We start from the raw sequence: 101,027 nt of genomic DNA, 5'->3' as shown, positions 1-101,027 counted from the left end.
TAAAAATATGGTTCAACGTAGCCATGTGACCAATGATGAACCCTCTTTAGAAAAAGGTGTACGTTCAACAGCTTGGTTGGTATATCTCGGTCAGCCGTGGCTTAAAAAACTCGATGAAGTACAAGCCATTCAACAACAAGACCCGAATACGCCATTAGGTTTAGAACCGATCAATGGTGGAATGTTTTTTAGAGCAGATGAATCACCACAATTGGCAAGAATAGGTTTGCCACGCCCACAAGGTTATCAAGCGTTAAACAATATTCTAAAACCAATTCGAGAAAAAATGCTTCCGTTAACACAATATGCCGATTCATTGGCAGAGTGGGAACCTGTATTTTTTCAGCCTGAACAATGTGATTGGTGGCTTGAACGTTGGGATCGAGAAGATGATGCTGAGTTATTGAAAAAATATCCTGTTCCTGAAAACTTAAAGCCACAGGATTAGATTTGATTTATGGGATGTTGATAAATAGTGAATGAGTTATTTCAACAAGCGGAAGCTTGGTTAGATCAGATTGAACAAACACAAAATTATACTTTGCCTTATGTGGACGTTGAATCCAAAACAGAACCAGTGCGCTTAAATCTAATGATGTCTTTTTGGTTTTATAACGGTGATCAACTAGAAATAAAAGAATACTTTGTAAAAAAAATACAAGATTATATTGCTTTGACGGGTGTTGAATTTCAGCGAGAAGCCTCTGTAAAAAACCAACACGAACGTAAATTTCGTAAGGACGGTTTTCCTGAAAATTTATTAGAAGATATAAAAAAGGAAAAAACCTCTGTCATTTATTATTTTTCAGATCAAGCAAAAATGAGTTTTGCACCTAATTATGGTGTTGATGTGTTGTGTAGTTCGGAGATGGCAAATAATGAACGCTATTCAACAGTCAATTTTATTTTTCCATTTGATTTTACTCAAAATAGTAACAACCGTTTGCAATGTATTGAGTTTTTTAAATCAATAGTTCGTGAAATTAAGATAGAACAAGCCTATTGTGGTTATCGCGTTGGGCAACCCTTAGATTTTACCCAAGCAGTACCTTGGTAAGCTTTTGAAACCGCAGCCAATTATCGCTTTCTTGGCTTAGATATTGATAAGAACATGACGCAAAGTAGTCATGTGACCAATGATGAACCCTCTTTAGAAAAAGGTGTACGTTCAACAGCTTGGTTGGTGTATCTCGGTCAGCCGTGGCTTGAAAAACTCGATGAAGTACAAGCCATTCAACAACAAGACCCGAATACGCCGTTACGTTTAGAGCCGATCAATGGTGGAGTATTTTTTAGAGCAGATGAATCACCACAATTGGCAAGAATAGGTTTACCACGCCCACAAGGTTATCAAGCGTTAAACAATATTATTAAACCAATTCGAGAAAAAATGCTTCCGTTAACGCAATATGCCGATTCATTGGCAGAGTGGGAACCTGTATTTTTTCAGCCTGAACAATGTGATTGGTGGCTTGGGCGTTGGGATCGAGAAGATGATGCTGAGTTATTGAAAAAATATCCTGTTCCTGAAAACTTAAAGTCGCAGGATTAGATTTATTGATCAAATGAAGTGATATTTTACTCTATGAGTTTTTCAACAGCTTGTCTATATCACTAGGTTGAAGTCACATTGAGTGAATCAAAATTTAGATAATAAAAAACCCAAGTCATTATGCTTGGGTTTTTTACAAAGATGTCGCCATCTTGAATATGGCGTCCCTACGGGGATTCGAACCCCGGTTACCGCCGTGAAAGGGCGATGTCCTAGGCCTCTAGACGATAGGGACAGATGAGGCAACACAGGTAAAACTTTTGGTGGAGTCAAGGAGGATCGAACTCCTGACCTCTACAATGCCATTGTAGCGCTCTACCAACTGAGCTATGACCCCCAGTCTGTGTGAGCGCAATATTAGGGATATTGCGCCTTCACGTCAACAGAAAAATGAATTAAGCTTCGTTGATTGCATCATTTTTCGGCAATTTAATGCTTTCGTTTAGTTTTTCCCAAACTTTTGCTTCTTTTTTGCTCGGACCACCCACAATTTCAAGTGCGTGGCGTAAACGTGCAAATGTTAAGTCTGGACCAATCGTCACCATTGATTGCATAACTGGGGTCGATGAAGTCGAACCCGCAATCGCGATAAAGAATGCAGGCATGAAATCACGGAGCTTGATTTCCATTTGATTCGCCAAATCCATAAGCGTTTGACTTACGGTATCGTTGTTCCAAGTAAATAAGCTTTCTAAACGCCAGATGGCAAACTGCAAACTTTGACGAACTTGTTCTTCACTGAGTTTTTTACTTTCGAACTGTTCTTTTGACAAGGTAGGGAATTGATTGAAATAGAAACCTGCCCAGTTAACAGCTTCAGAAAGTAAATTAATACGTGGCTGAATGGCTGCAGCAATGTCTTCAAGGGTTTTACGGTCTGCTTTCCAAGCAAGCAAAGTATTGAGCAACTCGGCAGGTGTAAGCGCTTTGATCCATTGACCATTTAACCAATTGAGTTTTTCAACATCGAAAATTGGACCGCCCAAAGAAACACGTTGAATGTCAAAATGCTCAATCATTTCAGCTAAAGTAAACTTTTCACTTTCATCTGGCATTGACCATCCCATACGACCTAAATAATTGAGTAATGCTTCAGGAAGTACGCCAATATCTTTGTAATAATTGATCGAGGTTGGGTTTTTACGCTTCGACAATTTTGATTTATCAGGATTACGCAACAATGGCATGTGACATAAGGTTGGCATTTCCCAACCAAAATATTGGTAGAGTAACTGGTGTTTTGGCGCAGATGGTATCCATTCTTCACCACGGATTACGTGGGTAATATCCATTAAATGATCATCGACCACATTGGCCAGATGATAAGTTGGTAAGCCATCGGTTTTCAGCAAAATTTGCATGTCTACCTGTGCCCATGGAATCTCAACTTCACCACGCAATAAGTCGTTGAATTGGCAAATCCCTTGTTCAGGTACTTTCATACGAATCACATGCGCTTCACCAGCAGCAAGACGTTGTTGTACTTCTTCTTGAGAAAGTTTTAAACCACGCCCATCATAACGCGGTGTTTCACCACGAGCCTGTTGCTCGGCACGCATTTGATCAAGCTCTTCAGCCGTCGCAAAACAATAGAAGGCATGCCCTTTTTCAACCAGTTCTAAAGCATATTGTTTATAAATTCCCATACGTTCAGATTGGCGATAAGGTGCGTGTGGACCACCGACATCTGGACCTTCTGACCAATTTAATCCTAACCAACGCAATGAGTCTAAAATCATTTGTTCAGATTCAGGTGTAGAGCGAAGTTGGTCTGTATCTTCAATACGAAGAATAAATTCACCACCATGTTTTTTGGCAAAACATAAGTTAAACAAAGCGATATAGGCAGTCCCTACATGTGGGAAACCTGTTGGAGAGGGTGCAATACGAGTACGGACTTTCATAACCAAATATTATTCAGAATGTAAATTGAAACTATTATAACGAAAAAGCCCAATCGCTTAAGGGTTAATTCACCAATAAAGGACTGGGCTTCTAAATTCTTTTGAGGAGTAAAGAATTTATTTTCTCAAATCAAGCAACTATGAGGTATGTGGTTGGAAAATTGCTTGTACAAAACGCGAAAATTTTTGATGTTGTTCAGCTAAAAAGTTTTGCGATGGTGTAGTTTTAAGTGAAGCTAAAACTTTGATTTGATCTTTGTCTGAAATCAATTTGCTTTCACCACGTTTTTGCTGATTCAGCGCTTTTTCAATCGGTGATTGTTTGTCGGATACCACAATCATAGATTGTATTGGTCGAGTAGTGTCTTTAATGACAGCACTATGACCTGTTTGCGCCATGATTGTTAGTCCTATACTGATACCTAACAATTTTAAATATGGATACTTCATTCCATCTACTCCCCCGGATGGTCGATTTTTTTTCTTTAACAAGGTGTGTTTAACATGGTTATTGTAGCAAAATAAGTTACAAAAAGCTTAACTACGTCACATTTTTTAATAATACTACACAAAAAATGTCTAAAAAACAACCATTGAAACGAAATGTAATAATTAAATTAATATCATATAAATATGGATGAATCGTGAAGAATTCAAGTCTACATTAAGTTGTTTAGAAAATATTCGAAATTATTAAGCTGTTTATTGCATATATTTGAATATCTTAAAATATGAAAAGAATAGAGTTTATTTTTATAAGTAATTGATTGTTAAATTAAAACAATGAAAATATAGTGCATGCTAAGTACTAAAAACTGAGAAACAAATGAAAAAACGACTGCTTTTAAGTGCAATCAGTCTGATTGCGATAGGGAATACATATGCTGCAAAAGAATTTTTAAATGTATCGTATGATCCCACACGAGAATTTTATCAAGAATATAACAAAAGTTTTGGACAGTTTTGGAAATCGAAAACAGGACAAGATGTTGAGTTTAAACAATCTCATGGTGGTTCAGGAAAACAAGCAAGATCCGTGGTCGATGGTTTACAAGCGGATGTGGTAACGTTGGCATTGGCGAATGATATTGATGAAATTGTCAATGCGGGACTGATTGAAAAAGGTTGGCAAAAGGAGTTTCCTAATAACTCGGCACCATATACCTCAACAGTGGTGTTTCTGGTCCGAAAGGGCAACCCAAAAGGAATCAAAGATTGGAATGATCTGGTAAAACCAGGTGTTGAAATTATTACACCGAACCCTAAAACGGGTGGTGCACCGCGTTGGATTTATTTATCCGCTTGGGGTTATGCCTTAAAACAGCCAGGTGGTAATGATGCTAAAGCACGTGAGTTGGTGAAAAAGATTTATAAAAATGTCAAAGTTTTAGACTCTGGTGCTCGAGGCTCTCTCACTACTTTTGCTGATCGTGGTATTGGTGATGTATTGCTGTCTTGGGAAAATGAAGCAATTTTAGCAACCTCTGGTCCAGATAAAGACAAATATCAGATTGTTTATCCGTCGATTTCTATCCTTGCTGAACCTTCAGTTGCCATTGTCGACAAAGTTGTCGATAAAGATGGCAATCGAAACCTAGCCAAAGGTTATCTAAATTATCTGTATTCTCCTGTAGGGCAAGATCTTGCAGCAAAATACAATTTCCGTCCTCGTGATACAAAAGCGGCTGCTAAATATGCTGCTAAATTCCCTAAAATCAAATTGTTCACAATTGATCAAGTTTTTGGTGGTTGGGCGAAAGCACAGAAGGTGCATTTTGCCAATGGTGGGGTATACGATCAATTTACAGCTGAAAAGTAATGCTTTGAAAGCAAAGCCTTTTGATCTGATCAGGCTTTGCTTTTTTGTACTTTTTTCAGTTTTTACTTTAAATCACTTATCCTTATATTATTGCGATAGCCTTGATGTGTACCTTATTGATTAATATTTTTATGAAAGGTGGTCCTGTTTGAGCATGACTGTTTTTTGGTTTTCTATCTTTTATCTAATATGATCAAAATAAAATTAAACTGGCAATTTCAAACTTCAATGAATTGAAAAAATTCATCAATATCAATCATCATTTATTTTTGCTCCTCATTCGATCTTGTATCTTTATGCTTTTGATTGATGTTTATTGGCTTATTTCATATATTTAGAATAATTTTAAATTTGCTGCGGCGCTCATATGAAAAAGAATTTTAAAGCACTTTTAAGTGCTGTGATTATTGCAACTGGATTTACAGGAACAACTCAAGTCACTCATGCGGCTGATCGTGAGTTTTTAAATGTGTCTTATGATGCAACTCGTGAGTTTTATGATGAGTTTAATAAATCATTTGGTGCATATTGGAAAGCGCGTACAGGAAAAACTGTGGATTTTAAACAATCACATGGCGGTTCTGGAAAGCAAGCACGTGCCGTGGTGGATGGTTTAAAAGGTGATGTGGTGACTCTGGCTCTAGCTAACGACATCAATGAAATTGTAAAGTCGGGTCAAATTAACCCGGGTTGGGAAAAAGAGTTTCCAAACAACTCAGCACCTTATACTTCAACGGTTGTATTTTTAGTGCGTAAGGGTAATCCTAAAGGTATCAAAGACTGGACAGATTTAACCAAGCCGGGTGTGCAAATCATTACACCGAATCCGAAAACGGGTGGATTGCCAAGATGGATTTATCTTTCAGCTTGGGGTTATGCATTGAAACAACCAGGTGGTGATGATGCGAAAGCGCGTGAGTTTGTTTCCAAGATGTATCATAACGTGAAAGTAATGGATCCTGCTGCACGTGCATCCATGACCACCTTTGCTGAACGTGGCATTGGTGATGTTTTATTGACTTGGGAAAATGAAGCCATGGTCAGTAAAAAAGCCACAGGCAATAAGTTTGATATCGTCTATCCGTCTATGTCGATTCTGACTGAGCCTTCTGTTGCGATTGTAGATAAGACGGTTGAGAAGAATGGCAATAAGTGGTTGGCAACAGGCTATATCAATTATTTATATTCCCCGATTGGTCAGGATATGGCAGCACGTCATTTTTATCGTCCACGTAATGCAAAAGTTTTAGCAAAATATGCGAAACAATTTCCTGAATTAAAAACTTTCACCATTGATGAAGTATTTGGTGGTTGGGCGAAAGCGCAGCAAACACATTTCGCAAATGGCGGTGTTTTCGATCAGATTTATAATACCAAACGTTAAGCGGTAATTGATTTGATGAAGAACCTCCTTAAGGAGGTTTTTTTATTCATCAATGAATAGGTTAGACTCAGTTCAAATTGAACAATAACTTGAAATTATGTGCATCCAAATCAGACTGGCGGCAGCCAATGACATTGAAACAATTTTTGATATTCGAACCTCAGTCAAAGAGAATCATTTATCACGAACACAATTGACTGAGTTAGGTATTACGACAGCAACCATATCTGAGTTAATTCACAGTTGTTCTTGTGTTTGGGTTGCTGAATTGAATGATCAGGTATGTGGATTTGCAATAGCAGATCAAGATGAGGGAAGTATTTTTGCAATGTTTGTTTATCCCGATTTTGAAGCAAAGGGCATTGGCACTGCATTACTTAAAAAAGCGGAAGATTTTTTATTTCAATATTTTCAAGAAATTTGCTTGGAAACTGATGCAAGAAGCCGTGCTTGTACGTTTTATGCTCAACATGGTTGGCGAGTCGTTGAACATTTTGAAAATCATGACGTGAAAATGATGAAGCAAGCACGGTAACTTTGTAGCACTGCTTTTGTTGTTTTTTCGCCCTATTTTTTGTTTCAAACACAGGAAAAACGGTTTTCTCTATAAAAAGTAATATTTCCCTACAAAAAGTCGTTTGGAGCTTTAACAAAACAAGGTAATAATGTGCAGTTACTTTTTTTGCTTAAACTGAAACTCTAATTATGTCTCATATTTCTGTATTACTACATGAAACTGTCGATGCTTTACTTGCAGGGCGCAATACAGGAATTTACGTGGATGGGACGTTTGGGCGTGGCGGTCACACCCGTTTATTGCTCTCTAAGTTGGATGAAAACTCCAAAGTATATGCTTTTGATAAAGATCCTCAAGCACTCGAAGTGGCATATCAGCTTGAAAAAGAAGATCCTCGATTTAAAATTATTCATGCAAGTTTTGCAGATTTACAACAAGAATTGAATCAATTGGATATTTATCAAGTTGATGGAATTATGGCAGATTTAGGGGTGTCATCACCTCAGTTAGATCAAGCTGAACGTGGTTTTAGTTTTATGCATGATGGACCACTTGATATGCGTATGGATAATTCTCAAGGGCAAACCGCTGCTGAGTGGTTGCTGGATGTTGAAGAAGAACATTTGGCGAATATCATCTTTCAATATGGTGAAGAACGTTATAGCCGTCGTATTGCCAAAGCGATTAAACAAGCCGGTTATATTGAAACCACAGGAAAATTAGCAGAAATTGTTAAAGTTGCGCATCCAAAGTGGGAAAAGAATAAGCATGCGGCAACACGAACTTTCCAAGCCATTCGTATAGAAATTAACAAAGAGCTGGATGATGTACATACCTTTTTACCTCAAGCCGTAGATTTGTTAAAATCAAACGCACGTTTAGCCGTGATAAGTTTTCATTCACTTGAAGACCGAATTATTAAGCAATTTATTCAAAAAGAATCAACTTTAGCAGAAGATAATGGTTGGGGATTACCGCAAAAAGTACAAGATACTCGTCGACTGAAAAAAATAGACCGAATTCGTGCCAGTGAGGAAGAAGTCAAGGTGAATCCTCGCTCACGTAGTGCTTGGCTCCGGGTTGCAGAGCGATTAGAACAAAAAGGCGCATAATGAAACAAGAAATTATAGAAGAATCAAGTCGTAAACTGGCTGTCAAAAAAGCAATTGTTTATGGTCTTATGGTTGCCGCAGTACTGATCAGCGCTTTTATGGTGGTGTTACAAGTTTTTGCTTATCGTCATGATTTTCGTGATTTAAATAGTTATATGCGTGAGCGCGAAGATATCAATGCAGAGTGGGGGCGTTTGCTCATTGAACAACAGACATTTGGTGCGACAGCACAAATTGGTACGCGTGCAGTAACGCAACTCCGAATGTATTCACCGCCAGCTGCACAAACAGTTGTCATTTCATTACCAAGTGAATCAGAGCAGAAGAAGTAAGGCATCTGTATGGTAGATAAGCAAACTAAACAGACTCGGCAACCGCGTAAAAAGCAGCCGTCCATTACCCAAAAAAGTACCGCATCTATCGATATGTGGCGTTTTTATCTTATGTGGGGCGTGGTTCTTTTATGCTTTGTAGGTCTGGTTGGTCGTGCATTTTATGTGCAAGTGATTAATAAAGACTTTTTGCAAAATAAAGCCAATGCCAATATTTTGCGTACAGAAACGTTGAAAGCCATGCGTGGTGTGATTAGTGATCGCCATGGTGTGCCTTTGGCGATTAGCTCTCCGATCATGAAAGTGGTGATTGATCCACGAGAGTATTTTGAGACCAAAAAGCAATTTGACACCATCACAGCTGAATTACAAAAAACGCCAAATAGTCGAAAATTGAAACGTCAGTTACCGGATGAAAATTTAAATTTAGATGAATTGGCAGATGCGGTAGGCATTGATCGTGCAGATTTAAAGAAACGTTTGAATGAACGTCCTCGCTCACGCTATTTGGTGTTAAAAAAAGAAGTTCCACCGCCTCAGGCAGATTTCATTACCCAGCATAAATTTGCAGGGGTGTATGCTGAGAAAACCTATAAACGTTATTATCCACAACCTCAACCCAATGCTCAGATTATTGGTTTAACCAATAGTGAGGGAACCGGGATTGAAGGCTTGGAGATGCAATTAAACTCACGTCTTGCAGGTGAGGATGGTGAGCAAAAAATCTCACGGGATAAGCACGGTAACCGTATTAGCACGCCAGAAGTGGTCAAAGAGGTTAAAGCAGGCGAAAATATCACTTTAAGTATAGATTCACGTTTGCAATATATTATGTATCGTGAGTTGACTGCTGTAGGTGTGGCAAACAATGCGCGCTCTGCATCTTCAATCGCTGTAGATGTTAAAACGGGCGAAATTTTGGCAATGGCAAGTTGGCCATCTTATAACCCCAACGACAAGAATGGTTTAAATAATAAAGATGCCATGCGTAACCGAGGGGCAATCGACATGTTTGAACCTGGTTCGACCATGAAGCCTTTTACGATTTCTGCTGGGTTGGAAAGTGGTCAATATACGCCAAATACTGTAGTTAATACCAGCCCGGGTTCAATGCGTTTAGGTTCTCATACCATTCGTGATACGCATAACTATGGTTCACTGACTGTTACTGGTGTGATTATCAAGTCATCTAACGTGGGCTCTGCAAAAATTGCCTTGTCTTTGCCGAAAGAAACGTTACCTAGCTTCTTTAGAAAGGTCGGTTTTGGTCAGCGTTCAGCGGTGAAATTCCCAGGTGAAAGTAGTGGTTTGGTGCTTCCTCCTGAGAAATTGAATTCATCGCAAATCGGCACAATGGCTTATGGTTATGGTCTAAATGCGACGATTTTGCAGTTGGCACAAGGCTATGCCATGTTAGCCAATCATGGTGTGGAATATCCATTAAGTCTCTATAAACTCAATGACCAGCCCAAAGGGAAGCAGGTCTTAGATCCTAAAATTGCTGATTCAGTTTTATTGATGTTAGAGCAAGTGACTATGCCAGGCGGAACCGCAAAACAAGCCAATATTCCAGGTTATCGTGTTGGTGGTAAAACAGGAACGGCACATAAGCTGCGTCCTGATCATCGTGGTTATTCAAATACAGAATATCGTGCATTATTTGCAGGTGTCGCGCCGATTAGTGATCCTCGATTAGCGATTATTGTGGTGGTGGAAAATCCTCGTGGTCAATATTATGGTGGTCTGGTTGCAGCACCAGTTTTTGCTCGAATTATGCAAGAGTCTTTACGTTTAATGAATGTGCCTTTGGACAAGCCGCTTGAAACGGCAAAGGCGACGCGATAGGTAAATCATGATGATTAATTTTCAAGACATTTATCACAATGGTCGTGATCAAGACCATACACAAAGTTGGATGTCTGAGCCATTTAAGGGTTTCTCTCTAGATAGTCGCTATGTTCAGCACGGACAGATTTTTATTGCATTAACCAGTTATTCTCAACCTGAAAAAACACGGCAGTTTGCTCAGGCGGCTTTGGATAAAGGTGCATTGGCAATTATTAGTGAAACGGATTTAGGGATTGCACCAGCTTTGGTTTGTCCTCAAGTTCGCAGATTGATGGGACAATGGCAAAAACAATATTTACAAGCAACAACACCTGTACAAGCGGTACGCGTTTTGGCTGTCACTGGAACCAATGGTAAAACAACGATTTCGCGTTTGGTTGCTGAGTTGTTGACATTGCAAAATAAAAAATGTGCGGTTATGGGGACAACAGGTAATGGTATTTTACCGCACTTGGAAGCGTCCTCGCATACCACTTTAGATGCTTTGCATATACAAAATCTAATGCATGATTTTGCCTTACAAGGCGCTGAATTTGCTTCAATCGAAGCGAGTTCTCATGGCTTGGAGCAAGGGCGCTTGAATGGTTGTGATATCGAAATTGCCGCCTATAGCAATTTAAGCCGTGATCACTTGGATTATCATGGGACACTTGAAGCCTATGCTGAAGCAAAATCTTTATTGTTTAAATGGTCTTCGTTAAAAGTCGCAGTTATTAATATTGATGATGCGCATGCTGATTTGATGATGAATGCTGCGAGCAGTAATTTGTCGCACCCTAAAGTATTGACTTATTCGACTTCTAAAGCTGCTGATTATCAGGTCTTTGGAATTAAATACAGCTTGGATGGTGCAGTTTTTCACTTAAAAACAGCCAAAGGCGAATTTACTGTACATAGCCCATTGCTTGGGCATTTTAATATTGAAAACCTTGTGGCAAGTTTAATTGTCGCTGAGCAAGCAGGCTTTGATTTAAAACAGTTGATTGCACAAGTACCAGAGTTAAAAGGCGCACCAGGACGAATGCAAGTCATTCGTGATCAGGATCGATTATTTGTTGTCGACTATGCTCACACGCCAGATGCATTAACCCAAGTATTAAAAACTTTAAAGCGCCATGTTGAAAATCAACTTTGGGCGGTATTTGGTTGTGGAGGTGATCGTGATCGTGGTAAACGTCCTTTGATGACCAAAGCAGCATTGGAACAAGCCACCCCTGTGGTGATGACATCAGATAATCCGCGCACTGAAAATCCTGAACAAATTTTTGCCGACATGAAACAAGATATCGATTTTAGCCAGCACGAGGTGCATGAAATTCATGATCGTCGTGAAGCGATTAAATATGCAGTCAAGCATGCACAAGCAGGCGATATTGTGGTGATTGCTGGCAAAGGACATGAAAACTATCAAGAAATAGATGGGGTGCGTCATTGGTTTGATGATGTTGTTGAAGTGCAATCTGCTATAGATGCGCAACACCATAAAACCAATTCAGCCTATCCAGCTCAGTAGGAATAAACGATGCATACCTCGACGACGAGTACTGTACCTTTAGAGCCATGGTCAGCAACAGAACTTGCTGAAGCAACTCAAGGATATTGGTATTTAGATCAAGTACCACAAGGTGAAATTAAACGTATTTTAACTGATTCACGCCATGCTGAATTGGGTGATGTGTTTTTAGCACTTAAAGGTGAACGTTTTGATGCACACGATTTTGTTGTGCAAGTGGCTGAAAATGGCTGCCAAATTGCGATTGTCAGTCATCCTGTTGAAGCCAATATTTGTCAGTTGGTTGTTGAAGATACCCGTTTGGCATTGGGACATTTAGGTGCGTATCGTCGCGCTCAGCATCCTCAATTAAAAGTGATTGCACTGACTGGCAGTAGTGGTAAAACCACCACCAAAGAAATGTTGGGTAGTATCCTTACACGTTTAGCTCCGACTTTGGTTACTCGTGGTAATTTAAATAATGATCTTGGTGTGCCAATGATGCTCTTGGAACTGCGTTCAGAACATCAATATGCAGTCATGGAGCTGGGTGCAAGCCATCAAGGTGAAATTGACTATACCTCAAACTTGGTACAACCTCAGGTGGCGGGTATTCTCAATATCGGCACTGCACATTTAGGAGAGTTTGGCGGTCGCGATGGAATTTGTCGTGCTAAATCTGAAATTTATCGCCATATTGATCAAACAGGAACATCTATTATTCCTGCGGCTGATGATTTCACTGATACGATTCGCCAAGCTATACAGACAGAACATTGTTTGAGTTTTGGGGATGGTGGTGAGGTTTTTGCAACAGATATTCAGTTGCTGGCACAATCAGCAATATTTACCATCAATACACCGCAAGGCTCCAAATTGGTTAATTTGCCTTTTGCAGGTGCACACAATGTACATAATGCAGAGGCTGCAACAGCATTCGCCTTAGCAATCGGTATCGCTTTAGAGGATATTGTTGCTGGTTTAGAGTCTGCACAAGGGGCTAAAGGGCGTCTAAACTTTATTCAAAAAAATAATCATTTATTGATTGATGATACCTACAACGCCAATCCAACGTCCATGCGTGCCGCAGCTGAGGTACTTGCACAACAGCAAGGAATTAAAGTCATGGTCATCGGGGATATTGGAGAGCTGGGAGATACTGCGGCTCAACAGCATTACATGCTAGGTCGTGATCTCGTTTCAGTGAGTGGTATTGATTTTGTTGTCGCTGTAGGCGAGTTTGCTCCTGCAACACAAGAAGGTGCTCGAAGCACTCAATATGGTAAAAAATTACAAGCTTTTCTGAATCAAGAACAAGCTTTGCCTTTATTATTAAGTTTAATAAAAACACATCAACCCCAGTCCATGAGTTTCTTATTTAAAGGTTCTCGTTATACCCATATGGAAACGTTGATGGCTGATTTGATGGAGAAAGTTTAATGCTGTTTTGGTTATTTCAACACTTGGCGGGTTATGAAAATGCGTTCCAAGTTGTTCGATACTTATCGTTACGCGCATTGCTCAGTGTATTGACTGCACTTGCGATTGGTTGGGCTTTGGGCCCAGTGATGATTCGTAAACTACAAGCGCTCAAATATGGTCAAGCAGTCAGTTCGTTTGCACCTGAAAATCATGCCAAGAAAATGGGTACACCAACCATGGGCGGGATTTTAATCCTACTCTCCATTGGGATTAGTACTTTGCTTTGGGCAGACTTATCCAATCCTTATGTGTGGATTGTTTTAATGGTTATGGTGATCTTTGGTGCAGTTGGCTGGGCAGATGACTGGATTAAAGTTCGTTATAAAGACAATGCTGGTTTGCCTGCCAAGAAAAAATTCTTTTGGACATCTATCGGTTCACTGGGAGCAGGTATTGCATTGTATGTAATTGCAACTCAGCAGGATAATCCTATACATACAGCCAATATGTTAGATTTGTTGATTCCATTCTTTAAGAATTTGAGTATTCCATTGTCTGCAATTCCATTGGGGATTGGGTTTATTATTTTCACCTATTTGGTCATTAATGGCGGTTCAAATGCGGTGAACTTAACTGATGGCTTGGATGGTTTGGCGATCATGCCAATTGTATTGGTTGCGGCTGGTTTAGGTGTTTTTGCATATTTGGCAGGTGATGTTCGCTTTGCCAATTATTTACATATTCCGTATGTGAAATATACATCTGAATTGGTGATTATTTGTGCTGCGATGATTGGTGCTGGTTTAGCATTCTTATGGTATAACGCACATCCTGCACAAGTCTTTATGGGCGATGTGGGAGCATTATCCCTAGGCGCGATGTTGGGTACAATCGCAGTGATGGTTCGTCAAGAAATAGTATTCGCGATCATGGGTGGGGTATTTGTTGTTGAAGCGATTTCCGTGTTTTTGCAAATCGGATCGCTACGTATGCGTAATAAACGTGTTTTCTTGATGGCACCCTTACATCATCATTATGAAAAGAAAGGCTGGCGTGAGACTCAAGTGGTGATCCGTTTCTGGATTATTACAATTATGCTGGTAGTTTTAGGTCTAATGACATTAAAATTACGATAAGCCAAAGTCAGTTGAAGAAGTCGGCATTTGCCGGCTTTTTTATTGGCTTTTACTATATTTTGTGGAGAATACGATGAATTTATTGATGTGCCCTGTATGCCGTGAGGGGTTAAGCCTATCAGGTCGAACTTGGCGCTGTGTAAATCATCATAGTTATGATGTCGCAAAGCAAGGTTATGTCAATTTACATGTGGTGCAACACAAACACAGTAAAAATCCAGGGGATACTGTTGAATCAGTACAAGCGCGACGGGCTTTTCTCAGTGATGGATTTTATGCACCTTTACAACAAGCAATCGTAAAAAAAATTCGAGATTTACGTATTGAAAATCTGTTGGATATCGGTTGCGGTGAAGGCTACTATACTGATGCAATGCAACATGAGGTGATGCAATGTGTTGGGGTAGATATTGCGAAAAATGCAGTTCAGGTGGCTGCAAAGCTCAATAAAAAAGTGACTTGGATTGTGGGAACAGGGGCGACATTACCAGTTTTAGATCAATCCATAGATCTATGTACCAGTTTGTTTAGCCCAATTCCTATTGAGGAAATCCTGCGAGTCCTTAAGCCTCAGGCTTATCTCATCGTGGTTACGCCTGCGCCTGAGCATTTGTATGCAATGCGTGAAGGTTTATTTGATGAAGTAAAAATGCATGATCCGCATAAGTTTATTGAGCAATTACAAGCGCATTTTGATTTGATTGAGCAACCGATTGTGGAAACGACTTTTGAGTTAAATCAAGCACAATTAAAAAATCTGATTGCTATGACACCTTATGCATATAAAGCAAAACCTGAAAAGCGTATGGTTTTAGAACAACAAGCACAAACTGAATTAAAAGCCGCATTTCAGATGTATATTTTTCAGAAAAAATAGCCAGTTAATCGACAAAAAATGCCATCTATTGATGGCATTTTTTATGATGAAATTTGACTATTGAACTTCGTTGATCAAATTTTCAAGCGAGTCTTGTTCCCGTTTTGCAGCACCTTGATTCATCGCAGGCGGTGTTGCTTTATTCGGCTTTAACGGCTGATCATTACCCTCATCAGGTAAATCATCAAAATCATTGGACGCGTTACGTGTTGGAGCAACTGGAGCTGGTCTAAAGATTGGACGGGCTAAAGGTGGAGATGAACCATAGCTTTCGTTTTGAGTTTGGTCATCAATTTGAGTTTGATGACGTTGTTCACGCGAAATTGGTGCTTTAGCATCTTTATCAAAGTGTACCCAAGCCGATGGCGTGCCTTTTAAAGCTTTATCCATAAAGCTGGTCCAAACTGGAAGTGCAGCAATACCACCAAATTCGCGTCGACCTAATGTAGATGGTTGGTCAAAGCCTACCCAAGCAATGGCAACCAATTTACCATTGAAGCCTGCAAACCAAGCGTCTTTAGCATCATTCGTTGTTCCTGTTTTACCACCGATATCATCACGACCAATTTTAAGTGCAGCACGACCTGTACCATGTACAATTACATCACGAAGAATATTTGCCATGTCGAAGGCCGACTGTGATTTTAAAATACGTTGGGCTTGACGATATTTACTTTGCTCTTCTTTACTTAAAGGTGTTGTTGCATCATCAACACTGAGATTGGCACCTTCAATCACTTCATCATCTGGGGTGACTTCGGCATCAACTGTCTGATTTTTTTGGTTAATACATGGAATACACGCATATTCAGGGCTTGCTTCATAGATGGTTTTACCAAAAGCGTCTTCAATACGACTGATAAAATGCGGTTGAATGCGATATCCCCCATTGGCAATAGCTGCATAGCCTGTTGCCATTTGTACAGGAAGTACTTGTGGTGTACCTAAGGCAATGGTGAAGTTCCGCGGGATCTGATCTTCTTGTAAACCAAAGTCCATCAGTAATTGTCGTGCACGTTCGACACCAACACTTTGTAGTAAGCGTACAGATACTGTATTACGAGACAAATATAAGGCACGACGTAATGGGATCATGCCCAAATAACGACCATCGGAGTTTCTTGGTGACCAACGACCAATCGTAATTGGGCTGTCATTGACCATAGTATAAGGTGTCATACCACGTTCAAGGGCAAGTGCGTAAACAAAGGGTTTAATGGTGGAGCCTGGTTGGCGCCAACCTTGTAATGCACGGTTAAATTTCGATTGATAGAAGTTGTACCCCCCGACCACAGCTTCAATAGAACCATCATTTGGATTGATGGCAATAAGTTGACCTTGGACTTTTGGGGTTTGCACTAATGACCAAGCCGTTTTATTGTCATTGGGACGTAAACGGATAATATCTTTCACTGAAACAATTTGTGAGGCACGACTGGGTGCACCACCCACAGCGTTGGCATTGATGTATTTTCTTGCCCAAGACATTCCTGACCAAGGGACGGTTACCGTTGAACCATCTTGCATTTTGGCTTCAAAGGTATTGCTGCCCACTTTAATCACTTCGGCAGGGTATGTATTGGCATAAGGAATAAAATCTTTGAGTGGCTTGTCATGTGCCTCAGCACCACGCCAACCATGACGGCGGTCGTAATCTTCTAAACCTTTTTGTACAGCATCTTCAGCATATTGCTGACGCTGACTATTAACAGTTGTATAAACTTTATAACCTGAGTCAATCGCTTGTTCACCAAACTTTTCCACCAATTCAGCGCGAACCATTTCACCGACATAAGGAAATTTATTGCTTAAACCGCGATCTGGCATGCTTAAGTTTATCGGTTCAGCAACCGCTTTTTCATATTCAGCCTGTTTCAAATAGCCTAGCTGAAGCATACGTCCCAAAATCCAGTTACGACGCTCAAGTGCACGTTCAGGGTTTACAACAGGATTATATTTAGAAGGCGCTTTAGGCAAACCAGCAATCATCGCCATTTGTGCAATACTGAGCTGATCTAAGCTTCTGTCATAGTAAATTTTTGCTGCAGCAGCAATACCATAGGCATTTTTACCTAAGAAAATTTTATTGACATATAAAGATAAGATTTCTTCTTTGGATAAGTTTTGTTCTATTTTTCGGGCTAAAAATACTTCAGTCAATTTACGCTTCAAAGTACGTTCAGGTGATAGATAATAGTTCTTGGCAACCTGCATGGTGATGGTCGAACCACCTGTCTGTACATTTGATCCAGTCACACTTTCACTCAATGCACGACCTAAGCCCTTAAAGCTGATTCCGCTATGTTCAAAGAAAGATGAATCTTCAGCAGCAAGGAAAGCATGAATGAAATGCGGCGGAATCTGATCGTATTCCACAGGCACAGAAAGCTTGCCACCATATTCAGCAATTAATTGATTATCTGCCGAGTAAACTTGTAAAGGTTTTAATAATGGCGCTTTTTTTAAAGAGCTCATTTCTGGCAGAGATGGGGCAATATATAGGTACATTCCATAAAAGCCCATCGGAATTGCGACTAAGATAATAATAATCAGCAAAAAAAAGGGATGAATATGACCTGAACAAGATAGCTTTTTCATAACAAGTAAGTTTTAATAATAGCTAATGGCAAACTAATTGTGGTCAGTATAGCTTCTCATGTGATGGATTGTTAGATGGGATATTGTATCTGTAAAAAATTAAGACCAAATACAGCTAGTTTGTGTTATTTGTTGGGGATAAAAAAATAATAGGAAATGTATCGTGCTTAGACTATATCGTAAGCAAAATAAGGGGTTGGTAGGAGTAGATATTAGTTCTACTACTGTAAAAATTTTAGAGCTCTCTGTTAAGAACGGTCGTTACTGGGTTGAAAGTTATGGATTGAGTCCGCTGATTGATGGGAGTGTGGTTGAAAAAAACATTCTCAATCCAGAAGCAGTTGCAGATGCATTAGAGCGAGCAGTTAATCTTGCTAACCCTCAATCGCAAAATGTAGCTGTTGCTGTACCTACTTCTATGGTGATTCATAAAATCATAGAAATGGATGCAGATATGTCCGATGAGGAAAGAGAAGTTCAGATTCGAATGGATGCTGAACAATATATTCCTTTTCCTTTGGATGAAGTGAGCTTAGATTTTGAAGTATTGAATGATAAGTTAGCCAATCCGAATCGAGTGAATGTACTTTTGGTGGCGACACGTGCTGAAAATATTGAGTCTCGTGTTGAAGTTCTGGAAATTGCAGGCTTATCTCCTAAAATTGCAGATGTAGAAAGCTATGCCATAGAACGTGCATTCGATGTCTTTTCAGATACTTTACCCATCGGGGTTAATCTTGTTGGGATCTTAGATATTGGTCACACCATGACCACATTGTCTGTGATGCAAAAAGGTAAGATTATTTACACGCGTGAGCAGGTGTTTGGGGGCAAACAACTGACACAAGATGTTCAAAATCGTTATGGTTTATCTTATGAGGAAGCAGGTCGTGCCAAGAAAGACCGCACCTTACCCGATGATTTTGAAACTGAAGTGTTAATGCCGTTTTTAGAAGCTGTGGTCCAGCAAGCAGCACGTTCATTACAATTCTTCTTCTCCTCCTCACAATTTAATGAGATTGATCATATTTTGCTGGCAGGCGGAAATGCAAATATCCCTGGACTGGCAAAATTATTACAACAAAAACTTGGTTATCGCGTCACCATTGCAAATCCATTTTTACAAATGGGTTTTTCACCACAAATTGACTTAAGAAAAATAGAAAATGATGCACCATCACTTATGGTTGCATGTGGCTTAGCGTTGAGGAGTTTTGATTAATGGCAAAGATTAACTTACTCCCTTGGCGTGATGAGCTAAGAGAACAGAAAAAGAAGCAATTTGTGGCAATCTGTGTGGGTGTCGCATTGATTGGATTAGCAACTGTGCTATTAGCATGGTTTTATTTTGATCATAAACTTGAGGATCAAGAACAAGCCAATCAGTTGGTTACTAGTACCAATCAAAACTTAGATATGCAATTAAAAACTTTAGATGGATTGCAAGAGCGTCGTAATGCCATTATTGAGCGAATGAAGTTGATTCAAGGTTTGCAAGGACAACGTCCTGTGATTGTTCGCTTGGTTGATGAATTGGTTCGTGTCGTTCCAGCACAAATGTACATCACGAAATTCAGTCGTGTTGGGGATAAATTTACCATCGAAGGTAAAGCTGAAAGTCCGAATACCGTTGCTGAATTATTGCGTGGTTTGGAAGCTTCTGAGTGGTATAGAAATGCCTTTATGAATTCATTCCTAGCCGCAGAAGAAAATAAAAATCAAGCACAAACATCCGTGATTCCTCGAGTAGAAGAGTCCTATGGAAGCTTTGTGGTCACTGTAGATTTAGGGGAAATCGCTTCTGTAGCAGATGATAGTGCAACAAAGGCTGAACAAGTTCCAGCTGCTGGGGGTGCGAAATGAGTCGTGAAGATTTTGAGCAATTAGATTCATCGGTAAATGATGCTCCAAAAAAGAATAAAATGACAGTTGAGAAATTTTTTCAACAGTTCAATACTTTGGATATGAACAACTATGGTAGTTGGCCGCTATCGGTAAAAATTACTTGTTGGATATTTTTGTTCTTTGTGGTTTGTGCAATTGGCTATTTTCTTGCGGTGAGACCGAAGCTGGATGCAATTGATCAGGCGCGCACAGTTGAACAGAATCTACTGAATGAATTTAAAGAAAAAGACTCTAAGTTACGAAATTTGCAACAATATCAAGCCCAGTTACAACAAATGGAAGCCAATTTCAATCAACAATTGGAACAGTTGCCAAAAGAAACTGAAATTCCGAGTTTGGTTGAAGATATTAACGTGACTGGGGTGAGTTCAGGGCTAAAATTTAAAAATATCAGACTTGAACCTGAAGTGAAGCAAGAGTTCTTTATTGAACAACCTATTTCCATTGATGCGACAGGGGATTATCACTCATTTGGTACTTTCGTCAGTAGCGTCGCTGCTTTACCACGTATTGTTACTTTGCATGATTTCACCATTACAGGAACTGCCAGTCAGGATAAAAAATCTGATGTTCCTGTGATTGACTATACCATTAAGGCAAAAACCTATCGCTATATTGGTGCTGATGAACAGAAAGCTCAAAAAACTGTGAATCAGACAAATCCAGCTGCACCATCGACACCACAGCAAGGAGGGACACCACAATGAAAAAACACAATAAAATAATCTGTGGAATCTCATTCACTTTGTTGTTGGTTGGTTGTGACTCTAGGATTGATGCCGTCAATCAGGAAATGGCAAATATTCGTAGTCAAACACCTTTGCCGATTGAACCAGCACCTGTATTTAATCCTGTGCCAAGTTTTAATTATTCTGCACAACAATTGCGTAGTCCATTCTTACCAAGTTCGTTGGCAAATGAATTAAAGGTGATGTCAGGAAAACGAGTGTATCCGAATTTCTCTAGACAACCGCAGCCACTTGAAAGTTATCCTTTAGAGTCGTTGACACTGAAAGGAAGTATGAAGGGCAATGCAGGACAAACGGTAGGATTAATCCAAACACCAGATGGTGAAATTGAACGTGTTCAACTGGGCAATTACATGGGGATGAATCAGGGTCGAATTATTGAAATTACACCGACCCGTATTGATTTATTGGAAATTGTTCCAGATGGTCGAGACGGTTATATCGAAAGACCACGCAGTCTAGTTCTAATTGGTCCAGTGGATTAAAACGGAATAAAGGAATAAAAATGAAAAAGAGTTTGAAAAATATCTTGATTGGGGATGGTAAGTTTATGAATAGTCAACTTCGTCAATTTACTATGGCGACGGTCGCAATTGCAATTACACAAGTTGCAGCAGCACAAACCACGATGACCAACATTGTTCCGATGAAAATACCGGGGCAAGGGACAGAAATTCGTGTCATGTTTAATGGTCTTCCTCCGCAGCCACAAGCCTATCAATTGGATAATCCATCTCGTTTAGTATTGGATTTTGACAATGCTAAACAAAATATTAGCCAAGCATCTATTCCCGTAGCGAGTGAGGAGGCTTCAACAGTCGATGTCGCTGCAGATGATCAACGTTCTCGGTTAACGGTAAATTTAAAAAATAGTGGTGCTTTTACAACACGTGTTGAAGGCAATACTTTTATTTTAAAAATTAATAATGCCAATCAAGCACCGAGCTTACCAAGTTATGTATCTTCGACGGTCAGTAAGCAAAATCAAGGGATTGCTGATATTGGCTTCCAACGTGGAAATGCTGGCGAAGGACAAGTAATTGTGAGCCTTTCGGGTGCAAATACCCCAGTGGATGTCCAGCAGCAAGGCAGTAAGGTCGTTATTCGAACATTGGGAAATAAAATTCCTACACATTTATTGCGTCGTTTAAATGTCAATGATTTTGCAACACCTGTCTCTAGCGTAGACGCTTATAACGACGGTTCCAATGGTGTTATCACCATTCAATCATCGGGTAGCTATGAATATATGGCTTTCCAAGCTGAAAATAAATTAACAGTCAGCTTGAAACGACCTGCAGAAAATAAGGTGGCTCGCCCAAGTTCAAGCCAATCTTATACAGGCAAGAAAATATCGCTAGATTTCCAAGATATTGAAGTCCGTCGAGTGTTGCAGTTATTGGCAGACTTTACTGGCATCAATATGGTGGCTGCTGATTCGGTACAAGGCAATATCACCCTGCGTTTGAAAGATGTGCCTTGGGATCAAGCTTTAGACATTATCCTAAAAACAAAGAATTTGGATAAACGCCGTAATGGGAGTGTGATTTGGATTGCGCCTGTAACTGAGTTAATTAAAGCGGAAGAGGATGAAGCAAAGGCATTAGCACAAAGTGTAAAATTAGCACCTATTCAAACTGAATATATTCAGCTGAATTACACCAAAGTGGCAGATGTTTTGAAATTACTGGAAGACTCTCGAAATCCGAAAGGGGCAGAAGCAAATCGAACCACCAATACAGAATCTTTAGCATTGGAAAGTCTTTTAAGTTTAAGAGGCAGTGCAGTAGCTGATACACGAACAAATACTTTAATCATCAATGATACTGCGAATAATATTGATAAAATTCGTAAGATGATTGACTTGCTTGATGTTTCTATTAAGCAAGTCATGGTTGAAGCGCGAATTGTACGTGCTACAACAGATTTTACCAAAGAAATGGGCGTGAAATGGGGAATTCTATCTCAGGGGATTAACAAAAATAATGACCTTTTGGTGGGAGGGAGTGATCAAACCCTATGGGATTTAAGAACGCCAGATGATGATGGTAAATATACCATTACACGACCTGATAACTTGAATGTAGACCTTGGTGTTACAACAACGGGTGCGAGTAAAATAGCTTTTGGTTTAATCAGTATGTCTGATTTTATGTTGGACTTGGAGTTATCTGCTTTGCAATCTGATGGGTATGGTGAAGTCATTTCAACACCTAAAGTGATGACTGCTGATAAACAAAAAGCCAAAGTTTCATCAGGTCAACAAATTCCTTATCAAACAACACAAACTGCTGGTGGTGCAGCAACAGCAACCACATCATTTAAAGATGCATTATTAAGTCTGGATGTAACACCTAGCATTACCCCTGATGGTAAAGTGCAAATGCAGCTTAATATTACCAGCGACTCACCAGCAGGCACAGCACCTAATGGAGAAATTATTCTGAATAAGAATGAGGTTAATACCAATGTCTTGGTGGATAATGGTGAAACTGTAGTTTTGGGTGGGATTTTTGAGCAAGAAACTAAAAGCAGCCAAACTAAAGTACCATTCTTAGGAGATATACCTTATCTTGGGCGTTTATTCCGTAAAGATCTAAAATCTGATAATAAACGTGAACTGCTAATCTTTGTGACACCAAGAATTGTTAATGACAGTCGTACGAGAAATCATTAATATAGTTTCAATGAAAGCAATTCGATAGGTGACTCCTTGCCAAGCAAAGAGTTTGAAACCCTGCCAAATATTTATTTGGTAGGGCCCATGGGAGCGGGAAAAACAACAGTCGGTCGGCATCTTGCGGAACTGTTAGGTCGTGATTTTTTAGATAGCGATCATGAAATAGAAAGAAAAACAGGTGCATCCATTCCTTGGATTTTTGAAAAAGAGGGTGAACAAGGTTTCCGTACTAGAGAAACCATCGTCATTGATGATTTAACCTCCAAAAAGAATTTAGTTGTTGCGACAGGAGGCGGGGCTGTCACGCAAGCCATGAATCGTGAATATCTCAAGCATCGGGGTATTGTGATTTATTTATATACACCTGTAGAAATTCAATTATTGCGTACACATCGAGATAAAAATCGTCCCTTATTGCAAGTGGAAAATCCTGAAAAAAAATTAAGAGATCTGCTTAAAATTCGTGATCCATTGTATCGAGATGTTGCACATTATATTATTGAAACCAATCAGGGGGCTGCACGAGACTTGGCACTGAAAATATTGCAGTTGATTGTTTCAAAAGAAATTGTTTAATCGGTAAATCTTTATTCATTGTTATTTGGCAGGATCATGCAAACTTTACATGTTGAACTGGGTGAACGTCGCTATCCAATTTTTATTGGAAGTCATTTAAATCCTCAAGAGTTACTTGAACCTTATATTAAAGGTCGTCAAGTGATGGTGGTGACCAATAGTACTGTTCAGCCTTTATATTTATCGCATTATGTTGAAGCGATTCAACAATTGGGTAAGCAAGTTGCAACATGTGTCCTACCAGATGGTGAAAAATATAAGAATATTGAACATCTCAACTTGATTTTTGATGCTTTACTTGAGGCTGGTTTTAACCGTGATTGTACGGTTTTGGCTTTGGGTGGCGGTGTGATTGGGGATATGGCTGGTTTTGCCTCAGCCTGTTTTCAACGCGGTGTTTATTTTATTCAAGTGCCAACCACACTGTTGTCCCAAGTGGATTCAAGTGTCGGTGGAAAAACAGGAATTAACCACCCACTCGGTAAAAATATGATTGGTGCATTTCAGCAGCCTCAAGTGGTTTTAGCGGATATGGCACAATTGAAAACCTTACCTGCACGGGAGCTTTCAGCTGGCTTGGCAGAAGTCATTAAGTATGCGTTGTTGGGAGATGTGGAATTCCTCACTTGGCTAGAAGCACATATGGATGGTTTAGTTGCTCAAGATCCTGAGTTATTGGCAGAAGCCGTCTATCGTTCTTGTGCACATAAAGCCCGCATTGTGGCCAATGATGAAAAAGAACAAGGTGAGCGTGCGCTGTTAAATTTAGGGCATACTTTTGGTCATGCCATTGAGTCTTATCTCGGTTATGGGGTGTGGTTGCATGGAGAAGCGGTTGCAACGGGCATGGTGATGGCTGCGGATTTATCTCATCGTATGGGCTGGATTTCATTTGATGATTTAGTGCGTACAAAAAAAATCATACAACGTGCGCAATTACCTGTAGCATGTCCACAAATTCCATTAGATGAATTTTTGGCTTATATGTCGCATGATAAGAAAGTGTTAAATGGTCAACTTCGTTTAATATTGATGAAACAACTCGGGCAAGCTGTCATTATCAATGATTTTGACCTTGAGTTGATGAAACAAGCGATTTTAGCAAATCAAATATAGAAAAAGGTTCGTGTTCAAATGGCAGCAATTCGTACAAATTGGCAAAATATTCGACAATATATTTGGTTGGTTGGTGGATTGCTGTGTCTGGTGATTGCCGTGATTTTTTGGGCAGTCACAGATACTAAAGAATTGGTCACTGTAGAAAATCCGATTGAAGAGACCCAAGTCCAGATTCAACCAGAAAAAGTGGCGGCTACTGCACATTTGGGCGCTTTAATGGATGAGGTGCGTCCACTTGAAATGACCACTCGTGTGGTGACTGCAGGTAATCACGATGCTGAATTTCGTGGAACAAAGTTTTTTCAAGAGAATAAAAAAGCATGGACAATCGAATTGTTCAAAGCTTCAAATGAAGATGTCATTCAAAGTTTTTTACAAAAACAAGCCGATCGTAAAAATTTTATCTATTTCCGTTTAAGTGGCGAAAATCAAACAGAACAGTATGTTTTAGCTTATGGATTATTTAAAACGGATGATCAGGCGAAAGCGCAATTACAACAGTTAAACCTCAAATTGCCTGCATCGATACATCCTCAATCAATTCAATTTGAGAAGTATAGCGCTTTGGTGAATGATTTAGGCGCAGATGAAATGGCAAGCGCCAATAAACTTTATGAAGTTAAATTGAAGTCAGCCCCGTTGCCAGTGGTCGATGAAACTGTATTGGCTCAAGCCAAATCAGCTTTATCATCATTGACCAATTCTTCTGGTGCAAACAATGAAACGACCAAGACCACAATTACTCGTCGTGATGCCTCGGGCAAGGTTGTTGATGTGCAAAAATCAAATTCAACCACTCAAACATCCTCAGGGACAAAAGAATCGAGTGGCGCTGCAACTGAAAAGAAACCTGTAGAGCATGAAGTGAGTGATCCATTTAATTAAATGAGCGCTAAAATGAAGCAAAATAGATCATGAGATTTATAATTTGCACAAAAATGGTGCTAAAAATGTATTTATAAGAAACAGCTAATTTTAATCAATATCTTTATTTCACTGTATTTTAGCGATTTGGTGAACAAAAATAAAAACTGGCATATTTTTTGCTTTATTGTTGCGCTAATTGAGTTGATTGTCCCTATTTTGGAGCGAAATGATTTAGTTGGTGTGCGATTTTAAGTCATGATTGGTGCTTTATTTCAGTGCGAAAGCTGTAAAACAATTTTGCAATTAAAGTAAAAACGGACTGGTATTCGATTTAGACTAAGTGTTTACTTGGTATACGAAAATACTTAAAAATCGTAATTGAGTGTTTGAATGTTTTTCGCCCTCATGGGCCTATGTAGAAAGAAGGGTACGCTATGCACATGCCATCGCCTAATACTGTAGCTCCCGCTCAAGGTTTATACCAACCGGATGAGTTTAAAGATAACTGTGGTTTCGGCTTGATTGCCCATATGCAGGGTGATGCGAGTCATGATTTAGTCAAGACCGCGATTCATAGTCTAAGTTGTATGACACACCGAGGTGGTATTGCCGCAGATGGTAAGACCGGTGATGGTTGTGGTTTACTCTTGGCTATGCCGAAAGCATTTTTCCGTGAAGAAGCAAAGAAAATTAGTGACATTACACTGAGTGAAGTATTTGCAGTCGGTACAGTATTCTTAAACTTAGATCCTGCTCTTGCAGCGCATGCGAAAAAGATTCTCACTAAAGAAATTGAGGATGAAGGTTGTCGTGTGATTGGCTGGCGTGTTATTCCCACCAATAATGATGCATTGGGTTCAATTGCAATGCAGTCTTTGCCTGCGTTCGAACAAATTTTTGTCAACTGCCCAATGGGCGTAACTGAGGTTGAGTTTAACCGTAAGTTACTTATGGCACGTCGTCGTGCTGAACAACAGCTGACTGCTGACCCGTATTTCTATGTCACTACATTGTGCTCTACTGTAATCAGCTATAAAGGTTTGATGATGCCTGCATATATTGCAGAATTCTACACAGATCTTGCTGATGAACGTTTGGATTCACATATCGTTGTTTTCCATCAACGTTTTTCTACCAATACTTTGCCTCGTTGGCCATTGGCACAGCCTTTCCGTTATTTGGCACATAATGGTGAAATCAATACCATTACAGCAAACCGTAACTGGGCTGTAGCACGTACACCAAAGTTCGAAAATCCTTTATTGCCAGGGATCACAGAGCTTAATCCGATTGTAAATCGGACAGGCTCAGATTCGTCAAGTATGGACAACATGCTTGAGCTTCTTGTTGGCGGTGGTATGGACTTATTCCGTGCATTGCGCATGTTGGTACCACCTGCTTGGCAAAACGTTGAAACTTTAGATGCGGATTTACGTGCATTTTATGAGTTCAACTCAAAGCATATGGAAGCATGGGATGGCCCTGCAGGTCTAGTGATTCAAGATGGTCGCCATGCGATTTGTATGCTTGACCGTAATGGATTACGTCCTGCGCGTTGGGTGATCACTAAAAATGGCTATATTACATTGGCATCAGAAATTGGTGTATGGGGCTATGAACCTGAAGATGTGGTATCCAAAGGTCGTGTAGGTCCGGGGCAAATTCTTGTGATTGATACATTCACAGGCAAAATGCTGGATACTAAAGATGTCAGTAATCATCTGAAAAAAATGCGTCCATATCGTGAATGGTTGCGTGAAAACTCAGTTCGTGTGCAAGGTAGCCCAGAACTTGAAGAATATTTATGCGATCAAGGCTTAAAAGGCGATGACCTAAAAGCAGCGCAAAAAATGTTTATGGTGACCTTTGAAGAGCGTGACCAACTATTACGTCCAATTGCGGAAAGCGGTCAGGAAGCTGTGGGTTCTATGGGAGATGACACTCCTATGGCTGTGTTGTCACGTCAGGTTCGCCATGTCACGGATTACTTCCGTCAGCAATTTGCCCAAGTCACCAATCCACCTATTGACCCACTGCGTGAATCTATCGTGATGTCGTTAGAAACATGTATGGGGCGTGAGCAAAATGTATTTGAACAAGGTCCTGAACATGCAGATCGCTTGATTATTTCAAGCCCTGTCTTGTCAAACTCTAAAATGCATCAGATTCGTACCTTGGGTCGTAAAGGTTATGAAATTGCAGATATTGATTTGAACTATCCTGAAACGGAAGGTCTTGAAGCTGCGATCAGCAGAATCTGTGAAGAATCTGCACAGGCGATTCGTGATGGCAAAACTTTATTGGTAATTTCAGACAAGAAAATCCGTCAGGGTTATCTGCCTGCCAATTCTGCTATGGTAACAGGTGCAATCCATCATTTCCTGATTAATGCAGGTTTGCGTACCGATGCCAACATTATTGTTGAAACTGCTTTAGCACGCGATCCACATCAGTTTGCGGTGATCTTAGGTTTCGGTGCTACGGCGATCTACCCATATCTTGCATATGATGTAATCAATGACTTGATTGCAAAAGGTGAGTTATTGGGCGATCCAATCCATGCACAGGCAAATTTCCGTAAAGGCATTGAGAAAGGCTTACTCAAAGTTTTGTCTAAGATGGGGATTTCTACAGTTGCATCTTACCGTGGTGGTCAGTTGTTTGAAGCCGTTGGTTTGTCTGATGAAGTCGTGAATAAGTGTTTCACAGGTGTACCAAGCCGTATTAAAGGTGCAACATTCACTGATCTTGAAAATGATCAGAAAAAATTAGCGGAAACAGCTTGGAAATCGCGTAAACCGATTGACCAAGGTGGCTTACTCAAATTTGTATTTGATAAGGAATATCACGCATTCAATCCAGACGTAATCAATGCTTTGCATAAAGCAGTACGTTCTGGAAACTATGCTGACTTTAAAGAATATGCTGAGTTAGTGAATACACGTCCAATTGCTACAATTCGCGACTTATTAAAACTGAAAACTGAGCATTCTATTCCATTAGAAGCAGTTGAATCGGTTGAAGAAATTTTACCGCGATTTGACTCGGCAGGTATGTCTCTAGGTGCATTGTCTCCTGAAGCGCATGAAGCGATTGCAATTGCAATGAATACTATTGGCGGTCGTTCAAACTCTGGTGAGGGCGGTGAAGATCCTGCACGTTATGGCACGATCCGTAACTCTAAAATTAAGCAGATTGCTTCTGGTCGTTTTGGTGTAACACCGGCATATTTAACATCGGCTGAAGTTTTACAGATTAAAGTAGCCCAAGGTGCGAAACCGGGCGAAGGTGGTCAGTTACCTGGCGGTAAAGTGAATGGTCTAATTGCCCGTTTACGCTATTCAGTGCCTGGTGTAACTTTGATTTCTCCACCACCACATCATGATATTTATTCAATCGAAGATTTATCGCAATTGATTTTTGACTTAAAACAAGTCAACCCTCAAGCGATGGTTTCGGTGAAACTGGTTTCAGAGCCTGGCGTAGGTACGATTGCTGCTGGTGTTGCTAAGGCATACGCTGACTTCATTACTATTTCGGGTTATGACGGTGGTACAGCTGCTTCGCCATTATCTTCAATTCATCATGCAGGTTCACCATGGGAATTGGGTCTTTCTGAAGCGCATCAAGCACTTCGTGTCAATGATTTACGTGGCAAAGTTCGTGTACAAACAGATGGCGGTTTGAAAACGGGTCTTGATGTTGTAAAAGCAGCAATTTTAGGTGCGGAAAGCTTCGGTTTCGGTTCAACACCAATGATCGCTTTAGGTTGTAAATACCTGCGTATTTGTCATTTGAACAACTGTGCAACAGGTGTTGCAACGCAACAAGATCATTTACGTCAAGAGCATTATATTGGCGAGCCAGAAATGCTGATTAATTTCTTCCATTTTATTGCGGAAGAAACTCGTGAATGGTTGGCAGCACTCGGTGTAGCATCATTAAAAGACTTGATTGGTCGTACTGATTTGTTGGAAATGTTGCCAGGTGAAACAGAAAAACATGCGCACTTAGACCTGAGTGCATTGTTAGAATCGCATCCATCTGCGGAAGGGAAAGCACAATATTGCCAAGTGCAAGGCAACGAGCCGTTTGATAAAGGTATCCTTGCTGAGAAAATGGTGGCTGAAATGTTACCTGCAATTGAAGCAAGTACTGGTGGTGCGTTCCATTTCACTGTGGGTAACTGTGACCGTTCGATTGGTGCGCGTTTGTCTGGTGAAATCGCAAAACGTTATGGCAACTTGGGTATGGAAGCACACCCAGTTAAAGTGAATTTAACCGGTACAGCAGGACAATCATTGGGTGTTTGGAATGCGGGTGGTTTGCATATTAGCCTTGAAGGTGATGCAAACGATTATGTTGGTAAAGGTATGGCAGGTGGTCGAGTTTCGATCTTCCCACCAAAAGGTTCACCATTCCAAACCCAAGAAACAGCGATTATTGGTAATACATGTTTGTATGGTGCGACAGGCGGTAAATTATTTGCAGCAGGTACAGCAGGTGAGCGTTTCGCTGTACGTAACTCTGGCGCATTTGCTGTTATTGAAGGCGCTGGCGACCATTGCTGTGAATATATGACTGGCGGTATCGTGACTGTGCTCGGCAAAGTTGGTCACAACTTTGGCGCAGGTATGACTGGTGGTTTTGCTTATGTACTTGACTTGGACAATGACTTCGTCGATTACTACAACCACGAATTAATTGAGTTAAACCGTATTTCTACAGAAGCGATGGAAGAACATCAAGAATTCTTACTTCGCATCTTAGATGAACATATTGCTGAAACAGGTAGTGCTTGGGCGTACAAGATCCGCAACGAGTTTGATTTCTATAGCCGTAAATTCTGGCTAGTGAAACCAAAAGCTGCTAATTTGCAAACGCTTTTGAAGACAACTCAAGCAGATCCACAATAATTCCACTACTCATATTTTAGGTAGGTGTGGATAACTTCACAGATATACACAAGTGAAAAAGTTATCCACGCTCACCCACGGAGAGAGACATGGCAGAGCGCCTAAATAATGACTTTCAATTTCTGGATGTAGCACGCCAAGATCCAGAGAAAAAAGATATTAATGTCCGCAAAGCAGAGTTTGTGGAAATTTATAAACCTTTTACAGCGGAAGTGGCAGCAAACCAAACCCACCGTTGTTTAGGCTGTGGTAACCCGTATTGTGAATGGAAATGTCCTGTACATAACTATATTCCAAACTGGTTAAAGCTGATTGCAGAAGGGCGTATTTTCCAAGCTGCAGAGCTTTGCCATCAAACCAATACATTGCCTGAAGTCTGTGGTCGTGTTTGCCCACAAGATCGTTTATGTGAGGGTGCTTGTACCTTAAACGATGGTTTTGGTGCTGTAACCATTGGTAATGCGGAAAAATATATCAACGATACGGCTTTTGCTTTAGGCTGGCGTCCAGATATGTCCTCAGTAAAATGGACCGACAAAAAAGTTGCAATTATTGGTGCAGGTCCAGCCGGTTTAGGTTGTGCAGATATTTTGGTACGTAATGGGGTAAAACCTGTTGTTTTTGATAAACGTCCTGAAATCGGTGGTTTACTTACATTTGGTATTCCAGAATTCAAAATGGAAAAGGATGTAATGAAACGCCGCCGTGAGATCTTCACCGGTATGGGCGTTGAATTCCGCTTGAATACTGAAATTGGTACAGACATCACCATTGACCAATTACTTGCAGACTATGACGCTGTATTCATGGGTATGGGAACATATACCTACATGAAAGGCGGCTTTGCAGGTGAAGATTTTGATGGCGTTTATGATGCGCTGGATTTCTTGATCGCCAATGTAAACCGTACACAAGGCTGGGAAAAAGATCCATCTGAATACATCAGTGTTCAGGGCAAAAAAGTCATCGTTCTTGGCGGTGGTGATACTGCGATGGACTGTAACCGTACTTCAATCCGTCAAGGTGCTGAAACGGTCACTTGTGCTTACCGTCGTGATGAAGAAAACATGCCAGGTTCACGTCGTGAAGTGAAGAATGCACGTGAGGAAGGTGTGGAATTCCAATTCAATCGTCAACCGATTGAAATCGTAGGCGAAAATGGTAAAGTGACAGGTGTTAAATTTGTAACGACTCAACTCAGCCAGCCAGATAGCCGTGGTCGTCGTAGCCCTGAACCGATTCCGGGTTCTGAAGAAGTTTTACCAGCAGATGCTGTATTACTTGCTTTTGGTTTCCGTACTTCTCCAGCGGATTGGTTTGCAGGCGCAAACATAGATTTAGATGGTTCTGGTCGAGTACTTGCTGCTGAAAAGCAAGAATTTAAATTCCAAACCTCTAACCCAAAAATCTTTGCAGGCGGTGATATGGTTCGTGGTTCTGACTTGGTTGTGACCGCAATCTGGGAAGGCCGTGAAGCAGCGGAAGGTATTTTGGATTACCTTGATGTTTAAACGCTTAACATTCAAAGACCCATTTCCAAAGCCTGCGTCATCGCAGGCTTTGTTTTTGTCGGAACTTTGTAGGTTTTAGTGACAAAATATAAATCATTATAAAAGCTTTATTTTTATCCTAATTTATTGATTTTTAAATTTTTATCTCATATTTCAAAAAGGGTTTGTTCACTGTTTATCTGGCTTTTTTGACATAGTGAGCATTTTTGCTACTTGATGAATGATTCTGCAATATACAAATATTGAGATTGTGCCAATATAGGTTAAATTTAGACAAATGTAGGATTAGCCCGATGTCAACAGTTCAAGTGACGGCAGAAAAATCATATCTAAATCGTCCTAAAGCTATTGGTATTAAAGTCCGTAAACCAAGCTTTAACCCTAAAGCCATTCGTAGACATTTTTTTGCGAATTCACCCGTGATGTCACACTTACTCACGGCATTATCTTCGACTTTTCCAATTGGTGAGCAATTCTTTGTGCATAGTGTCCGCAATGTGCGTGACAAAATTACAGATGAAAAATTACAGGCACAAATCGCTGCATTCATTGGGCAAGAAGCGATGCATTCCAAAGCACATACAGAATTCAATGATGCATGGCGTCGTGATGATTATAACCTCGATAGTTTTCAAGCATGGTTAGCGCGCCGCGATGCATTTATAAAAAGTGTACATCCAAAATTACAGCTTGCAGTCACCGCTGCTTTTGAACACTTTACTGCCTTGTTGGGAGGCTATATTTTGCGGCATCCTGAAGTTTTAAGTACATTGGATGATGATGCGGTCAAACTTTGGGTATGGCATGCCATTGAGGAAATCGAGCATCGTTCAGTGGCTTTTGATGTATATCAGGCGATTTATAAGGATGATCGTACTCGTCGTACAGTCATGCGCAATGTAACCACAGGTTTTGCAAGTTTAACGTTCTATTCTGCAACACGTTTGTTTATGCAAGACTGGAAAAAAAGTTTGCCGAAAGTACCACAAAATATTTTTGGAATTTATATGATTTCTAAGATGCTGATTTCATTGATTCCAGAATATTTGTCTTATTACAAAGCTGATTTTCATCCAGATGAAATTGATTATTCAAAGATTGTTGCTTATTGGAAGGAAAAGTTGGCGGATGATTATGGAATGGAAAGTTTCCAAGAAGAAGTTCATCCACCGCTGTATAGTTAAGGATTGATTCGCACTTGAAAAGCCAATGATTTATATTGGCTTTTTTTATTTTTCATTGAGACGTTGATGGATACTTTCTAAAGTATCCACCATAGTACGGGTCATTTGGTCGATTTCATAATTGAGTTTTCCACCGATTTGGACATGTTTAAAGGTGGTCAATCTTAAGGTTTCTGGAATTAAATCCACGGATATTTCATTGCTTTGTCGATCAACTCGATTGACTGTTAGGCTACAACCTTGCAGCCCAATAAAACCTTTTTTAAAGAAGTATTTGATATTTTCATCAGGGATGACAAGATCAATATGTACAGTCTCACCTGTATGGATAACATCTTTAATGGTTGCCATACCTTCAATATGTCCATAAAGATTGTGTCCACCATTTTCCATTCCAGCTTTAATCGACCTTTCGATATTGACTTGATCGCCAATGTTTAAAAATTGTAGTGTGGTCAGCGATGTGGTGAGTGCTGAGACATCAAATGACACCGTATGTAACACGGTATCATAACCTGTTGCGGTTAAGCATGTTCCATCAATTGCAACACTTGCACCAATAAATATATCGTCGAAAAAGTGATTTTCATTGGAAATATAAAGGGTTGTAAAGTGATCGCTATGTCGGATATTGACCACTTTTTCTAAGCCTTGAACAATGCCAGTATACATACTCAACCTCATTTATTAAGCTGATTTTATTGTACATGTTTCAGTGCTTTGGCATAGCGTTGAATTTTAAATTTATGTGGAGTAGTGTTCTAATTTCTTATTTTAGAAGGCTTAGTATTGCCTTATTAATATTAAGTCAATTATCTTGAAATGTGACTTCATTTACTGGGAGTTCTTGTGTTAAGGCGCGGTATGTAGCAGTGTTAAAACTGAATCTTTAACACTGCTTTTAAGCTCAAGGTGGATTAAATATCATCCTTAAATTGTTTGATGATTTTCTGACGTTGCCAAGGTAAAGGGCGATTGATTGCTTCAGGAACATCGCCAGAGGTAGAACGGAGTCGTAAATGGATTGCTGCTTGCGCAATTAAGTTTGCAGATACAGGTGCTGTAATAAAAGCCAATAAGGTAATGAGCAGTTCTGCAAAACCTAAACGACTATTGAATGCGGCATAAATCATACCTGCAAGCAGAAAGCTGCCTAAACCTAAAGTACTGGATTTTGTGGGTGCATGAAGTCGCATAAATAAGTCAGGCAGTTTGACCATCCCGATACCACCCACCAAAGTAAAAAATGCACCAATGATGAGGAAGAATGAAACGATAATTTCCATGATGAGTTGCATATTATTTTCCATGATCGTCCTCCTTAATCAATAACATGACCCGTTGTAAAATAACGAGCCAGAGCTGCAGTTGAAACAAAGCCAAGCATGGCGACCAAAAGTGCACCTTCAAACATCGAGGTGCTGGCCCAGTAAATCCCCAAAATAACGATTAAGCAGGTCGCATTTAAAAACAAGGTATCTAGTGCCAATAAGCGATCTACAATCGAAGGTCCCATCACCAAACGGATTAAACACAGCAACATAGAGAGCGTGACAGCAACGAGGCAGATGCCTAGCGCATAAGGCAGGATGCTCATGAGCGTTCTCCTTGTTGAAGGTCAAATATCTCGATTAACGGGACTTCATAGCGTGCTTTAATCGCTTGGATTTCAGCATCCACATCATCGCAACTTAAGGCATGAACCAAAATGTCACCACGCTCTTGATCTATCCCCGCACTGACAGTTCCAGGGGTGGTGGTAATAATCATTGCCAACAGGGTATTGACGTGTTCATGATCAGTGTCTAAAGGAATCCGAAACCACTTCGGTTGGAGATTTTTTGTGGGTCCCAAAACCTGTTTTGCGACTTTAATATTACTGATGATGATGTCCCATAGCACTACAAAGAATAATTGAATTGCACTTTTCCAATGAATATTCGGGGTACAAACAATAAAGGGTTGGATCAATTTGGGAATAATCAAGCCTAGAGCGATTGCAACCACAATGTCAAAACTTTCAGCGCTATGATTCAGCATCAGCCAACTCATTGCCACAATCACCGATACAAAGGGATGTGGCACTATACGGGTCAATAATGATTGATTTTGCATTTATTGCTCCATTGGCTTCAGTTGATTATTTTCCGTATGCTGCTGTTCCTGTCCTTTGATTTGACGCTGCTTATACTCGGAGATATGTTCACCTTGTAGCGTATCTGGGCTAATAATATAAGGAATATAATGCGCGTTTGGATCGACCATTTCACCATTGTATTTGGTTTCAGGAACATAGTTTGGATCGAACGGTTGGACACTAATGGTTTGTCCTTGTTCATCAGTTTTTAAAATACCATGTTGATACAAAGAGGCATCGGTAATTTGTGCTGCTGTTTTTTCAACATAATTTAAAATCGGTGCGGCACAGACGACATAGGCAATTAAACCTGCCAATAGCAGATAAATCGTTTTATCGTTGCGTGGCGGTGCTTGATTTGGCAAAGCTTGATAAGCAGCATAAGCCTCTTCTTTAGGATTATTTTCAGGTGCAGTTGCACGCCAAAACAGAATGAATCCGACGCGGGTAAAAGCAATAATACTCAATAGGCTGACGATTAAAATCACTGCAATAATCCAGCCTTGCGCTGCCATATTTGCAGTGGCTTGCAAAATCAAAACCTTGCCTAAAAAGCCACTAAATGGCGGTAAGCCAGCCATCATCAATGCAATCACAAAGAATGTCATTGCCAATACTTTGTCTTGCTTCATTTTAGGTGCAACTTTGAGGTGATCTTTCATTGCACCACGTTGTGAAGTAATCCAGCCACACACTAAGTAGAACGATGCTGCAATCACAGTACTATGCACAAGATAATATAAACCTGCCGACCATGCTTGTGTATTCAGCATTGCAATAGCAACTAAGATTGTGCCAATTGAAGACAATATCATAAAGCCGACAAAGCGACGCAAACGCTCTGCAGCCAGCGCTCCAATGACCCCATAAAGTGAAGTCAGCAAACCAATCGGCAATAACCATGTTTGAAGAAAATGCGCAGCTAAAGCATCATTAAATACTGTGCCATTAACGCGTAAAATCGCATACACACCGACTTTGGTCATAATCGTAAAAATGGCAGCAACAGGTGTTGTTGCGACAGCATAAGTTTTTGGTAGCCAAAAACCGACAGGTAACATGGCTGCCTTAATTCCAAAGACCACGAACAGCAGTAAACCTCCCGCTACGGCAAGTCGATGTTGATCGTTATCTAAAGTCGGTAACAATCGTCCTACATCTGCCATATTTAAACTGCCCACACTGCCATAAATCATTCCTAATCCAATCAAGAACAGGGCAGAAGCAAGTAAGTTAATCGTGACGTAATGTATACCAAGTTGAAAACGCGCTTTGCCTTGACCATGTAATAGCAATACATAAGATGCCATTAACAATATTTCAAAGAACACGAAGAGGTTGAATAAATCGCCTGTTAGAAATGCACCACTTAATCCCATCAGCAATAGATGGAACATGGCATGGAAGTAGCGACCACGCTCATCCCATTCCTTACTGGCAAACCATAAAATTGGGGTTGCAAGCGCGTAGGTAAGCACCAACATTAATGCGGATAAACGATCAAGCACCAAGACAATACCAAATGGTGCGGACCATTCAGCCAATTGATAAACAAATATTTTTCCAGTATTGGCTTGAAGCAGATAAGCAATAGCAGTCGCAAGTCCGAGAACAATAGAAGCTAAACTCAGACCACGACGCCAAGGCTGCCGCCAATCATGTTTTAAAGCCCCAGAACCAGGATTGCCCAGTAAAATGAGTAAGAAACCAGTAAATGCTGGAATCAACACACTCATAATCGGAGAGTGAGCATACCAAAAATCTAAAAAGCTGCTCATTACGGCTCATCCTCACGTGGGTCAAAACTACTTGGTTCCTCTTTTGCATCGACATGGTCAGTACCCGATTCATATCGGCTACGCAATGCCAATTGCACAATAAAAGCTGTGGTCGCAAAGCCAATCACAATTGCTGTGAGTACCAACGCTTGTGGTAAAGGATCAGTGACTTTTGTTGCCTGAATGAGAATGGCAGGTGAGCTGATTTGTATTCTTCCCATTGCGAATAGAAAAATATTCACGGCATAGCCAATCATTGCCAATCCAAGTACAACAGGAAAGGTACGAGCTCGAAGAATAAGGTAAATACCAGAGGCAACCAATAATCCAATCGCAGATGCAATTAAAAATTCTAAACTGATCATGCATTACTCCTTGGGTACTGGACCAGACATACTGGAATGTCTAGAGTCGCCTAAAACAGAAATGAGTAACATTGTTGCACCAACCACAGTGCCATATACACCAAGATCGAATGCGGCGGCAGAAGCAAGGTGGAATGTACCAAATAGACTTGATTCTACATAGACATGTGCGCTGGTGAGGAAAGGACGAGCCCATAACCATGAAGCAATGCCTGACAGCCCTGCAATCAATAATCCTAATCCAATCCAGACTTCATAAAGTCGACCAGATTTTGCTCGCAGCATTTGTTCCGCTTGGTCTTGTCCGAGTGCAATGTATTGAATCACCAGTGCCATTGAGGTAATTAAACCCGCAATAAAGCCACCCCCTGGATAATTATGTCCACGTAGAAAAATATACAAACTGACCACCAATGCAACAGGAAGTACCCATGAAGCGGTCATACGGAACATTAAAGGCGACGGGTTAAAACGATAGCTTAATCCTTTTGTCATGGTTGTACCGTGTGTACGCATCCCATCCATCATGCAGAGTGCACCAATCGCTGCGATACCTAATACTGCAATTTCTCCAAAGGTATCGAAACCACGGAAATCGACCAAAATTACATTGACGATATTTGAACCACCACCCAATGGAAGCGACTGTTGTACAAAGAACCATGAAATTGAATTGTGATCACGTGTCATGATCAACCATGCGATCCAACCGATTCCAATACCTCCACCAATGGCAAGCACAGCATCACGCCAACGTCGTGTACGGCTTGATTCATAAGGTGTCAATTGAGGAAGAAGGGACAAACTCATCAACAACAGTACGGTGGTAACCACATCTACAGTAATTTGTGTCAGTGCAAGATCAGGTGCTGAGAGCGTCACAAAAATCATGGTGACGACCAGACCAATTGCACCACTAATTAAAACTGCCTTGATCCGTTCATGATGGAACCACAACATCATCCAACATGCAGAGAACAGCAACAACCAAAGGACGATTGCTGTGAATGGTGCATGTGTCAGTTCCCGTGTTCCTGTAGTGAGGTTTTGGTTGAGTAGCGGGGCAGCAACTAAAGCAATACTTAAGGCTAGAATCAGCAACAAATAATTTTGTAATGAACCTGTTTCAGTATTTTTCTTTACTTTGCGGGATAGCGATAACAGATTTTTCAGGAAGTCTTCAAATAATAATTTCCCTTGTAAACGCCCTAAACTTGGGTCAAGGTCAATTTCACGAATTCGCCCACCTTTGGCTAAAGCAAAGTAGAAAATCACACCACCGATGAGGGCAATCGCACTCATCAGTAAAGGCAGATTAAAACCATGCCAAATGGCTAAATGAACACCTTCAAAGTTTGACAGCTGTGTAGAGGCACGTGTTCCTGCATTGACGATATTTTCCACCAAAAGTGCAGGAAGAATACCGACAAGAATACATAACGTTGCCAAGATAATTGCCGGTAAGCGCATGCCAAGCGGAGGTTCATGCGCATTTTTGTTGGGCACATCACGTCCTACATCACCATCAAAAAATACACCATGTACAAGACGTACCGAATAAGCTACTGCAAAGAGACCTGCCAATGTTGCAATGATTGCAGCTAAAACAACATAGCCACCAGATAAGTTCGCCAATAATTCTGTAAAGAACATTTCTTTAGAAATAAAACCATTGGTGAGTGGTACACCTGCCATACTGGCAGCAGTAATCATGGTCAATGTTGCAGTAAAAGGAAGCAGTTGCCACAGTCCACTGAGCTTTCTTAAGTCACGTGTACCTGATTCATGATCAATGATGCCTGCAATCATGAACAAAGCAGCTTTAAACGTTGCATGGTTAATAATATGGAAAATTGCAGCTGCAACAGCTAATGGTGAGCCAATGCCCAATAGGCACATGATCAGACCTAAATGACTAATCGTTGAGTAGGCCAGTAACCCTTTTAAATCTTCTTTAAAAATGGCAAAGAATGCTGCCATACATAAGGTAAATAATCCAATAGTGGTCACGAGGTTATGAAACAACGCTGAACCCACAAAAATCGGAAGCAAGCGAGCAACAAGGAAAATCCCTGCTTTGACCATAGTTGCTGAATGTAAATACGCCGATACAGGCGTTGGGGCTGCCATTGCATTTGGAAGCCAAAAGTGAAACGGAAATTGTGCACTTTTGGTAAAGGCACCCAATAAAATCAATAATAAGGCAGGAACAAATAAACCACTATTTTGAATTGTTGTTGTCATTGTGGTGAGTTGGTCAATTTGATAGGTTCCTGCAATATGACCAATTAAAATAAAACCACCCAGCATGGCTAAGCCACCCATCCCCGTGATGGTCATTGCCATACGTGCGCCACGTTGCGCTGCTTCGTAATTACTCCAATAACCCACAAGCAAGAATGATGAAATACTGGTCAGCTCCCAGAACACCAATAATATGATGAGGTTGTTTGATAGAGAAATACCCAGCATCGCTGCCATGAATAGCATCAATAATGAATAAAGTTTGCTGAGAGAGTTTTTAGGATTTAAATAATAGTAAGCATAGATATAAATCAGGGTGCCAATACCCGTGATCAGCAATGAAAAAATTAAACTTAGTGCATCTAAACGAAAGCTAAAATCAATCCCAATTTGAGGTAACCATTGCCATTGTTCTAAAATGGCATTGCCGCTCAATACTGTTTTTGCCTGAGTCAGTAGCAGTACGAAACTGCTTAAACTGACCCCGATTGCCCCTAAAGCTGTTACCCCTCGAGAGAATTGCTTCAGCCACAGGACAAGGGTAGTGCCAAGTATTAACGGTAATAGAATAATAATCGGAAGCACACGCGTATCCATTATCGTGAATAGGTCGTGAAACCTATGTGAATCTTATCTTTCAAGGATTTGAGGAATGCAAGGAACAGTCCAATAACTTAAATCTTGAAAGCCGAGTTAAATTAATGAGTAAAAATCAGTTGTGTTGCGCAACATGAGAAAACGATTAGAAAATCAATTAAGATTGAAAAATCTAATTTGAATTGATTTTTTCATAGTATTACATGCGCAGAATAACATCAATTTATTTTGTCAGTTTTTGCGCAAACATTTGTAATTATACGCTTATGATCGCATTTGGCTGTCTAATCTTTAAGCCATGCGTCACAATCTATAGGTTTTATCGTCCTTGCTAAAAAATCAGGTAAAAGCAAAGAACATCATGATTTGAGAATGATGAAAAAAATAGAGATTGAAAATTTCTCAACATTCATTCATGTCTGTAAGTTAACGCTCAGATCAAACCCAGTTTAGAGCAATGATTTATGTGAAGATTGATCATCACCTGATTGGATTAAACGTTTCAATTCAGCTTGTTGTTGTTCATTGAGTTGTTGAAATTGTTGAAACAATTTTTGAGCATTTAGGCTCTGCATACTGGGTTCAAGTAAAGGTTGTTCGGTATCTTTGGGAATTTCTTTTAATAAATTTTCATAGATGTGTTGATATTCATCCCATACATCATTGCTTTTAATTTCATGAAGTTGTTTGTTTTCAAGCTTAAAGCACTGATATTCATCCGCTTGCTCTAACAAGGCTTCATGACTTGCGGTTGCAATAATTTGGAGGCGTGGAAATGCCATATTTAAGCGATCCAGAATGAACTGTAATCCGAGTTGATCTAAGTCAACATCAATTTGATCGATCAGCAAGATTCCTTCGCCTTCTTCACATGGATAAAGGCTCAGTGGGTTAAGTAAACACAGTCGACGTACAATATCACCCACCAACGCCAGCCAATTTTTAACGGTATTGGATAATTGCTGATAACTAAAATTCTGGTCTTTATAGGTGACCATAAGTTGTAGTTTTGGTTGGTACTCAAGATAGATATCGGTGATCTCAGGAATAATCGTATTTAGGCTCTTTTTTAATGCCTGTAAGCTAGGCGCGTGTAACTGTGAATGCGCTTGAAATAAAAGATGTTGAAAGTCTTGATCAGAGTGATCAGCAGGCTGTTTTTTTTCTAAAATATTTTGAAATAATTGTGCGAGTTGAGCATTTTCAATATCGCTCATTTCCCTGAACCATTCGAAAAAACGTGCAAATGTGGTGTAAGGAATTGGCACCAGTTCATAGGCGTTATGTGGCTGTAAAACGATTGGATTGTTTTTATTGAGAATATTAACTTCATTGACAAAACGTTCAGCAGGATAATACGCAAGCATGGGTAATCCTTGTACGGGATCATTTTTAATGACTTGGTTATAACGTTCGACCAACTGTTCGAGTTGCTGTAAATCAACTTTGCTAATGCCTATCCCTGCGCTATTTATAGTTTTATAAAGTTGCCAACGACAGCTTTGAGGATCATTTTCAGTCGTTGCACTACTTTCTGCCAATTGTCCCATTTCGGCTGGAAAGTGGATATTCACATCGATTTTAGATTGAACACGATCTTGCATAATATCCTGATCAAGCATCACGATACCAGGTGTTCTTAAATCTTTCAGGCGAGCGGGAAACCAGCTCAGCGCTTGATAAATATTCTTAATAATGGCGGTTTTACCGCTGGCTTGATCGCCTACAATGAGCGTAATCGATTTATTATTTTTATCATTAAAATTTATTTTTAAATCAGCAAAATGGTATGTATGCCGAAAATGAATTGATTCTAGTTTCATAAGATACCTGACATTTAACGGGCAGCGTGAAAATCTATGACGATTCATCTTTTGACTATATGATTTTACATATTGATGAAAGGACCAAAACCTTATGCTGTCGCCTTATTTTTAAATGGAGTTTTTACTTTCAGTTGTTGAACTAGATCATAAATGTGATGAATATTTAAACTGACTTTTGCTCGGGTACAAGCGACATATAAAAGTCTCAGTTCTTCATCACTGATTTTATGTTCCAAACCGTTTATTTTAAATTGGTAATCATCTTCGATATGAACGCGATTCCACTCAAGTCCCTTGGCTTTATGTGCGGTAGAAATCACATAATCAGCTTGCTCTATTGGGGTAATTTTAGCAAGTGCTTTTTTGAGTGGATCTGTACCATGATCATCAACCAATTTAACTAAAGGCTTGATATCGCTGCCATCATTGGTTTCACAATATTCATGTACATCATGCCAAGAATTAAACCATGCCAATTCAGGAACATCGATCACACGTTTGCCTTGTTTTAATAAACTTGCGGCATCGACAAAACGGTTTAGTTTGGCATGATCGGCTTGTAAGCTGACTTTATCTCCCTGAACCAAGCCTGAAAGTAGTAATTCCATTGCACGCGCGTTAGTACGACATAAAATTGCATCACGCATTTTGGTATGTGGTTTATTGACCACAGCGGATTTCATTTCTGAATTCCCCAAGAGAGGAACCGTTTCGTCCAAGGCACCAAGCAGATGATTTGCGACATCTGCGATTGCATCACCAAAACGAAATGAAGTGGTTAAACGTGATTCAGGAAGTGGCATTTGTTGCATGGCATTAACGGCACCACGCCAAGCGTAAATTTGTTGATGTGCATCACCCACATATATAACTTGGGTGTTGCGTTGGCGCAACAGGATGCCCAGCATCAAGGGGTCAGCATCTTGTGCCTCATCAAATAGCACATAATCTGCGGGAATAAATGGATCTGACAGTGCCCAGAGTTTGAGATAAATATCATGACCAATCCCTGCTTGATGGTTTGGATCAATAGACTCTAACCAACGACGCTCTACGGCTTTATAGAGGTGGGTTTGCAAAGATTCAACATCATCGGGATGCAACCAGCTGGGTGCTTGTATATGACGTGGTGCAGGATATTGAGAACTTGTTGAGCAGAAATAACTGACTGCGTTGGCAACCAGACTGGCTAAACGACTCGGCATCAACACATATTTTTCATAACGACCACCCATCAAGCGTCTCAACGTAATCGGCTCAAGTCGATATTCTTTTGCAATAAAACTTGGACTTAGGCGAGGTAGACGTAATTTATCGGTTACTCCACGAGGCACACTACGAAATGCAAGTGAATGGAAGGTTCGGCAGTCTACATTTTGATGAAATTTATTTTGTGCTTCAGTTGCGATGGCTTTATTAAACGCCAAATACATCCCACGTCGATCAGTCATCGCATCGCTGATTAACTGTAAAGTCGTGGTTTTACCTGTGCCAGCATAGGCAATCACTTTAAAGGATTGTCCTTTTCTTGCTTCTGCAATTGCAAAACTTTGCTCGGAGGTTGGGCTAAAAGAATAAGGCACAGTCGTTATGAAATCTTATTGGGTTGAAATTCAGTATGTATTGAGTATAGCAAAGAATAATCCGGGCTAGGGTGAAATCTATTGTCTTGTTGTTCAATGAGGATGAACAGAAGAATGAAGATAGATATAAAAAAACTCAAAACAACAAACCTGATCATTTTTATCATCATACGAATTTTTATATATGTTTGTCTTTAAAATGACTTAAAAGTGAAACTAGATTGTCATAACTGATTCTTAAACTGGGCTCGGGAAAATTCTATAACATATTCGGATAAAGTTATGACAAATTCAGCCAACCAACACACACGTCGTGAAGTGCTTACATGGTTAGCCAGCATTCCGTTTCTTCCACTTGGGGCAATGGCAACTTCTGCTACTCTTGCAGGTTGTAATGATGATGACAAAGATACAGTTCAACCCATCAACCCAGCTAAATTAAAAACTGCAACATTTACACCAATGGATGCACCAACGTTGGCAAACCCAGCAGCGATGGCGACAACAACAGTTGCTTCTAGCCTAGCCGTAACATGGGATGACAATACTAAAACTGACTACAAACTTGCTTATAAAACCTTCTTCCAAACAGGTGATTTGGTCAGTGATGGAAAGGGTAGCAAAATCTTGGCAGGTGGCTATTATGATATTAATAATAAGCCAATCATGGATAACTCTACAGGTTCACCACGTCAATTCTTCTCAGATTGTCCAGATGGAACATCTTTGCTCACTGTTAAAGATGCCAAAATTGATGGTGTAAAAGGCAATCCGGTATTTGCTGTGGTGCAATTTGAATATACCACACGTGATTTGGCGGGTAATGACATGTATGGCAAGTTGCCATCGCCAATTGGGGTGATTTCACTTGACCAAGATCCTAAAACGGGTCATTTATCTTTTGTGAAATATCACAATGTAGATATGTCAAAAGCACATGGTTTATGGATTACTTGTGGTGCAAGCCTGTCACCGTGGGGCACACATCTTTCAAGTGAAGAGTATGAGCCAGATGCATTTGGTCAAGGCTTAGGTACAGATATGACCACCATGAAAGCTTATAGTAAAAATGTCTATGGTGATGAAACTTCTGCAAAACCTTATAACTACGGTCACTTACCTGAAGTCACTGTAAATAAAGATGGTACAGGCACAGTGAAAAAACACTATTGCTTGGGTCGGATCTCACATGAGTTGATTCAAGTGATGCCTGATAATCGCACTGCATTGATGGGTGATGATTATACCAATGGCGGTTTGTTTATGTTTGTTGCGGATAAAGAGAAAGATTTATCTGCCGGAACATTATATGTGGCGAAGTATTTAAATGAGTTGAATGAAACCTCAACTGCGCAAATTCAATGGATTAACTTGGGTCATGCGACCAGTCAAGAAATTGAAGATTTGGTGAATGTTCAAAATATTCAACCAAGTCAAATCATGGAAAGCTTAGATAAAGATCCACAAGATGCAAGCTATACCAAGATCATTCTGCAAAAGAAAACAGTTTGGGTAAAAGTTAAACCAGGTATGGAAAAAGCAGCTGCATTCTTGGAAACGCATCGCTACGCAGCGTTGATGGGCGGTAGTATGGCGTTTACCAAAATGGAAGGAACAACAGTCAATGCTAAAGACAAAGTTGCTTATTCAGCCCTTGCCAATATTCAAGATTCAATGATTAAAGGCAATGCTGCTTGGTTAGAGTCACATAATGTAGCATTTGCGAAAAAGATTTCTGCTGGTGGTATTGTTGCACATGATATGGCAGGCTCTAAGAGTGATAAATCTGGAAAAGCTATTCAAAGTGACTGGGTACCCTACCAATCACACATGCTTTTAATTGGAAAGGATATTGATGCTTCTGCTGACCCGTTAAATATCGGCAATACTTCTGATCCAAATACGATTGCAAGTGCGGATAACTTAAAATTCTCTGAAGCGTTACGTACATTATTCATCGGTGAAGACAGTGGTAACCATGTGAATAACTACTTATGGGCATATAATGTGGATACAAAGAAATTAGACCGCATTCTTTCATGCCCAGCAGGCGCAGAGTCCACAGGTTTGCATGCCGTAGACTCAATTAATGGCTGGACCTACATCATGAGCAACTTCCAGCATGCTGGAGACTGGGGCTCTTTGCACAGTAAAGTTCAAGCAACTTTAGATCCATTGATTCGTAGTAACTATAAAGATCGTTACGCGGCTGCAGTGGGTTATTTGACTGCTGATCCAATCGCGCCTTCTGTTGAGAAGAAATCTTCTTAATTTAAGATTTGAATAAAAAAGCAGCGAATACTCGTTGCTTTTTTATGACTCAATTTTATTGCAGCAAGATTGAAACACAGACATCAAAAACGCGCTTAAAATTGCGCGTTTTTCTGAATTAAAATGCCGATATTACATCTGCCAATTAATGCTCACGGTTGGCTTTTTCAACTAAACCTGAAAGCCCTTGACGACGTGCAAGCTCGTTTAAGACCAATTGTACATCCAAATCAAAATAACCCAGCATCACAATGGTATGGAACCATAGGTCTGCAACTTCATAGATTAAATCATTTTTATGATTTTCATTGGCTTCGGCTTTAAAGTCTTTTGCCGCAATGATGGTTTCAATGCTTTCTTCACCGATTTTTTCTAAGATTTTATTCAAACCTTTATGATAAAGCTTGGCAACATAAGATGATTCAGGATCAGTCGCTTTACGCTCAGCCATCATTTTGCCTAGATAACCTAAGACTTCAACTTGTTCAGCTTGAGCATTCGATGCATTCATCGCAATTGTATGTGCATTCGCTGAAGTATTATCACCATAAATTGCTTGTGGATCTTTGAGTTGTGCGTCAACAATTTCCCAGCCATGTGCTGTCAATTTGCGATAAAAACAAGACTCACGACCTGTATGGCAGGCAATACCACCATGCTGTTCGATTTGTAAAACAATGACGTCAGCATCACAGTCTAAACGAATTTCATAAACAGTTTGGAAATGCCCTGATTCCTCGCCTTTGAACCACAATTTATTGCGTGAGCGTGAGAAGTACACACCACGCATTTTTTCAGCGGTCAGTTGCAGTGCTTCACGGTTCATCCATGCCACCATCAAAATACGCCCAGTTTGATGATGTTGTGCAATAGCAGGAATAAGTCCTTGTTCGTTAAATTTTACTTCATCGAGCCATTGCAGATTGTTCATAGGATTTCACCAGATTAATCAATATAAGATAATTACTTTAAACGCACGTGATAGATAGCGTAGCGCTTGTATAGTGTACGTTATTTCCAACATTTTAGGAAAATATTGATCATGGATTTCGTTGAGATCAAAAATCTTGCTCGCACATTTAAAGCCGAAGATGAAGACATTGATTCAGCAAGTATTTAAATTAAAACAGCAGGGTGTGGGTTTATTGGGGCTCATTTATTTTGTGCAGATGAATCAACGATTGCCATTAAGCGAAGCAAAAACAAAGACTCTCAATTTTAGCTTTTGGTGAGCAGAAGAACGATTGGGCGTCGAAGAAAGTTATCAGACCATAATGCACGATTTTAAAGGGCATAGTTTTAACGAGCGTGGTTTTAATGAGCATCATTTTTTTCGGTTCAGTGACGAGTGTGCAATGTCCTGATACTTCATTTGGCTGAACATACCTGACTTTAATCCTGTTACGGTGATTGCCATCTCCTTTCGAAAATAGGGTATTCGATACATCCAAGAAAAGCTAAAATCTCGCAAAGTACCTGCCCACCATAGATCAGATTGATAAAGAGGGGTAAGCAAGCGACTTAAAAATTGATAAAAATCAGTCGAGCTTTTCCGATGCTGATGGTAATTTTGCCAAAGCTTTACATGATCAATAGTTTGATTGTCTCTTGCATGCCGAACAGCTTGACCTAAAGCCCACGCATCTAACAACGCCATATTTGCACCTTGACCAAGTTGCGGGCTCATTGCATGTGCAGCATCACCTATAATTCCAATACGCCCTTCACCAAATTTGGAGAGCACCACATCACGATAATTGGCTGAAAGCCATTGTTGTTTTTCCTCTGGATTGGCGATGACCTGCTCTAACCAATCTGCTGCAGGCTTCCAACGTTGAGAAATTTCTTTGAGCCATTCGGAACGTGCGTGCTGATCGGGCAAAAAACTTTCTAGTTGGTTGGTGGGAAGGCTCCAAAAAATACTAGAAAGTCGTTGTTGTGGTTGGTTTGGAATAGCACCTGTGGGTAGAATTCCCATCATTATTTTAGCGCGGTCATAAAATTGATGCAGGATCTGCGTATCCAGTGTTAAACATTCAGGCACTATGGTCCATTTGGCTCCCCATGGGTAAGCTTGATCAACTTTAACCCATTGACGAGGTCTCAGCTGACTTCGTGCACCATTGGCAATAATCACATGATCAAATACGTCTTCAAAATATTCTTGATGTTGTGTACCGATGACTCGGATTTCATGTGAGGATTCATCAAGTCTTTCAATATCAGTATTCATGTGCCATGTAATCAATTCAGCATATTCATGACATTTTTTTTCTAATACATGGCATAAGGTCGCTCGATGGATTCCTAGACCATAAAAATCTGGGTGGGCTTGTACGTAATGACTGTCGACCAACTTAAATCCATTGGCGAGTTGACCTTCTAAACCTGTCACCAATGCACCCAGTTTCAAGGCATTTTCTAAAACTCCTAAATGCTCAAAAACAGCCAAACCAGAGGGTTGTAGTAATAAACCCGCACCAACAGGTTCAAGTGCATGCGCTTTTTCAAAAATGGTGACATGAATATGTTGTTGTGCAAGTAAAATTGCAGCGGCAAGCCCAGCTGTTCCTGCCCCAACGATGGCAAATTTTGGGGTGTTATTTTGATTCATTATTGGCATAAGCATTTTGAATGGTTTAAATTTAGCAAAAAAATCAGTGATCAACACACTTTATTTTGTGCAACATCCTTGTTGTTTTGACTTTATATCAATCAATATTATTAACTGAATAAAAATGAAATAGTCTTTGCTTTTTTCATCAGCGAATTTTACCTAATGTCGCTATCACAGTTGACGGCATGGATGCCGCCGTCGGTCAAGGGCGATATGAGCAAAAACAAAGCACTGCTTTTTTTTGCAGCGCAATATCCCTGTTAAACGCAAGATTTTTGTTATTTTTTCATCTCTGAAAAGTAAGGTATCGCTTACGCAAATCTATTTAAACTTTAGAGGAAAAGTGTGGCATTGCAAGCTTTGTATCATCAAACAATATATCTATCGCCTTGATTTTATTTACTGTATGCGTTTTTAACAAATTGGCTATACTATGCGAGTTCTCTTGAATAGCATTAAATAAAAATCAGTGGCTATAAGTCCTGTATATGTTCAGCCCAGTTCTGCTTTTCGATCAATTCTAAAAACTCATCTCCCAGTCGCTGGCTTTCTGCGACGGATTGTTTCCACAGTGTGATCCGTTTTTGATCATCTAAACCTTTCATCACAAAGTCTTTACGGTCAGGTAAACGCCCTAGAGCTAATGATTCTAAATAGGCTTGAGAGGGCGAGATCAGTAATGTTCTCGCTTGGTTTTGAGGATTTGCAGTTCGAGATTTAAACATTTTATCAAACCAACCTGGAATAATTCGGTCGGTAAAATGTGGGTATAAAACAATGCCGTTACTTTCAAAAGGCAAGTCGATGTGATAGTCAATCAAACCACCATCACGATATGCACCTTGAGGTGCATTGGTGATATTTTTGACTGCTGGCGTAACTGCCGGAATTGAACCTGAAGCCATGAGCCAATCGGCAACATTGTCTTGGTCAAAATTTAGATAATGTGTTTTAAAAGCATCATCTTGAATTTTAAATTGTGGAAATTGTGCTGGCTGACAAATTACGCGTTGCATAAACTTACTGAGATGTTGTCTAGAAACAGCATTACTGCCGATAATGCCCAATAAAGAACCATAAAGTGCAAGCTTCTGATCACTTTGAAATAAATGTTCTGCCTTTGCTGAAATAATGGTGAGGTGATAATCAGGATGCTCGACCAGTTTTTGGGTTTGGTGGTCTAAAATACTGTACAACATCTCCCGAGATATTTTTTCAATCTCTGCGATCTTCATCTTTTTATGAAAAGGTAAATGGATATATAACTCAGCCAAGCGCTCAGGTCCGAGTTGTTCTCCTTGTGCCAAAATTCCTGCAAAACGCCATGCACCAACGGATGAACCGATGAGAAAGCGGCGTTGCTTGGCACGTTGTAGAAAATCACCAAAAATCGCTTGATCAAGCCCCATCAGCCCAATGCCTTTTGGACCTCCTGCTGCGCCGGGGATCATATCCACGTGTTGTGACTGCAATCCTTCTTTTGCGATGAGTTGTTTGGCGAGTGAGCCTGCACGAAGGGTTAAAGCAGAAGGGCGTTTCTGTAAAATCTGAATCATTGCGACACTCACTCAAACGAATTTTTTCATTTTAAGTTGAGCTGCATTTTCAACAATGGCGAGAGGTGTCAGTAGATGACTTTGCAGTCATTCAAATAAAAAAGCCTATTCATTGAATAGGCTTACTCATATTATTTGGCAATCCGCCAAATGGCTAAGATACTGCTCAAAATAATTAAAATAATCGAAATATACCAAGGCGCAATGATGGCTATTGATAGCAAAATCGCCATGAGGCTGCCAAAAATCCAACTTCGTTTTTGTTGATGCTCGACTTCTAAGCGCATCATTTGCAATTCATGTAGTTGTTTGGCGTGCCAAGCAGATTGGTTTTTTAAACCATTTAAACTATCAACCATTAATGTTGGAAAATCCTGAGCACCTAAAAGTAAATCAGGAATTTTTTGTCCCAACTCCTTTAAGTTTTTCTGCGGATTCATTTGTGCTTTGACCCATTCAGTCAGAATAGGCTTTGCCAACTTCCAAATATCTAGCTCAGGGTATAAGTCCGTTCCTAAGCCTTCTACATGTACCAATGTCTTTAGCAATAACATTAATTGTGGTGGGATTTCTAAATGGAAACGTCGAGCAATATCCATGACTTGAATTAAAATCCCAGCAAAGTCTAATTCATGCATCGGTTTGGACACCATCGGTCCAACAGTGCGACGCATTTCACGAGCCAGCGCATCTTGATCTGTGCCCGGTGGAATCCAACCCGCTTGATGCACAATTTGAATCAACTGCATGAAGTCGCTGTTCATGACCGCCAATAGCATGCGGGCAACAGTCATTTGGTCTTGCTTGGACAACTCGCCCATAATTGCACAATCCAGCGCGATATAGCGAGGATGACTTGGGTTTAAAGTCTCAACAAAGACATTTCCAGGGTGCATATCTGCATGGAAAAAATTATCTCGGAACACCTGAGTAAAGAAGATGGTTAAACCTTTTTCGGCAAGATCCTTACGATCCATACCCAAGCGCTCAAATGTTTCTATATCTGAAATCGGAACACCAGTGATGCGTTCAGCCACCATAACATCTTTGCTGTCCATATAGACTTCAGGCACGTACATCATGCTTGAGCCTGTGAAGTAATGGCGCATACGGCGAGTGTTGTCTGCTTCGAGTGTCAGATCGAGCTCGTTTAAGATGACTTGACGATAATTTTGAATAATTTCAGATAAATGTACTGCCCGTGCCGCTTCAAGGCGTTTTTCCAAGCTTGCACCGAGCCATTGTAAAATCTCAAAGTCTTGTAAAATCTGACTGCGAATATCTGGACGAGTCACTTTTACCACGACTTCACGACCATCATGTAAAGCAGCCGTATGGACTTGTGCAATTGAAGCCGCAGCTAATGGCTGTTCATCAAAACGTGCAAAAATGCTTGAAATATTGGCTTTCAGCGATTGCTCAATACGTGTCTTAGCCACATCCGAGCCAAATGGTTTTACCCGGTCTTGTAATAAAACCAATTGCTGCAATATTTCAGGTGGAATTAAATCCCGTCGAGTTGACAACAACTGTCCCAATTTAATTGCAAGCGGTCCCATTTCCTCTAAAGCTTCTTTGAGCTTAAGTGGATTTTTACGTTCTTTACTTGACCATGCAGCAGGGTGTAAGCGAATTAAAGACAGTGCATGACGGGCTTTTTCAGGTAGCTCTTCCGCAGGAACCAGTGTGTCGAGTCTATAGTGCGCTGCGATACGCCAAAGTTCGAATAAACGGGCAATATGCGGAATCATAAATTAAATTACCTGATCTTGGTGGGAATTAAGTAAAGCTTGGAGTTGTTGGATTTTTGCTTCAATGCGATCAATATTTTGATTAAGCAGACGCGTATCGTGTTGCAGATCATCCATTTGCCAACGTGGAGCAAAAATGCCACTGTCTTCTTTTAAAAAATCTTCAGCAAAAAATAAATGGCTTTGTAAAGAGCGCTTTAGATGTTGAGGCGCAAATTGAATCTTTGCAATTTCATGGGCAAGTGCAGGACCAATCCATGGGCTTAATTGTGATGCTAAATCAGGTTCAGCCTGTTGGATGATCTTTTGAATATCATGCAAAAGATGATAATCGCCCTGTAAAGGAATATTGCCAATCTCATCGGCAATAAATAACTTGACCAGTTCAACCACATTTTTAATGTGTAATGTCGCCGTCGCTTCTGAAATAGTACGGCTTTGATCAAAAGGACGCTGTTCAAAAACAGAAGGCGTTTCACTTTTGCCCGTTACGGTCGGTTCAAGACGAACTTTATGTTCATCAAAAAAAACATCGACAGAAAGCTGAGGCGCATCCATCACGACACGTAACAGTTTGCCTTGTAACTGATTGAATTGAATGCGAGTAATCGCATCCAAATTAATCCCATGATTGATGAACCGTTCAACTGCACCGAGTGCCAGAATTGACCACATAACCCAACCTTGCTTGTGCTATCTTGGAAAATTACAGTTTGAAACCACGGTGTACCGCAACGATACCACCCGTTAAATTGTGATAATCACAGTTTTGGAAGCCTGCATTTTCCATCATACCTTTTAATGTACGTTGATCTGGATGCATACGGATAGATTCTGCTAAATATTTATAGCTTTCAGAATCATTCGCCACAATTTTACCCATGATCGGCAATGCGGTAAATGAATAGAGGTCGTATAGTTTTGAAAATGGTTCAAACACAGGTTTAGAAAACTCAAGGATCAGTAAGCGACCACCTGGTTTTAAAACACGATACATAGCTTGTAATGCAGCATCTTTATCGGTGACATTACGTAAGCCAAAGCTGATGGTAAGCAAGTCAAAACTGTTGTCAGCAAAAGGTTCCAATGTTTCAGCATTTGCCAAAACAAAGTCAACATTGGTACAGCCAGCATCGATCAAACGATCACGACCAACATTCAACATTGACTCATTAATATCTGACAAGACCACATGACCGGTAGGACCGACCTCACGACTGAAAACTTTGGCTAAGTCACCCGTTCCACCTGCAATATCTAGTACGTGCTGACCACGGCGCACGCCAGACATGTTAATTGCAAAGCGTTTCCATAAACGATGAATACCAAATGACATAAGATCATTCATGATGTCGTATTTGCTTGCCACAGAATGGAATACTTCAGCAACTTTTTGTGCCTTTTCTTCACTGTTTACAGTGGAATAACCGAAGTGGGTTGTTGCCCCGACATTGCCCGTATTTGCACCACGTGGCAGATTATATTTAGGCACTTGACCTGACACAGGTGTATCCGTCATCTGCTGTTGTAATGATTGCTGTTGCCCCTGAGGCGCACCTTGCGGTAATGGTTCACTTAGAAATGGACTCACTTTGTCTGTATGTGTTGCCGTTTCAGCTGATGCTGTTGGCTTTTGGTTTTCATTCGACATTTGAGTCACTCCTGAACACAAAAATAGGAAATTTTATATTGCATTGCATAATGACAGATTCTGCAAAATTTTGCAGTGCTCATGATGCAATTGTTATGAATAATATACAAAAACCGATCTGAAAGATCGGTTTGATGATGGCGCAAATCCGATTAGATTTGGAAAGGATTGGGATCGCCACGATGGACTTTTTCAACAATCTCTCGTTCTTTGAGCGTAAATTCATGGATAAATTGAGCAGCAGATTTCATGGGCTTCATGGCAACAAAGCCTTCACCAATAAAGTCATACATCAATTCAAATTTATATTTTGTTGCCGCACCTTTACACATTTTAAAAGCGGTATGCATAATAAATGAACGCATATACTTATCGAGTGCACTCCCTAAATCATCCAGTAAGCTCAACTGTTGTTGGCGAGCCTCAGCTTGATCGAGTTTTAACAAAGTCAGTCGCATCATTTCATCATCAATGATTTGATGTGCAGGATAGTCTTTGAGTAATTGAGCTGCGACTTGCTCATCCAGCTGCATGGCAAGTACAGCCAAACCAACAGATTTTAGTCCGGTTTTGATGGCATTTTCCGGAATGATTTTTTCAGCCTTATGAGCATATTTCAGCAAACGTTCAATCTGTATCGCCAAATCATCAAATTCAGGTCCACCGTATAAACGATTGATGAAATACTTCGCCATCAATTGATTCTCTTTTTGATTAAACAAATCATGATGAGTGTTTTGGATACGGGCTTTTAACCAATCCTGTGCTTCATGCAGACGTTGTTTTAAAACCGGGTCAGTGTGATAGCTGAATTGTTGGTATTGTTCTAAAAGCTGATCAAGCGCAGCAAGTTTTGACATACAAAAACTCTAAATTTCGTTTATTTACAGGATAAAGCTAGTTTAGGGATAGCACTATGACAAAAGTGAAAAAACAATAGAGAAATATGGTCAGTGGATTTTTAAATCGGCAAAAATGCAATGTTTTGTACAGAAAATATATAACTCTGTTTTTTGCGAATGGGTATACTCGATAAAACCTTCAGATAAGTAGAGAAGCAGATGATTGAAGAACAATTACCGTTTGCGTTGCGTGATGAAGAAGAATTATCCGTTGATTTGATTGAGGCGCAATATGCGTTAAAGAATTCCAAAGACAAAAACAATGCCAAAAGTTTAGTCATTTTAGTCAGTGGAATTGAGCTGGCAGGTAAAGGGGAAGCTGTTAAACAGTTACGTGAATGGGTTGATCCACGTTATTTACGTGTTAAAGCAGATCCACCGAGCTTATTTAGCAACAAACAAAGTTTTTGGCAGCCTTATGCACGGCATATTCCATCTGAAGGTCAAATTCAGATTTTTTTTGGGAATTGGTACAGTGATTTGTTGTCAACCGCCATGCATGTTTCTAAGCCCTTAGATGAAACCATGTTCGATGCTTATATCGAAAACATGCGTGCTTTTGAACAAGACCTTAAAAATAACCATGTCGATGTAATTAAAGTGTGGTTTGACTTACCATGGAAAAGTTTGCAAAAACGTTTAGATTCAATGGATTCATCTGAACAACGTTGGCATAAGCTCATGGGGCTGGATTGGCGCAATAAGAAACAATACGACACCGTACAAAAGTTGCGACAACGTTTTACTGATGATTGGTATGTGATTGACTGTGATGATTGTATTTCAAGAGATCAGCAATTTGCGCAGTATATTTTACAAGCATTGAAAAAGTTACCCAAGCATAAAACCACGGTCAGAACTAAATGGAAACAAACGGCTGTTCCAGAAGCATTATTACAACCAGCGACGGATGAATTAGATAAAGATCAGTATAAGGATGAATTAAAAAAGCTCACTAAAAAAGTTTCAGAAGCGTTGCGAAACGATTCTCGAAATGTTGTGGTGACATTTGAAGGTATGGATGCGGCAGGCAAAGGTGGAGCAATCAAACGTATTGTCAAAAATCTTGACCCTCGCGAATACGAAATTTATACCATCGCAGCACCTGAACAGTATGAGTTGCGTCGACCTTATTTATGGCGTTTCTGGACCAAGATTCAACCAGAGGAAAAAATCAGTATTTTTGATCGAACTTGGTATGGACGAGTCTTGGTTGAACGTATAGAAGGTTTTGCCAAACCTGCTGAGTGGCAACGTGCTTATGATGAAATCAATCGTTTTGAAAAGGACTTGGTAGACAACCAAACGGTGTTGGTTAAATTCTGGTTAGCGATCAGCAAAGAGGAGCAAGAAGCTCGCTTTAAAGCTCGTGAACAAACACCGCATAAACGCTTTAAAATTACACCTGAAGATTGGCGTAATCGTGGACATTGGGATGAGTATTTAAATGCAGCGGCGGATATGTTTGAACGAACCAATACTGAATACGCGCCTTGGCATATAGTGGCAACCAACGACAAATATTCAGCGCGTATTCAAGTGTTGAAAGCCATTCTCAAACAGCTAAAAGCAGATTGAAAATTCTTAGGCGTTTGTAGGTATGAGAACATTACAAAAGATTTTGCTTGATCATAAACAGCATTTAACTCTGCCGAGTGAAAAATTAATTCAGCAGTTGCTTCGAAAACTAGATAATGATTCATACTTACCTGATCGTAAAAATGCACAGAAATTGCACCTGCTTTCTACGAATGAGGTCGATAATTTTTTGCTCAATTGTTTGGCTAAATATCAACTGTGCAATGAGCTCTATGATTTAAGCAATCATGATATCGGCAGTTTAAGAGCGGTCTGGGTTGTATTGAGTTTCTCGAAAAATCCTGAGGTCATTCAATATTTTGATGATCTAAAGCTTGCACTGCCACGCTTTAGTGCTAAAGTTTAAATTGTTTTGCGTAGGCGATGCCTCACTTTTCAGAGATGAAAAGTGACAAAAATCTTTCGTTGAGCGAGGGGTACATCCTATATACCCCCGCTCAACATGGCGACATCCATGTCGCTTCACGATAGCAAGACCATCAATGATTCAAAAAGTACAAAATAAATGAATCATCCAAATCACTTGTATGAATAATCAGACGGTTTGCCTATATAATTCAACGTAAAAAAGTTGAGGCGTGGATCAAAAATCGGTTTGTGCTTGAATGACGAATTTTCTTTTTCTATGTTCATTTTTTATGTTGATTTGTCTCATAAAGCGGACTAAGTCGCGCTTTATGAGTGTATAAATAGAGATTATGAATATTTAACAACGCTGGCTTGTTGTTTTTGCTGAATGCCTTTGGCAAGCTTATAACATTCATCTACATGCGTTTCAGCCACTTTTTTCATGACAATATAGCCTAAACTTGCAGCAATAATTGAACCACCAAGCGGAATGAATTTGGTCACTTGTTTGGTGATGATTTTTGCAGCCATATTGTTAAAGGATGCTTTAACAGCAGTACGTGCCACCACTAAACCTGAAAATTCGAAACCACGTTTGCGCAGTTCATTCCAGTGGATTTTTTTGGTGGCAGGATCATAAACACTGATTTGATCTGGTGCTAAACCAAAGCGAGCATTGATTTCAGGAATCAGGAAAGACAACATACCGACATCAATGACCACATCAAAAAATGGCACTGGTACAACAGCTGCACCTGCGGAGACATAGGAACGCTTTTTGACAAGTTCTAAGCATTCTTCACGAACCTGTTCTAGATTCAAGGTGGGATCAATCGAGTCTGGAATTTTATCAATTTTCATAAATCAAATACCTATGTTTCAAGCTTTTTGTCATATTTCTGGAAACTCATGTTTGAGCTTGAAATTGTGAAGTTATTTCCAAATAATGTTTTAAAAATGCCATAGTATATTGTTGTTGTATAGTGGCGAATGTTTATGTTTTGTGCATGAACATAGACAATAGAATATTGAAAGTTGAGGAATTATGGCAATACATGTGATTCAAAGCCAACGCATTGATGTCTTGGTGCAAGGGCTTTTGCAAAATACCATTCGGCCATCTAAACATCCTTTTGCAGTTTTGCAAACGCAACATTTTATTGTACCCAGTCCTGCGGTGCAGGAGTGGTTGAGTCAACGTATCGCAGAACAACAGGGCATTAGCGCCAATAGCCAATTTCATCAGCGTATCCGTGGATTTCAATGGTTTGCTTATCAACAAGTACTTGATGATAAAGATAAAGTACGTAAAGCCAATATTCCACGTCTGATTATGAAGTGGCGGATTTATCAGACTTTAAAAAGCTTTATTGAACATGAGGAAAATAGTCTGGCTGAAGACCATCCGTTGCATTCTATTATTCAACGGATCTATGACGCCGCTTCACAGTTACAACAAGGTTTAGATAAACAACTGAAAAAGCAAAGTATGTTGTATTGGGTGTCTGAGCAGGTTTCAAAACTGTTTAGTCACTATATGTTGTACCGTGCTGATTGTGTACGTGGCTGTCCGCAGAATCAAGCTTGTCAGTGCCCAAGTAATTGGTTGGCGCAATGGGGGCGTGGAGAAGCACTGAATTTAGAACAGCAATTTTTTAAGACCAATCAGCAGATTTCAGCATTTACGCTGAATCAGGCACAAGAACTGGAAAACTGGCAACGTTGGTTATGGCAACATACATTTCATGATGATTTTATTGAAATGCAGAGTATTGATGCTGATTTTTGGCATGTGATGGAGGATGTTCAACAACGACCACAGGCTCTAAAAAAATTACCAAGTCAACTGATTGTCTTTACCTTGTTGGATTTGCCACCCAGTCAATTACAGTTTTTGAGACGACTTGGACAATATCTGGATGTGGTGATTTTACATTACAATCCATCACAAGAATACTGGGCAGACAGTGTCGATCCAAATTGGAAAAAACAATACGATTTACGAGTAAAAGAACGCTTTATTAGTAAAAATCCAAATGCAACAGATGCGGATATTCAAAAATTTTTCGATGAATTTACCTTAAATTTTAATGCTGAAATTCGAGAATCTCGTCATCCTTTATTGACACGTTTTGGCAAACAAGCGCGTGATCATTTTTCGATTCTTTCCAACCTTTCTTCTGGAGAAGAAGGACAGTGGGTAGATGCTTTTGTCGATGAAGAACCGATTAATTTATTGACTAAACTCCAGTCCGATATTCTTTATTTAGTTGAGCCAGAGGCACATGCTTATCCAATCGCAAAAGAGGATGATTCGATTCAGATTCATGTATGTCATTCTGCATTAAGACAACTTGAAGTATTGAGAGATCAATTGATTGCTTGGTTAGCCAAAAGCTCGCTAGATCAACCTCGCCGTCCAAATGATATTTTAGTTTTAGTGCCAGACTTAAAACAGATTGAGCCACTGATTCGCAGTGTATTCCCACATACACCGAATCAGGACAGTGTTTATTTGCCTGTGAAAATTGCAGGAGTGACGGCATTGGATGCTCATAATGCTTGGCGCGCTGTGTTAGGACGTATTCAATTGATTGAAAGTCGTTTTAGCATTGAGGATTTTGCAGATTGGTTAAGTTTAACTGCGACTCAATTACGTTATGATTTAGATATTGCCAATACAGAACGCATGATTGAATTGCTGATCAACGCTGGATTTAAACGTGGTTTAGATGCGCAACACTTAAAGCGCTCGTTGAGTCAAGATGACGATGATTTTCGTTTTAGTTTTAAATTTGCATTGGATCGTTTGGTATTGGGCATTGCAATTCCAGAACATCGATTATTTGAAAATGTATTGAGTTATGCACAAGTCTTTACAGCTGATTTTGAGCTGATCACGACCTTGGTACAGATTTACCAAGACTTTGATCATCGTAGAGATTGGATGATTGCACATGAGCTCGGCAAACAAACCACATTAAAATGTAATGTGGAAGCGTGGTTAAAATTGCTGATGCAGGATATTGTTGAATTTGAACAAGCAGGTGTCGAATCTTTAAAAACGGTACGTGAGATCGTAAAAAAACAAGAACGTATGCTGACTTTGGCGAGTTTCTATGACGAGCAAGAACAGTCTATTCTCCAAGATATTGATTTGCCTTTGGCATATTTACTCAATGAAATTCAAAACTTATTAGAGGGGCAAATTGATCAGGCTTTACCGACAGGGCAGATTACGTTTAGTCAGATCGGACAAATTCGCCCGCTGCCTTATAAGCTGATCGTACTGTTAAATTTGGATGGTGGTAAATTCCCAGATCGTGATGTTCATGTCCCTTTCGACTTAATGCAAATCCTTAAACCACAGTTGGGTGATCGTTCACGTTTGGATGATGATCAAGGTGCATTTTTAGATGCTTTACTGTTGGCACAAGAAAATCTATGGTTATTTTACAATGGCTTTGATGTCAGTGATGGTGAGGTTCGAGACCCATCAAGTGTATTACAAGAGTTGATCAATCATATTGCCTTTATTAGTCAAGCCGATCATTTGCAATCAACATCCACATCAAATACAAGCCCTGAGAACTTGACTGCTGTAGCACAAACCGTGTCCTTAGATGGAATTGAAGTACCAGAACAGATTCAAACTTTATATCATGTCCACACTTTACAGCCCTTTGAGCCTTCTGGTTTTGAATCCCAACAGTCCATCCGTTATCAGGACCAATGGTTCCAAGTCGCACAACAGATTCGTCAAACAGAGGCATTGGCTCAACGTGATGCTTGGGTGAATACCGCTTATCCATCAGCTCAAGACGATATTATAGTATTGGATGCAGGGCAGTGGATTCAAGATATGACCTTCCCTGCACGATTATATTTAAAAACCTTGGGGGTTGAAAATCTAAGCGCAGATGATATGCCAGCATTGAATGAACCTTTGATTTTGGATGGCTTGGCACGTTATCAAATCCGAGATTTTTTACAAAAGGCGACGCTTCATTCTGTAGATGATGCTGCGGTAAATGATATGCGATTATTACAGAATCAACTTCCGATAGGCAAGGTTCAGCTCAGTGCATGGCAAATCGGCTTGGCTGAACAAGATAGTTTAAAAGCACGCTTAAAGCGTTATGCGCCTGAAGTGACATTGACCACACAGCGTCAGTGGCGGATTGAATCTGGTTTGGTTATGAACATTACCTTGCCTCAACAGCAGCGCACAGATTGGGTCAGTTTAGATGCCTCAAGTGGTCGTGCTAAACGTCGTACTAAAGTTTGGTTAGAGTATTTGTTGTGGCTGAGTTATTTAAATCTGGATGCCGAACAGTCGAAAGGTTTACAACGGATTGCGGTATTTAGTGATGTGACGATCATCAATACAGGATTAAGTTCAGCACAAGCAAAACAATATTTATTGGCATGGTTTAAAGCCTTTGCTTATGGACAGTCTGAGCCTTTGGTATTGCCCGCTGCATTATTGTTGAAGCTCAGTGAAAATAATAAAACATTGACCTGGATAGCTGAAGACTCTGGTCGTTCAGTGATTGAGGATTTCACAGTAATACTCAATGAGTGGAATAAAAGTGATGCATTTTTACCTTATGATTTGACGGAAATGGAGTGGAGCAAAAAGCATCGGGATTGGCAATTTATTTTGCAAGAACAAGATGCGACTGCACTGCTCAAGCATGCTTGTGATCAATTTGCGTATGATCTGTATCAACCCATTTATCAGTATCAAATTGTTGCGGAGGAATCATGATGACTTCCGTAAATTTATCGCTTAGTAACACAGCCAGTAGCAAAAAAAAGCAGGTTTCGATTCAACCGATTGAAGATATGCACTTTGCTGGTTTACATTGGATCGAAGCTTCTGCAGGTACAGGTAAAACCTATACCTTGTCCAGTTTGATGGTGCGGATTTTTTTAGAAAAATACTTACCAAGCCAAGTGATTGCAACCACATTTACTCGAAAAGCTGCTGCCGAGTTGAAAAGTCGGATTCGTTCACGTTTACAAGATACGTTTCACTATTTTGAATCCTGTCGAGAGCTGACTGAATCACAGGTTTTAAACAAAGCCCAGCAGGAAACCGATCCTTTATTTTCTAAGTTGTTGAAAATATTTGCATCGCAAGTGGCTTATGCCTGTGAACGTCTAAAACTGGTGATTGATCAACTTGACGAATTGTTTGTGGGGACCTTAGATAGCTTTAGTCAAAAACTATTACGTGAATTTGCTTTTGAAAGTGGCAAGATTGAACGTGCAGAAATTACTGATGATGCAAAAAGCTATACTTATCAATTGATTCATGATGTTTTAAGGGCATGGATTCAAAAACAACCGCAAGATATTGTCGATAGTTTGATGTTTGCAGGAGAGTTACATGGTGTCGACTACTATGCATCGACAGTTGAGCAAAGTTTAAATTTCGCATCGGCAAAATTTGTTGAGCCACAATTTTCTACTGTGGATGCTCAATCATTTCAACAGGCAATAGAACAACTGTCGCAAATTCAATTGCAACAGTTACAAACACTTGAAGCTTATTATTTATTGGACGGTGATTATTATAAGTTTTGTAATGGGACAAAATTTAGGAGTGATCGTTTTCATCGTATTTTTACCAAGAGTCTGCCACAAATTATTCAAACCACCCAACAACAGGGCTATAAACATTATTTGAGTTCCGGGTTGGCAGTGGAAAAGTCTGATTTTTCCACTTTGATCAAAGTGCTTCGTGAACAACAGATCTTTAAGAAAGCAGCCCCTGAACATGTACAGCTGGGATTTTATCAACATCCGATTGTTCAACAGCTGTTGAGTATCTATGCGCAAATCGAAGTATTTGAAAATCAGTTGCTCGGAACCAATACTTTTCTTAAATATTATTTGGCGCAAGAAGTGAAGCAGCGCTTACCACAAGTATTACAGCAAAAGGGTGAAACAACCTTTGCCCAGCAAATTCGAACGCTTGCGGAAGCTTTACAAGGTGAACAAGGACAACGGTTTGCTACTTTTGTCCATGCACGTTATCCCTTAATTTTGGTTGATGAGTTTCAGGATACCAACCAAGATCAAGACGATATGTTAGCGCAAATTTGGCGTCATCCAAGTCGAGTTAAGAATGGCTGTATGATCATGGTGGGTGATCGTAAACAAGCGATTTATGGTTTCCGTGGTGGGGACATGCTGACTTTTTTAAAAGCACATCAGGATGTGTTTGGTAAAGATGGCAACGAATATAACTTGATCTATAACCATCGTTCAGTAAAACCCTTGGTTGAGGTGGTCGATGCCTTATTTCAAAGACAAATGGATTTTGGCGAGCAGGTGATCTATACCCCTGTGCAAGCAGGCAGTCGCCCCCATCCAGATCTGTTGGATCAGGGACAGATAAATCCTCAACCTTTAAGATGGCTCAAGTTAGCAGATAAACAGCTTGAAGCAGAACAAGTGGCATGGAAAATCCGTGATTTGCTCAATCAAGGTATTCAAGGCAGTTTATTGTTTAAGGAGAAATCCGCGCAGCGTCCGCTAGATGAAAATGACATTGCTATTTTATCGAAAAACCACGATGGGCTGGATAAGGCACAAGCTGCGTTAGAGTTTCTGGGGATTCGCACCAATCGACCTTCAAAGAAAAGTGTTTTTGAAAGTCAGATTGCCCATGATGTTGGGGCTGTACTGACTGCAATTTTGCACCCTTACCATGAAGCGAAAGTAAAACGTGCTGTATTAAGTCGTATGATGGGTTTGAGCTTAAAAGATTTGATTGCATTAGAACAGCATGCAGATGGCTTAAGTGAATACATCGAGTTGTTTGATCAGGTCCGTGAAATATGGCTGAATCAAGGTTTCTTAACTGCTTGGCAATATCTACTCAATCAGTGTGCGGTCTGGAAAAAACTGGTGGAAAAGCGTAGTCGTGATAATGAGCGTGTGGTGGTGAATTTACGTCATTTAACTGAACTGCTCAGCCAACACAGTGAAACATATCAAGGTGCGCAAAATCTTTATCATTGGTATTTAAAACAGCTGACTGCACCAATGGAACGAGAGTGGGAAATGGAGCGTAAACTGTCCAATGAGGCAGGGGTCCAGTTGATGACCATTCACCAATCGAAGGGTTTAGAGTTTAAATTTGTTTTTTTACTGGGTGCAGACAAAGAATTTAAAGAAATCAATAAGACCTTGAACTTTTCGACAGCAGTCCAATTAAATAGCCAGACAGGGCAGACTGAACAACAGCGTGTGGTGGCTGTTAATGACAGTAATTTACTGGATAAAAAAGATATCGAACAACATAATGAGCGTGCTTTAGCAGAACATCATCGTTTGTGGTATGTGGCGTTGACCCGTGCCAGTTATCGTGTTTATGCCCTGTTGAGTGATACCAAAGAAAAGTCGACAACAGGCTTGGCATTTTGGCGGGGTCAAGGTGCTGATGTTTTTCAGCATATCGGTAGCTGTATGGAAGACTTACTGACTGAGCGTCCTAAAGCACTGGAAAAACCTAAGTCTGAACATCCTTTACCATTAATTGCGCAAGCATTTCCAACACAGCGTTTTTATCCGCGGGGAAAAACCAGTTTTAGTGCTTTGGCCCAACATTTAACACGACAACAAATTCAAGATGCCTTGGCAGTTTCTGAACAAAAGCAAGACCGTGCAGAAGATGAAATTCAACAGCCGATGATTGAAATTATTCAGCAAACACAGCCTGAGCAACCGATTGCATGGATCAAAGCCAATTTTCCAATGGGTACCATTGCAGGAAATTTCTTGCATGAAATCTTTGAACATATTGATTTTCAGGATACACGATATTGGCATCTTGAAATTCGTCGACGTTTTAAAAATGACTACTCCAGTTTATGGACGGAATTGCTTGAAAAATACCGACTGGCTTTTTTAAACCAAACTGTAGAGGAGAATGCTTTAGCTCAATCCAATGCTGAAGAAACTTTGCTGACTTGGGTTGCTGAGTGGCTGGCTGAGGTCTTATCCACACCAATTCTCAAAAATTTCCAATTAAAACAGCTTGAACCTCATCAACATTTGGCTGAGTTCCCATTCTATTTATCGCTTTCAGATCGAGTTTTGGCAATTCAACGGATTTATCAGTTATTTGATGAGTACGGAATAAAAATGCCTGAGTTTAATGATGCTCGTTCAGCCCGTTATCTCAATGGCTCAATTGATTTGGTTTTCTTTGATGGGCAGCAATATCATATTGCCGATTATAAAAGTAATTTTCTGGGTGCGGATCAACACAACTATACCTCAGAAGCCGTGCAAGAGAGTATGTCACATGCCAGTTATTGGTTGCAGGCATCGTTATATTTGGTGGCTTTACATCGCTATTTAAAAATCCAACTTGAAGACTACCAAATTGAACGGGATTTAGGTGGTGCAACTTATTTGTATTTACGTGGTATGAATGCTCAAGTCGATCAAGGCTACTATTTCTGGCGCCCCACCACAGAGTTTATTTTGAGATTAGATGCGATACTGGGCTATTTTGTTGAGGATAAATCTAGTGAAATTGTGTGAATAGTTATTTGAAAAACTGTATAAACAATAGGTTATCATGTGGATAACTTTGTTGAAAACCTTGTAGATAACTCTGAGGATAACTGTGTGGAAAATCAACAGGATTTAGAAAGCCAAGTCCCACAATGGATTGAGACATGGAGTAAATATGTTTTAACACAGTATTCCACAAGCCCTAAATTAGATGAATATGCACTTGAACTAGCACAAGAAATACTTTTGGCAAGCACTCAGGGTGATAGTTGTATTCCCGCAAAGGATAAAAATACAACAGGGTTAACGTCCTTGATGATTCACGCAGACAATCCAGAAAGCGCAGTTGCGCCGTTTGTACAAGATCATGAGTATCTTTATCTCTATCGTTATTGGCAACTTGAGAGACGCTTGGCACAACAAATTAAACGTCTGAGTGTGCAATCTACTGCTCAGGTGGATGTTTCGGAATTTGATGAACTATTGACTGATGCTTATCAAAAAGCGACTTTGGCTATGGTCGCGAAATCGGCTTTGAGCATGATTACGGGGGGACCGGGTACAGGTAAAACCTATACTTTGGCAAGAATCATTGCCGTATTATATCAAGCAACTCCAGATATTCGAATCGCGATGGCAGCACCTACAGGAAAAGCTGCACAACGTATGGGGGAAGCTTTGCAGAAGTCCTTGTCTGATCCTAAATTACAACATTTTGGTTTAAGTCCAAATCTATTTAATCCGATGACCTTGCATCGTTTGTTGGGATTAGGTCATCAACAGACCCCGCGCTTTAACCAACGCCAACCACTGCCTTATGATGTTGTGGTTGTAGATGAAGCTTCAATGCTGGATTTAAATTTAGCAACCATGCTGTTTGAGGCGATTCCTGAACATGGACGTTTAATCCTGTTGGGTGATGCAAATCAATTGGCTTCAGTGGATGTCGGTGCAGTCCTTGCTGATCTGCAACAGATGGAAACTTTGTCTGATCATCGGGTTAATTTAATGACCAGTCAACGCTTTAAAGAAGGTGCATTGATTGGGAAAATGGCAAAGTTTATTCAAATGCAAAAAACGCTGGATACTGCTCCATCGCAACTTTTAGCACACTTTGAACAAGAGGTGGTTGTTGCAGGAGAACTTAAACCAGTCGATTTATTACCAGACATGCAAGATGTCATTCAGCTTGAGTATCTTCCTGAAAAAATTGCGCAAGCTGATTTAGCGGGCTACTACAAGAAATTAAGTTTAGGTTTCCATACTTATTTTGAAAGCCTTCAGGTTTATTTGAATACCGACACAGAACATGATCAAGCCAAGATGGTCGTACACGCGTTTGACAGTTACCGGATTCTCACCGCTATACGTCATGGGGTAATGGGTTTAAACAGTTTAAATACAGAAATGGAAAAAGCTTTATTTGAATATATTCCGACTTTATCCAAACGAGGAGATTGGTATGTGGGGCGTCCTGTGATGATGACCTACAATGATTACCAATTAGGACTCTCTAACGGAGATATTGGGATTTGTCTGAAACACCGTCAACAGCAGGGACAATTCGAAGTCTATTTCCCTAGCTTGGATAAATGGTTTCCTGCAACTCGTTTGCCTAAAGCAATGCAGACGGCTTTTGCACTGACGATTCATAAATCACAAGGCTCAGAATTTACTCATACCGCAGTGGTTTTAGATTCGGCAGCAACTCGGCTATTAAGTCAAGAGTTGATTTATACCGCAATTACACGAGCCAAATCTGTGGTCAGTCTCTTGGTTGATCAAAGCGCATTTGTACAATCTCTGAATATAGCAACCACACGTACTAGTGGATTGGTTAGGATGGTTAATGCGGTATAATTATTTTGAAGTTTAAATTGATAATTTGAACATTGTACGAAATTGCTTACATGAATTCGAGAGATTTGCGCATAGAGCTTCATGTTAGTTTTTGAGATGATGAAGCCATAAAGAGCTCGGCAAGGATCGTTGAGTAAAATCGCAAAATAAGAACAACTTGAAGTCGTGAGACTGCGAACTTACAAGAAAGTAAGTAATAAAAGAGGAAACTTACAGCCGCTAAGCCTTGTAGTTTTGGGAGAGACTACAGGGCTTTTTTATTGCCAAGGGATTGCCACTCTAGTTTTCAAATTATGATAGGTTCATCTTTTATTTTTGTTAGTTTAGATTAAAAATTATACTTGAAATCCACATTTATTATGTCATCTATCACATTTTAAAAGGCTTTTTATGAAACTCACCACGGTCATTTTTCTGTACGCAATTTCTCACATAAAGATGAGTTAAATACGACTTTTGTCTTACATATTTGACATGTATAATAAGTCATATATGGACATAATTGGTCACATGGTCGTGAAAATGAATGTCAGTGATAAAACAATAAGTGTCGAGAGCACAATAAAGATAATAAATAAGATACCGACAATAACTAAACAAGAAACTACAGCGCAACGGAAAAGCCCTAAGAGTAATCTTAGGGCTTTTTCATATCTTACTTTCTGATTTAAACCAATTCTGTTTCAGTACGATCTGTACCAAATACAGCACGACGTTGTGCTTTCGGGATTTTAGGGCAGTTATTGGAAATTTGATAAAGTGTTTGTGCCAAAGCAGGAATATGTGTACCCATGACGGCTTTTCCTGTATTTAAAATACTGACACTAATATCGCGTTGAGGATCAGCCCAGCATAAGATATTGGAAAATCCAAGATGACCAAACGCTTGTCCTGTCATTGGACCAAAAATACCCAAAGGATTGCTGCCTAACATTGGACCTAATGCATAGCGCATAGGGGCAAGTAGTGTTCGATCAATATTAGTGGTGGATGTTGGTAGCGTTGCACGGAAAACCGTTTCTGGGCTCATGATCCGTTTGCCCTGATATTCTCCGCCATTCAACAACATTTCAAAAAAACGGTTGGCTTGTTCTGCACTGGTATAGATGTTGCCAGCAGGGCAGACAGTATCCATAAAGCGTGGATCATTGGTTACATCTACCGCAAGTTGTAATCCCCCACCTAAAACATGATTTAAATATAAATCAGTTCCAAGTTTTGGATGCACACCAGTCGGATAATTCAGCGCGACTTGATCGCGATATTCAGGTTTTAAACCATAATTGAAAAACGGCATATTCATGGGTTTTTCAATTTTTTCATGGAGGAATTGACGGAGATCTTGCCCAGTCACGCGCTCGATCAATTCACCGAGAATATAACCTGCTGTGACTGCATGGTAAGCTAAATGTGAGCCTGCAGGGGAAATCGGCTGTGCAGCATAGAGATATTGTAAAATTTGATCTTTATCAAATAAGAGCTCTGGGGTGACTTCCATTTCTATACGTGGAATGCCACCACGATGCGACAGTAAATGAAAGATTGTGGCACGGCGTTTGCCATTTTGTGCATATTCAGGAATGTAATGACTGATCGGGTCCAATAAGTTGATTTCACCTGTTTCATCTAACATGTGAATCAAGATGGCGGTAATCATTTTGGATGCTGAAAATAAGCAAATGGGGGTATCTGGACTTGCAATCACAGCATTTTTGGCTAAACCATCCGCAGAGTTTCCTGAGGTGTGCCCCAAACTGCGGTTCAATATGATTTGACCATTACGTCTTAAACACACACTGATCAGGGGGTGATTACCTGTTTGATAAAGGTGCTCAATACTCTGCCAGATTTTATCTACTTGTTTTAATGTCATTCCCCCGAGTTCAGGATGAACTTCATTTTTACTACTGGTGATGCTGCCCAAATCCTTGGGTACAAAACAGGTGTTGGTCGAAAATAACTTCACAATCGTTGTCCATGCTTATTTTTATTCAGAACAAGTGTGAACTGAGTCGAGATAAATGTCTGTGTCCGAATTGCCATGCACTGTGTAAAAAAAGTGCAATATTGATGTGCTTTTATCATCAAGTGAAACTTGCTAGAACTGAGATGTACAATATTTTTGCAATCTCAACATACTTCCTTTAAAATAAGCCTCTGCTGTAGTGATGCACGGCAGTTAAATTGGTTTTGAAGAATCAATTTGATTTGTATCAAGTATTTAAATTAAGCATCTCGGAGAAATCGAATGGCTTTAACAAACGCAGATCGCGCAGAGATCGTTGCAAAATTCGCTCGTGCTGAAAATGACACTGGTTCACCAGAAGTACAAGTTGCTTTATTGACTGCTCAAATCAATGATTTGCAAGGTCACTTCAAAGAACACAAACACGACCATCATAGCCGTCGTGGTTTGATCCGTATGGTTAACCAACGTCGTAAGCTTCTTGACTACCTTAAAGGTAAAGATGCTACTCGTTATAGCGATTTGATTGCTGCTTTAGGTTTACGTCGTTAATTCGATTTAAACTTTTATTTTCGGATTATTGCATGCTGAATGCTGTATTGATGAAAACTAAAGTCTATCCAGTATTTACTGGATAAAAGGGAAGGGGCGAATATTCGCTCCTTCTTCGTGTTTAAAATTAGTCTAAATAAAGATTTATTGTCTAGTGAGGTCGGCTTCTAAGCTTTGTCATTTATGTAACAGATATGAATGCCAAACCTTAGGGGTCTCCACTAGAATAAAATTAGGAAACAAAAATACATGTCAATGTTTAATGTTATTCGTAAAGAATTTCAATATGGTCAACATCAAGTTGTATTAGAAACAGGTCGCGTTGCTCGTCAAGCAAACACTGTATTGATCACTATGGGTGGTGTAACTGTTCTTGTAGCTGTCGTTGCACAACCTACTGCTAAAGCAGGACAAGACTTTTTCCCACTTACAGTAAACTATCAAGAAAAACAATATGCTGCAGGTCGTATCCCAGGTGGATATGGTAAGCGTGAAGGTCGTGCTTCAGAGTCAGAAACTTTAATTTCTCGTCTTATTGACCGTCCAATTCGTCCATTGTTCCCTGAAGGTTACTATAACGAAATCCAAGTGACTGCTACAGTTGTTTCTTCTGATAAAACAATGGAAGCCGATATCGCTGCAATGTTGGGTACTTCAGCAGCTTTAGCTATCGCTGGCACACCTTTCCGTGGTCCAATCGGTGGTGCGCGTGTTGGTTTAATCAACGGTGAATATGTTCTTAACCCAAATTTAGAACAGCTTGCTCAATCTGATCTTGATCTTGTTGTTGCAGGTACAGAATCTGCGGTATTGATGGTTGAGTCTGAAGCGAAAGAGCTTTCAGAAGACCAAATGCTTGGTGCTGTGCTTTTCGGTCATGATGAAATGCAAATTGCGATCCAAGCGATTAAAGAATTTGCTGCTGCCGCTGGTGCAACAGAATCTACTTGGACTGCTCCAGTTAAAAACGAAGACCTTCGTGCAAAATTAAAAGACGCATTTGAAGCGAAAATCTCTGAAGCATATACCATTGCGGTTAAGCATGACCGTTATGCTGCATTAGATGCTTTACAAGCTGAGGCTGTTGCGCAGTTTGTTCCAGAAGAAGATGTTGATGGTATCGCTGACGACTTAAATGAACTCTTTGAAGATTTAAAATACCGTACAGTGCGTGACAATATCCTTTCAGGTAAACCACGTATTGACGGTCGTGATACCAAAACTGTTCGCGCATTAGACGTACAAGTGGGTGTATTGGATCGTGCTCATGGTTCAGCATTGTTTACGCGTGGTGAAACTCAGGCGTTGGTTACAACGACTTTAGGTAATACACGTGATGCGTTGATGGTTGATACTTTAGCGGGTACAAAAACCGACAACTTCATGTTGCACTATAACTTCCCAGCATACTCTGTGGGTGAGACAGGTCGTGAATCTGGTCCTAAACGCCGTGAAATTGGTCATGGTCGTTTGGCTCGCCGTGGTGTTCAAGCGGTACTTCCACCCGCTGATCGCTTCCCGTATGTGATTCGTATCGTGTCTGACATTACTGAATCAAATGGTTCATCTTCAATGGCTTCTGTATGTGGTGCATCATTGTCACTTATGGATGCAGGTGTTCCACTTAAAGCGCCAGTTGCAGGTATTGCAATGGGTCTGGTAAAAGAAGGTGAGCGTTTTGCTGTGCTTTCTGACATCTTAGGTGATGAAGACCACTTAGGTGATATGGACTTTAAAGTCGCAGGTTCTGCAAACGGTATTACTGCACTTCAAATGGACATCAAAATCGAAGGAATCACAGAAGAAATTATGGAAGTTGCGTTGAATCAAGCATATGCAGGTCGTATGCATATTCTTAACGCAATGAACCAAGTGATTTCACGTGCTCGCCCTGAAATTTCAATGCATGCGCCAACATTCCAAGTGATCAACATCAACCCTGATAAGATCCGTGATGTGATTGGTAAAGGTGGTGCGACAATTCGTCAAATCACTGAAGAAACTAAAGCGGCAATTGATATCGAAGACAACGGCACAGTACGTGTATTTGGTGAAACTAAAGCAGCAGCTCAAGCAGCGATTGCAAAAATCCAAGCACTTACAGCAGAAGTTGAACCAGGTAAAATCTACCCAGGTAAAGTGATTCGTATTGTTGAATTCGGTGCATTTGTAAACATTATGCCGGGTACAGATGGTTTACTTCACATCTCACAAATTTCAAATGAACGTGTTGCAAACGTGACAGATATTTTGGCTGAAGGTCAAGATGTTAAAGTTCAAGTTGCTGATGTAGACAACCGTGGTCGTATTAAATTAACGATGAAAGATGTAGACCAAGCATAAGCTTGCTAGGCTTTAGACCCTTTTAGTTTGTTTAAAGTCTAATAAAAAAAGCCCGCCTTGAGTTTTGCCAAAGTAACAACTTTGGCTTGCTCAGGGCTTTTTTTATGGCATGATGCATAGCAAGAAAGATCAATAATTACTGTGAATATGCAAAGTTTCTATTTTTTTCAGCATCCTGATGAACCTTATACTTGTATACAGAAACAACCTGTGCTCGATGCAGAACAACAGTTTGTTTGGGTGGATTGTACGCGTGAAGATGTAGTTAATCGTGCGGAGCAATGGCAAAAAGAAATTCATAATGATACGGACGTTCATCTCAATGAATATCATATTCGAGATATTTTAAACATCGAACACCCATGTGCCTTTGATACGATGGAAGATTATGATTTATTAATTTTTCGGAAACTGATTACGCCAGATGATCAGATCAGTAGTGGTGACACGGCATTAGAACATCATGATCGTGTTTTTGGTTTAGCGACATCTCCAGTCAGTTTTATTATTACTCCCCAAGCTTTAATCACCGTACGTGAGCAGGGCAATCATGCCTTTGAAAGCTATTTAGCTCGTATCCTGAATATCATGAATAAGGATTTAGAAGAGCAAAACAAACCACGCAAGCTCCCGAGAACACCCTTAGATTTAGCATTACGTTTATTAAATAGCATGATTGATGGTTATCTGGATTTGCGCAATCCGCTTTCACGCCGTGTCGAGTTTTGGCAACAAGAACTTTTGCAAGGCAATCGTCGCTTTTCAAAATGGCATCAACTATTCCAAGAGAATATGGTTTTTCAGCAAATTGAAAACCTATGTGAAGAACAAATTGATTCTTTACAGGAACTTCGAGATGAAATTGTTGAAAACTATGCCCATTTAAAAGGTAAAAAGCATAGTGAAAAGCAAGATATTATTTTGGTTCGAGTCGATGATTTGGTGAGCCATGTCGAACGTATCCAAAAGTATACGGTGAGATTGAGCACAGCCATCCAAACAGCAATTGATTTACATTTTTCAGCAATCGCCAATCAAACCAATGAAAACATGCGAATACTTGCCATTATTACTGCGGTATTTGCACCACTCACCTTGTTAACGGGTGTTTATGGAATGAATTTTGAATTTATACCTGGTTTGCGTAGTCCCATGGGATTTTGGATTATGCTTGGGGTGATGCTGGCATGTACGATCGGCTTATTAATCTACTTTTACCGCCGTCATTTGGTTGGACGTGGTGAAAGAAGTGTGATTGATATGTTGGCACAACAACATAAAAATCAACACGTGAATTTACTCTGGTTTTTGGATTATGAGCCGATCAAACAAACCATGAAGGAAGTTGAAAAAATCACAAAACTGAAATAATTAAATATTATTCTGGTTGAGGATTGATATGAGCTGTTTTTTGTAAAATCAAATAGAGTTGATCTTTTAATCTCAATTTTTTACGTTTAAGTTGCTCAATATTTTCATGAATATGATTGAGGGGATCAAGTTCAAGATGACTGATTTCACGATCCAGTTCATCATGATCAATTAAAAGCTTGGCAAAATGCGGATCTTCTTGTTTTAGCATACACATGAGATCACGATATTCTGGGAACATGTGTTTCAACTTTTTATTCATTACTTTCGAATTCATTAGCGCCTATAACCTCTTGCATAAAAATTCTAACAATCAAACAAAAACGGAAAGACAAGTTCTGCATCATGACAGGTTAAATATTAACCTGTCACTAGGCATTAACATTTTGAAATGAATTAATGAGCATGGAGGTGAAGGTGTTTGACTTGTTTGCGTAATTGTTGAACCTCGTCAAGTAAATCCATCATCATCGCGACAGCAGATAGACTGGCTTCAAAGTCACGTTGCAAGCGGTAGGCTCGACGTGCTCGTGAAATATCTTCTCCAAAAAATTGATGGATACGATTTTCTGGGCGTGCAGGTAAAATCTCATATTCCAATAATTGCAAAATCCATTCAGGGCTTTGACCGCATGCTTCAGCAAAATGTTTGAGATCTAAATTTATGTTTTCATCTACGATTTCCGCATCATGGAAACCGTCATAGACAATTTCACGATATTGAATGGTTGTCATGATTGCTCTCCTTTAGCATCGTTATATGCATCTATAAAAATTATGAACGTGGGTGAAAGTCATTAAAAGCATCTGCAAAATCTTGATATGCTTTTTGCTGTTGGTCTGTGGTGACTTTGGGATAAACAATATTGATCACCAAATAAAGATGCCCGGGTGTCTTATTGGGTATGCCTTTGTCTTTTAGGCGTAACTGTTGATCATTTTTGGCATTTTTTGGAACAGTGACTTTGACTTTACCAGCAGGGGTGTCGATTTCAATACTTTGACCAAGCGCTGCTTCCCAAGGTGTGACATCAACTGTGTAGTAAACGTCAGCGCCTTCAACGCGAATGCGGTCAGTGTCTTGATATTGAATTTCAATATACAGATCACCATTTTCACCCCCATTGATACCCGCTTGACCTTGTTTGGACAGACGAATTTGCTGTCCTTCTTTCATGCCTTTTGGGATTTTAACTTGCAAGGTTTTTCGCTGTACTTCAGGCTCACCATAAGCATTGTAAGTGGGAATTTGCAAGGTAATGCTTTGTGTTGCACCTTCATAACCAATATTTACAGGAATTTGAATACTGGCATGTTGATCCTCACCTCGATAACTGCGTTGCTGTTGAGACCCTCTTTGTCCAAAATCTTGTGAGCGCCCACCACCAAAACCACTGCCAAAGCGACCAAATAGGTCTTCAAAGCCACTAAAGTCTTCGCCACCACCTTGACTATAACTGCGATGGAACTGGCTACCATCAAAACCACCTTGCCCTGAAGATTGCCCACCGAAGCCACTTGCATTTGCATAAGGGTTGTCTAACTCAAAATCATATTGTTTTTTCTTTTCTTCATTGCTTAGGGTGTCGTAAGCCACATTGATTGCTTGCATTTTGGCTTCGGCATCTGCCTCTTTACTCACGTCAGGGTGGTATTTGCGCGCTAATTTTCGATATGCCTTTTTTATCTCATCTGGTGTCGCAGTTCGAGAAACACCTAAATCTTCGTAATAGTTTTTTGCCATAGTTCAGGTCATTATTTTGTTTAACTTTATTCTATTTTTATGCCTTTTTTTAGGCAGATGGAAGAGTAACTTAGTGTGGTTATTGTTTCAAAACTTATTTTTGAGTCATATTGGCATCATCGTGAGTCAAAATGCATTAATATAAAAAAGGGTATAAGCCATGATGACGGCTTTGTATCATGTAATATTCATTGAAAAATAAATGTATCCAAAAAGATGAATCCTGTGAACTCACATCAAAAATATTATAAAAAAAGCGCCGAAGCGCTTTTTAAAATTAACCACAATTATTCAATTCTGACCCAAGTTTGAGATCGACCTAATAAGGAAATTCCAATATATCCACGGAGTGTTAATCGGTTGCCTTTAGGATTAATTTTAATTTTACCCGAATAGACATTGCCAGATAATGGGTCTAAAACATGTCCTGCAACATATTCACTAGGATTATCTGGACTTTGTTTAAAGTCATCAATAATTTTCAAGCCAACGATTGGGGCGTCTTTTAGATTGCCTTTGCATTTATGGCAATATCCCACTAAAGGGCTATTGGGCAGGGGACGGGTATTATAAATTTTACCGCTATAAGTCCCATTTGGATTTTTACTGATTTCAACATCTGCTCTGGAATAGCCAGTTTTGTCATCAATCGCCTTCCATTTACCCGCAAGATCTGCTGCTTGTGTCAAGCCTGTAAACAACAGGCAACTGAAGATAACAAGTGCTTTTATTTTCATTGGACATCCTTGTGATAAATTGAAATAGAATAAAAAAAGAGCAAATTAGTTTGCTCTTTTTTAAATTAAAATCAATATGTTAAAGGGTTGGAAACTTAAATATAAATCTCTAAAATGTCGATCAATTAACTTAAATGTTCACCAAAGAGATTTAATGCTTCTTTTGCTGTGAACTGATATTTTTTATTGCAGAATTGGCAATCCATTTCGATTGGATTTTGGATTTCCAAAGTTTCCTTCACTGCATCTAAGCCAATTTGAATCAATGCATTTTTACATTTATCACGTGAACAAGTGCAGTTAAATTGAAGTTGTTCAACATCAGGCAAGCGAACTTCTTCTTCGTTGTATAAACGATACAGAATTTCTTGCGCAGTCAAGTCGGTTAACTCTTCAGGTTTGAGAGTTTGGGTCAACATAATCAAACGTGGCCACAAATCTTCATCTACACGCTGTTGTTCTTCTTCATTATTACGTGGTAATAACTGAATCAGTAGTCCCCCCGCATTGTGGTAGGTGCTCGCTAAAACAATGCGTGTTGGAATTTGTGCAGAAAGGTCATAGTACTGCATTAAGCAACCCGCAAGGGTAGGTTGATCAAGTGGTACAATTCCTTGATAACGCTCACCCATTTCAGGTTCAATGTTAATAAATAAAACAGGTTGTTGTAGCGTGCTGAGTACAGTGCTGCTGTCTTCACTCAACATAAAGTGTGGATCTTCTTCATAATCCGCAAGTGCACGTACATCACCTAAATGATTGCACTCAGCCATCGCCCATTTAAATGTACCTTGGGCTTGAATTTGTAAGCTAATACGTCCTTTTATTTTTAATGTACTTGCCAATAATGCGGTAGCACTCAACATTTCACCAAGTAAGATACGCACAGCAGGCGCATAATTACGTTGTGACAAAATAGTTTGTAGTGCCGTATCTAAATGCACAATCTCACCACGCACAGGGCTATCTTCAATATAAAAACGTTGACGTAAATCAGACATAAAATTCTCCAAATCCCTGTTTAGATGGTGACGATATTATAAATCACAAGTTCATTTCACCCTAAAAACTGTGCTACTTAAAGTTAATTTTCGTCATCACGGGCAATATTGATACGATCATATTGGGTTGATGCATTTTGGGATTGAGGTGTAGGACGTTCTAGACCTGATTCATCCAGATCTGGCATATCTTTGTATTTCTCCAGATTTTGATGTTCTACTTGGGCATCACTTTCAAATAGATGCTCAAGTTCAGAAATAAAATCACGGTAACTTTCAAAAACTTTTTGCTCATCCGTATAAATGCGCTGTTGGCGTGCTAACAGTTCTTCATCATAGTTTCTAAACAACTCAACACTTTTATAAGCTTCTTCTTTGCTCATGCCCAGTTCACAGAGTGTTCGATAACCCATACCCAATGAGGTTAAATAGGTTTCGCGCCATATATGTTTTACCCCCACATCACGCAGTAAATGCATATGATAGCGATCACGAGCACGTACCAATAATGTCAGGTTGGGGTAATTAAGTAAAATATGGCGAGAAACATTCATGGAGTCCTCAACATCGTCAATCGCCAAAACAAAAACTTTAGCTTGTTCTATACCTGCTGAACGTAATAAATCAGGTTGTGTGACATCACCATAATATAAAGTACCGCCATAACGGCGAACAAAGTCAATTTGCTGTAGATTGTTGTCAATTGCAGTAAATGGAAAATGACGAATACGTGCTAAACGTGCGACGATTTGTCCGACACGACCAAATCCAGCAATAATTAAAGCAGGATGTTCATTGGGAATGTCATCGTATTTAGGTGCTGTATTTTTATTGATTAAGGGTAAAAGCCAACTGCTGACCAACCAAAATACAACAGGGGTGAAGATCATGGACAAGGTCACAATCAAGGTGATCGGTTCCAAAATTGCTTCAGTCAACACTTTTTCACTCTTGGCGACATTCAAAACCACAAATGCAAATTCACCACCTTGAGCCAAACAGCTTGCAACCATCAAGCTGTTGGTCCAAGTCATTTTTTTATAGCGTGCAATCGCTAGCATGGTCAGCAGTTTAATCAGGACTAAACCAATCGCCCCACCGACGATCAGGAGCGGCATGTCTATGACTAATGAGATTTGTGTGGTCATACCCACAGTCATAAAGAAGAGACCGAGTAATAATCCTTTAAATGGCGCAATGCTGGCTTCTAGTTCATGACGAAACTCTGAGTCTGCAAGCAATACACCAGTTAAAAATGCGCCTAATGTCGTGCTGATGCCCAGTGTATCCATCAATAAAACCACACCTAGAACGATAAATAATCCCACTGCGGTGATGAGTTCTGTAGCACCACTTTTTGCCACAAAGCGGAAAAAGGGGCGCATGACATAACGACTAAAAAGAAATAAACCTGTAAATGTTGCGACAATTGCAGCAAAGTAAGCTACGCCGTGATGGCTAGATTCACTGCCTGCTAAAAGCGGAATGATAGCAAGTAAGGGAATTGCGGCAATATCTTGAAAAAGTAAAATAGAAAAAGACTGTTGACCATGTGTGGTGTTGAGTTGTTGTTTTTCTTCTAAGAGTTGTAAAACGAAAGCAGTTGATGAAAGTGCTAAAGCAAAACCGATGACAAAGCTTGCGGGCAGTGATTGTTGGAAAAGCAAAAAGAGCGCACCCATCAGTACCACACCGGTCACAATGACTTGTAAACTCCCCATGACAAAAATCGACTGACGCATTTCCCACAAACGTTGTGGGCGAAGTTCCAAGCCAATCAGAAACATTAACAGAATCACGCCAAACTCAGCGAGATGCATAATTTCTTCCGGGTCATTGGCAATATTCAGCGCACTTGGACCGAGCAATATTCCTGTAAATAGATAACCGAGCACAGTCGCAATGCCCAGTTTTTTCCCGAGGGGAACAAGGATTAAAGCTGCACCAAGAAAAATGGTGATTTGGAGTAACAATGACATTCACGTGCCTTACATTCTTTTCTTTCTTAGGAAATTGTAGCTTGATTTTGTGACTGACTTGGAGATATTTATTGAGAAATTGCTTGTGAGTAGAATAAAAGTGAATAATTTCTTTAAATTTAAAGTCTTAAAATAATGGATTTCTTTCATAATTTAATATTAAAATTCTCTTATCTTAATTGTCTTTCCTTAGAGCGGATAGCTTTTCAATATCAATAGTATTTTCTTTTTAGATGATCATTTTTACTTGATGAAGTGTAACGAATGACTTTAGTTGCAATTTATAAGATGTTGTTGCTATTAGAGGTAATCGTTTTCACTTGTGATAACTAGCTTTTTTAAGTGAACAATATTTTAGAATATATTTATATTTGATCCAATTTATTTTAAATATTAATGAAATTATTTCAATTTTTCATTTAATTAAAAAAATTTCGCTTAATGAATTGTTAATTTTAATTAATAAATTTATTTACAAATGATAATTATTATCATATATTAATGATTGCTAAATACAAGACCAATAAAGATTGGCTATTCTAAAGTATCTACCCTTTCTTTATAAAAACATTGAAGTGCCAAAAGGCACACATACTACTTTTATTGTGGTGTCATTATGTCTAAAAATAGAATATACATTTTTTTAATTTGTTTTAACTTGCTTAGTATAGTTGTACTTCATAATGCAAATGCTACAGAAAGTTTAGAACCATTAGATTGTGACCAATATGGTTATAATTCCTCTCAATACTATGAATGTGAAGCTAGAGAATTAGAGCGTCAACGTCAAGGTATGGGATCATTACCTACAATTACAGTAACTGCAACAAAACCTGATCCATTTCCTAGTGGAATTTATTACCCTTGGGGTGGCGGTGGCGGTGGCGGTGGCGGAAATTCGGGTTCTGGTGATCGTGAGGTTATTTTTCCCAATTCAACACAAACGGAGTGTTCTACAGACACCACTGCTAATCCTATCGTGATTGCAAATGGAAAAAAGATCCAACAAGAGCAGGACTTTCTAGGCTCTGGTGAAATGCCATTAGCCTTTGTTCGATATTATGATTCTTTTGCGAGTGGTTCTGCGAACTTCTCAGCCAATGGTAAGTGGCGGCACAATTTTGACTATCGTTTAGCCAATGATGCTCAAGGAAGAAAAATTCGAAAATTACCAAACGGTGAAAATTACTACTTCAATGAGTTGATGCTGCTTCAGGGAACTCGTACAGAAACCAATGTTATTTTACCCGATGGTGGTGTTGAAACCTACACACTAGATGGACGGCTACTTCGTAAAAAGAATGCTCATAATATTGGCTGGGTACTTTCTTATGATGAAAAGCAAAGATTAATTAAAGTGACACATACCAATGGGAAAACGGTGGTTTTAACATGGAATCAAGATGGTATGTTGGGCTCAGTGACAGATCCATCAGGGAATATTTATCTTTATAATTACGATTATAGATATAGATACTCTAAAAGAATTGGATTCACCAAAATAAAAATCCCATATCTTGTTTCTGTCACTTATCCAAATAGTTTAGGTTCGCGAGCATACCATTATGGAGAGAATGGTGCAGGTAGTCAGGTACTGAGTGGGATCTCTGTAAACGGTACCCGTTACAATAGTTATTCTTTTAATGGAAATAAAGCGATTCAAAGTGGTCGTAGTGATGGTACACAAGTTGATAACTTGGTTTTTGCCGATAATTATACAACAGTGACAAATCCTTTAGGTGCTGTATTTAAATATATTTATACCAATAATCAAAAAAATAAACTCGCAAAAATAGAAAGAAGTGGAGTCAATAATTGTCCAAATAGCAGTGCAACCATCACCTATGATGACAATGGGTATGTGATTTCCAAAAAAGACTGGAAGGGTATAGAAACACGCTATCAGCGTGATGGTTTTGGACGAATTACACAAGAAATATCAGGTATCCAGAACAATAACCTTGCCAATGCTCAAATCAGAAATTATAGCTATCTTGAACGAACAAATTTAATTACTCAAATCCAAATATTGGATGGTTCTAATCGTTTAATTCGGGATGAAGTATATAGCTACTATGGTGTGAATGAATCTGCGAGTTATCGACTTAAAAGTCAGAACATCTGTAATAAAACAGGGACAGTCAATTGTCGTGCAACGGGCTATGGCTATAGTTTACACAGCAATGGAATGTTGAGTGCTGTTGTGATCAACAGTAATGGTAAAAATACAATTTATCAATATGATTCTGAAGGGAATTTGATTCAAAACACAAATGCATTAGGGCATGTAACATATTATTCAAATTATAGTGGCTTAGGATTGGTTGGTAAAATCACCTATTCAAATGGTTTAATCGAAGATTATTTTTACAATGCTCGTGGTCAAACGACTCAAATTAGACAGACTCTTGATCAGAACCAGACTCGGACTCAAACATTTGAATATGGAGCATTTGGTGTCACGCAGATTGACCGTAATGGCGTGAGAGAATCTATCTATTACAATAATAATGGCACAGTTTCTCAAATTACTCATGGTCGAGGACGAGAGATTCTAAGTAGCCAAGAATACCAATATTCAAATCTTGGGCAACTGTTGAGCGTTCGCTATAAAGAAAGCGGTTCGCTTCGTTACTCCAAAGCCAATCAACATAATCAACTTGGTTGGACCACTGCGGATCTCGGTAACAATGGGCAAAACCAAGGTTATGAATATGATGCAAATGGAAATGTCATCAAACAAACAGACTCTTTGGGCAATATAACTTCATATTCTTATGATTCACAAGGCAATATTAGTCGAGAATCTCGTAGTGATGGCTCATCTGTTACTTATTCCTATGATGCTTTTGGACAATTAACTAATATCAAAGATGCTAAAGGGAATATAACGACATATGCTTATGATGGATTTGGTCAATTGTTATCAACAAACAGTCCTGATACAGGAGTGACCCAATATCAATATGATAATGATGGTAATTTAATTCGTTTAACACGAGCAAATAATGTTATTACAACGTATAGCTATGATGCTTTAAATCGTCGTATAAAGGCACAATCAGGCAATCATGTTCAAACTTGGGTTTATGACAATTGTACTAATGGTATTGGACAATTGTGTGCAACAGCAGATGGAGTGACTTCCACAGGTTATGGATATACCAAAGACGGTCAGCTTGCAGTAGAAATCAAAACAATCGCTGGCGTTACTTATTCAACCTATTGGAGCTATAACAATCTCGGTAATTTGATTGGTGAAAGCCGTGAAAATGACAACAACAAAGTCATTTACGAGTATGACCAATTAAATCGAGTTCGTGCTGTTAAATTTAAGATAGGTTCGACCATACAAACTATTGTCAGCAATGTCACTTATGAACCCTATGGTGGCATTAAAAGCTGGACTTATGGCAATGGTTTATCACGACAAACCAGCTATGATCTAGACTACCGTTTAACAAGCATATATTCACCACGAGTTCAAAATCTAAAGCATGATTATAACGCCAATAATTGGATGACAAAAATTGATGATAGATTGAATAGAGGTCAATCAATTGACTATTGGTACGATACGCTTGGACAACTCAAGATAGCTTCATCTCGTTACAATGATGAACGTTGGCAAAATGATAGTAACTATAACCGAACCTACCGTTGGGGTAACAGTAATGCTGCGGCAAGTTATGTTCTTGGTCGAGGTAATCGTTTAAACAGTACCACAGGTGCTGAAGCAAAAAGTTTTAGCTATGATAGTGTTGGTAATCTGATCCAGAAAACTGGTTATGGCGGAACAGTTAACTATACTTATGATGGTTTTAACCGTCTGCAAAGTGTTAATACAGGTACTACGGTAAGTTATGACTATGATGCTTTTAATCTCCGTAGCCGTAAATCTGGCAGCGGTGGAACGATTAATTATATTTATTCGGTTGATGGTCGCTTATTGGCTGAAAGCCCACTGTCTAGTTCACAAAATGGTAGTTTGTCTAAGATTTATATTTGGTTGGGTGGTCAACCGATTGGATTCGTTACAAACAATCAATTTTACTATATCCATAATGATCATTTAGGTCGTCCAGAGATTATTACAGATGCAAATCAAGCCATAGTATGGAAAGCACAACTCAGTAGTTATGACAGTGCTGTGGTTCACAGTAGTATTGGGGACTTTAACTTAGGTTTTCCAGGACAGTATTTTGATGTTGAAAGTGCGCTTTGGTATAACTGGAATCGTTACTATGATGCCAGTATAGGGCGTTATACTCAGAGTGATCCGATTGGATTGGCGGGTGGTTTAAATACCTATGCTTATGTAGAAAATAATCCGGTTAGTTTTGTTGATGAAAATGGGTTAGCGCCAACTCGAAGAGGACCATCATCAAGAATAGATCCTATAACGGCTAGCCAAATTAGATATTATATCGATAGAATTAGGCAATTTGACCCAAATTACACATATAGAACTTACAGACCAATGAATGATCCTGTGGGTATAAGAGATATTCAAAATTTACAAAGAGATTTAAATCGGTTGCAGATTAATAGCCAATTAGAATCTCAATGTAGACCGAATGATACAAGACCAAATTTAAGATTCATGCATCCACCTAGCACATTGATGAATGGTTCAAGCTATTCTTATTGGCGAGGTCAGTCTTCTCAATCTATTATAGAGTCTTTAAGGCCACGTAATGGTGATAATTCATTAATGGTAAGCCCTAATGGTACTGTATATGGGGGAAATACTAGAATCTATATTCTTGAACAAAGAGGAATAAATGTTAATTTACTGCCAAGGGAGATATTTGAGTGAATAAATTATGGATTGAAGCTAAATCAGATTTTTTGAATTTAAATAAAGATCTTCAAATCAAGTGGCTTACAGTTTTTTCTGGATATTTAACAATTCAATTTAGAGTAATTTTTCATGAAGAAAAAGATATAAATATTAAACTAAGTAAACTCTATGCTCTTAATGAAATACACCATCAAATCTCCCCACAGATTGGAAGGAAAATTCAAAATATCAATAGTTATCCTGATGATTTATTTATTGATTATTTATATTCAGCTACTGAAAAGTTAAATATTAGTATGTTAAGCTTTTTGAAAAGCACTAAAAATATAGAAAAATGGGATTGATATTGATTTTAAATGATTTATTAACTAGAAGAGATTAATAGTGAAAATTTCAAACTTTAAAAATGATTTTATTAATAATGAGTTTGAGTTTTACGCTAATCTAAATAAATTAGATAAAACTGTGTGGCTTTTGAGATTTAGTTTTTATTTAACTTTAGAGGTTAGGGAAATACTATATAATTATCGTCAAGAAAATATTATTGAGGATGTTAAAGTAGATGCTATTAATGATGTTCAAATGGAAATTTCAATACAAGTTACATCACTAATAAAAAATAAATTAGATATTGAAGATAAAGTTTTATTTTCGATTTTTGAAGATAAATTAGGGAGATTTAATTTTGATTTTTCACAATTTATTAAAGATGTCCGAATGAGAGTTGATTGTCAGTAAATAAAGGATATCTTGCTAGATGAAGAAGTGATTTTATACAGCAAAAAAATATTCGAATATACATTAGATCTCTTGCGAAAGTAGTTTTTTAATCATTTGGAATTTATGTAATTTCTTATAAATCAAAGGTCGTGTCTGCTTAAGTTTTGACTAATGCAAGAGATCTGTTTTACAAGAAAACGGTATTAATATTAATCTTTTACCTAGAAGTGAATAATTATGACTAATCATACTAATGAGAATAAGGCTATATTTTCTAGTCTTGATAAAGAATATTTCATGAAATTAAGTAATGACCATAAAATAATTTGGTTCTCTAGGTTAGGTTATTATTTGTCTATGGAAATAAGGATAGCCATATATGATAGTCGTGATTCGTTACTAAAAACTGATGACTAAAAAATTGATCTTATAAATGATATTCTCTTGCAAATTTTTGGAAAAATTGGTTCTAAGATTAGAAATGATGATGATTTTCCAGATGCTGATTTTTTTAATCTCTTAAAAGAAAAGGCAGAAAAAGCGCATTTCTCGCCTCGTTTATTTACATTATTTATTAAAGATATTGAGTGTCGTATAATAGGATCCAGCTGAAATTTAGAACTTGTAAAAATATTATCTGTGTAGATTTTATTCATGATTAGGATGATTATATTTTTTGCAATTTATTTATCATTTTTGATAAAATAGTATTGACCACATATATTTAGCTTGAATATAGTTTATGCAATGATTTTTGTGCTAATAGGAAGTGTAGAGTGGTTGAGATTATATTTGTGCTTCCAATTTTAATTGCTCTTTATTTGATGGTCTTATTTTTTCTAAAACTCAAAAGTAAATTTTAAAGATAAAATGTTTGTGAATAAATTAATTGAAAGAGCAGAGTTTTACATACCATTTAGGTCAAGGTAGTAGTGTGCCAAACTTTGTTAAAGAATTTGATCCTAAGTAGAGATGAAAGATGAAAAAAATTATATTTTCTATTGTGATAATTATTCTTCTATCTTTATGTTGGTTTGTTTATGAATTATATCAAGAGCTAAAAGGCAAAGGAGAGTGGGAGACAATCCATATAATAGAATCAAATAATAGAAATTCAAATTGGAAAATAATTCCGCAACCATTTGGAGAGCCATTCACACTTCTAGGAATTACAACAGGAGATCCAAATAAGCCATATGTATGGGTGGCATTAAATATTGAAGGTGAAATAAAATATTCTCCTCAAAATGTTGATTTTCAACTATCGTGTAATGATCTTAAAAAAATAAATGAAAATTTTGAAATTAAAGAAAATGTTCATAAATTTTTAAAGTCAAAATGTATTAACTAGATTTTAGTAAAATTATTATAAATTCTATGATGTTAGTCATCATAGAATAATTGGAGCTAACCGATCGGGAATATTTGAAGTGCCGATTGAAAGAGTTGAATTACCATATGGTTATTAAAGAACTCCAGCAGATCTTATGTACACACCAGGAGGATATTAATGGATATTATTTATTCTATTCGCGCAAACATAATCTCTTGTAGAAATGTTTTGTTAAATGGAAATCCAAAAGAGCATATTGTTGATTGTCTTCAATATGTTATTGATAATTCCTCATTCGTTCCTGTAGAGAGTACGCGTAGAATACTTGATTTCTGTTTAAAAGAGGTATTATTACAAGTTCATTCTTCGGATTTTCGTAGTGCTGGAATGATTTTGAATTTAATACATAATCTTCCGTTAGATAAAGAAAAAGCAGCATCATGGGATGTTGATTACTTTTTATCTATGGAGTTAATTACTTTTTTGGAAAATTTTGAATTGATTATATCTGCAAGGAAAATAGTATTTTTTGTCTGTGGAGAGTTAAGCTCCAATATATCGAATGAAAGTATTTAGTTAGAATCAACACCATGAAATTGATAAAAATATTGATATTTATAATTTACTTAATATTACGAGGGAATACATCAATATTCGATTATACAAGCGGTTGAATTTAGATAGAGGTATGTTCAACATATAATAAAAAAACTCAACTTAACTCTTGTGGATCAACATCAATCGTTACTTTCATTGTAGAGGGTTTTTGCTGTAGTAATTGGGCCCACCATTGATGGACATAAAAGTGCATTTTTGCTCGATCTTGTGAAAGCAATACCACATGTGCTTGGTAACGACCTGCTTTACGCTCCATTGGGGCTGGAATAGGACCCCAAATATCAATTAAGTGTGGTTCCGACATTTGACGAAGTAATTGCGTCATTTCAGTCAAAAACTTTAGATTTTCTTCCTGATGTTTAGATTCACAGCGTATCAAACTGGCATAGCGAAAAGGGGGAAGCAAAGCGGCTTGACGATCTTTTAAGGTTTGCTTGGCAAAGGTTCGATAGTCATTGTGAATCAAAGTATTTAATAAAGGATGATCAGGTCGAAGTGTTTGCAAATAGACTTCTCCTTTATTCTCTCCACGACCTGCCCGACCTGCAACTTGAATAATCAATTGGGCTGTACGCTCTGTTGCTCGAAAGTCGACACTGAGTAAACCTGCATCTATATCTAAGATTGCAACCAAAGTGACATATGGGAAATGATGCCCTTTGGCGAGCATTTGAGTCCCAAGCAAAATCGTGGGTTCACTTTTTTGAATCTGATCATAGATTTTCTGCCAACTGCCGACACGGCTAGTTGAATCCCGATCGACGCGAAGTACAGGAAAGTTGGGGAATAATTCAGTTAAGGTTTCTTCAACCTTTGCAGTTCCCATGCCGATTGGTTTTAATTGTTGTTGATTGCATTGTGGGCAGGCATCAGGCAAACGATTAATCGTCCCACAATGATGACAGTGTAAATGCTGATAAGGTTTTAAGTGTAAGGTAAAGTGTGCATCACAATTTGGGCAGTTGGCTTGCCATCCACAACTTTCACAAATTAATACAGGTGCATAACCGCGACGATTTAAAAAAATTAAGACCTGTTCTTTTTTATCTAGACGCTTTTTAATTTCCTCGATTAAAACATCACTTAAGCCATGTTGCTTCTTAGCAACTTTTAAATCAATCAAATGCATTTTCGGCATCAACGCGACGCCTGCACGTTGATTTAATTCAATACGTGTCAGCTTTTCTTGACGAGCCAAATAATAGCTTTCAATACTTGGTGTGGCAGAACCTAAGATAATTGGACAATTTTCTAAATGCGCACGGTATAAAGCAACATCACGGGCATGATAACGGAAACCTTCTTGTTGTTTAAATGAAAGATCATGCTCTTCATCCAGAATAATTAAACCGAGATTAGGTAAAGGTGTATAAATTGCAGAGCGAGTCCCTAAAATAATAGAGGCTTTACCGGTTTGTGCATGTTGCCATGCTTGTAAACGTTTGCTGTCATTTAAACCAGAGTGAAGCAATGCAATATTGCAATGAAAGCGTGACTGAAAACGGCTGATGGTTTGTGGTGTTAAGCCAATTTCTGGGACTAAAACAAGCACTTGTTTGCCTTGTTTCAGTACTTCGTGCATCACTTGTAAATAAACCTCAGTTTTACCACTTCCCGTTAAACCATCTAACAAAAATGCTTGATATTTCTTTAGTGCCTTTAAAATCGTTTGGATGGCTTTCTTTTGATCTTCATTGGGAGTGAGTGGCAACTGAGCCAGTTGAACTGGTTCAGGTTGAGTATTTTGAGGTTCAAGTGCAAATTGGATAATTGCTTTTTTCTCAAGCACTTTTAGTGTTGCTGTTTCAATACCACTCAGGTTTAGGATATTTTCCTGCGTTCCTTTTGGATGTAATTTTAGAATTTTATAAGCATCTTGTTGTTTTTCAGAACGCTTTACTTTGTCTTCAGCATTTAAATCGATTACTTTCCAGACACGAGCCAATAAATCATAAGGTTTACCTTGGCGGAGTAATGTAGGAAGGGCAGTTTGAATCACCTCACCAATTGGGAATTGGTAATATTGCGATGACCATGTCAATAAATTTAAAACTTTACTGTCTAGAATAGCGTGATTATCTAATAGTTCAGTAATTGCCTTGAGTTTAAAATGAGAGTCTATAGGTTCATCAATCGGAATTTTTTTTACAATCACCCCAACAAGGTTTTGTCGTCCGAAAGACACAGCAACACGTGCACCGATTTCTGCCTGTGCGTACTGTTCAGCACTCACTTGATAGTCAAAACAGTCATTCAAATACACTGGAACAGCAACTTGAACACGATAAATAGTTTGTGGTGTAACAATGGTATTCGGCATTTTAAATTCAGTGGCTCATTAATTTAGTGAGGCTGTGATGAAATTGTTTCATGTCCATATTCGGCTTGTGTTAGAGTGTAACCGTCATTGATAGACATGAATATGAATGATTTATAGGGTATGACGCAACAGCGTAATCAAAAAATTTGGGAAAATTAGAGCATAACAATGCCAGCATATCAATTTACTGCGCTTGATGCTTCAGGAAAGCAGCACAAAGGCGTGTTAGAAGGTGATTCAGCACGTCAGATTCGTCAACAATTACGGGATAAAGAATGGATTCCTGTAAGCGTAGATGCTGTTGAACAAAAAGACAAAAATAAAAGTTCGGGTTTGTTTCAACGTAAATTTTCAGCCTATGATTTGGCACTCATGACACGTCAGCTTTCCGTTTTGGTTGCTGCTGCAATTCCACTTGAGGAGGCTTTACGTGCCGTTGCCAAACAAAGTGAAAAAGTCTACGTGCAAAATCTTTTACTTTCTGTACGTTCCAAAGTTTTAGAAGGGCATTCTCTAGCACAAGCGATGCAACAAATAGGGCGTTTCCCTGATTTATATATTGCGACAATTGCTGCGGGTGAACGTTCTGGACATTTAGACTTAATTTTAGACCAACTTGCAGACTACACGGAAAACCGTTTTGCGATGCAAAAGAAAATTCAAGGTGCAATGATCTATCCGATTATTCTCATGTTTATGTCTTTTGCAATCGTTATGGGCTTGATGACTTATGTTGTTCCAGACATCGTCAAAACGTTTGACCAAAGCAAACAGGCTTTACCTTGGATTACGGTGGCTTTGATGAAAGCCAGTGAAATTATTCGGCAAGCTTGGCCATTTATTTTGGTTGCCAGTGTGGTGGGAATCTTCTTACTGATTCGTTTTTTACGAACGTCGGCAGGGCATTATGCTTTTGATCGTTTAACGCTCAAACTGCCATTAATTGGTAAATTATCTCGTGGTATAAATGCTGCACGTTTTGCCAGTACCTTGTCCATTCTCACTCAATCAGGTGTGCCTTTGGTCGATGCTTTAAAAATTGGTGCAGCCGTGAGTAGTAATTGGGTCATTCGTGATGCAGTCAATGTTGCTGCAGAAAAAGTGACAGAAGGTGGGAATTTGGCAACGCAATTGGAGCGCTGTGGTTATTTCCCACCAATGATGGTACAAATGATTAAAAGCGGTGAAGCTTCTGGTGAGTTAGATCGAATGCTAAGTCGTGCATCAGATATGCAGGATCGAGAAGTATCTTCATTTATTTCAACTTTATTGGCATTGTTGGAACCGTTAATGTTGGTATTTATGGCGGGTATTGTTTTAGTGATTGTAATTGCTGTCATGTTGCCAATCGTCAATATGAACAATATGATTTAAGCCAATTATTTTTATAAAGAATAGAGAGTAAGTAGATGCTACGTAAGATGAATAGGACTCGTCAGTCAGGTTTTACCTTAATTGAAGTGATGGTTGTGATTGTGATTTTAGGTGTACTTGCCGCTTTGATCGTGCCGAATGTGATGGGACGTGGAGAAAAAGCCAAAGTTGATACCACAAAGATTACTTTAAAAGGTGTGGCAGGTGCACTTGATCAATATAAGTTGGACAATGGTCATTATCCAAATAGTCAAGAAGGTGGTTTAGATGCGTTGGTCAACCAACCTGCAACAGCGAAAAACTGGTTACCAGGTGGTTATGTTAAAGGTGGCTATCCAAAAGACAGTTGGGAAAATGATATTCAATATGTCATTCCGGGTTCAGAAGGTCGTAAGTTTGATTTATATTCTTTTGGCGCAGATGGTAAACAGGGCGGCGAAGGAAACGATGCTGATATTTATTACCAGCCATAATTAAAAGTATTTTTTGCAGTACTTTATGGAATTAATCACTTCACTTTATCGAGATAATAAATGTGGAGTGAAGTGATAATATTTCTTATTTGATAATTATATTATAAGTTGTTGAAATTTATCAACTATATTAAATAATTAATGTTTGAGAGTTATAATAAGAATTATTCCCATGTTTGATAGTTACAAGAATGTTAAATTGTGAATAAAAATAGACTTTTTATTTATTAAAAAGCTTGCATAATAGTTCTCAAGGCAATTTACATTGCTTGGAGGATGAGATGAAAGCATTATTATTATCAGATGAAATTAGCCAATTTCATTGGACGATGCTCAAATCTGTTCTTTTAATTTTGAGCTTATTGCCGATTAGCCAGTTTTTTTTAAACCTTTGGCAAAATGCCGATGCCAGTAGTCAAATCGTAATTGGGTTTATGGCGATTAGCGTATTTAGTGCATTATCTATTATCAGTTTTTATAATGCTTTAAATTTAACGGTGATTCAGTTAAAAACTGAATTCTCATCATTATTAGAACAATATTTAGTACGTTTATACCGTTATGTTCCTATGCTGTTTCTAGCAGGCATGTTGTCATATTTAGTGACTCAAATTTAATTGGCGAGTTAAAACCGAGGAAATGTCCTCGGTTTTTCATTTCTGTGTTTTAACTGTTTTGATTAAAAACTGAAATTTAATCCAATTAACTCGGTTGAACAATAAGCATCGTTATTTTACGCACAATCGGTAAAAGCAGAAGCAATACTGGAAACGCGATCAGCCATGAAATTCCCCATGCTGAAACCCACGTATTGACGGAAAAATTGTCGAAACCCATACTTCTCAACGTACTAATACATGACACAATAAAGGTCATAATAATTGATAAAAAGAAAGGCATTACAATTGCAGTATAACGATTTGGAATTTTTCTTAAATAAAAAGATTGAGATTTTTGCATTTTTTACTCCGTAAACCAACAAACGCCAGTGCCACATCAAAATATTCAAATTTTGATAAAAAATAGCTCCAAGCCTTGTTGGAGATATGTTGGCACGTTGATTGACGTAAACGTTTACGGCTTTATGATCAGCACAGCTAATGTAGCATAAAGCGAGAAACAATTGAAAGAAAAAATCAGTGAATGGCAGGTAAAGTATAGCGACATATAATTGAATTAGATTCGTTTTTTAAAAATTTGATATGTTGAATAAATGTCCTTTTTAAATGATTCATTGTCCATTTCATATAAGGTCGATGGGGCTAAATTTATTTAAGATGCTAGGGCTGTTGACATTTCATAAATGGCTTGCGCTGTAGGTTAAAATTGAGCAGGCATGAGGAATATACTCCGCAAGGAAAGGAAGAGAATAGCGAGACTATTTTCAAGTTTCATAACACCGGCTGAGATAATTTGAACCACAACCCTGAGCAAAAAAAGCATGACTTTGTTTGTAGCGCAAGTTGCAGCGGGGGGACTCGTGTGTTTTGTATCGCTTCGTCGTTCCCCTGTAAAACAGTGTTTCTCATCATTTAGAGTGGCTAAATTTCGTATTTTTTGCCTAGTGTCGGCTAAAAACACACATAGTCGCAAACATAGGTGAATTGTCAGCAGATCCTAGATATTTATGGTGATCAATAGAAAGAGGAAAACCAAATGCAACAAATTGAATGGAATGACTTTTTTAAAGTGGAATTACGTATAGGAAAAATTATTCAAGCTGAAGTATTTGAGAAGGCGCGTAATCCTGCTTATATTTTACATGTCGATTTTGGAGAAGAGATTGGTATTAAAAAATCCAGTGCGCAGATTACCCAACTCTATCAGCCTGAAAACTTAATTGGAAAGTTGGTCGTTGCTGTGATTAATTTCCCAAAGAAACAAATTGGTCCTATTCAATCTGAGTGTTTAGTGACAGGTTTTCATAATCAAGATGGGCATGTTGCCTTGTGTGTCCCAGATTTGAATGTGCCTTTGGGGACCAAGTTACTTTAATACATTATGATATATCCGTATCAAAAACACCTCCTTTATGATGCATAGAGAAGGTGCTTTTGATGCGATTGGGGGGCTGCTTTAGCGTCGTGCTTTAAAACTGATGTCGACTGTTTTAGGGCGATAAAACCAACCTAAAATTAACAATAAAAGCGATAAAATTAAAATCGGATAATCGCTAAAACGGGTATACCACGTCTCACCTTGCATTGCAGGTAAATCCCCACGCAGAACCGCTTTCTGATCTACAGGCGCTTGTTTTACGATATGTCCATTGTGGTCAATAAAAGCAGTTACGCCTGTGTTGGTAGCACGGATAAACCAACGCCCATTCTCTTTGGCACGCATTTGAACCATTTGCAAATGTTGTAATGGACCTGCAGTTCCCGTAAACCATGCATCATTCGAAACAGTCACTAAAAAATCACTGTTGATCGCATTACGTCGGGTAAGATTTGGATAAGCAACTTCATAGCAAATCGCAGCAGCTAAATCATGTCCTTTAATATTAAAAGGCTTTTGATTCGATGCACCTTGAGAAAAGCCACTCATCGATGGATCATTTTGCAAAGCGGGTAAGACCCAAGATAACAATCCAGAAAGTGGAATGTACTCACCAAAAGGGACTAAACGTTGTTTTTTATACAAACCTGAAGAATCTGCACCAGAAGCCATCATGCTGTTGTAATACATTGGATAGCCATTCTTTTTTGATTCTTTTAAATCCCAATAAGGAATGCCTGTCACCCATGCTGTACCCGAGCTTTTGGCTTGCTGATCCATCATCTCCAAAAATTGTTCAATATCTGTTTGAAATAGGGGAATGGATGATTCAGGCCAAACAATGAGATCTCTACCCCATTCAGTACGACTTAAGTTGACATAAATTTCTAAAGTCTTGACTTGGTATTCGGTTAGCCATTTTAAATCTTGAGGAATATTACCTTGAATGAGCGATACAGAGAGCGGTTTTTCAGCTTTCGGTTGTACAAAAGTGATAAAAGAAGCTCCCCAGGCGCCAAGTAAAACAACAAGCGCAGGAACAACCCAAAACACTTTCCTATTCAGGATTTCCACCACGGCACAGGCAAGAAGAATAACGGCAAAAGACACCGCAAATACACCAAATAAAGGCGCATAACTATCTAAGAATCGTTCAGTGAACGCATATCCTGCAAACAACCACGGAAAACCGGTGAACACCCATGTTTTAGACCATTCAAAGATGATCCAAAGCGGTGTAAATGTTAATGGGGTTTCAGGGAAAAAACGACGATAAACCCATGTCTGGACTGCCGTAAATAGCCCCATCACAAATGCCATAACTGCAATCATCAATACGCTGAGGACTGCGTTGGTATCACCATAAACGTGGATGGAGGTATAAAGCCAAAATGCCCCAACAAACCACAGTCCAAAGCCATAGCTAAGACCTATGGCAAAGGCTTGACGAGGACTACGACCTTTTAAGCAAGCATAAAGTAAGGCTGGTGATAAGATTGCCAGCCACCACCAATAATAAGGTGCGAGTGCTAAACTAAATACTGCACCTGAGATTAATGCGATGATTAAAGGGAAAATGAGGGGCAATTGTTTTTGTTGTTGTGATGAATTTAACAGCTTGTCAAAATAGGCTCTCATTTACGTACAGCTCGAATCAGATGAATAGTGCGGGCATCTGCTTCAACAATGGTAAATTGCCAATCTTCAAGTTCAACCACTTGACCTTGAAGATCACTGACCAAACCAATTTCCTGAAGCAGTAATCCGCCCATAGTTTCTACTTCATCATCGGAAAATTCAGCATCTAAAACATTGTTAAAATGTTCAATTGGTGTAAGTGCTTGCACAATCCATGCATTGGCTATGTTATGGGTGGTATCAGGAATGATAAATTGAGCTTCTTCATCGGCATTGTCATGCTCATCTTCAATTTCGCCAACAATTTCTTCAAGAATATCTTCCAAAGTCACCAAACCAGCAGTTGAACCATATTCATCAATGACAACGGCAATATGAGTCTGGGTATTTTTTAACATTCTCAAAACTTGATCTGATCGCGCACTTTCAGGGACGAATAAAGGCTGGCGCATTAATGCATGAACATCTACACCAGAGCTACGATTGGTTAAAAATGGCAATAGATCTTTAGCCAATAAAATCCCTACCACGTTTTCAGGTTGGTCAGATGAGAAAACTGGAAAACGTGAATGTGCGGACTCAATCAGCACATCTAAAATATCAAGAAGTTGGTCGTCTTCTTGCAAGCTCACCATCGCTGTGCGAGGGGTCATTACTTCACGAATTTTTGTGGCAGGAAGGTCTAACACGCCCTCTAACATTGCCACAGTATCGGGTTCTAAAAAACGACGTGAATCTTGTACTAATTTTAGCAGTTCATCGCGGGTTTCTGGTGCTGTACCTAACCATTTGCGTAAGCCACGCATTCCCCACGACGGGCCTGATTCCTCGTGCATGATCTTTCCTAAAGACTCTTAATATCTAGTAAATGTTTTTTTATCATACCGAAGAAAATACAGATGTCTATCTATTAAATAAGGTAAATAGATGAATGCATGCGTCATTTTTACACAGAGATAACAAGCCTTATTGATTATTTGAGTTTGTGTTAAAATCTTGGACTGATTTAGCTTTTTTGAGATGAGATATGTCTGAACCATTGCCTACAGCAAACATTCAATTAAATACACGTGGCTTGCGTTGTCCTGAGCCTGTAATGATGTTGCATCAAGCAATTCGGAAATCTAAATCTGGCGATGTGGTAGAGGTTTTCGCGACCGATAATTCAACCTCTTGGGATATTCCTAAGTTTTGTATGCATTTGGGACATGAACTCGTTTTACAAGAAGAAATTTTGGATGATGCGGGCAATAAAGAATTTCATTATCTCGTCAAAAAAGGTTAATTATTAAACAATAGTGAAATCATAGAACATTCGTTGAGGCAGATGCATAAACATAATTTTATTGTTTTTATCAAGTGCATCTGACTAGCGATTTTCAACAGCTCATCAATCTTTAAAAGCCAATTAACAAGTAAACATCTATATAAAGTTGAATACAAAAATGAGAGATAAAGCTTTAAAAAATAATTGATAATTGTGATACAGATTTTGAATAAATTCTTTCTAAAATCAATTGCAAATGAGAGTGTCTAGAAAGTTGGATAATCTTTGTACTTGGTTTTAGTTATTTTATATTTTTGATAAATATAAGAAAATATTAAATTTTACAAATTTTCAATGACAGTTTTTTGACTTTTGAGTATAATCTAAACACATTTGTTAATAATAATTAAATCATTCTAATGAATAGTTTAGTCAATAGTATTTATAAAGTATTGGATCAGTTAGGATTAACCGCTCAAAAAAGAGCTTTGCATATTCAGTTTAGCAATCCTGATCTGACTGCCCAAGTGTTCTTGCAACGCATTGATGGACAACATGCCATCAATCAAGGCGTGTCTGCAGAACTGATCTGTCTTGCAACATCTGCAAATATTCCACTCAAACAGTTTATCGGTTGCCAAGCTGCAATCGACCAAGTTACCGACCGCGGACAACTGTTCCGTACCACAGGCATCATTACCGAAGCTGCACAGGGACAAAGTGATGGTGCACTGACGGTCTATAAGCTCAAACTTGAAGATGCGACATCACTGTGGCATAAACGCCGTAATAGTAGAGTGTTTATGAATAAGTCAGTGATTCAAGTCATTGAAATATTGCATAAAGAGTGGCAGCAAAGAAGTCCGCTGTTTGCTGCTAGTTTGAGTTTAGATAAAACTGGGCTGACCAAAGACTACGATGTTCGTCCATTGATTATACAGATGAACGAAAGCGACCACGATCTACTCACTCGTTTGATGAGAAGTGAAAATTTAAGCTGGTTGATTGATGAAGCAGAACTTAATGTTGCCAACATTTCAGCACCGATCCAAGCTCAAAAACTACGTTTAATTGATGACAACAGCCAATATACTGCGTTAGAACGCAGAAGCATCCGCTTTCACCGCAGCTCCGCGGTAGAACAGCAAGATACTATTACCACATTTACAGGTATACGTTCACTCCAACCGACTTCAGTACATATTCACCGTTGGCAAGCTGATATTCTTGAAACCGAAGAAGGTGCAGGCAATGTACAAAGCAAACATCAGCACAGTGACCAGTACGACAACGCTAGTCTAGGCTTAGAACAAGTATGGCACTTTAGCCCTGCATGGATACCTGACCTGAATGGGGAAGATGGTGCAACACCATCAGGCAACAGTCAGATCGAACGCTTTAACCAAAACCTCAGCAACTACTACGATGCCCAAGCCAAACAATTCACGGCAATATCGACGGTACGAGATGCACAAGTCGGCTATTACCTTGAGCTAAAAGGGCATCCTCAAATCGATCAAAAAGATTCTGCCGATCAGCAGTTCTTGATCATCTCCAAAACCTTTTATAACCAAAATAATTTGCCTAAAGACCTCAATGAGCAAATCAATCGTTTAGTTGAACAAAGTCATTGGCAGCTCACCAGTATCCCCACAAGCAACAGTATCACCACAAATAACAGTGAAGAACGTCAAGCCAATCAGCTGATCTTACAACGCAGAAACATCAGCACAGCGCCAGAATACAACCCACTCAAACACCGTCCAGTGGCGTATCCACAACGCGCCAAAGTGGTTGGTCCAAGTGGAGAAGAAATTCATGTGGATGAATGGGGACGCATCAAGGTTCGCTTCCTCTTTACCCGCAATGAAGACCACAGCCATGATGGTGGTGCAGGCTCGAATGACAATGATACCGACTCAGCTTGGGTTGATGTATTGACGCCATGGGCAGGCGAAGGTTATGGGGCACGTTTCTTACCGAGGATAGGAGAGATTGTTGTCATCGACTTCTTTGATGGCAATATTGACAGACCATTTGTGGTGGGTCGAATCCATGAAGCACAACGCAGCCCGAGCAAGTTTGATGACAAGGGCAAGTTACCCGATACCAAGAAGCTGGCAGGGATTAAAAGCAAGGAATATCAGGGCAGTGGCTATAACCAACTGAGATTTGACGATACCACCAACCAGATCAGCAGTCAGTTACACAGCAGTCATGGTGCAACTCAACTCAACCTTGGCAACCTCAGTCATCCAAAAGAGACAGATAGCAGCGAAGGTCGAGGAGAAGGCTTTGAGCTAAGAACGGATCAATGGGGGGCGGTACGCGCAGGTCAAGGCTTACTGCTGAGTAGCCATGCACAAGATGGGGCATCAGGTAATCATCTAGATACAACCGCAGCCAAAAGTCAGCTAGAAAGTAGCCTGAACAATGCCAAAGCCTTAAGTGAAGTTGCCAAGAATCAACAGACTGATCCTTTAGAAAATCTAGATTATTTGAAATCATTTATTTCGGATTTGGAAAAAGATCAGTCTGATGAATCCAAGAATCAAGCCGATGCATTTAAACAAGCCTTGATGGTTTTAGCCTCGCCGAATTCAATTGGCTTGTCGAGCAATGAAGACATTCATGTCTCTGCGGATAAACAAATTAGTCATAGTGCGGGTGATAGCATCAACCTGAGTACACAAAAGAATTTCTTGGTGCATGCACAAAACAAGATTAGTTTGTTTGCAGCACAGGAAGGCGCAAGACTTTATGCAGCAAAAGGTAAAGTGGAGATCCAAGCCCAAGGAGATGGTGCGGATTTGATTGCTCGTAAAGGTATTCAAATCATTTCGACTGAAGATCGTATTGAATTTATCGCCAGTAAGAAAATTGTGTTAATTGCTGATACTACTCAAATTGAGATTGGTGGTGCAGGTGTTTTGCCAACCACACCAGGTCTGTTTGAAGTTAAAGCTGGACAACATAAGTTTTTGGGACCACAAGAAATTGCTGTGGGTTTTGATAAGTTACCAATAAGTTCTATTTTTGATGATAAATTTCAATTATTAGATCCACTAGGAAAAAAACTTGCAGATTTAGATTACAAAATAACGAATACTACCTCTAATGAGCAATTTTTAGGGAAAAGTGATAAAAATGGTTTCACTAAAAGATTGGGTACAGTATCAAGTCAAAAATTAAAGATTGAATTTAATTACGAAGATTTAATAGTTAATGAAATAGAAGATAAAGAGGAACAAAAATGACGATATTGCAAGAAACAGATACAAATGAAATATGTAATAGTAATTGTATTACTAAAGTTGATTGTAAAAATATGTGGTCATTAGTTCAATACTCATCATATATGGCTTTAACAAGTTATAAAAGCTTAGAAGTTATAAAGAAAGTTGTTCATGGGGGAGAGGTTAATAGAGAATTTTTATATAAAGGAAGTGATGATCAAAAAAGAGTAAAATTAATTTCTAGTCAATATGCGAAAATGTATTTAGAAAAAAATAAAATAGGTAATGTTAAGTATAAAGGGCGATTTTATTGGATGGCTTTAGGAGCGATTGCAGCAAAACAAGTTTATTGTGGAATTTTAGCATTAGATGATTTTGTTTCAAAAATTGGAGGTGGTGTTATTCTTGATGGAGCCAATAAAGTTTTAGATAAAATAGATATAAGTGATAGACGTTTTATAGCGACTGGTGGGATCACAAAATCAGATTTTGATTATATGAGATATTGTATGTTAAAGGGTAATCTTTGGCTTTATTTAGATATATATCCTTATCATGAGTATTATTGTAGATTTTCTAATACATTTAATGACTGTTTATCAAAAAGAGATGGTAACACTGATGATACTAAAGTAGCAAATGATATGCATAAAATTCCATATAATGAAGCATATAATAAATTAGAAAAATTTAAATACTCAGATAATATTTTGAATAATTTGAAAGAAGCTTTTCAATATGTAAAAATTTTTGAAACTGAAAAAATAATCCAAAAGAAACAAGATGCTCAGTTTAATAATTTAATGACAATTGCTGTTCATGAACAACATATTGTTTTAGAAAAAAGTTTTTATTCTCCGAATGGACAACCTGATCAGAGATTAAAAGATATCTTTGATAAACAGTCTAAGCTTGAAAGTAATCATCCATACTATACACAATTTGGAGCTTTAATTGCAGACGTTCAAAATAGGCAGGCAGTATTTACAAATTCATGTACATTGCCAATAGGATTAAATGGATTATCTGATAAAGATAAGTTTTTTGAAGATATGCTAAAAAACGAAAGGCTATATATAGTTAAAGAAAGAATGAAATTTATTACACGCATTGCTGAAGATTTTCATTATGTTATGAAAAAATATCCTGGTTATATGGAAAATTGTTTAGCCAGATTAGCTGAAGGTGATATAACTGAAAAATTGCCAATAATTTAAGTCGGGAATCATAATGAATTCAAATCAAATCATTCAAGTCTTGGTAATTGCACTAGTATTCAGTTTGGCAGCATGTAATTCATCCTCAGAGACAATGAGTAAACAGGAAGAAAAGAAAATGAATGAATCTGATTATATTATTAGTTTTATTGTTGGAGATTCTAGAGAAAATTTAATTAGTAATAATCCTAAATTTTTTTCACAATATAGTTCAGGTGCAAGTGTAGGTTTTATAAGACCAAATTTAGATACTAACCAAGAAAGAAAGCTTAAGTTAAATTTAAAAGATGGATATGACCATACAGTTTTAGTTTTCAATCATTTAGAAAATTTAGTTTTTGTATCAGATGCTAACTATCCAAAGCAAGGAATTACTGATATAGGTTTTGATATGAGTAATATAGAGGCCAAAAAAATTAATGAAAAAAGTAGTTATCTTGCTTATGAGGGAATTGTAAAGCAATTGAATAAAAATGGTTGGAAAGTCTTTTACTTCGAGTCTGAGCCAAGAATATTTGGAAAGCAATCATTTGAAGCGAATAATAAAATACCTAACTATCTCGGGAGTTTGGATGGTTTTTATTTAGATAGTGAAGAAAAATGGGAGAAGTATTCGAGTGATTTAAAACGTCAACCTCTTCGATTTTATAAAAACAATGTCATCTTAACGATAAATTTTCGTGAATCTATTGATGATGTGAAAATTCATTTGGATTTTGTTACTTTCTTTTCTCATTATTTTTACCAATATGATGAGAAAATTAGAGATAAAGATTGGAACACATTACTGTCTAATGATTTAAATAAATGGAAGATTGAAAGAGATAGATCTGAGAATAAAATGCAAAAGCTTGGTTACAGCATCAACAATGATTATCAAAATCCTAACGTTTTTAAATTTTTGAATGTTCATTAGTTATATTTCTTGTTTATATCATGCTTTTAATTAATTGATTCTTACGATACATTAAATGTTGATCTATAAATAATATGAAATAATAAACCCGCCGAAGCGGGTTTATTGGTTTACATATTTGGATAGTTAGGACCACCACCACCCTCAGGTGTTACCCATGTGATGTTTTGTGAAGGATCTTTAATATCACACGTCTTACAGTGAACGCAGTTTGCTGCATTAATCTGGAAGCGCTTAGAACCATCATCATTTTCCATGATTTCATATACACCAGCAGGGCAGTAACGCTGAGCAGGC

General features: G+C 38.9%; 78 protein-coding genes and 2 tRNA genes. 46 read left to right on the top strand and 34 right to left on the bottom strand.

What is annotated here, in order from left to right; all coding sequences use genetic code 11:
- From AC1Z3T_RS19210 to AC1Z3T_RS19200, 3 genes are all read left to right on the top strand, one after another.
- On the top strand, positions 1–448 hold a 448-nt coding region (locus tag AC1Z3T_RS19210), incomplete at its 5' end, for a type VI immunity family protein (protein ID WP_483396874.1).
- Between the two features lie 27 nt (positions 449–475).
- Entirely contained in the window at positions 476–1,057 is a 582-nt protein-coding gene (locus AC1Z3T_RS19205) for a hypothetical protein (RefSeq protein ID WP_472231564.1), read from the top strand.
- A 54-nt stretch (positions 1,058–1,111) separates the two neighbouring features.
- On the top strand, positions 1,112–1,552 hold the full coding sequence (locus tag AC1Z3T_RS19200; protein WP_472231565.1) for a type VI immunity family protein: 441 nt from the start codon (positions 1,112–1,114) through the stop codon (positions 1,550–1,552).
- Between the two features lie 159 nt (positions 1,553–1,711).
- Here AC1Z3T_RS19200 and AC1Z3T_RS19195 read toward each other — a convergent pair.
- The 4 genes from AC1Z3T_RS19195 to AC1Z3T_RS19180 form a co-directional block, all read right to left on the bottom strand.
- Positions 1,712–1,787, bottom strand: a tRNA-Glu gene (locus AC1Z3T_RS19195).
- Positions 1,788–1,813: 26 nt separating this feature from the next.
- Positions 1,814–1,889, bottom strand: a tRNA-Ala gene (locus AC1Z3T_RS19190).
- 58 nt (positions 1,890–1,947) lie between these two features.
- Complete coding sequence (gltX, locus tag AC1Z3T_RS19185; RefSeq protein ID WP_005034363.1) at positions 1,948–3,456, bottom strand: glutamate--tRNA ligase; 1,509 nt, start codon at positions 3,454–3,456, stop codon at positions 1,948–1,950.
- Between the two features lie 138 nt (positions 3,457–3,594).
- A complete protein-coding gene (locus AC1Z3T_RS19180; protein WP_100884385.1) occupies positions 3,595–3,906 on the bottom strand; it encodes a hypothetical protein in 312 nt (103 codons plus the stop codon).
- Between the two features lie 376 nt (positions 3,907–4,282).
- On the opposite strand from AC1Z3T_RS19180, the gene AC1Z3T_RS19175 reads away from it, so the two are divergent.
- The 10 genes from AC1Z3T_RS19175 (at position 4,283) to AC1Z3T_RS19130 (ending at position 15,395) form a co-directional block, all read left to right on the top strand.
- Positions 4,283–5,275 carry a sulfate ABC transporter substrate-binding protein gene (locus tag AC1Z3T_RS19175; RefSeq protein WP_005034362.1) on the top strand — a complete coding sequence of 331 codons (993 nt, stop codon included), beginning with the start codon at positions 4,283–4,285 and terminating at the stop codon, positions 5,273–5,275.
- Positions 5,276–5,642: 367 nt separating this feature from the next.
- The gene (locus AC1Z3T_RS19170; RefSeq protein ID WP_004825411.1) at positions 5,643–6,659 is read left to right on the top strand and encodes a sulfate ABC transporter substrate-binding protein; all 1,017 of its coding nucleotides are present in this window, start codon (positions 5,643–5,645) and stop codon (positions 6,657–6,659) included.
- Positions 6,660–6,756: 97 nt separating this feature from the next.
- Positions 6,757–7,194: a GNAT family N-acetyltransferase gene (locus AC1Z3T_RS19165; protein ID WP_005034361.1), complete on the top strand. Its 438-nt coding sequence runs from the start codon at positions 6,757–6,759 to the stop codon at positions 7,192–7,194.
- A 170-nt stretch (positions 7,195–7,364) separates the two neighbouring features.
- Entirely contained in the window at positions 7,365–8,288 is a 924-nt protein-coding gene (gene rsmH, locus AC1Z3T_RS19160) for a 16S rRNA (cytosine(1402)-N(4))-methyltransferase RsmH (protein WP_005034360.1), read from the top strand.
- The gene (gene ftsL, locus AC1Z3T_RS19155) at positions 8,288–8,620 is read left to right on the top strand and encodes a cell division protein FtsL (RefSeq protein WP_004825406.1); all 333 of its coding nucleotides are present in this window, start codon (positions 8,288–8,290) and stop codon (positions 8,618–8,620) included. The genes rsmH and ftsL overlap by 1 nt, the downstream gene beginning before the upstream one ends.
- A gap of 9 nt (positions 8,621–8,629) precedes the next feature.
- Positions 8,630–10,465 carry a penicillin-binding protein PBP3 gene (ftsI, locus tag AC1Z3T_RS19150; protein ID WP_004825404.1) on the top strand — a complete coding sequence of 612 codons (1,836 nt, stop codon included), beginning with the start codon at positions 8,630–8,632 and terminating at the stop codon, positions 10,463–10,465.
- 7 nt (positions 10,466–10,472) lie between these two features.
- On the top strand, positions 10,473–11,981 hold the full coding sequence (locus tag AC1Z3T_RS19145; RefSeq protein WP_100884386.1) for a UDP-N-acetylmuramoyl-L-alanyl-D-glutamate--2,6-diaminopimelate ligase: 1,509 nt from the start codon (positions 10,473–10,475) through the stop codon (positions 11,979–11,981).
- Between the two features lie 9 nt (positions 11,982–11,990).
- Complete coding sequence (locus tag AC1Z3T_RS19140) at positions 11,991–13,400, top strand: UDP-N-acetylmuramoyl-tripeptide--D-alanyl-D-alanine ligase (protein WP_100884387.1); 1,410 nt, start codon at positions 11,991–11,993, stop codon at positions 13,398–13,400.
- Positions 13,400–14,518, top strand: a complete 1,119-nt coding sequence (gene mraY / locus AC1Z3T_RS19135) for a phospho-N-acetylmuramoyl-pentapeptide-transferase (RefSeq protein WP_004825397.1) — start codon at positions 13,400–13,402, stop codon at positions 14,516–14,518. Before AC1Z3T_RS19140 ends, mraY begins: the two co-directional genes overlap by 1 nt.
- Positions 14,519–14,591: 73 nt before the next feature.
- Entirely contained in the window at positions 14,592–15,395 is an 804-nt protein-coding gene (locus AC1Z3T_RS19130; RefSeq protein ID WP_100884388.1) for a putative RNA methyltransferase, read from the top strand.
- A 57-nt stretch (positions 15,396–15,452) separates the two neighbouring features.
- Here AC1Z3T_RS19130 and ponA read toward each other — a convergent pair whose 3' ends face one another.
- Positions 15,453–17,993, bottom strand: coding sequence for a penicillin-binding protein PBP1a (gene ponA, locus AC1Z3T_RS19125; protein WP_419320036.1), 2,541 nt, complete (start codon positions 17,991–17,993; stop codon positions 15,453–15,455).
- A gap of 163 nt (positions 17,994–18,156) precedes the next feature.
- On the opposite strand from ponA, the gene AC1Z3T_RS19120 reads away from it, so the two are divergent.
- The 11 genes from AC1Z3T_RS19120 (at position 18,157) to AC1Z3T_RS19070 (ending at position 33,500) form a co-directional block, all read left to right on the top strand.
- The gene (locus AC1Z3T_RS19120; protein ID WP_009587163.1) at positions 18,157–19,215 is read left to right on the top strand and encodes a pilus assembly protein PilM; all 1,059 of its coding nucleotides are present in this window, start codon (positions 18,157–18,159) and stop codon (positions 19,213–19,215) included.
- Positions 19,215–19,856: a PilN domain-containing protein gene (locus tag AC1Z3T_RS19115; protein ID WP_004825390.1), complete on the top strand. Its 642-nt coding sequence runs from the start codon at positions 19,215–19,217 to the stop codon at positions 19,854–19,856. The genes AC1Z3T_RS19120 and AC1Z3T_RS19115 overlap by 1 nt, the downstream gene beginning before the upstream one ends.
- On the top strand, positions 19,853–20,605 hold the full coding sequence (locus AC1Z3T_RS19110) for a type IV pilus inner membrane component PilO (protein ID WP_004825387.1): 753 nt from the start codon (positions 19,853–19,855) through the stop codon (positions 20,603–20,605). The genes AC1Z3T_RS19115 and AC1Z3T_RS19110 overlap by 4 nt, the downstream gene beginning before the upstream one ends.
- Complete coding sequence (locus AC1Z3T_RS19105; protein WP_005034344.1) at positions 20,602–21,132, top strand: pilus assembly protein PilP; 531 nt, start codon at positions 20,602–20,604, stop codon at positions 21,130–21,132. Before AC1Z3T_RS19110 ends, AC1Z3T_RS19105 begins: the two co-directional genes overlap by 4 nt.
- A 20-nt stretch (positions 21,133–21,152) precedes the next feature.
- On the top strand, positions 21,153–23,324 hold the full coding sequence (locus AC1Z3T_RS19100) for a type IV pilus secretin PilQ (protein ID WP_058971043.1): 2,172 nt from the start codon (positions 21,153–21,155) through the stop codon (positions 23,322–23,324).
- Between the two features lie 36 nt (positions 23,325–23,360).
- A complete protein-coding gene (gene aroK / locus AC1Z3T_RS19095) occupies positions 23,361–23,903 on the top strand; it encodes a shikimate kinase AroK (protein ID WP_004825383.1) in 543 nt (180 codons plus the stop codon).
- A 36-nt stretch (positions 23,904–23,939) separates the two neighbouring features.
- Positions 23,940–25,019, top strand: coding sequence for a 3-dehydroquinate synthase (aroB, locus tag AC1Z3T_RS19090; RefSeq protein ID WP_100884390.1), 1,080 nt, complete (start codon positions 23,940–23,942; stop codon positions 25,017–25,019).
- A gap of 18 nt (positions 25,020–25,037) precedes the next feature.
- A complete protein-coding gene (locus AC1Z3T_RS19085) occupies positions 25,038–25,907 on the top strand; it encodes a hypothetical protein (protein ID WP_042089089.1) in 870 nt (289 codons plus the stop codon).
- Between the two features lie 422 nt (positions 25,908–26,329).
- A complete protein-coding gene (gene gltB / locus AC1Z3T_RS19080; RefSeq protein ID WP_009587183.1) occupies positions 26,330–30,805 on the top strand; it encodes a glutamate synthase large subunit in 4,476 nt (1,491 codons plus the stop codon).
- 89 nt (positions 30,806–30,894) lie between these two features.
- Positions 30,895–32,316, top strand: a complete 1,422-nt coding sequence (locus AC1Z3T_RS19075; protein WP_004825375.1) for an FAD-dependent oxidoreductase — start codon at positions 30,895–30,897, stop codon at positions 32,314–32,316.
- Between the two features lie 293 nt (positions 32,317–32,609).
- Positions 32,610–33,500 (top strand): metal-dependent hydrolase, encoded by an 891-nt coding sequence (locus AC1Z3T_RS19070; protein WP_004825372.1) that lies wholly within the window; start codon positions 32,610–32,612, stop codon positions 33,498–33,500.
- 45 nt (positions 33,501–33,545) lie between these two features.
- On the opposite strand, the gene AC1Z3T_RS19065 is transcribed toward AC1Z3T_RS19070, so the two are convergent.
- The 9 genes from AC1Z3T_RS19065 to AC1Z3T_RS19025 form a co-directional block, all read right to left on the bottom strand.
- Positions 33,546–34,172: a riboflavin synthase gene (locus tag AC1Z3T_RS19065; protein ID WP_004825370.1), complete on the bottom strand. Its 627-nt coding sequence runs from the start codon at positions 34,170–34,172 to the stop codon at positions 33,546–33,548.
- A gap of 245 nt (positions 34,173–34,417) precedes the next feature.
- Entirely contained in the window at positions 34,418–34,798 is a 381-nt protein-coding gene (locus AC1Z3T_RS19060; RefSeq protein ID WP_034707997.1) for a Na+/H+ antiporter subunit G, read from the bottom strand.
- Between the two features lie 23 nt (positions 34,799–34,821).
- A complete protein-coding gene (locus AC1Z3T_RS19055) occupies positions 34,822–35,097 on the bottom strand; it encodes a monovalent cation/H+ antiporter subunit F (RefSeq protein WP_004825367.1) in 276 nt (91 codons plus the stop codon).
- The gene (locus AC1Z3T_RS19050; protein ID WP_005034327.1) at positions 35,094–35,615 is read right to left on the bottom strand and encodes a Na+/H+ antiporter subunit E; all 522 of its coding nucleotides are present in this window, start codon (positions 35,613–35,615) and stop codon (positions 35,094–35,096) included. The genes AC1Z3T_RS19055 and AC1Z3T_RS19050 overlap by 4 nt, the downstream gene beginning before the upstream one ends.
- Complete coding sequence (locus tag AC1Z3T_RS19045; RefSeq protein WP_100884392.1) at positions 35,616–37,415, bottom strand: monovalent cation/H+ antiporter subunit D; 1,800 nt, start codon at positions 37,413–37,415, stop codon at positions 35,616–35,618. It lies immediately after the preceding gene.
- Positions 37,415–37,780 carry a Na+/H+ antiporter subunit C gene (locus AC1Z3T_RS19040; RefSeq protein WP_004825361.1) on the bottom strand — a complete coding sequence of 122 codons (366 nt, stop codon included), beginning with the start codon at positions 37,778–37,780 and terminating at the stop codon, positions 37,415–37,417. Before AC1Z3T_RS19040 ends, AC1Z3T_RS19045 begins: the two co-directional genes overlap by 1 nt.
- Before the next feature lie 3 nt (positions 37,781–37,783).
- Entirely contained in the window at positions 37,784–40,621 is a 2,838-nt protein-coding gene (locus tag AC1Z3T_RS19035; RefSeq protein WP_100884393.1) for a monovalent cation/H+ antiporter subunit A, read from the bottom strand.
- A 449-nt stretch (positions 40,622–41,070) separates the two neighbouring features.
- Positions 41,071–42,444 carry an AAA family ATPase gene (locus AC1Z3T_RS19030; RefSeq protein ID WP_419320023.1) on the bottom strand — a complete coding sequence of 458 codons (1,374 nt, stop codon included), beginning with the start codon at positions 42,442–42,444 and terminating at the stop codon, positions 41,071–41,073.
- 92 nt (positions 42,445–42,536) lie between these two features.
- Positions 42,537–44,030 (bottom strand): UvrD-helicase domain-containing protein, encoded by a 1,494-nt coding sequence (locus tag AC1Z3T_RS19025; protein WP_004825357.1) that lies wholly within the window; start codon positions 44,028–44,030, stop codon positions 42,537–42,539.
- A gap of 282 nt (positions 44,031–44,312) precedes the next feature.
- On the opposite strand from AC1Z3T_RS19025, the gene AC1Z3T_RS19020 reads away from it, so the two are divergent.
- Positions 44,313–46,301 (top strand): PhoX family protein, encoded by a 1,989-nt coding sequence (locus AC1Z3T_RS19020; RefSeq protein WP_005034316.1) that lies wholly within the window; start codon positions 44,313–44,315, stop codon positions 46,299–46,301.
- 145 nt (positions 46,302–46,446) lie between these two features.
- Here the strand turns inward: AC1Z3T_RS19020 and hisIE are convergent, their stop codons facing one another.
- From hisIE to AC1Z3T_RS18985, 7 genes are all read right to left on the bottom strand, one after another.
- Positions 46,447–47,232 carry a bifunctional phosphoribosyl-AMP cyclohydrolase/phosphoribosyl-ATP diphosphatase HisIE gene (gene hisIE, locus AC1Z3T_RS19015; protein ID WP_005034311.1) on the bottom strand — a complete coding sequence of 262 codons (786 nt, stop codon included), beginning with the start codon at positions 47,230–47,232 and terminating at the stop codon, positions 46,447–46,449.
- Between the two features lie 393 nt (positions 47,233–47,625).
- On the bottom strand, positions 47,626–48,915 hold the full coding sequence (locus AC1Z3T_RS19010) for an FAD-dependent oxidoreductase (protein WP_100886245.1): 1,290 nt from the start codon (positions 48,913–48,915) through the stop codon (positions 47,626–47,628).
- Between the two features lie 476 nt (positions 48,916–49,391).
- Positions 49,392–50,474, bottom strand: a complete 1,083-nt coding sequence (locus tag AC1Z3T_RS19005) for a patatin-like phospholipase domain-containing protein (protein ID WP_100884395.1) — start codon at positions 50,472–50,474, stop codon at positions 49,392–49,394.
- Between the two features lie 131 nt (positions 50,475–50,605).
- Positions 50,606–52,225: an ABC1 kinase family protein gene (locus AC1Z3T_RS19000; RefSeq protein WP_100884396.1), complete on the bottom strand. Its 1,620-nt coding sequence runs from the start codon at positions 52,223–52,225 to the stop codon at positions 50,606–50,608.
- A 3-nt stretch (positions 52,226–52,228) separates the two neighbouring features.
- Positions 52,229–52,900: a ubiquinone biosynthesis accessory factor UbiJ gene (locus AC1Z3T_RS18995; protein WP_100884397.1), complete on the bottom strand. Its 672-nt coding sequence runs from the start codon at positions 52,898–52,900 to the stop codon at positions 52,229–52,231.
- A 31-nt stretch (positions 52,901–52,931) separates the two neighbouring features.
- Complete coding sequence (ubiE, locus tag AC1Z3T_RS18990; protein WP_058971012.1) at positions 52,932–53,876, bottom strand: bifunctional demethylmenaquinone methyltransferase/2-methoxy-6-polyprenyl-1,4-benzoquinol methylase UbiE; 945 nt, start codon at positions 53,874–53,876, stop codon at positions 52,932–52,934.
- Between the two features lie 152 nt (positions 53,877–54,028).
- The gene (locus tag AC1Z3T_RS18985; protein WP_004825341.1) at positions 54,029–54,736 is read right to left on the bottom strand and encodes a DUF8198 family protein; all 708 of its coding nucleotides are present in this window, start codon (positions 54,734–54,736) and stop codon (positions 54,029–54,031) included.
- A gap of 201 nt (positions 54,737–54,937) precedes the next feature.
- On the opposite strand from AC1Z3T_RS18985, the gene pap reads away from it, so the two are divergent.
- A complete protein-coding gene (gene pap / locus AC1Z3T_RS18980; RefSeq protein ID WP_005034278.1) occupies positions 54,938–56,356 on the top strand; it encodes a polyphosphate:AMP phosphotransferase in 1,419 nt (472 codons plus the stop codon).
- 22 nt (positions 56,357–56,378) lie between these two features.
- On the top strand, positions 56,379–56,723 hold the full coding sequence (locus AC1Z3T_RS18975) for a hypothetical protein (protein ID WP_009587189.1): 345 nt from the start codon (positions 56,379–56,381) through the stop codon (positions 56,721–56,723).
- Between the two features lie 350 nt (positions 56,724–57,073).
- Here AC1Z3T_RS18975 and AC1Z3T_RS18970 read toward each other — a convergent pair whose 3' ends face one another.
- Entirely contained in the window at positions 57,074–57,586 is a 513-nt protein-coding gene (locus tag AC1Z3T_RS18970) for a hypothetical protein (protein WP_009587201.1), read from the bottom strand.
- Positions 57,587–57,770: 184 nt separating this feature from the next.
- Between AC1Z3T_RS18970 and AC1Z3T_RS18965 the strand changes: the two genes are divergently transcribed.
- The 3 genes from AC1Z3T_RS18965 to recD all read left to right on the top strand — a co-directional run bounded on the left by AC1Z3T_RS18965 (position 57,771) and on the right by recD (position 67,123).
- Positions 57,771–61,496: an exodeoxyribonuclease V subunit gamma gene (locus AC1Z3T_RS18965; RefSeq protein ID WP_100884398.1), complete on the top strand. Its 3,726-nt coding sequence runs from the start codon at positions 57,771–57,773 to the stop codon at positions 61,494–61,496.
- Entirely contained in the window at positions 61,496–65,290 is a 3,795-nt protein-coding gene (locus tag AC1Z3T_RS18960) for a UvrD-helicase domain-containing protein (protein ID WP_167387380.1), read from the top strand. The genes AC1Z3T_RS18965 and AC1Z3T_RS18960 overlap by 1 nt, the downstream gene beginning before the upstream one ends.
- A gap of 87 nt (positions 65,291–65,377) precedes the next feature.
- Entirely contained in the window at positions 65,378–67,123 is a 1,746-nt protein-coding gene (recD, locus tag AC1Z3T_RS18955) for an exodeoxyribonuclease V subunit alpha (RefSeq protein ID WP_483396868.1), read from the top strand.
- Between the two features lie 667 nt (positions 67,124–67,790).
- Here the strand turns inward: recD and AC1Z3T_RS18950 are convergent.
- Complete coding sequence (locus AC1Z3T_RS18950; protein ID WP_100884402.1) at positions 67,791–69,089, bottom strand: serine hydrolase domain-containing protein; 1,299 nt, start codon at positions 69,087–69,089, stop codon at positions 67,791–67,793.
- A 282-nt stretch (positions 69,090–69,371) separates the two neighbouring features.
- On the opposite strand from AC1Z3T_RS18950, the gene rpsO reads away from it, so the two are divergent.
- From rpsO to AC1Z3T_RS18935, 3 genes are all read left to right on the top strand, one after another.
- The gene (gene rpsO / locus AC1Z3T_RS18945; RefSeq protein WP_004725514.1) at positions 69,372–69,641 is read left to right on the top strand and encodes a 30S ribosomal protein S15; all 270 of its coding nucleotides are present in this window, start codon (positions 69,372–69,374) and stop codon (positions 69,639–69,641) included.
- A 255-nt stretch (positions 69,642–69,896) separates the two neighbouring features.
- A complete protein-coding gene (gene pnp, locus AC1Z3T_RS18940) occupies positions 69,897–71,984 on the top strand; it encodes a polyribonucleotide nucleotidyltransferase (protein WP_171064930.1) in 2,088 nt (695 codons plus the stop codon).
- Between the two features lie 147 nt (positions 71,985–72,131).
- A complete protein-coding gene (locus AC1Z3T_RS18935; RefSeq protein WP_100884403.1) occupies positions 72,132–73,355 on the top strand; it encodes a magnesium transporter CorA family protein in 1,224 nt (407 codons plus the stop codon).
- A gap of 7 nt (positions 73,356–73,362) precedes the next feature.
- On the opposite strand, the gene AC1Z3T_RS18930 is transcribed toward AC1Z3T_RS18935, so the two are convergent.
- The 6 genes from AC1Z3T_RS18930 to AC1Z3T_RS18905 form a co-directional block, all read right to left on the bottom strand.
- A complete protein-coding gene (locus AC1Z3T_RS18930) occupies positions 73,363–73,632 on the bottom strand; it encodes an HP1242/YdcH family protein (RefSeq protein ID WP_004825328.1) in 270 nt (89 codons plus the stop codon).
- Between the two features lie 119 nt (positions 73,633–73,751).
- Positions 73,752–74,090: a chaperone modulator CbpM gene (locus AC1Z3T_RS18925; protein WP_009587211.1), complete on the bottom strand. Its 339-nt coding sequence runs from the start codon at positions 74,088–74,090 to the stop codon at positions 73,752–73,754.
- A gap of 40 nt (positions 74,091–74,130) precedes the next feature.
- Positions 74,131–75,099, bottom strand: coding sequence for a DnaJ C-terminal domain-containing protein (locus AC1Z3T_RS18920; RefSeq protein WP_004825326.1), 969 nt, complete (start codon positions 75,097–75,099; stop codon positions 74,131–74,133).
- 287 nt (positions 75,100–75,386) lie between these two features.
- On the bottom strand, positions 75,387–75,836 hold the full coding sequence (locus AC1Z3T_RS18915) for a DUF2147 domain-containing protein (protein ID WP_100884404.1): 450 nt from the start codon (positions 75,834–75,836) through the stop codon (positions 75,387–75,389).
- A gap of 125 nt (positions 75,837–75,961) precedes the next feature.
- Entirely contained in the window at positions 75,962–76,837 is an 876-nt protein-coding gene (hslO, locus tag AC1Z3T_RS18910) for an Hsp33 family molecular chaperone HslO (RefSeq protein ID WP_100884405.1), read from the bottom strand.
- Between the two features lie 83 nt (positions 76,838–76,920).
- A complete protein-coding gene (locus tag AC1Z3T_RS18905) occupies positions 76,921–78,816 on the bottom strand; it encodes a monovalent cation:proton antiporter-2 (CPA2) family protein (RefSeq protein WP_100884406.1) in 1,896 nt (631 codons plus the stop codon).
- Between the two features lie 793 nt (positions 78,817–79,609).
- On the opposite strand from AC1Z3T_RS18905, the gene AC1Z3T_RS18900 reads away from it, so the two are divergent.
- The 5 genes from AC1Z3T_RS18900 (at position 79,610) to AC1Z3T_RS18880 (ending at position 86,249) form a co-directional block, all read left to right on the top strand.
- Positions 79,610–83,635, top strand: a complete 4,026-nt coding sequence (locus AC1Z3T_RS18900; RefSeq protein WP_483396876.1) for an RHS repeat-associated core domain-containing protein — start codon at positions 79,610–79,612, stop codon at positions 83,633–83,635.
- The gene (locus AC1Z3T_RS18895; protein WP_100884408.1) at positions 83,632–83,964 is read left to right on the top strand and encodes a hypothetical protein; all 333 of its coding nucleotides are present in this window, start codon (positions 83,632–83,634) and stop codon (positions 83,962–83,964) included. The genes AC1Z3T_RS18900 and AC1Z3T_RS18895 overlap by 4 nt, the downstream gene beginning before the upstream one ends.
- Positions 83,965–84,004: 40 nt before the next feature.
- Positions 84,005–84,358, top strand: coding sequence for a hypothetical protein (locus AC1Z3T_RS18890; protein WP_100884409.1), 354 nt, complete (start codon positions 84,005–84,007; stop codon positions 84,356–84,358).
- 961 nt (positions 84,359–85,319) lie between these two features.
- The gene (locus tag AC1Z3T_RS18885) at positions 85,320–85,691 is read left to right on the top strand and encodes a hypothetical protein (RefSeq protein WP_100884410.1); all 372 of its coding nucleotides are present in this window, start codon (positions 85,320–85,322) and stop codon (positions 85,689–85,691) included.
- A gap of 159 nt (positions 85,692–85,850) precedes the next feature.
- A complete protein-coding gene (locus AC1Z3T_RS18880; RefSeq protein ID WP_100884411.1) occupies positions 85,851–86,249 on the top strand; it encodes a hypothetical protein in 399 nt (132 codons plus the stop codon).
- A 136-nt stretch (positions 86,250–86,385) separates the two neighbouring features.
- Here the strand turns inward: AC1Z3T_RS18880 and AC1Z3T_RS18875 are convergent, their stop codons facing one another.
- Positions 86,386–88,611 (bottom strand): primosomal protein N', encoded by a 2,226-nt coding sequence (locus tag AC1Z3T_RS18875; protein WP_100884412.1) that lies wholly within the window; start codon positions 88,609–88,611, stop codon positions 86,386–86,388.
- A gap of 168 nt (positions 88,612–88,779) precedes the next feature.
- Here AC1Z3T_RS18875 and gspF point away from each other — a divergent pair, with 168 nt between their 5' ends.
- The 3 genes from gspF (at position 88,780) to AC1Z3T_RS18860 (ending at position 91,075) form a co-directional block, all read left to right on the top strand.
- Positions 88,780–89,985, top strand: a complete 1,206-nt coding sequence (gene gspF, locus AC1Z3T_RS18870; protein ID WP_005034243.1) for a type II secretion system inner membrane protein GspF — start codon at positions 88,780–88,782, stop codon at positions 89,983–89,985.
- 35 nt (positions 89,986–90,020) lie between these two features.
- Entirely contained in the window at positions 90,021–90,458 is a 438-nt protein-coding gene (gene gspG / locus AC1Z3T_RS18865) for a type II secretion system major pseudopilin GspG (RefSeq protein ID WP_004825310.1), read from the top strand.
- Between the two features lie 281 nt (positions 90,459–90,739).
- Positions 90,740–91,075 carry a hypothetical protein gene (locus tag AC1Z3T_RS18860; protein ID WP_005034242.1) on the top strand — a complete coding sequence of 112 codons (336 nt, stop codon included), beginning with the start codon at positions 90,740–90,742 and terminating at the stop codon, positions 91,073–91,075.
- A gap of 85 nt (positions 91,076–91,160) precedes the next feature.
- On the opposite strand, the gene AC1Z3T_RS18855 is transcribed toward AC1Z3T_RS18860, so the two are convergent.
- Entirely contained in the window at positions 91,161–91,418 is a 258-nt protein-coding gene (locus tag AC1Z3T_RS18855) for a DUF2798 domain-containing protein (RefSeq protein WP_100884413.1), read from the bottom strand.
- A gap of 696 nt (positions 91,419–92,114) precedes the next feature.
- Here AC1Z3T_RS18855 and AC1Z3T_RS18850 point away from each other — a divergent pair.
- Complete coding sequence (locus AC1Z3T_RS18850) at positions 92,115–92,453, top strand: tRNA-binding protein (RefSeq protein ID WP_483396866.1); 339 nt, start codon at positions 92,115–92,117, stop codon at positions 92,451–92,453.
- Between the two features lie 81 nt (positions 92,454–92,534).
- Here AC1Z3T_RS18850 and lnt read toward each other — a convergent pair whose 3' ends face one another.
- Positions 92,535–94,094 (bottom strand): apolipoprotein N-acyltransferase, encoded by a 1,560-nt coding sequence (gene lnt / locus AC1Z3T_RS18845; RefSeq protein WP_100884415.1) that lies wholly within the window; start codon positions 94,092–94,094, stop codon positions 92,535–92,537.
- Positions 94,091–94,930 (bottom strand): HlyC/CorC family transporter, encoded by an 840-nt coding sequence (locus AC1Z3T_RS18840; protein WP_004825299.1) that lies wholly within the window; start codon positions 94,928–94,930, stop codon positions 94,091–94,093. The genes lnt and AC1Z3T_RS18840 overlap by 4 nt, the downstream gene beginning before the upstream one ends.
- A gap of 191 nt (positions 94,931–95,121) precedes the next feature.
- Here AC1Z3T_RS18840 and tusA point away from each other — a divergent pair, with 191 nt between their 5' ends.
- The 4 genes from tusA (at position 95,122) to AC1Z3T_RS18820 (ending at position 100,730) form a co-directional block, all read left to right on the top strand.
- Positions 95,122–95,379 carry a sulfurtransferase TusA gene (tusA, locus tag AC1Z3T_RS18835; RefSeq protein ID WP_100884416.1) on the top strand — a complete coding sequence of 86 codons (258 nt, stop codon included), beginning with the start codon at positions 95,122–95,124 and terminating at the stop codon, positions 95,377–95,379.
- 401 nt (positions 95,380–95,780) lie between these two features.
- Positions 95,781–98,618: a type VI secretion system Vgr family protein gene (locus AC1Z3T_RS18830; RefSeq protein ID WP_483396864.1), complete on the top strand. Its 2,838-nt coding sequence runs from the start codon at positions 95,781–95,783 to the stop codon at positions 98,616–98,618.
- Complete coding sequence (locus tag AC1Z3T_RS18825) at positions 98,615–99,814, top strand: DUF2515 family protein (protein ID WP_483396863.1); 1,200 nt, start codon at positions 98,615–98,617, stop codon at positions 99,812–99,814. Before AC1Z3T_RS18830 ends, AC1Z3T_RS18825 begins: the two co-directional genes overlap by 4 nt.
- A gap of 13 nt (positions 99,815–99,827) precedes the next feature.
- A complete protein-coding gene (locus tag AC1Z3T_RS18820; RefSeq protein WP_100884418.1) occupies positions 99,828–100,730 on the top strand; it encodes a hypothetical protein in 903 nt (300 codons plus the stop codon).
- Between the two features lie 110 nt (positions 100,731–100,840).
- Here the strand turns inward: AC1Z3T_RS18820 and AC1Z3T_RS18815 are convergent.
- The coding region (locus AC1Z3T_RS18815) for a 4Fe-4S dicluster domain-containing protein (RefSeq protein WP_483396455.1) at positions 100,841–101,027 on the bottom strand (187 nt) is incomplete at its 5' end.

Source organism: Acinetobacter sp. B-6, assembly GCF_056930735.1.
This window is presented reverse-complemented; position numbering and strand designations above follow the sequence as displayed.

Coding starts and splice junctions, on each gene's coding strand:
- AC1Z3T_RS19200 (WP_472231565.1), top strand. CDS start 1,112: ATGACGCAAAGTAGTCATGTGACCAATGATGAACCCTCTTTAGAAAAA.
- gltX (WP_005034363.1), bottom strand. CDS start 3,456: ATGAAAGTCCGTACTCGTATTGCACCCTCTCCAACAGGTTTCCCACAT.
- AC1Z3T_RS19180 (WP_100884385.1), bottom strand. CDS start 3,906: ATGAAGTATCCATATTTAAAATTGTTAGGTATCAGTATAGGACTAACA.
- AC1Z3T_RS19175 (WP_005034362.1), top strand. CDS start 4,283: ATGAAAAAACGACTGCTTTTAAGTGCAATCAGTCTGATTGCGATAGGG.
- AC1Z3T_RS19170 (WP_004825411.1), top strand. CDS start 5,643: ATGAAAAAGAATTTTAAAGCACTTTTAAGTGCTGTGATTATTGCAACT.
- AC1Z3T_RS19165 (WP_005034361.1), top strand. CDS start 6,757: ATGTGCATCCAAATCAGACTGGCGGCAGCCAATGACATTGAAACAATT.
- rsmH (WP_005034360.1), top strand. CDS start 7,365: ATGTCTCATATTTCTGTATTACTACATGAAACTGTCGATGCTTTACTT.
- ftsL (WP_004825406.1), top strand. CDS start 8,288: ATGAAACAAGAAATTATAGAAGAATCAAGTCGTAAACTGGCTGTCAAA.
- ftsI (WP_004825404.1), top strand. CDS start 8,630: ATGGTAGATAAGCAAACTAAACAGACTCGGCAACCGCGTAAAAAGCAG.
- AC1Z3T_RS19145 (WP_100884386.1), top strand. CDS start 10,473: ATGATGATTAATTTTCAAGACATTTATCACAATGGTCGTGATCAAGAC.
- AC1Z3T_RS19140 (WP_100884387.1), top strand. CDS start 11,991: ATGCATACCTCGACGACGAGTACTGTACCTTTAGAGCCATGGTCAGCA.
- mraY (WP_004825397.1), top strand. CDS start 13,400: ATGCTGTTTTGGTTATTTCAACACTTGGCGGGTTATGAAAATGCGTTC.
- AC1Z3T_RS19130 (WP_100884388.1), top strand. CDS start 14,592: ATGAATTTATTGATGTGCCCTGTATGCCGTGAGGGGTTAAGCCTATCA.
- ponA (WP_419320036.1), bottom strand. CDS start 17,993: ATGAAAAAGCTATCTTGTTCAGGTCATATTCATCCCTTTTTTTTGCTG.
- AC1Z3T_RS19115 (WP_004825390.1), top strand. CDS start 19,215: ATGGCAAAGATTAACTTACTCCCTTGGCGTGATGAGCTAAGAGAACAG.
- AC1Z3T_RS19110 (WP_004825387.1), top strand. CDS start 19,853: ATGAGTCGTGAAGATTTTGAGCAATTAGATTCATCGGTAAATGATGCT.
- AC1Z3T_RS19105 (WP_005034344.1), top strand. CDS start 20,602: ATGAAAAAACACAATAAAATAATCTGTGGAATCTCATTCACTTTGTTG.
- AC1Z3T_RS19100 (WP_058971043.1), top strand. CDS start 21,153: ATGAAAAAGAGTTTGAAAAATATCTTGATTGGGGATGGTAAGTTTATG.
- aroB (WP_100884390.1), top strand. CDS start 23,940: ATGCAAACTTTACATGTTGAACTGGGTGAACGTCGCTATCCAATTTTT.
- AC1Z3T_RS19085 (WP_042089089.1), top strand. CDS start 25,038: ATGGCAGCAATTCGTACAAATTGGCAAAATATTCGACAATATATTTGG.
- gltB (WP_009587183.1), top strand. CDS start 26,330: ATGCCATCGCCTAATACTGTAGCTCCCGCTCAAGGTTTATACCAACCG.
- AC1Z3T_RS19075 (WP_004825375.1), top strand. CDS start 30,895: ATGGCAGAGCGCCTAAATAATGACTTTCAATTTCTGGATGTAGCACGC.
- AC1Z3T_RS19070 (WP_004825372.1), top strand. CDS start 32,610: ATGTCAACAGTTCAAGTGACGGCAGAAAAATCATATCTAAATCGTCCT.
- AC1Z3T_RS19065 (WP_004825370.1), bottom strand. CDS start 34,172: ATGTATACTGGCATTGTTCAAGGCTTAGAAAAAGTGGTCAATATCCGA.
- AC1Z3T_RS19060 (WP_034707997.1), bottom strand. CDS start 34,798: ATGCAACTCATCATGGAAATTATCGTTTCATTCTTCCTCATCATTGGT.
- AC1Z3T_RS19055 (WP_004825367.1), bottom strand. CDS start 35,097: ATGAGCATCCTGCCTTATGCGCTAGGCATCTGCCTCGTTGCTGTCACG.
- AC1Z3T_RS19050 (WP_005034327.1), bottom strand. CDS start 35,615: ATGCAAAATCAATCATTATTGACCCGTATAGTGCCACATCCCTTTGTA.
- AC1Z3T_RS19045 (WP_100884392.1), bottom strand. CDS start 37,415: ATGAGCAGCTTTTTAGATTTTTGGTATGCTCACTCTCCGATTATGAGT.
- AC1Z3T_RS19040 (WP_004825361.1), bottom strand. CDS start 37,780: ATGATCAGTTTAGAATTTTTAATTGCATCTGCGATTGGATTATTGGTT.
- AC1Z3T_RS19035 (WP_100884393.1), bottom strand. CDS start 40,621: ATGGATACGCGTGTGCTTCCGATTATTATTCTATTACCGTTAATACTT.
- AC1Z3T_RS19030 (WP_419320023.1), bottom strand. CDS start 42,444: ATGAAACTAGAATCAATTCATTTTCGGCATACATACCATTTTGCTGAT.
- AC1Z3T_RS19020 (WP_005034316.1), top strand. CDS start 44,313: ATGACAAATTCAGCCAACCAACACACACGTCGTGAAGTGCTTACATGG.
- hisIE (WP_005034311.1), bottom strand. CDS start 47,232: ATGAACAATCTGCAATGGCTCGATGAAGTAAAATTTAACGAACAAGGA.
- AC1Z3T_RS19010 (WP_100886245.1), bottom strand. CDS start 48,915: ATGAATCAAAATAACACCCCAAAATTTGCCATCGTTGGGGCAGGAACA.
- AC1Z3T_RS19005 (WP_100884395.1), bottom strand. CDS start 50,474: ATGATTCAGATTTTACAGAAACGCCCTTCTGCTTTAACCCTTCGTGCA.
- AC1Z3T_RS19000 (WP_100884396.1), bottom strand. CDS start 52,225: ATGATTCCGCATATTGCCCGTTTATTCGAACTTTGGCGTATCGCAGCG.
- AC1Z3T_RS18995 (WP_100884397.1), bottom strand. CDS start 52,900: ATGTGGTCAATTCTGGCACTCGGTGCAGTTGAACGGTTCATCAATCAT.
- ubiE (WP_058971012.1), bottom strand. CDS start 53,876: ATGTCGAATGAAAACCAAAAGCCAACAGCATCAGCTGAAACGGCAACA.
- AC1Z3T_RS18985 (WP_004825341.1), bottom strand. CDS start 54,736: ATGTCAAAACTTGCTGCGCTTGATCAGCTTTTAGAACAATACCAACAA.
- pap (WP_005034278.1), top strand. CDS start 54,938: ATGATTGAAGAACAATTACCGTTTGCGTTGCGTGATGAAGAAGAATTA.
- AC1Z3T_RS18975 (WP_009587189.1), top strand. CDS start 56,379: ATGAGAACATTACAAAAGATTTTGCTTGATCATAAACAGCATTTAACT.
- AC1Z3T_RS18970 (WP_009587201.1), bottom strand. CDS start 57,586: ATGAAAATTGATAAAATTCCAGACTCGATTGATCCCACCTTGAATCTA.
- AC1Z3T_RS18965 (WP_100884398.1), top strand. CDS start 57,771: ATGGCAATACATGTGATTCAAAGCCAACGCATTGATGTCTTGGTGCAA.
- AC1Z3T_RS18960 (WP_167387380.1), top strand. CDS start 61,496: ATGACTTCCGTAAATTTATCGCTTAGTAACACAGCCAGTAGCAAAAAA.
- rpsO (WP_004725514.1), top strand. CDS start 69,372: ATGGCTTTAACAAACGCAGATCGCGCAGAGATCGTTGCAAAATTCGCT.
- pnp (WP_171064930.1), top strand. CDS start 69,897: ATGTTTAATGTTATTCGTAAAGAATTTCAATATGGTCAACATCAAGTT.
- AC1Z3T_RS18935 (WP_100884403.1), top strand. CDS start 72,132: ATGCAAAGTTTCTATTTTTTTCAGCATCCTGATGAACCTTATACTTGT.
- AC1Z3T_RS18930 (WP_004825328.1), bottom strand. CDS start 73,632: ATGAATTCGAAAGTAATGAATAAAAAGTTGAAACACATGTTCCCAGAA.
- AC1Z3T_RS18925 (WP_009587211.1), bottom strand. CDS start 74,090: ATGACAACCATTCAATATCGTGAAATTGTCTATGACGGTTTCCATGAT.
- AC1Z3T_RS18920 (WP_004825326.1), bottom strand. CDS start 75,099: ATGGCAAAAAACTATTACGAAGATTTAGGTGTTTCTCGAACTGCGACA.
- AC1Z3T_RS18915 (WP_100884404.1), bottom strand. CDS start 75,836: ATGAAAATAAAAGCACTTGTTATCTTCAGTTGCCTGTTGTTTACAGGC.
- hslO (WP_100884405.1), bottom strand. CDS start 76,837: ATGTCTGATTTACGTCAACGTTTTTATATTGAAGATAGCCCTGTGCGT.
- AC1Z3T_RS18905 (WP_100884406.1), bottom strand. CDS start 78,816: ATGTCATTGTTACTCCAAATCACCATTTTTCTTGGTGCAGCTTTAATC.
- AC1Z3T_RS18900 (WP_483396876.1), top strand. CDS start 79,610: ATGGGATCATTACCTACAATTACAGTAACTGCAACAAAACCTGATCCA.
- AC1Z3T_RS18885 (WP_100884410.1), top strand. CDS start 85,320: ATGAAAAAAATTATATTTTCTATTGTGATAATTATTCTTCTATCTTTA.
- AC1Z3T_RS18880 (WP_100884411.1), top strand. CDS start 85,851: ATGGATATTATTTATTCTATTCGCGCAAACATAATCTCTTGTAGAAAT.
- AC1Z3T_RS18875 (WP_100884412.1), bottom strand. CDS start 88,611: ATGCCGAATACCATTGTTACACCACAAACTATTTATCGTGTTCAAGTT.
- gspF (WP_005034243.1), top strand. CDS start 88,780: ATGCCAGCATATCAATTTACTGCGCTTGATGCTTCAGGAAAGCAGCAC.
- gspG (WP_004825310.1), top strand. CDS start 90,021: ATGCTACGTAAGATGAATAGGACTCGTCAGTCAGGTTTTACCTTAATT.
- AC1Z3T_RS18860 (WP_005034242.1), top strand. CDS start 90,740: ATGAAAGCATTATTATTATCAGATGAAATTAGCCAATTTCATTGGACG.
- AC1Z3T_RS18855 (WP_100884413.1), bottom strand. CDS start 91,418: ATGCAAAAATCTCAATCTTTTTATTTAAGAAAAATTCCAAATCGTTAT.
- AC1Z3T_RS18850 (WP_483396866.1), top strand. CDS start 92,115: ATGCAACAAATTGAATGGAATGACTTTTTTAAAGTGGAATTACGTATA.
- lnt (WP_100884415.1), bottom strand. CDS start 94,094: ATGAGAGCCTATTTTGACAAGCTGTTAAATTCATCACAACAACAAAAA.
- AC1Z3T_RS18840 (WP_004825299.1), bottom strand. CDS start 94,930: ATGCACGAGGAATCAGGCCCGTCGTGGGGAATGCGTGGCTTACGCAAA.
- tusA (WP_100884416.1), top strand. CDS start 95,122: ATGTCTGAACCATTGCCTACAGCAAACATTCAATTAAATACACGTGGC.
- AC1Z3T_RS18830 (WP_483396864.1), top strand. CDS start 95,781: ATGAATAGTTTAGTCAATAGTATTTATAAAGTATTGGATCAGTTAGGA.
- AC1Z3T_RS18825 (WP_483396863.1), top strand. CDS start 98,615: ATGACGATATTGCAAGAAACAGATACAAATGAAATATGTAATAGTAAT.
- AC1Z3T_RS18820 (WP_100884418.1), top strand. CDS start 99,828: ATGAATTCAAATCAAATCATTCAAGTCTTGGTAATTGCACTAGTATTC.